Raw genomic sequence first — 115343 nt, forward strand, 5'->3', positions numbered from 1 at the left:
CCGATCCGCATAAACGCGAGCAGATTCCCGATCCCAATGCCGAGCAAACCTTCCACGCCTCGCAGCCACAGCTGATAGACGGCGGCACCGCGCAACAGCAGGAAACCCTCGCGCTGTACCGGCAACTTCTGCAATTGCGCCATCAGCACATCATTCCGCACCTCAGTGGCACACAGGCCCTTGGCGCGCAAATGCTCGGTTATGCGGCCGTCAGTGCGCGCTGGCGTCTGGGCGATGGCAGCGAGCTGCGAATCGACCTGAACCTCAGCGATACCGCAGTGGTCAACCCTCCACGTACCGGCGCGGTGTGGCTGTTTCAAAAGCCGCCCGCCGTCGAAGTGTCGGATGAAGGCCTGCTGCCACCGTATTGCGCGCTCGTCAGCCTCACGGCCGCACCCCCCTTGCAACCTCTGAATGGAGAGCGCCTATGAGCGATGCGCAACTGGAAATTCTTGCCAGCCGAGCCGGCCTTGCTGTCGACTGGATTGACGCCAACGGGCGGCCACAAAAAGTCGCCCCGGCGGTGCTGCGCAATGTTCTGATCGGCCTCGGCCACCCCGCCAGCACGGCGCTGGAAATCGATGCCAGCCTGCTTGAATTGCAAAAAGTCCAGCAAGACCGCCATCTGCCCCCGCTGCTGACCAGTGACGTGGGCGTCAGCGTTGACCTGGCCCGCTTTTTCAAACCCGAGACGCCGTGTGAAATCCACCTTGAAGACGGTTCGCGGATGAACCTGAAACTCGATTCCGAAGCCATGCTGCCTGGCGTGGTCCCGGTCGGCTATCAGCAAGTGCACATTGACGATCAGTACTTCACGCTGGCCGTGGCGCCGGAACGCTGCTTCAGTGTCGGCGATGCGGTCGACAACCCGCTCCCCCGCGCCTGGGGTCTGAGCGTGCAGTTATATGGCCTGCGTCGGGCTGGCGACGGCGGTTTCGGTGATACTCAGGCCCTGGAAGAACTGGCCAGGGTCGCCGGCGAGCGCGGTGCCGATGCATTGGCGATCAGCCCGATGCACGCGATGTTCAGCGCCGACACCGGGCGATACAGCCCTTATTCGCCGTCCAGTCGCTTGTTTCTGAATTCCCTGTATGCCGCCCCCGGCACGATTCTCGGCGAACGCGCCCTGCGCGATGCCATCGACAGCGCAGGCCTGGCGGCGCAGTTCGCGCAACTCGAAGACCTGAAACTGGTCGATTGGCCAGCCGCCGCCGACGCCAAACAAAAACTGCTGCAAGCCTTGTATGAAGGCTTTGTCGCTGGCGAGCATCCGTTGCACCCCGACTTCGCCAGTTTCCGTCACGCCGGTGGTGATGCGCTGGAAAACCACTGCCGCTTTGAAGCCATTCAGGAAATGCGCGCCGCCCGTGGCGAGAGCCTTGACTGGCGCGAATGGCCCGAGCACTGGCACGACCCGCGTGGCGCTGCCCTCGGCGCATTCGCCGAAGAGTATGCCGAGCGCATCGGTTACTTCGCCTTTTGCCAATGGCTGATCCACCGCTGCCTGGAACGCGCCCAAACCGCGGCACGCAGTGCTGGCATGGGGATTGGACTGATCGCCGACCTGGCGGTCGGTGCCGATGGCGGTGGCAGTCAGGCCTGGAGTTTTCAAGATGAGCTGCTCGCCTCGCTGACCGTTGGCGCGCCGCCCGACATCCTCAATCGTTCCGGTCAGGGTTGGGGGATTTCCGCATTTTCTCCCGAAGGTCTGATTCGCAATGGCTTTCGTGCATTCATCGAAATGCTCCGTGCCAACTTCGCCCATGCCGGCGGCTTGCGCATCGACCATGTCATGGGCCTGCAGCGGTTGTGGGTGATTCCCAATGGATCGGCGCCGGCCGACGGTGCGTACCTGTATTACCCGGTGGATGATTTGCTGCGTTTGCTCACCCTTGAGTCGCACCGCCATCAAGCCATCGTCCTCGGTGAAGACCTCGGTACCGTGCCCGACGGCCTGCAGGAAAAACTCATCGCCCGCTCCATACTTGGCATGCGCGTGCTGTTGTTCGAACAGAACAACACCCATTTCAAACCGATTCTCGACTGGCCGGACAACGCACTGGCGACTACCAGCACCCACGACCTGCCGACGCTCAACGGCTGGTGGCATGGCCGCGATATCGACTGGAACGCCCGCTTGGGTTTTGTCGATGCCAATGGCGAAATCGAATGGCGTCGCTACCGCCAACGTGAGCGCGAAGGGTTGCGCGGTGCCTTAAGTCAGGACCCGCAGAATTTTCGCGAAGAGTCACACGAAGCCGATCAAATCGTCGACGCCGCCGTGCGTTACCTCGGCCATACCCGCGCACCGCTGGTGCTGCTGCCGCTAGAGGATGCGCTGGGCATCGACGAGCAAGCCAATCTGCCGGGCACCATTGACACGCACCCGAACTGGTCGCGGCGATTGCCCGGCAACAGCGAAGCATTGCTTGACGGTGCGGATGCCGCACGGCGTCTGGAACTCTTGGCGTGTGCGCGCCTGCAAGCTGCCGAGCGTGACCAATGAACCAAGCGAACATCCAACCGTTGCGCGCCACCCTGCGACTGCAATTTCATAAAGGCTTCACCCTCGAACAAGCCGTGCCACTGGTGCCGTACTTTGCTCGCCTCGGCATCAGCCACATTTATGCCTCGCCACTGCTCGCTGCGCGGGCCGGTTCGATGCACGGCTATGACGTGGTCGACCCGACGCAAGTCAATCCGGAACTAGGTGGCGAGCCTGCGCTGCGCCGTTTGGTCAGTACCCTGCGCGAACACGGCATGGGGCTGATCCTCGACATCGTCTCCAACCACATGGCGGTCGGCGGCAACGATAATCCTTGGTGGCTGGACTTGCTGGAGTGGGGGCGTCTGAGCCCTTACGGCGAGTTCTTCGACATTCAGTGGCACTCGCCGGACCCATTGATGGAAGGCCAGTTGCTGTTGCCGTTTCTGGGCAGTGATTACGGTGTCGCGCTGCAAGAGGGCACGCTCAAGCTGCAGTTCAATGCGCAAACCGGCGGCTTTTATGTCGAGCACTATGACCATCATTTCCCGATCTGCCCGAACGATTACGGCGAGCTGCTCAAATCCGAAGAAGCGCTGAAATCCCTTGCCGATCGTTTCAGCTCACTCAGCTACCAGACCGATGCTCATTCGCTGGCCATTCCTCTGAAAGAAGAGCTTCGGCAATTGGCAAGCGAGCCGCAGATTGTCGCAGCCATTGACAGCAATCTGGCGCATTACGACTCCACCACCGAAGAAGGTTTCCAAAAGCTGCATCAGTTGTTGGAACGCCAGAGTTATCGCCTGGCCAGTTGGCGCACGGCGGCGGATGACATCAACTGGCGGCGCTTCTTCGACATCAACGAACTGGGCGGTTTGCGCGTCGAGCGTCCGGCGGTCTTCGAAGCGACTCACGGCAAAATCTTCCAGTTGATCGCCGAAGGTTTGGTGGATGGCCTGCGCATCGACCATATCGACGGCCTCGCCGACCCGCGTGGTTATTGCCGCAAACTGCGCCGCCGTGTCGATCTGCTCGCGCCGGGGCGGCATCTGCCGATCTACATCGAGAAGATCCTCGGTGCCGGCGAAACCCCGCGCCGCGACTGGGCGGTGGATGGCACCACCGGTTACGAGTTCATGAATCAACTGTCGCTGCTGCAACACGATCCCGACGGTGAACACGTGCTGGGCGACTTGTGGCAACGCCGCACCGAGCGCCCTGCCGCGTTCATCGAAGAGGCGCAACTGGCGCGTCAGCAGATCCTCAACGGCTCGCTGGCCAGCGATTGCGAAAGTGTCGCGCAGGCGTTACTGCAAGTGGCCCGCGATGACTTGATGACCCGCGACCTGACCCTCGGCTCGATCCGCCGGGTCTTGCAGGCGTTGATCGTGCACTTCCCGGTCTATCGCACCTACATCAGCGCGATGGGCCGCTCCGCTCAGGATGAGGTGTTTTTCCAGCAGGCCATGGACGGTGCGCGGCAGACCCTCGGCGAAGGCGACTGGCCGGTGCTCGACTGCGTCGCGGCCTGGCTCGGTGGCACGCCGTGGCGGCAGAAGCCGCGCGGGCGTTCACGCAAGATCCTCAAGCACGCTTGCGTACGCTTCCAGCAACTGACTTCACCGGCAGCCGCCAAAGCCGTGGAAGATACGGCGCTGTATCGTTCGGCCGTGTTGTTGTCGCGCAATGACGTCGGCTACAACACCGAACAGTTCAGCGCACCGGTCAGCGATTTCCACGAGATCAATCAGCAGCGTCTGGAGCAGTTCCCCGACAACCTGCTGGCCACCGCCACCCACGATCACAAACGCGGCGAAGACACCCGCGCGCGCCTCGCTGTTCTCAGCGAGCGCAGCCACTGGTACGCCGAACAGATCGAACTGTGGCGCGCCCTCGCCCGCCCGGTGCGCAGTGACGATCAAATGCCGTCGACCGGCGATGAGCTGATTCTCTATCAAGCCCTGCTCGGCAGTTGGCCGCTGGATCTGCACGATGGCGATCAGGCCGGATTGGCTGACTACGCCAAACGCATCTGGCAATGGCAGCAGAAAGCGTTGCGCGAAGCCAAGCTGCAAAGCAGTTGGAGCGCTCCCAATGAAGCCTATGAAAACGCAGCGCAGTCGTTCACCGAAAAACTGCTCACCGGCGAAGAAGGCGAACTGCTGCGCGCAGCTCTGCACAAGACCGTCAACAGCATCGCCGCCGCCGGCGCGCTCAACGGTTTGGCGCAGACTTTGCTGCGCATGACCGTGCCGGGAGTGCCGGATTTGTATCAGGGCAACGAGTTCTGGGACTTCAGCCTGGTCGATCCGGACAATCGTCGGCCGGTGGATTACTCCGCTCGCGAGCACGCCCTGCAAGCGGCGTTACCGGTCGGGGAGTTGCTGCACGATTGGCGTGACGGGCGCATCAAGCAGGCCTTGATTGCCCAGGTGCTGAACCTGCGCGTCGAGCATGCCGAGTTGTTCCGCCGCGGCTCGTATCAGGCTCTGGAGGTGCTGGGCAGCCAGGCGCACAACGTGCTCGCCTTTGTCCGCGAACATGCAGGGCTGCAAGCTATCGTCATCGTGCCGATTCGCTGCGCGAGCTTGCTGGAAAACAGTGCTGTACCGCAGGTCGATGCGCTGCGCTGGGGCGATACGCGAGTGGTTTTACCGTTCGCCGCCTCTGACACAAACCTGAAGGGACTTTTTGCAACCCGCGCAGTCACAAAAAACAGGGAGTTGAAAGTCAGCGACGCGCTGGGGGATGTCCCGGTCAATCTCTATATCCAACACTTAACCTAAGCGTGAGTTCAGTTCAGGAGTATTGCGATGAGTACCGACGATAAACGCATTCGCGAGTTCGCCTATCAGATCTGGGAATCTGAAGGTCAGCCGCAAGGCCAGGAAGAACGTCACTGGGAGATGGCGCGCAAACTGGCCGAGGCCGAAGCACTGGCGCCGAAAAAATCGCCCAAGGCTGCCGGCAGTAAAACCGCTGGCAAGTCTGCAACCACCAAGACAGTAGACAGCAAAACCGCAGCGGCAAAACCTAAAACGGCGTCCAAGGCCAAGCCTGCAAGCGCTGCCTCGGTGATCCCGCCGGGCGAAAAAGCCGCCGAGAAAAAACCGCGAGCCGCACGCAAGCCCCCGGCGAACTGACGCTCTTCCGAGTATTGAACTGAACGACCATGTGGCGAGCGTGCTCGCCACCGAGGGCTCACTCGCCCTGAAAAAAGCACACAAACACCTGTGGGAGCGAGCCTGCTCGCGAAGACGTCGGTACATCCGACATCGCTGTTAGCTGACCTACCGCCTTCGCGAGCAGGCTCGCTCCCACAGGGGCTTGTGTAAAACGAACTACCCGAATTTTGCAGGAGCAATCATGACCCGTCCAAATAAAGCCGAGCCCGCCACACACGCCGAACCATCGAGAATTCGTGAGGGTCTGCCCTTCCCGCTCGGCGCGACCTGGGATGGCTTGGGGGTGAACTTTGCCCTGTTCTCCGCCAACGCCACCAAGGTTGAACTGTGCATCTTCGATGATGCCGGCGAAGTCGAACTCGAACGCATCGAACTCCCGGAATACACCGACGAGATCTATCACGGCTACCTGCCCGACGCGCACCCGGGGATGATCTACGGCTACCGCGTTTATGGCGCGTATGACCCCGCCAACGGCCACCGCTTCAACCACAACAAACTGCTGATCGACCCCTACGCCAAACAATTGGTTGGCGAACTCAAATGGTCGGAAGCGCTGTTCGGCTACACCATCGGCCACCCTGACGCCGACCTCAGTTTCGACGAACGCGACAGTGCGCCATTTGTACCCAAGTGCAAGGTCATCGATCCGGCGCACACCTGGGGCAACGATCAGCGCGTCAGCGTGCCGTGGGACAAAACCATCATCTATGAGACCCATGTGCGCGGCATCAGCATGCGGCACCCATCGGTGCCGGAAAATGTGCGCGGCACCTTCGCCGGTTTGATGAATGACGATGTGCTCAAGCACATTCGCAGCGTCGGGGTGTCGTCGGTGGAGTTGCTGCCGATCCACGCTTTCGTCAACGACCAGCATCTGCTGCACAAGGGCATGACCAATTACTGGGGTTACAACAGCATCGCGTTCTTCGCCCCTGACCCGCGTTATCTGGCCAGCGGCAAGATAGCCGAGTTCAAGGAGATGGTCGCTCACCTGCACGAAGCCAACCTCGAAGTCATCCTCGATGTGGTCTACAACCACACCGCCGAGGGCAACGAGCAAGGCCCGACCCTGTCGATGCGCGGTATCGACAACGCGTCGTACTACCGCCTGATGCCGGATGACAAACGCTATTACATCAACGATTCCGGCACCGGCAACACCCTGGACCTGAGTCACCCTTGCGTGCTGCAAATGGTCACCGACTCGCTGCGTTACTGGGCCAGTGAGATGCATGTCGACGGTTTCCGCTTCGACCTGGCGACCATTCTCGGTCGCTATCACGACGGGTTTGACGAGCGTCACAGCTTCCTCGTGGCCTGCCGTCAGGACCCCGTGCTGCGTCAGGTGAAAATGATCGCCGAGCCTTGGGACTGCGGCCCCGGTGGTTATCAGGTCGGTAACTTCCCGCCGGGCTGGGTCGAGTGGAACGACAAGTTCCGCGACACCGTGCGTGCGTTCTGGAAAGGTGACGACGGCCAGGTAGCCGACTTCGCCGCCCGGATGACCGCATCCGGCGAGATGTTCAACCAGCGTGGACGGCGGCCGTATTCGTCGGTGAACTTTATCACCGCCCACGACGGCTTCACCCTCAATGACCTGGTGTCGTACAACGACAAGCACAACGAGGCCAACGACGAGAACAATCAGGACGGCAGCAACAACAACCTGTCGTGGAACCATGGCGTCGAAGGCCCGACCGGCGATCCCGAGATCAATGCCCTGCGCCATCGGCAGATGCGCAACTTCTTCGCCACCCTGCTGCTGTCCCAAGGCACCCCGATGATCGTCGCCGGTGACGAATTCGCGCGGACTCAAGACGGCAACAACAACGCATATTGCCAGGACAGCGAAATCGGCTGGGTCAATTGGGACCTGAGCGAGGACGGCAAAGCCCTGCTGAAATTCGTCAAACGCCTGATCAAGTTGCGCCTTGCTTACCCGATCCTGCGCCGTGGCCGTTTCCTGGTTGGCGAATACAACGAAGACATCGGCGTCAAGGACGTGACCTGGCTGGCACCCGATGCCACCGAGATGACCACCGAACATTGGCACGACGCCAATAACCGTTGCCTGGGCATGCTGCTCGATGGCCGCGCGCAGGAAACCGGCATCCGCCGCAAGGGCGCCGATGCGACCCTGCTGCTGGTGGTCAACGCCCACCACGACGTCGTCAACTTCACCTTGCCGGAAGTGCCTGAGGGCAGTTTCTGGACGTGCATGATCGACACCAATCAGCCGTCGATCCGTGGTCAGGAACGATTCGACTTCGGCAACGAGTACTCGGTCACCGGGCGTTCGCTGCTGCTGTTTGAACTGCAACGTGATGAAGAAGATTGATATGGACTTGCAAAACTATCTCGCCCGCCGCCCCCCGGACTACAGCGATACCGTAGCGCTGGGTGGTTGCTTGCGGGCGATGGTCGAGGCAGGGCTCGACCGCTTGCCGCTACCGGGCAGCGGTCACACGCTGCAGCGGTGGCAGCATCTGGCCAATGTCAGCGGCCACGATCTGGGGCTGTGCAAACTCTATGAAGGCCACACCGACGCACTGGCAATCATCGAGCAACTGGGCGGTTCGCCGACGCCGGGCAGCACGTGGGGCATGTGGGCGGCAGAACCGCCGCAGGCGCGGGTGCAAGTGAGACCCGCCGGGCACTTGGTCACGTTGCATGGACACAAGGCCTGGTGTTCTGGCGCCGCCGTTCTCAGCCATGCGCTGCTTACTGCGTGGGACGCCGATGATCAACAGCAACTGGTTGCGGTCGCACTCGATCAACCGGGCGTGACCATCACCGATCAAGGCTGGCAAGCGGTTGGCATGGGCGCCACCGGTAGCGTCGAGGTCTTGTTCGACGGCGCCGAAGCCCAGGCCATTGGCAATCCCGGCGATTACCTGCAGCGCCCAGGGTTTTGGCAGGGCGGGATCGGCATCGCCGCCTGCTGGTATGGCGCGGCACGGCAGATTGCCGAAGTGTTGCGCCAACAGTGCTCACAGCGACAAGAACCACACGCCCTCGCCCACCTCGGCGCAGTCGATACGGCGTTGCAGGCGGCTGCCGATGTGTTGCGTTTCAGCGCCTTGCACATCGATGCGCATCCGGAAGAGAACGCCGAACTCCTCGCCCGTCGCGCCCGCGCCGTGGTCGAACAGTCGGCTGAGCAGGTGATTCGCGAAGCTGGCCGCGCGCTGGGCGCCGGGCCGTATTGCAAGGATCGGCATTTCGCCCGCCTCATCGCCGACTTGCCCGTGTTCCTGCGGCAAAGCCACGCCGAACGCGACCTCGCCGCCCTCGGCCAAATAGTTGCCGCGCAATCTGCTGAGGCCTGGACGCTATGAACGCCGCGCAGAAAGACAATCCGATCGTGGGTCACGGCACGTCCCTGCAGCAATGGCAGAACTCGCGGCATCTGGCGGAACTGGACAGCATCGATATCCTCGAGCTTGTGCCTGCGGGCGCCCGGGCGGTGATCATTGCACCGCACCCGGACGATGAAGTGCTGGGCTGCGGCGGCATGTTGCAACTGCTTGCCGCCGCCGACCGTCCAGTGCAACTGATCTCGGTCACCGACGGCTGCGCCAGTCATCCCGGCTCGGAGCGCTGGCCGGTGGAGCGTTTGAGCGTGATTCGTCCGCAAGAGTCCGCCGAAGCCTTGCGCCGGCTCGGCATGCCGATGCATCAACTGAAATGGCTGCGCGGTGGTTTCGCCGACACCCAGGTGGCCGCTCAGGAGTCTGCATTGAGCGACTTTATCGAGCGCTATCTAAGTCCCGGCGATGTGGTATTTACCACTTGGCGTGAAGACGGCCACTGCGACCACGAAGCCGTCGGCCGCGCCAGTGCCGACGCTGCGCGCAGGGTCGGGGCAAGCTGCCACGAACTGCCCGTGTGGACGTGGCACTGGGCAACCCCCGAAGACGCGGTCGTGCCGTGGCAACGAGCACGCAAGATTCTGCTGACGCCCGAACAAGTCGCACGCAAACGCCACGCAGTGCACGCCTTCGCCAGTCAACTGGAAGGTGATCCCGCCGCCGGACTCGCCCCGGTGCTGGCGCCGCATATTCTCGAGCGTCTACTCCAACCCTTCGAAGTGGTGTTTTTATGAGCGTCGAGGATCGATATTTCGAAGGCCTGTTCGCAGACAACGATGACCCTTGGGCCTTCCGCGAACGCTGGTACGAACAGCGCAAACGCGCGATTACCCTCGCGGCGTTGCCTCGAGCGCACTATCGGGCAATTTTCGAACCGGGCTGTGCCAACGGCGAGTTGAGTGCAGAACTGGCCAGCCGTTGTGACCGACTGTTGTGCTGTGACACGGCGAGTGCTGCGGTGAAACTGGCGAAAACCCGATTGGGCTTGTTTGATCACGCCGAAGTCCGCCAGAGCCGCTTGCCCGGCGACTGGCCGGAGGAAAAATTCGACCTGATTGTATTTAGCGAAATCGGCTACTACCTCGATGGCAGTGATCTGACAGAAGTGATCCGTCGGATCAGCGATTCACTGACGGCCGACGGGCAATTGCTGGCCTGTCACTGGCGCCCGCCCATTGAAGGCTGCCCGCTGAACGCACGGCAGGTTCACGATCTGATTCACGAACAATTGCGGCTGCCGCGTGTGGCGCTGCACCAGGAGTCGGACTTCATTCTCGAGGTGTGGAGCCGCGAACCGCGCTCGGTGGCGGCATTGGAGGGCTTGCGATGATTGGCATTCTGATCCCGGCGCACAACGAAGAAGACCTGCTCGACGAATGCCTGAGTGCGGCCATACGCGCCAGCCAGCACGGTTTGCTCGCTGGTGAGCGAGTCGAAGTGCTGGTGGTGCTCGACAGCTGCACTGATCGCTCCGCGCAAATCGTCAGCCGATACCCAGTGCAGAGTCTGCACATCGAGGCCCGCAACGTCGGCCAGGCCCGCGCCGCCGGTGCCCAACTGTTACTGGAGCGCGGCGCGCGCTGGATATCCTGCTCGGATGCTGACAGCCGGGTCGCCGATGACTGGCTGGTGGCTCAACTGGGGCTGGGCGCGGACGCGGTGTGCGGCACGGTCACGGTTGAGCGCTGGCATGAGTCGTTCGATGATGCGGCGCAAATCCACTACCACCGAAACTACCGGGCCTGCGATGGTCATCGGCATATCCACGGCGCCAATCTGGGCATCAGTGCTGACGCCTATCGATGGGCCGGAGGCTTTAAACCGCTGGCGTGCGACGAAGATGTGCAACTGGTCCGGGAGCTGGAACTGGTCGGTGCCAACATCGCCTGGAGTCATCGCCCGCAGGTTCACACCAGCGCTCGCCTGGACAGTCGGGCCCGCGGCGGCTTTGGCGACTATCTGCGTCATTTGGCACAGTTGGACGCAAAAAAACCGGATCAGATTGATCTGTGACGCGACGAATCTGAATTCATGGGCAATACTCCTGTGCGCGGCAATCCAGGATTCGGAGCGCTGCCAGGCAATCAACCAGCCTTCAGGGGTCGACCACGTCGGATTTCATGACGGTGAGCGCGATCGAGGGCGAGACAAACAAGGACGTCACACCCATGAAAACGTTATCGCTAACTGAAGGTCCTTCGTCGGCGCAAATCTGGAATAGCGCGGCGCAACTCGACAACATCCCCGTCATCAACACCCGCAGCCTGGTGCCCACCGGCGCACGCGCGGTGATCATTGCGCCGCATCCCGGCGACGAAGTCGTGACCTGCGGCGGCCTGCTGCAATTACTCTCAAGCCTGGGCCATCCACTGCAATTGCTCTCCATTACAGATGGCAGCGCCAGCCATCCCGGTTCGCGACAATGGTCGGAAAAACGCCTGAGCGTATTCCGCCCGCAGGAAAGCGTCGAAGCCCTGCGCCGCCTCGGCTTGCCGATGCACAGCCTGAAATGGGTGCGCGGTGGCTTCACCGACAACGCCCTGAGCGATCAGCACAGCCAGTTGACCGAGTTCATCGGCCGTTACCTGCGGCACGGCGACGTGGTGTTCAGCACTTGGCGCGGCGACGGCAACAATGACCATGAGGCAGTCGGTCGCGCCGCCGCCGAAGCCGCAGAACTGGCCGGGGCGACCTTCCACGACGTACCGGTCTGGGCATGGCATTGGCCAGAGCGCGACCAGCAATTGATCCCCTGGCAGCGAGCTAGAAAACTGCGCCTCGACACCTGGACGGTCGCCCGCAAAAGCCACGCCACCCACGCTTACGCCAGCCAGCTTAAGGGCGAACCGGCACTCGGCATCGCACCGATGCTGCCACCGGTGATTCTTGAGCGGATGCGATTGCCGTATGAGATTGTTTTCGTCTGAACTACCCGTGAGCTGCCGAAGGCGACGATCCTTGCTTTTAAACGGCGATGTTTAAAAGACACTTGCAGACACGGGTTCCAGGCTACGAATCCTTGCGCCTTTGCCTACAGCTACGCCAGAATCCGCCGGCTTGTGCGCTTTGGGCGGGATCTCTATCGTGGATCGGTCGCTGACGAATCAGCGATCGGGCTTAGCGATCCGGCACTTTACAGACGTCACAATGCCCAGCCTCAACTGCAGTTTCTGTCGTTCCTGCAATTGGCGTCATGGTGGCTGTGCGCGGGAGACCTTCGGGTCTACCCGGGGTTTCTGTGACCCGGATCGCTAACCTGCGTACAGCCGCCACCTTTACTTGTTTAGCGATGAGCCGTGGCGGCCTAATCAACCACGGAGCTGAACCATGATAAAACCCACGCCCAACCCACCCGAAACCGACCCCACCTCCCCCTACGAATCCCTTGATTCAAGAAAACTCAACGACGCCGCCGACCGTGCCCTCGATCACTACCTCTGCCCCCCCGGCTTCACCCCACCGCCACGTCAAACCCGCAGGATGTACGCCGTTACCGCGGACTTTAAAAACGAGGAGCTGCTGGTCGACGCCTGCGAAACACTCGCCTCAGCCAAAACCATCGCCGAAGACTTCGCCCGTCTCTTGCCAGCGTCACAGCGCCGGACGCTGTTGGGGGTTGCGCAACTGATCATGCTGGGAGAGCTGGCGGTGAATCGCGTGCTGGATAATCTGGAATTGCCGGGCTAACCCTCGGCACATCCCCCTCGCAACAGAATGGGGCAACTCCACCGGTGGGTGGGTGTGCGCATTCCGACGGAACTGCCACCCCCCCCATCAGTCGCATGAACAGGCACTCAGGATTCAGAGGAGTAACCGTGTCCAGCGATCCCCAGCCTCACCTCGTCGACGCACCCGCCATTCATCGTCTGCGGGTGCTGACGGTCAATACCCACAAGGGTTTTACCGCGTTCAACCGGCGTTTCATCCTGCCGGAATTGCGTGAAGCGGTACGCAGCACTTCGGCTGATCTGGTGTTTTTGCAGGAAGTAGTGGGTGAACACGAGCGGCATTCGAACCGCTACAACGAATGGCCGCAAACGTCGCAATACGAATTTCTCGCCGACAGCATGTGGAGCGATTTCGCCTATGGGCGCAACGCGGTCTATCCCGACGGTCATCACGGCAATGCGTTGCTGTCGAAATACCCGATCCGCGAATACCGCAACCTCGACGTCTCGATCACCGGCCCCGAGCGCCGTGGCCTCTTGCACTGTGTGCTGGATGTGCCGGGTCACGCTGAAGTGCACGCGATCTGCGTGCACTTGAGTCTGCTCGAAAGCCATCGTCAATTGCAGCTGCAACTCCTCTGCCAGTTGCTCGAATCCCTTCCGGACGACGCACCGGTGATCATCGCTGGCGACTTCAACGATTGGCAGTTGCACGGCAACGCCACCCTCGCCCGTCGTGATTATCTGCACGAAGCCTTTGAGCGCCACCACGGTCGCCCGGCCAAGACGTATCCGGCACGGTTTCCTTTGTTGCGTCTGGACCGGATCTACCTGCGTAACGCCAGCAGTCATGACCCTCAGATCCTTGGCAACAAGCCCTGGACGCACCTGTCGGATCACCTGCCGCTGGCGGTTGAAGTGCATCTGTAGCATTACATTGTGCAGGACCGTTCGTCAGACATGCTGTCCGAAGCCGGGAAAACCTTCTACACCTGTAAAGGCTAAGGACAGCACTTTCATAACGTTAGGGTTCAGATCTCACGTAGTTCATCAGCAGTTCAGAGGTTTTTTAGATCAGGCACCCATCCAAGGATTAATACCCACTGGTTCCTCCATGGAAATTGCCAACATGCGATCTATAAATTCTTTGAAGGCTTTGCCACAAACTTTACTGCTGCCCGCTTCCATCCTGCTGCTCGTCAGCCCGCCGGCCTGGTCCGCCTGCGTGTTGACACCCGGCGCCGGTAACGACGCCTTCACCTGCGACAGCGGCAGCAGCGGTTCACTGACCGACCTTGCGGGCAACAACAGCCTGACTCTCCCCACCAATGGCACAGGCCGGATCGACGGCAGCGTGACCTTTGGCGATGGTACCGACCGCGTCGACATACACTCCGGCGTCATCACCGGCGCCGTCAGCCAAGGCAATGGCATTGATGATTTCGTAATGTCCGGCGGTTCGATAGGCTCTTTGGCTCAGGGCGACGGTCGCGACACCTTCCTGATGACCGGCGGCACCATCGTCGGTGCTTTCGAGGACGGCGATGTCGCGCGCATGATTGGCGGCAGCATCGGCCGGGTCGACATGAAGCTCGACAAAAATATTTTCGATCTGTCCGGCGGGCAGATTATCGGCAACCTGGTGACTGGTTTTGACACCGACACCATCATCGTCTCCGGCGGGCGCGTTGGGGGCAATGTCAGTGTCAGCGGCGGCAACGACAGCATCACCGTGACCGGTGGCGAAATCGGCGGCGAGATCCGCGCCAGTACAGGCGATGACACCTTGCTGTGGGACGGCGGTGGCATTATCCGCTCGGCAATCCTAATGGACGTCGGCAATGACAGCGCCACATTGCGCAACCTTGACGACAGCATTCTCGCGCTGACCCCCAGCGTCAATGGCGGTGTCGGTACCGATGTGCTGACTTTCGACAATACGCGCACGGCCCTGCCCGCGCGGTTTATCAACTGGGAAACCGTCAATCTGAGTAACCGTTCGCAACTGGATCTGGGGTCGAGCAGCCTGGTGCTGGGCGACGCCGGAACCGGCAGTGGCGTGCTCAATGTCGATGCAAGCAGCGTTGTGCTCGCCACGCAAGGGGCTGTCGCTCCCGCAGCGGCCGGGCAAGCGGTGACGTTCAATAACGCTGGCACCATTGACCTCACCCGCAGCAACAGCCGCACCGACGACACGCTCACGGTTCAGGGCAACTATGTCGGCAACAGCGGCCAGTTACTGCTGCAAAGTGTGGTGGCTGGCGATGATTCGCCGAGTGACAAACTGGTGGTCAACGACGGCAGCCTCGGCGGTGCCACGGTGATCAGCGTCAGCAACGTCGGCGGACTCGGCGCACTGACTCAGGTCAACGGCATCCAACTGGTGCAGGCGCAGGGCAGCACGGTCAGTACCGATAACGCGTTTACCCTCAGTGGCCCGGTATCTGCCGGCGCCTACGATTACTACTTGTTCAAGGGCGGCGTGACTGCCGGTACGCAGAACAGCTGGTACTTGCGCTCAGCCGTGGTTGCGCCGCAGGTGATCAGCGTGCCGAATCCCGATCCAGCGTTGCCGCCGATTCTGGTTCCGGTAGTGGCCACCCCCGTCGCGGCGGCCATCACGCCTATTGCCAGCTCAACTGGCGAACCCGGCGAACCTGCGCCTAACCCGGCACTGGCGGTACTGCCTGTCCTGCCGGCGGCTGTGCCGGGCGCCGAGCCGATTCCTCTCTATCGTCCGGAAGTCCCGACCTGGTCGGTGCTGCCACCCGCTGCGGCGCAGTTGACGCTCAACGCACTGGGCACATTCCATGATCGTCAGGGCGATCAGCGCTTGCTCAGCGAGACCGGCGCCTTCGGTGCAGGTTGGGGTCGGGTTTATGGCAAAAACCTCGATCAGACCTGGGCCGGCACCGTCACGCCGCGCCTGGACGGCTCACTCAATGGATTTCAGGTTGGCAACGACCTGTACAGTTCGCTGACCTCGGGTGGCCAGACCCAACGTCTCGGTTTCTTCGTTGGCCATAGCCGCTTGCAAGGTGATGTCGACGGCTTCAACGAAGGTTTTCAGAACAACAGCGCCGGCAAGGTCAAACTTGAGGGCGACAGTTATGGCTTGTACTGGACGCTGACTGATCCGTATGGCTGGTACATCGACACGGTGGTGATGGGCACCCGCTTCGACGGCGACAGCCATTCCGACCGCGGTGTCGAACTGGACAATCGCGGGCATGCGCTGACGCTCTCGGCGGAAGCCGGTTATCCCTTTGCGCTCAACGACACCTGGGTAGTCGAGCCGCAGGTGCAAGTCATCCACCAGAAAATCTCCCTCGACAGCCAGGACGATGGCATTTCCCGGGTATCGTTCGACTCCGACGACGCCTGGACCAGTCGCCTCGGCACGCGACTCAAGGGTCGCTATCAGGTCAGCGGTATGCCGCTGGAGCCGTATCTGCGTGCCAACCTGTGGCATACGTTCTCCGGCACCGATTCGGTGACTTTCGACGACAGTGATGTGATCAGCACCGAGCAAAAATCCTCAACGGCGGATGTCGGGTTCGGTGTGGTGCTGACCCTCGACCGCGCAGTGAGTGTCTACGCCAGCACCGATTACAGCCGCAATATTGACAGCAATGACTTGCGCGGCATGTCGGGAAACATCGGGATCCGCATTAGCTGGTGAACCTTCCGTCGGTAAGAAAATGCTCTGGGCCGGCGCTTTCGTTACGTTTTTCCATGCAAACAACCACTTAGTTATGTGCAGAAAAACAAACGCTTGCGTCGGACAATTTGCCAATACCGCTCATCGTTCAATTTCTTGACGCGCGCCCTTCACTCTTCTTATCTCTACCTTACTACCCCCGGAATCCTAACCGGGGCAAGCCTTCGGACTCTCGCGAAATCGAGCGCCCACGGTTTGCCTCGCTCCATTCGGTCGCCCCTCGTTCGGGGTAGGAGAGGCGCCACATCGAGATGCTGCATGCGCCCGCAAGGTAGACCTCCATGAAAACGTCAATCACCCCACACGAGATCAAAATCACTTTTTGCACAGTATCGAGTTCTATCTTGCTGTGCTCATCCATGGAGGCGCAGGCCGGTTCTGCGGCGGATGAAACGTCCCCTTGGTATCGAGAGAACGTCCCGGTGATGACCTTGCCCGCGACGGTGATCACCCCGGAGCCGCAACGCTTCAGCCAGCGCCCTGACCTGCAAGACTCCCGCCTGATCACCGAAGACCTCGCGCCCGGAGCCTGGGAGCGGTTCTACGGCCAAATCTCCCGCCAGGCGCAAATCGACGTGCTGTCATCAGGTTTCGCAGTACCCGGCGGTGGCCATTCAAAAGGTCCTGCAGTCCTGACACTGCAAAGCGGCAGCGGCGCCACCCAGACCATCGGTTTGATTGGCGGCGTCAACCAGATTCAGGCCAACGGCAACGGCCCGCTCACCAGTCGCGCCCTCGCCGACCCGTCCACCGCCACCCTGAATCTGGAGGGCCAGAGCCTCGGCGCCTATTACAGCCTGACGGGTGCGCAAGGCTGGCACGTCGACCTCTCGGCCAGCGGCGGGCGAGTCAGTGGTTTCAGTCGCAATCAACAAGGTGCGCGGCAAGCCACCGAAGGCAGCGCGATCACCTTCTCGGTCGAGGGCGGCTACCCGATTGGCTTGAGCGAAAACTGGGTGGTCGAACCGCAGGCGCAACTGATCAATCAGCGCATCACCCTCGACACACCGTCAGCAGGCTCGGGCAATGCGTCGTCAAGCGACCTGACCTCATGGAGCGGTCGCGTAGGTGCACGGTTGAAAGGCAGTTATGACTTGAACGGTTTGCCGGTCGAACCCTATGTGCGGACCAACCTGTGGCACACGGTGTATACCGGCAGCACGGTGACCCTGGACCAGGTCGACAAGATCAGCAGTAGTCGCAAGTCATCAACTGTGGAATTGGGACTGGGACTGGTGGCGCGGGTGACACCCGTGGTCAGCCTGTACGTCAGCGCCGATTACAGCAGCGACGTCGATGACAATGATTTGAATGGGCTGATAGGCAGTTTGGGTGTGCGGATGCGGTGGTGATCTTCGGATCACCTTAAATCCCTGTGGGAGCTGGCTTGCCAGCGATAGCGGCAGGCCAGACAACCGAATGTGCTGGCCTCATCGCGGGCAAGCCCGCTCCCACAGGTTATGCGGCGCCTGGCTAGCCCTGCGGTCGCAAGATCAACACCGCGAGCGGCGGCAGGTTCAGCTCCAGTGACATCGCCTGGCCGTGGCTCGGCACTTCTTCGGTAAACGCCCCGCCGCCGTTGCCATAGTTGGAACCGGCGTAGGTGTCGGCGTCGCTGTTGAGCAGCTCAGTCCAGCGCCCGGCAAACGGCACGCCAACGCGATACGCCTGACGCGGCACCGGCGTGAAGTTAGCCACCACCAACACTGGCTCGCCGTCCTTGCTCCAACGCAACCAGGCATAAACGCTGTTGATCGCATCGTCACCGATCAGCCACTGAAAACCCTGCGGCGCGTCATCCTGATCGTGCAGCGCCGGCACTTCGCGATACAAGCGATTGAGGTCGCCGATCAGTTTCTGCACGCCTTTGTGCTCGGAATACTGCAGCAGATACCAGTCGAGCTGTTGATCATGGTTCCACTCACGCCACTGACCGAACTCGCAACCCATGAACAGCAGCTTCTTGCCCGGATGGGTCCACATGAAACTCAGGTAGGCGCGCAGGTTGGCAAACTTCTGCCAGCGGTCGCCGGGCATCTTGTCGATCAGCGAATGCTTGCCGTGCACCACTTCATCATGGGAAATCGGCAGGATGAAGCGCTCGGACCATGCGTAAACCAGACCAAAACTCAGCTCGTTGTGATGATGGGCGCGGTAGACCGGGTCCTGCTGAATGTAATGCAGCGAATCGTGCATCCAGCCCATGTTCCATTTATAGGCAAAGCCCAGGCCGCCCTGCTGCGTACTCTGGCTGACGCCCGGCCACGCGGTGGACTCCTCGGCGATCACCAAGGCACCCGGCGCTTCGAGCTCAACAACATCGTTCAAATGGCGCAGGAAGTCGATTGCTTCCAGATTCTCGCGTCCGCCATGGCGGTTCGGCACCCATTCGCCAGCCTTGCGCGAATAGTCGCGATAAAGCATCGAGGCCACCGCATCGACGCGCAAACCGTCGATGTGAAAATGCTTCAACCAATGCAACGCCGAGGCAAGCATGTAGCCATGTACTTCGGTGCGCCCGAGGTTGTAGATCAGCGTGTCCCAATCCTGATGGAAACCTTCCAGCGGATTGGCGTATTCGTACAGGGCCGTGCCGTCGAACTGGGCCAGACCGTGGGTATCGGTTGGAAAGTGCGCCGGCACCCAGTCGAGGATCACCCCGATCTCGGCGCGGTGGCAGGCATCGACGAATTCGCCGAACTGTTCCGGTGTGCCATAACGCGCGCTCGGGGCGAACTGCGAGAGCAGTTGATAACCCCACGAGCCGCCGAACGGATGCTCCATGATCGGCATCAGTTCGATGTGGGTGAAACCCAGTTCCTTGACGTACGGAATCAGCCGTTCGGCCAGTTCCGGCCAGCTGTACTGGCGCGCCACTTCACCGAGATCATCCAGCTCGCATTGCCACGACCCGGCATGCAGCTCGTAGATTGACAGCGGCGCTGCATGTTTCTGCCGATCGTGGCGGCTGTTCATCCAGTCCTGATCCTGCCAATTGACCTGCAATGGCGCGGCGACTTTCGACGCGGTGTCCGGCGGCAGGCTGGTGGCCAGCGCCATCGGGTCAGCCTTGAGCGGCAGAATCCCGTGAGCACCCAGTATCTCGTATTTGTACAGCTCCCCCGCTTGCAGGCGCGGGATAAACAATTCCCAGACCCCGGAAGGATGGCGCAGGCGCATCGGGTGGCGGCGACCGTCCCAGACGTTGAAATCACCGACCACCGAAACCCGCCGGGCATTCGGCGCCCACACTGCGAAACGTACACCGTCGACGCCATCAACCGTTTTCAGTTGTGCGCCGAGGCAGGCACTGAGGTCACGGTGATTGCCTTCGGCGAACAGATACAAATCCATTTCGCCAAGCAACTGCCCGAAGCTGTAAGGATCCTCGGCAACCTGCTCACCACCGGCCCAACGGGTGCGCAAGCGATAGTGCCGCTCCACGTTGAAGTGGCCAACAAACAGCCCTGGCGTCTCGGTCTGCTCCAGCGCGCCGAGTTCTTCATCGCTGTCCTTGGCCAGCACGGCAACGCTTAGCGCACCGGGTAGATAGGCTCGAATGAACTGCCCGCCAGCGCCATCGCCGTGCGGGCCAAGAATGGAAAATGGATCCGGGTGTTCCGCACGTACCAGCGCGTCGATGTCTTTCGCCGACGGCAGTAACGCTTCTTTAGCGTGACCCTGTTCCTTGTTCGAGAAACTCATGACTACTCTCCACCAAGATCGGAAAAGGGTTTAAGCCCCGTCAATAACCCATACAAACCGTGCAACGGCACGGGCAGCCACGTGGGGCGATTTTCGGCTTCATAGGCCACTTCATAGGCCGCCTTCTCCAGACCGAACAGCGCAAGCGCGGCGTCGGCACCTTCAGGATCCTGCCAAGCATGATCAAGACTAGCTGTCGCTTGGCGATATGCCTCGACAAATGCTGCACGCGCCTCAAGCAGATACCGCTGCGCCACCCGACGGCGAGCGTCTTCGGATTCCGAGCTGTGATCGACGTTGTGCACGTTGATGGTCATCGCTGCGGCGTAGTCGAAAGAACGCAGCACTCCGCTGACATCCTTGTACGGACTGTGCTTGCCACGGCGTTCGCTCAGTGGTCGCGCTGGCTCACCCTCGAAATCGATCAGATAAGCATCGCCCTTGATCACCAGCACCTGGCCCAGGTGCAAGTCACCGTGGACACGAATACGCAAACCACCGACGGCTTTTTTCGCCAGATCCTGCACATGGGCAAGGATGGTTTTCTTCTCGTCGAGCAGCCGTGCGACCAGTTTCTGATCCGCAGCACTGAGTTGCCCCTGATGTTGCTTCAAGAGTTTCAGCGCATGCTCGACCTGCGCCACGACATCCTTGCCGGTCGCCTGCATATCCTTGGCCGAACTCACCTGTGGCGCAAAATCGGCGTTGTCGGTCGGCGCAGCCAGCAGCTGGTGCATCTCACCGAGGCGCTGGCCGAGCATACCGGCAAAATCCTTCAACTCGCCCAAAGCGTTGTAGTGCTGATCCTGCTCGGACATGGAGTCGGCCAATTCATCGCGCAACGCCCGTTCGAGGTTGTTCTGCGTCCATTCCCACGCATCGCCCTGATTGCTCAAATAACCTTGGGCGATCATCAGCAGGTTATCTTCGCCCTTGGCGTCACGACGGATCACCGATCCCAGCAGCGGCGAGATATTGGCAAATCCGGCAGCGGTCAGGTAAGCGCTCATCTCCAGTTCCGGGTGTACGCCAGACGCTACTTTACGGATCAGCTTAAGTACCAGGCTGTTGCCGATCACCACGGAACTGTTGGATTGCTCCGCCGACAGATAACGCACTTCAGAGTCGGCACCCAGGTTGAGTGTTTCCAGATGTGCAGTCGGTGCGAAACGGATTTCGCCATCGGTCGATTCCAGCACGGTGTTGTTCTGCATGCCTTGCAGCACCGCATGGACAAACCCTTCAAGGCTGAAGGCGTCAGTGATCAAACCAACCTGACGAACCCGACGCACCCGGGCCAGTGCCAATTGCTGTGGCAACGGTGGACCGACGTAATCTTCGGCGATAAAGCCGAACGGCAGCTGATAACGGCTGGTCTGGCCACCACTGGTGACTTCGATTTCGCTGAGCAACACGGGTTGCTGCGCATCGCCAAACCGCACGCCGTAAGCCAGATTGACCTTCTCGATGGCCGCATCCTTGCCGGCGAACCAGCGACGGTTTTGCAGCCAGCTCGGCAGAATGCTCTGCTCCAGCGTCGTGCGGGATGGCGCTTCGAGCAGCTCTTCCATGCGTTTTTTCAGCACGAGCGTGGTGAAGTCCGGCAGGCTCTGTACCGGTTCCACGTGCCAGCTCGGCATCTGGTTTTCGGTCGCCAGGGCGAACCAGTAGAAACCGTACGGCGCCAGGGTCAGGAGGAAATTCAACTGGCCAATCGGCGGAAAAGCATTACCGCCGAGCATTTCCACCGGCACCATCCCGGTGTAGGCAGACAAGTCGAGTTCCGCCGCCTGAGCACTGCGCGACACGTTGGCCACGCAAAGAATGATCTCGTGTTTGCCGTCGGCATCGGTGAATTCGCGGGTGTAGGCCAGAATCCGGCGGTTGCTCGGCGAAAGCATTTTCAACGTGCCGCGCCCGAACGCCTTGGACTGTTTGCGCACAGCGAGCATGCGCCGCGTCCAGTTCAGCAGCGAGTGCGGGTCGCCGGCCTGGGTTTCGACGTTGACCGACAGATAACCGTATTGCGGGTCCATGATCGGTGGCAGCACCAGGCTGGCCGGGTCGGCGCGGGAGAAGCCGCCGTTGCGGTCGATCGACCACTGCATCGGCGTGCGCACACCGTCACGGTCACCGAGGTAGATGTTGTCGCCCATGCCGATTTCATCGCCGTAATACAGGGTCGGCGTGCCCGGCATCGACAGCAGCAGGCTGTTGAGCAACTCGACGCGACGACGGTCGCGCTCCATCAACGGCGCCAGACGTCGGCGAATACCGAGGTTGATCCGCGCGCGACGGTCAGCCGCGTAGTAATTCCACAGGTAATCGCGTTCCTTGTCGGTCACCATTTCCAACGTCAGTTCATCGTGGTTACGCAGGAAAATCGCCCACTGACAGTTGGCAGGGATTTCCGGGGTCTGGCGCAGAATGTCGGTGATCGGAAAGCGATCTTCCTGGGCCAGCGCCATGTACATGCGCGGCATCAACGGGAAGTGGAAAGCCATGTGGCATTCGTCGCCATTCAGGCCTTCGGCGTCGGTATCACCGAAATACAGCTGAGTGTCTTCCGGCCATTGGTTGGCCTCGGCGAGCAGCATGCGGTCCGGGTAATTGGCGTCGATCTCGGCGCGGATCTGCTTGAGGACGTCATGAGTTTCCGGAAGGTTTTCGTTGTTGGTGCCATCGCGCTCGATCAGGTACGGAATCGCGTCCAGACGCAGACCGTCGATGCCCATGTCCAGCCAGTAGCGCATCACCGACAGCACGGCTTTCATCACTTGCGGGTTGTCGAAATTCAGGTCCGGCTGGTGCGAATAGAAACGGTGCCAGAAGTACTGGCCGGCGACCGGGTCCCAGGTCCAGTTGGACTTTTCGGTGTCGAGAAAAATGATCCGCGTGCCGTCGTATTTCTGGTCGTCGTCCGACCACACGTAGAAGTCTCGCGCCGCCGAACCGGGTTTGGCCTTGCGCGCTCGCTGGAACCACGGATGCTGGTCGGAGGTGTGGTTGATGACCAGCTCGGTGATCACTCGCAAACCGCGCTTATGCGCCTCGGCGATAAAACGCTTGGCATCGGCCATGGTGCCGTAATCGCTGTGCACGCCGCGATATTCGGCGATGTCGTAGCCATCATCGCGACGTGGCGAGGGATAGAACGGCAGCAACCAGATAGTGTTGACGCCGAGTTCGGCAATGTAATCGAGTTTGGCGATCAGGCCGGGAAAGTCGCCGATTCCGTCGTTGTTAGAGTCGAAAAACGATTTGACGTGAACCTGATAAATCACCGCATCCTTGTACCAGAGCGGGTCTTTGATAAAGGTGGCTGCCTTGGGTTTCTTCGCCATGTGAAACTCCTGCGTTCAATTCTGGAAGCCAACCGGCATCCTGAAAAAATGGTGGTCATTGTGGGAGCTGGCTTGCCAGCGATAGCGGTGGTTCAGCGATAAACAAGCAAGCCGCCAGAACGCAATCGCTGGCGAGCCAGCTCCCACATTTGATAGTTGTCGGGCTCAGGAATGACTGATCCGCCAGATGCCGAACGGCTGATACGCCGGATCAAGGCGCATGAACTGGTACTTGCCATGCCAGTCCCAGCGGTGCCCGTTCATCAAATCTTCGCCGTGCGTAGTCGCATCGTCCGGCAGGCCCATTTCCCACAACGGCAGCTCGAAATTCGCTTCCTGCACGTTATGCGGATCAAGGCTCACCGCCACCAGAATGAAATTGCTGCCATCGGCGCTGCGTTTACCGAAATACAGAATGTTGTCGTTCCACGCGTTGTAGACCTGCAAGCCCAGATGGGTGTGCAGCGCGGGGTTTTGTCGGCGAATGCGGTTGAGCTGGGCAATTTCGGCAATGATGTTGCCCGGCGCATTGAAGTCGCGGACGCGGATTTCGTACTTCTCGGAATCGAGGTATTCCTCCTTGCCCGGTACCGGCGCCGCCTCGCACAGTTCAAACCCCGAATACATGCCCCACAGGCCCGAACCCATGGTCGCCAGCGCCGCACGAATGAGAAAGCCCGGGCGCCCGGATTCATGCAGGAACGCCGGGTTGATGTCAGGCGTATTGACGAAGAAGCTCGGTCGATAGCATTCGCGCCACGGCGACTCGTTCAGCTCGGTGAAGTACGCGGCCAATTCGGCCTTGGTGTTGCGCCAGGTGAAATAGGTGTAGCTCTGGGTGTAACCAACCTTGCCCAGGCGCGCCATCATCGCCGGCGTGGTGAAGGCTTCGGCGAGGAAGATCACTTCCGGGTGCAGCGCCCGCACATCGGCAATCAGCCATTGCCAGAACGGCAGCGGCTTGGTGTGCGGGTTGTCGACGCGAAAGATCTTCACGCCCTCCTCGACCCAGCCAACGACGATGTCCCGCAGCTCGACCCACAGACTCGGGATCGCGTCTGGCGCATAAAAGTCGACGTTGACGATGTCCTGATATTTCTTCGGTGGGTTTTCGGCATATTTGATGGTGCCGTCCGGCCGCCAGTTGAACCAGCCCGGATGCTGTTTGAGCCACGGGTGATCCTGGGAACACTGGATCGCGAAATCAAGGGCGATTTCCAGACCATGATCGGCAGCCGCAGCCACCAGCCGACGGAAATCCTCACGCGTGCCGAGCTGCGAGTGAATCGCCTCGTGGCCACCCTCCTCGCTACCGATGGCGTACGGGCTGCCGGGATCATCCGGCCCAGCGGTCAGAGAATTATTGCGGCCCTTGCGGTGGGCGCGGCCAATCGGGTGGATCGGCGTGAAGTACAGCACGTCGAAACCCATGTCCTGAATCATCGGCAACCGCGAGTGCACGTCATTGAAAGTGCCGTGACGGTTGGGATCCTCGGTGATAGAGCGCGGAAACAACTCATACCAACTGGCGAACTCGGCCAGTTCGCGCTCGACATCCATGGGGAATTCAGCGCTGACGCTGAGATAAGCGCGGTGATCCGCCTGGGCCATCAGTTGCGCACTGCGCGAGTGCAGAAACAGCGCGACCTGCTCGGTTTCGAGCAGACCGGACAGTTCATGGTGCAGCGCGGCCAGTTGTTCGCTGAGCTGACCTTCACTGCGCTCGGCGGCGTGTTGCACCATGCTGCGACCTTCTTGCAGCTCCAGTGAAACCGGGACGGCGGCGTTGTGTTTCTTTTCCAGTTCGTACTGGAAACTGGCGAAATGGTCGATCCACGCTTCGACGCAATACACGAATCGCCCTTGGTGTTCCGGGCGGAAAGTGCCACGCCAGCCGTTGTTGCCCAGCTCCGACATGACTTCGCTTTGCCAGGTTTCCTGACCTTCCTCGCGCCAGCGAATGCGCACGGCGAGCTTGTCGTGACCGTCGGCAAACACCTTGCTGGTAACGATCACGTCGCGCCCGGCAATCGACTTCACGGCGAACTGACCGCCATCAAGAGTTGGCATAGTGTCTTCGATAACGATGCGAGGCAGCAGCAACGCCTGCGATAGCGGCATGTGCGGGTTATAGCTCAGCTCTGAGGGTTTTTCAGCAGTCATCGAGCATCTCTCCTTTACGCCCCAAGGACGCTCTTGTGCCGGTTCAGTCTTCACAACAAAGCACCTGCCCCGGAATGAACTCACTTAGGTTCCGAGCGACCGCGGCCGAGAAAAGTTCACAGCGATTTGTCTGTTTGAACCGGCGGATCGAATTCGTCGCGAGGTGGTCAATCCACTTAAGCACTTCTCACGCCATGTGCCACACGGAGGTCTACCTGATGAACAACCCGTTCCCGGCGGAAACGCCAGATCCGAACATCGACAACCCGACCATTCCTGAAACCGAGCCGCAACCGATCCCCGAGCAGGAGCCGCCAGGCACCACGCCACCGCCCAAGGAAGAGCCTCCGACGACGATGCCGCCGGTGATCCTCTAAACCGAAACAATCGCTCCTACGCACAGTGTGGGAGCGATTGATTACAAGCGATCATCCTTCTGCTCATCCTTGTCAAAAGGCTGATCGTCCTTGTCGAAGATGCGCACGATCCTCGGCATCAGACTGAAAATCCCCAACGTCAGCAGGGTACTGAACAGTGCGGTCGCCTCCTTGCCCAACCCGGCTGCCACACCGATGGCTGCCGTCATCCACAACCCGGCAGCGGTGGTCAGGCCTTTGACGTGCCCTTCATCACCCTCCTGATTTTTCAGGATGGTGCCGGCGCACAGGAAGCCGATCCCGGCAATCACCCCCTGCAACACCCGGCTCATCGCGTCGGACTCTGCACCCGAGGTCTGCGGCACCAGCACAAACATCGCCGCACCCAGCGCCACCAGCATGTGCGTTCGTACGCCCGCAGCCTTGCCCTTTTGCTCGCGCTCGAAACCGAGAATCCCGCCAAGGATCGCCGCCACCAGCAGGCGCACGGTAATGCGCGTCAGTTGCGACGCATCACCGATGTCGGCGAATTCCGCTTGCAGCGTTTCCAGCACCTCTTCCCACCACGCGTTCATCGTCCAATCCTTGTTATGGCTATATAAGCGATGGACAGCGGCGACCATTAATCAGTTGCGCAGAACGATCTGCGAGTCCTGTGCCCTAACCTTTCAGATACCCGTGAAAAAAGGACCGCGTCATGACCGTTCGAATCGATGAAACCAATCCCGACTCAAAAGTGTGTTTTTTCACCGTTGAAAATGGCGAGGAAATTCGCATCTGCGACACCCTTGAGGTCCAGACAGATAGCGAAAAAGCCATGTCATTCGTAGAAATCGAAGCGCGGCGCGTCTACATCACCGAAGTAGAGGCCGACGCCTTGACCGTTGCAGGCGTCAAGGACGGGCGTAAGCATTTGAAGGCCGATACGAGTGATTCGGTGATTTGATTGACCTTGGTCAACACTTCGCGCAAACGTCTGGTTCAGGGGTTTGCGCCTTGGCCTGCGGGCTGCTTCAAGTTGTCGCAGGCGCTGCATCAAAGTTCATCTGATACGGTTTTTATTGAATTAGCTGAGTCTGTTATGCAAACAGATCGACGCTCATAGTTCATCGGCCTGATGGAGGCTGATGAGCGAATGACCATGAGCGAACAAATCCCCGTCCGAACCGTAGAAGCAACCCCCACCATAGCTCCTCATATAAAAAAGGTGCCCGCACGCCCAATGAAGGCGACGGCCAAGTCCAGCGACAACCAGATTCATACCCGCAGTTTCACCGGCCTGTTCCGCACGCTGCGCATGAGCGGCGCGGGGTTTCTGTTTTTGCTGTTCTTTGGCACGGTGTGGTTGAACTGGGGTGGTCGTCAGGCTGTGTTATGGGACCTCGCGGAAAGCAAATTCCATATCTTCGGCGCGACCTTCTGGCCGCAGGATTTCATCCTGCTCTCGGCCCTGTTGATCATCGCCGCGTTCGGCCTCTTCGCCATCACCGTGTTCGCCGGACGCGTCTGGTGTGGTTACACCTGCCCGCAGAGTTCGTGGACGTGGATCTTCATGTGGTGCGAGAAGATCACCGAGGGCGAGCGCAACCAACGAATCAAACTGCAAGCCGCGCCCTGGGGCTTGAACAAACTGGCGCGCCGCGCGGCCAAGCACACCCTGTGGCTGGCGATCAGCGTGCTCACCGGCCTGACCTTTGTCGGTTACTTCACGCCGATCCGGCCGCTGGCCGAAGAGCTGCTGACCCTGCAAATCGGCGGGGTCAGCCTGTTCTGGGTGCTGTTTTTCACCGCCGCGACGTACATCAATGCCGGCTGGCTGCGCGAAGCCGTGTGCATGCACATGTGCCCGTATGCGCGGTTCCAGAGTGTGATGTTCGACAAGGACACCCTGGCTATTTCCTACGACGTGGCCCGCGGCGAAAACCGTGGCCCGCGCAAACGTGAAGTAAAACCGCTCGAGGCCGGGCTGGGCGATTGCATCGACTGCCAGTTGTGCGTGCAGGTGTGCCCGACCGGTATCGACATTCGTGATGGTTTGCAGATGGAGTGCATCGGTTGCGCGGCGTGCATCGACGCCTGTGATTCGATCATGGACAAAATGAACTACCCGCGCGGCTTGATCCGCTACAGTTCCGAGCGCGAATTGCAGGGCGGCAAAACACATCTGCTGCGGCCACGGCTGGTCGGTTACGTGGCGGTGTTGCTGGTGATGATCGGCGCACTGGCATTGGCCTTGGTGGAGCGGCCGATGGTGTCGCTGGACGTGACCAAGGATCGCGGATTGTTCCGCGAAAACGGTCAGGGCCAGATCGAAAACATCTACAGCCTCAAAGTCATCAACAAGACCCAGCAGCGCCAGGATTACCACCTGAGCCTGGTCGACGGCGAGGGCTTCCAACTGCAAGGCAAAACCGAACTGAGCCTGGCGCCGGGTGAGATTGTCGATGTACCGGTGTCGGTGGCGATGACCACGGAGCGGCCGAGCAGCAGCTCGCAGACCTTGAGTTTCAAGATTGCCGACAGCGACGAACCTGAAGTTTATAGCGTGGCGAAAAGCAGGTTTGTCGCGCCGATGAATCGCTGAGTCGTTAGAATCTCTGCCCTCACCCCAGCCCTCTCCCAGAGGTAGAGGGAGCCGACCGAGGTGTCATTCGCTATGCATCGACCTGGGCGACCGAGTCGATTATGGGTTCAGAGAAGCGCGTACTTCCAACATTCAACACGGTCAGTCCCCTCTCCCTCTGGGAGAGGGCTAGGGTGAGGGGCAGTTGCCTGGCACCCCACACAGCCAACAAGCACCAAGGCCCTCGATGAAACGCTACGAAAAATTCGCCGAAGACATCGCAGAACTGATCCGCTCCGGCGTCCTGGGCCCCGGTCAGCGCGTGCCATCGGTGCGCTACGCCAGCCAGACTTACGGCGTCAGCCCGTCCACGGTGTTTCAGGCCTATTACCTGCTCGAACGTCGTGGTCTGATTCGTGCCCGGCCCCGCTCCGGTTACTTCGTCAACACCCATGCACCGAGCCCGTTCTCGGAGCCGGTGATAAGCAGCCACGTCAACGATTCCACCGAAGTCGACGTCAGCGAACTGGTGTTCTCGGTACTGGAATCGATCAAGGACCCAAGCACCGTGCCATTCGGCTCGGCATTTCCCAGCCCGACGCTGTTCCCGTTGCAACGGCTGTCGCGGTCACTGGCCAGCGCCGCGCGGGAAATGGACCCGCGCATGGTCGTCACCGACATGTCGCCAGGCAACCCGCAACTGCGTCGACAGATTGCCCTGCGTTACATGGTCGGCGGCTTGATGCTGCCGATGGAGGAACTGCTGATCACCAACGGCGCCCTCGAAGCCCTCAACCTGTGCCTGCAAGCGGTCACCGAACCCGGCGATCTGGTGGCCATCGAAGCACCGGCGTTCTACGCCAGCCTGCAAGTGCTGGAACGACTGAAACTCAAAGCCGTGGAAATCCCCGTGCACCCGCGCGACGGTATCGACCTCGGCGTGCTCGCGCAGACGCTGGAACGCCATCCAATCAAGGCCTGCTGGTGCATGACCAGCTTCCAGAACCCGATGGGCGCAACCATGCCCGAGGCCAAGAAACAGGAACTGGTCGAACTGCTGCGCCGCCATCAGGTGCCGCTGATCGAAGACGACGTCTACGCCGAACTCTATTACGGCCAACAGGCGCCAAAACCGGCCAAGGCCTTCGATACCGAAGGGCTGGTGATGCATTGCGGTTCGTTCGCCAAGAGCCTGGCCCCCGGCTACCGCATCGGCTGGGTCGCTGCTGGGCGCTACGCGCAGAAAATCGAACGGCTGAAACTGATGACCTCGCTGTGCGCCTCGATGCCGGCGCAAGCGGCGATTGCCGACTACCTGCAACACGGCGGCTACGACCGGCACCTGCGTAAATTGCGCTATGCGCTGGAAGAACAGCAGAGCGCAATGCTGGCGGCGATTGCCCGGTACTTCCCGGCGCAGACGCGGGTCAGTCAGCCGGCGGGCGGCTACTTTCTATGGCTGGAATTGCCACCGCAGATGGATTCGTTGAAGTTGTTTCAGATGGCGCTGGCGCAAGGCATCAGCATCGCGCCGGGGCCGATTTTCTCGCCGACGCAGCGGTTCAGGAACTGTATTCGCTTGAATTACGGTAGCCCGTGGACCGAGGACTCGGAGAAAGCGATGGAGACGCTGGGGCGGATTGTGCGGTCGTTCTGAAAGTTTGAGGTTGATGGCACCGGCCTTATCACTGGCAAGCCAGCTCCCACAGGATTCGATGTCGCTCACAAATTGCGTGTTCAACACAAATCACTGTGGGACCTGGCTTGCCAGCGATTAGGCCAGACCAGACAAAACAAAAGATCGCAGCCTGCGGCAGCTCCTACAGGGGAACACAAATTCCTCTGTAGGAGCTGCCGCAGGCTGCGATCTTTTGATCTTGCTGTTTATCGCCCGCCCCCCAAATCAACAAACGTCCCGGTCGCATACGAAGCCTTGTCCGACAGCAACCAGATAATCGCCTCCGCCACCTCATCCGGGCGCCCACCACGGGCCATCGGGATCGCCGATTCCAGTTTGCTGACCCGATCCGGATCGCCGCTCAGCGCGTGGAAATCGGTGTAGATGTAACCCGGACGCACCGCGTTGACCCGAATCCCCTCGCCCGCCACTTCCTTGGACAAACCAATGGTGAAGGTATCGAGCGCGCCTTTGGAGGCCGCGTAGTCAACGTATTCATTCGGCGAACCGAGGCGCGCCGCCACCGACGATACATTGACGATGCTGCCGCCCTGCCCGCCGTGTTTGGGCGACATGCGCAGGATGGCGTGCTTGGCACAGAGGATCGGCGCCAGGACGTTGGTTTTCATGATTTTGAGGATGCGGAATTCGGACATCTCATCGACACGCGACTTTTGCCCGACGGTGCCGGCGTTGTTCACCAGCGCGGTCACTCGCCCCAGTTCGGTGTCGACCCGGTGAAACAGTGCGATCACTTCGTCTTCGATGCTGACGTCGGCGCGCACCGCGATGGCTTGTGCGCCCAGCGCACGGACTCGCTCCAGCACGCTGTGCGCGGCCTGTTCATCTGACTGGTAGTTGATGCAGATCCGATAGCCGTGTTCGGCAGCCAACAACGCCGTGGCGGCGCCAATTCCGCGCCCGCCACCGGTGATCACAATGACTTTATCCATGCTGGCCTTTCCCCCAAATGCACACGTAACCGTCGCGGGGAAGAATAACCGCCATTGGCCGGTTTTGCATGGGCTGCGTTGCGCCCGGGTTTACCCGAAAGAACCCGGGGGTGGGGTCATATCACCGCCAGCTTCTCGCCCCGGGCAATGTCACGCATGAACTGATCCGCCGGCATCGGATGCCCTAGCAGATACCCCTGCAACGAATCGCAACCCAGTTGCGTCAGGAAATCCTGCTGCGAATCCGTTTCAACACCTTCAGCAACGATGCGCAAACCAAGCGCCTGGCCCAACGCGACAATCGCCGAAACGATCGCAGCATCGTCGCTGTCATGCTCCAGATCGCGGACAAATCCACGGTCGATCTTCAACTCGTTGGCCGGCAAGCGTTTGAGGTACATCAGGCTCGAGTAGCCGGTGCCAAAGTCATCAATGGACAAATCGACGCCCATGTCCGACAACTCCTGCAACACCGTCATGCTCGCATCGGCGTCGCTCATCGCCGTGGTTTCGGTGATTTCCAGGGTCAGGCTGTTGGCCGGCAACTGGTGGGTCGCCAGCGCCTTGGCAACGCTGCGCACCAGCCCCGCGTGGCAGAACTGCAACGCAGAGAGGTTCACCGCGATGCGCCAGTCGGTGTAGCCGAGCACGTACCACTCGCGCATCTGTCGGCAGGCTTCGTTGAGCACCCATTCGCCGATCGGGATGATGACCCCGGTTTTCTCCGCCAGATCGATGAATTTGTCTGGCATCAGCATGCCGTGGATCGGGTGCTGCCAGCGTAGCAGCGCTTCGGCGCCGACCGGTCGACCGTTGGCGGCGTCGAATTTGGGTTGGTAATGCAGGCTGAACTGGCCATGCTCCAGCGCTGCGCGTAAATCCTGCAGCAATTGCAGCTGTTTGCGCGCATTGGTATTCATCGATACGTCGAAGAAACTGTAGCCGTTTTTGCCACCACCCTTGGCGTGGTACATCGCTGCGTCGGCGTTCATCAGCAATTCCTGAGCACTCTCGCCATTGCCAGGGTACAGGGCGATGCCGATGCTGGCGGAAATCTGCAAGTCATGTTCAGCCACGTGAAATGGCTGCGCGATCAGCCCGACCTGGCGTGTTGCCAGGCCCAAGGCGTCGTCAGGCTCGGTCAGGCGCACCAGCAAGACGAATTCATCGCCGCCGATCCGCGCCAGCGTGTCGAGGCTGCGCAAATCTTCGCGCAGACGCACGCCAACTTCACGCAACAGTTGATCCCCCATGTGATGGCCGAAAGCGTCATTGACCGGTTTGAAGCCGTCCAGATCAATGAACATCAGTGCAAAGCAGCCACCCTGCTCATTGACCTTTTTCATCGCCTGATTGATGCGGTCATCCAGCAGCATGCGATTGGGCAGACCGGTCAGGGTATCGTGCAGCGCCAGTTGCGTGAGCTCGCGGTTAGCCACGGTCAAGGAGTGCGCCAGATCGGCGGTGCGCGCTTCAAGACGCGCGTCGAGTATCGAGGTCAGCAAGGCAATCGAAAGCACCGCCAGTGTGGTGATCAGCACGAGACTGTCGAGGCCATTGCCTTTCAGGCCATCGATCGCCGCGCCGCAAAAACTGCCGTCCGGAAACTGCGCGGCGGCCATGCCGGTGTAATGCATGCCGACAATGGCGATGCCCATGATCACTGCAGCGCCAGCGCGAATCAAACGGACATAGGGCGAATGCTGGCGTAGGCGAAAAGCGATCCATAGCGCCGCCGCAGAAGCACCGATCGCGATCAACAAGGACGCACTGAACAGCGTCGGATCGTAGTCGATTCCCGGGGTCATGCGCATCGCCGCCATGCCGGTGTAATGCATGGCACTGATGCCGGCGCCCATGATCAGCGCGCCAAACGCCAATTGCAGAATTGGCAGTTTCGGCTGACTCACCAGCCACAAGGCAAAACCACAGGACAGCACTGCGATCAGCAGCGACAGCGCCGTGAGGGCGATATCGTAGCCAAGTTCGATCGGTAGCTTGAAGGCGAGCATGCCGATGAAGTGCATCGACCAGACGCCAATGCCCATGGCGAAACCACCACCGGCAGTCCAGAAATGCACGGCACGGCCCTTGGCGGTGGTGATGCGGCCAGTGAGGTCGAGCGCGGTGTACGAAGCGAGAATCGCGACACACAGCGAGATGAAAACCAGAGTGGAGGAATAACTACCGATGAGCATGCGGATTCTCGAGGCTACCCATACCGGCTTGCGTCCATTCTCGGTCGGGCAAATGCGGCGATTGTACTGATTGCGCAGAAGAACGCACTGACAAAGTAACCATTTTGCCATCAACCCGATGAAACGCTTGTTTGATCCTCCTGCCGGGCTCTGGCCCGGCCATCAGAAGCCTTTAAGCCAAAGGCCTCCAGAGGATTTGCCCTGACTGTAGGAGCTGCCAAAGGCTCGGGCCACGATGAACGATCTTTTGATACTGATTGTAAAAAACAGGATCAAAAGATCGCAGCGTGCCGCAGCTCCTACACAGTCATTCGGCGGGCAGGTCCCCATCCCATCCACCGCCCAACGCAGCAATCAGTTGCACACTGGCAATCAGCCGGCTCTGCAGGATATTCAGCACATTGCGTTCGTTACTCAGCGCCGTGGCCTGCACCACCACCACGTCGATATAGGCAATCAGCCCGGCCTTGTACTGGTTTTCCGTGAGGCGCAGCGAATCACGGGCAGCATCCAGCGCTTCCTGGCGCACCGCCGCTTCGTCCTCATAAACTTTGAGTTGGACCAGATAGTTTTCCACCTCGCGGAAACCGTCGAGCACCGTCTGCCGGTATTTGGCCACCGTCTGGTCGTACACCGCTTCAGTGCGGTCGACCTCTGCCGAACGTATGCCGCCGTCGAACAGCGGCAAGTTCAGTTTCGGCCCCACCGACCAGAAGCGGTTCGGCAGACTGATCAGGTCGTTTGACGTACTGCTGCTGTAGCCACCGCTCAGACTCAGCGACAGATCCGGGTAATACGCGGCTTTGGCTACGCCGATGTTGGCGTTGGCTGCAATCACCGAGCGCTCGGCCGAGGCGATATCCGGGCGGCGCTCAAGCAGTTGCGAAGGCAGGTTCAACGGCACCTGCGGCAGGTTCGGAATGGTCTGGGTTTCGGCGATGTCGAAGTTTGCCGGCGCTTGCCCGGTCAGCACGGCAATGGCGTTTTCAAACTGCGCCCGCTGCCAGATCAGATCGACCAGATCAGCCTGGGTACTTTTCAGCTGCGTCTGCGCCTGCGCTACCGCGTCACGCCCGGAAACGCCCGCGCGGTATTGGTTCTGAGTCATCTTCAACGAACGCTCATACGCCGCAACCGTGGCTTCGAGCAAACGCTTCTGCTGATCGATCACCCGCAGTTGCAGATAGTTCTGCACCAACTCCGACTGCTGGCTCAAACGCATCGCCGCCAGATCGGCGAAGCTCGCCTGGGCACTGGCCTCATCGGCTTGAAGCCCGCGGCGCAGCTTGCCCCAGATATCGGCTTCCCAACTGACGCCCAATTGCGCGTTGTAGGTATCGCGAATACCGCTGGAGGAACTGCTCAGGCTTGAACTGCTGCTGCCGGTGCCCTGACTGGAGCGTGTCTTGCCGACGCTCAGATCGACACTGGGGTAAAACGCTCCACGCGCACTGCGCACCAAGGCCTGGGCCTGACGGTATTGGGCTTCCGATTGCGCGACCGTCTGGTTGGCATTGTTGAGTTTCTCGATCAGACCGTTGAGTTGCTGATCGCCGTACAGCTCCCACCACGCGCCGCGGGCCAGCGAATCGCTCGGGTTGGCCTGGCGCCAGCCTTCGGCTTCCTTGTATTGGGCGATTTCCGCTGTCTGTGGGCGCTGGTAGTCCGGGCCGACGGCGCAGGCACTGAGCATTGCCACACACAATGACAGACTCAACAGGCGCGAGCCGCGAGCAGTGGCCAGATTGAAAAGCGAACGGTCAGTCATAGCGGAGTTTCCAGAGCGGCATCAGTACGCACGCCACGCCATTTGTTGAAGCGATGGCGCAGCTTGTCGAGATAGAGGTAAACCACAGGCGTGGTGTAAAGCGTCAGCACCTGGCTGAAAATCAGCCCGCCGATGATGGTCAGACCTAATGGCTGGCGCATTTCGGCACCTTCGGCGCGGCTGAGCAGCAACGGCAAGGCACCGAGGATCGCCGCCAGCGTGGTCATCAGGATAGGTCGCAGTCGTTGCAAACACGCGCTGCGGATCGACTCCAGCGGAGTCATGCCCTGATGCCGTTCCAGTTGCAATGCGAGGTCGATCATCAGGATCGCGTTTTTCTTCACCACGCCGATCAACAGGAACAATCCGAGCAACGAGATCAGGCTGAACTCACCACCCAGCGCATAGATCGACAGCAACGCGCCCACGCCGGCCGAGGGCAGCGTCGACAGAATCGTCAGCGGATGGATGTAGCTTTCATAGAGCACGCCCAGCACCAGATACACCGCCAGCAGCGCGCCAAGAATCATGAACGGCTGGCTCTTCTGGGTCGCGGCAAAGGCATCGGCGGTGCCGGCCATTTTCGCGATGACGTCTTCCGGCAAGCCGACCTTGGCAATCGCCCGCTCGATGGCGGCACTGCCCTGCTCCACGGTCACGCCTTCGGCCATGTCGAAGGAAATATCTTCGGAAGCGAACTGGCCTTCGTGGCTGACGCGATCGTCTTCGAGGCTGTTTTCATAGTGAGCAAAAGTCGACAGCGGCACCCTCGCACCGTCAGCGGTGATGACCTGTACTTGCTTGAGCGTCACCGGGTCCTGGGCGTATTTCGGATTGACCTCCATGACCACTTGATACTGGTTGAGGCTGTCGTAGATCGTCGAAATCTGGCGCTGGCTATAGGCGTTGTTCAACACCGAAGTGACCATGTCCATGTCCACGCCAAGGCGTTTGGCCTGGTCGCGGTCGACGATCAACGTCACCTGTTGCGCGCCCTTGCCTTCGCGGGCGTCGATCGCCGTCAACTCCGGCAAGGCTCGCAGCGCGGCGACCACTTTCGGATACCACTTACGCAGCTCACCGAGATCGCCGCTTTGCAGGATGTAGCTATATTGCGACGAGGTTTGCTCGCGGCCACCGCCAAATTGCAGATCCTGATCCGCCATCAGCATCAATTGCGCACCGGGCACCTTTGGCATTTCCTTGCGCAGGCGCTCGATAACCTTCTGCGCCGACAACTGGCGATCCTTGATCGGTTTCAGACGCACCAGCATGAAGGCGTTGTTGGTGCCGTTACTGCCACCGATGAACCCGGCGACACTTTCTACCGCTTCATCCTTGAGTACGGCGCGGCGGAAGATCTCCATTTTCGGCTGCATGACACTGAACGACAGACCGTCGTCGCCGCGCACGAAACCAATCAACTGCCCCGTGTCCTGCTGCGGCATGAAGGTTTTCGGCACCACCACGTACAGCGCGACGTTGACGCCAACGGTAACAAACAGACTGAGCAACGTCAGGCGACGGTGGCGCAACACCCAGTCGAGGCTGGTGGCGTACCTGGCGACCATCCAGTCGTTGGTTCTGCGACTCCAGCGTTGCAGGCGGTTTTCCTGCCCCGGCGTATGCGGCTTGAGCCACCGCGCACAGAGCATCGGCGTCAACGTCAGGGACACCACCAGCGAGACCACAATGGCCGCGGCCAGAGTGATGGAAAACTCGCGGAACAGGCTCTCGACAATCCCGCCCATGAACAGGATCGACAGGAACACCGCGACCAGCGACACGTTCATCGACAGCAAGGTAAAGCCGACTTCCTTGGCGCCCAGATACGCCGCCTGCATCGGTTTGACGCCTTCGTCGATGTGCCGGGAAATGTTTTCCAGCACCACGATGGCATCGTCCACCACCAACCCGGTGGCGAGAATCAGCGCCATCAGCGACAGGTTGTTCAGCGAGAAGCCATAGAGGTACATCACCGCAAATGTGCCGACCAACGACACCGGCACCGCCAAAGTCGGAATCAGCGAGGCGCGGAAGTTGCCCAGAAACAGGAACACCACCAGGATCACCAACGCCACGGCGATCAGTAGGGTCATCTCGGCTTCGTGCAGGGTTGCCTTGATTACTGGCGAGCGGTCCATCGCCAGATTCAGCTTGACGCTGGCCGGCAACACCGCCTGCAGCGCCGGCAACTGTGCCTTGATCTCGTTGACCGTCTCGATGATGTTGGCGCCGGCCTGGCGGTTGATCACCAGCAGGACTGCCGCGTCATCGTTGAAGAAACCACTGTTGTAACGGTCTTCGACACCGTCACTGACCTTGGCCACATCCTTCAGGCGCAGCGCGGCACCATCGGCGTAGTGGATGATCAGCGATTCGTAATCCTTGGCTTTCTCCAGCTGATCGTTGGCCTGGATCTGCCACAGCCGCTGACCGTCCTCGACCGAACCTTTCGGCCGGCGCACGTTGGCATCAGCGATGGTTTTACGCACATCGTCCAGCGCTACACCGTACTGGTTGAGTGCCTGCGGTTCGAGTTCGATGCGCACCGCCGGGAGCGAACTGCCGCCGATCTGCACCTCACCGACACCCTGCACCTGCGACAGGCTCTGCGAGAGGATCGTTGACGCCAGATCGTAGAGCTGGCCCTTTTCGAGCACATCCGAGGTCAGCGACAGCACCATGATCGGTGCCTGCGACGGGTTGACCTTTTTATAGGTCGGCATGCTGCGCATCCCGCTCGGCAACAGATTGCGCGAAGCATTGATCGCGGCCTGCACTTCCCGCGCCGCGCCGTTGATGTCGCGGTCGAGATCGAATTGCAGAATGACCCGGGTCGAACCCTGACTCGAACGGCTGCTCATGGTGTTGACGCCGGCAATGGCGCCGAACGAACGCTCCAGCGGCGTCGCCACGGTGGACGCCATGACTTCCGGACTGGCACCGGGCAGGCTCGCCTGCACAACGATGACCGGGAAGTCCATTTGCGGCAGCGGAGACACTGGCAGCAAGCCGAAGCTGACACCGCCCAGCAGCATGATCGCCAGGCTCAGGAGCATGGTTGCCACCGGGCGCTTGATGAAAGGACCAGAAAGATTCATAGCGCCGAGCCCCAGGCTTCAAGCGTCAAGCTAAAAGCCAGGTATCTTGCAGCTTGAGGCTGGAAGCTCGCAGCTGCCTTCATACCGCCACCTCTTCGGTGTCGGCATTGGTTTTGCCAAAACGTCGGCCCAGACGGTCGAAATACAGGTAGATCACCGGTGTGGTGAACAGCGTCAGCACCTGACTCACCAACAAACCACCCACCATCACCAGACCCAGCGGTTGGCGCAGCTCAGCCCCGGAACCGGTGGCGAGCATCAATGGCACGGCGCCGAACAGCGCCGCCAGCGTGGTCATCAGGATCGGTCGGAAACGCAGCAGCGCCGCTTGATAGATGGCCTCCTGCGGCGCCATGCCCTGATTGCGTTCCGCGTCGAGGGCGAAGTCGATCATCATGATCGCGTTCTTCTTGACGATGCCGATCAGCAGGATGATGCCAATGATCGCGATCATGCCCAGGTCGTTACCACTGAGCAGCAATGCCAGCAACGCGCCGACCGCCGCTGACGGCAGAGTCGAGAGAATGGTGATCGGGTGGATATAGCTCTCGTAAAGCACGCCGAGCACGATGTACATGGTCACCACCGCCGCCAGAATCAGCAGCAAGGTGCTCGACAGCGATGCCTGGAACGCTTCGGCCGCGCCCTGGAACTGGGTCTGCACGCCGACCGGCATGCCGATGTCTTTCTGCACCTGTTCGATGACATCCACCGCATGCCCCAGCGCTACGCCCGGCGCGAGGTTGAATGACATCATCACCGCCGGGAACTGGCCGATGTGGGTGATCGCCAGTTGCGCCTGGCGCTCCTCGACATGGGCCAGACTCGACAGGCGCACCTGCGCGCCGTCAGTGGTCTTGACGTGAATCTGATCCAGCGCCTGCGGCCCGATCCTTTCCCCGGCCTGCGCCTGCAACACCACGCGGTACTGGCTGGCCTGAGTGTAAATGGTCGAGATCTGCCGCTGACCGAAGGCGTCGTACAGCGCATCGGTGATGTTCGCCACCGACACACCGAGGCGCGACGCCGCATCACGGTCGATCACCAGATAAACCTGCAAGCCCTTGTCCTGCAAGTCACTGGCGACGTCGGTCAGTTCCGGACGTTGCGCCAGGGCCTGAACCAATCTGCCGCTCCATTGGCTCAACAGCTCGGAGTCTGGCGAGGACATGCTGAACTGGTACTGGGTGCGGCTGACGCGGTCTTCGATGGTCAGATCCTGCACCGGTTGCATGTACAGACGAATGCCGACCAGTTTGTCCAGTTGCGGTTGCAGGCGCGCGATGATTTCGGTGGCGGTGAGATCACGCTCGCTGTGTGGTTTGAGATTGATCAACAACCGACCGCTGTTGAGCGTGGCGTTATCGCCATCGACGCCAATGTAAGACGACAGGCTCTGCACTGCCGGGTCTTCAAGAATGACCTTGGCCAATGCCTGTTGACGCTCACCCATGGCAGCGAAGGAAATCGACTGCGGCGCTTCGGAAATACCCTGAATCACCCCGGTGTCCTGCACCGGGAAGAAGCCCTTCGGCACGACCATATAGAGAAACACAGTCAATGCCAGAGTGCCGATGGCGACCAGCAACGTCAGCGGCTGATGCTTGAGCACCCAGCGCAGCATTCGACCGTACTCGGCGATCATCCAGTCGATACACGCGCCGCTGGCCCGGTAGAACCGGCCCTGCTCATGCTCCTCGGGTTCGCGCTTGAGCAGACGCGCGCACATCATTGGCGTCAGGGTCAGCGAGACCACGAGGGAAATCAGGATCGCCACCGCCAGGGTGATGGCGAATTCGCGGAACAGCCGCCCGACCACGTCGGCCATGAACAGCAGCGGGATCAGCACGGCTATCAGCGACAGGGTCAGGGAAATCAGGGTGAAGCCGATCTGCTTCGCGCCTTTTAGCGCGGCCTGCATCGGGCTGTCGCCCTCCTCGATGAAGCGCGAGATGTTTTCCAGCATCACGATCGCATCGTCGACCACGAAACCGGTGGCGATGGTCAGCGCCATCAAGGTCAGGTTATTGACCGAGAATCCGGCGAGATACATCACGCCGAACGTACCGATCAGCGACAGCGGCACAGCCACCGACGGAATGATCGTCGCGCTGAAACGGCGCAGAAACAGGAACGTCACCATGACCACCAACGCGATGGCGATCAGCAGTTCGTGCTGCACGTCGGTGACCGAGGCGCGAATGGTTTGGGTGCGATCGGTGAGAACAGTGACTTCGAGGCCGGCCGGCAAATTGTCGGTGATGCTTGGCAGCAAGGCTTTGATCCGGTCGACCACCTCGATGACGTTAGCGCCCGGTTGACGCTGAATGTTCAGCAGCACAGCCTGATTCAGGTTGGCCCACGCGGCCAGGCGCTCGTTCTCGGCGCCGTCGACAATTTCCGCGACATCCTTGAGCCGCAACGGCGCGCCGTTCTTGTAGGCGAGGATCAGGTTGGCGTAATCCTCGGGCGACGTCAGTTGGTCATTGGCATCGAGCATCGACACCCGGGTCGGGCCGTCGAAGTTACCTTTCGGCTGGTTGACGTTCGAGGCGCCGATCAAGGTGCGCACGTCCGACAGGTTCAGGCCATTGGCGGCCAACGCCTCCGGGTTGACCTTGATCCGCACGGCCTGACGCTGACCGCCCGCGATGCTGACCATGCCGACGCCACTGATCTGGGCGATTTTCTGCGCCATGCGCGTATCGACCAGGTCATTGAGTTTGGGCAGCAGCATGGTTTTCGAGGTGATGGCCAGGGTCAGCACCGGGGTGTCCGCCGGGTTGACCTTGTTGTACACCGGCGGCGCCGGCAAGTCGGTCGGTAACAGATTGGTCGCAGCGTTGATTGCCGCTTGCACCTGTTGTTCGGCGACGTCCATGTTGATGTCGAGGCTGAAACGCAGGGTCAGCACCGAGGCGCCGCCGGAGCTGGTCGAGGCCATTTGTGTCAGGCCCGGCATCTGTCCGAATTGACGTTCAAGCGGCGCCGTGACGGCGCTGGTCATCACGTCCGGACTGGCGCCGGGATACAGGGTCATGACGCGGATGGTCGGGTAATCTACCTGCGGCAGCGCCGACACTGGCAGCAGGCGATAAGCGATCAGGCCGGCCAGCACAATGGCCAGCATGCTCAGGGTGGTGGCTACCGGACGAAGGATGAACAGCCGCGAAATGTTCATGCGCCCTTCTTGGCCTTGTCAGTAACAGCGGCATCAGTCGGGGTGGCGGCGGACTTGCCTTGCAGGTGTTCGGTCGGTGTGGTCGGCACTTGATTGCTGTCGTTGACCACCTCCACTTCGCTGCCTTCCTTGAGGCGGTCGGTGCCTTCCAGCACTACGCGGTCGCCAGCGGCCAGGCCTTCAGTGATAACGGTGTTTTCACCGTCACTGGCGCCGATCTTCAACTGACGAATCGTGACTTTCTTGTCGCCGTCCAGCGCGTAGACGAAGGTGCCGTTGGTGCCGAACTGAATCGCAGCGGACGGTGCCAACACGACGTTTTTCAGGGTGTCGGCCAGCAGGTGCACGTTGACGAACTGATTGGGGAACAGCGACTGATCACGGTTATCGTAACGAGCCTTGAATTTCAGGGTGCCGGTGGCCACATCGATCTGGTTGTCGAGGCTTTGCAGCACACCGGTGGCTTGCAGTTTGGTGTCGCCGCGATCCCACGCTTCAGCCGGCAGCTTGGCGCCGCTGCGGTAGCGGGCGAGCACGGTTTCGAGGTTGTTTTCAGGCAGGGTGAAGGCGACGCTGATCGGCTGAGTCTGGGTGATCACCGCCAGAAACGTGGTGTCGTTGGCCGCAACGAGGTTGCCGACGTCCACTTGACGCAGACCGACGCGACCGGCAATGGGTGCGCGGATTTTAGTAAATTCGAGATTGAGTTTCGCGTCGTTGACCGCCGCCTGGTTGGTCTTGACCGTGCCCAGATACTGGCCGACCAGCGCTTCGGCGGTGTCCAGCGTCTGTTTGGCAATGCTGTCTTCCTTGAACAGACCGCGATAGCGCTCGACATCAACCTGTGCGTTTTTCAGTTGCGCCTGATTCTGCATCAAAGTGCCTTGCGCCTGAAGCAAGGCGTTTTGGTAGGAGCGCGGGTCGATCTCGGCAAGCAAATCGCCCGCCTTGACCATCTGGCCTTCCTCGAAATGGATTTTCACCAATTCGCCACCCACTCGACTGCGCACGTTAATGGTGTTGAGCGCAGTGACGGTGCCGAGCGCTTTGTAATACAGCGGAAAGTCACCCGTGACCGCCGGCGCCACGCGCACAGGAATTGGCCCGGTGCCGCCGCCGAAGCCCGGCCGCATCATCCCGGAACGCCCGGCATGTCCGGCTGCAGCCTTCTCGCCGCCCTCCTTGTCGGCTGAACCGGCAGGCCAGAATTTCCAGCACAGTACGGCGATAACCAACAAGACAAGCAGGCTGAACAGCCAGCGACGGGAGTTGCGGGGAGACGATTGCATGGAGTGATTAACCATTGGGCGCGTGGGCTTCTTCTACGGGAGGCTGAACGATAAGCACTGACGGGAATTAAGCAAAGCAGCTTTACCGGCAATTTACCTTCAACTTACGTTTCAAGGTGTGAGTCAAAACACTGATACACAAATGAAAACGGCCTGGACAGGGCCAGGCCGTTAACAATTGTAAAAGCGCTGTTGCGCAGTTTACTTCAGTACCGCCAGAGCAGCGTCGTAGTTCGGCTCTTCAGCGATTTCCTTGACCAGTTCGCTGTGCAGGACGTTGTCGTTCTCGTCCAGTACTACAACGGCACGGGCGGTCAGGCCTTTCAGCGGGCCGTCGGCGATGGCAACACCGTAGTTCTCGATAAACTCGGCGCCACGCAGGGTCGACAGGTTCTGCACGTTTTCCAGACCTTCGGCACCGCAGAAACGCGCCTGGGCGAACGGCAGGTCAGCCGAGATGCACAGCACCACGGTGTTGCTGATGTCGTTGGCCTGGGCGTTGAACTTGCGCACGGAGGTAGCGCAGGTCGGGGTGTCGACGCTTGGGAAAATGTTCAGCACTTTGCGCTTGCCGGCGAAGTCTTTCAGGGTGACGTCGGACAGATTGCCGGCAACCAGAGAAAAGGCTGGCGCCTTGGAACCGGCTTGTGGCAACTGGCCGTTGACTTGAACCGGGTTGCCTTTGAGGGTGACTTGAGCCATGACTTGAGTCCTTCTGAACGTTGTTTTAGAAAATCACGCAGGGGCCGAAGTTAACCACGAAATTGTTCGACAACCTATGCCCGCGCTGAAATTGTCATGTTCTGAAATGAAAACTGCATACAACTCGTAACCCCTGTAGGCGCAGCGTTCCGCAGCTAAGGGGCTTGGGTGACAAACGCACAGTGACCGACGGCCCCGTCATCGAAACCAAAGAACGGGTGGCCGGGTACTGGATCTGGGACGTGAAGTCGAAAGAGGAAGCTATCGAATGGGTCAAACGCTGCCCCAACCCGATGCCGGGCTGTGACTCTGAAATCGAGATTCGGCAGATCTTCTCGGCAGAGGATTTCGGTGCAGAGTTCACGCCTGAGCTGCGGGAGCAGGAAGAGCGGATTCGCGAGCAAGCGAAAAGCCCTGAGCAGTCCTCCGTGAACGCGACCTACTGTAGGAGCTGCCGCAGGCTGCGATCTTTTGATCTTGTTTTAAACAATCAGAGTCAAAAGATCGCAGCCTGCGGCAGCTCCTACAGGGTGCGCGATTATTTAGCTTCAGCTTTCAGCTTGAGAAGGGACTGATGCAGATCCGAAGCCCAGCCATCGATCACGGCTTTGACGTCATTGGCCTGCATTACCTGCGAGTCGTTCTCCAGCGGTTTGCCAGTCCCTTTACGCACGACCTGAGCGACGACCTTGTTGGTGGCGCCATCCATGAACACCGCTTCAGTGGCCAGAGTAGTTTCCTGATCGCGGATCCCCGTGGCAGTGCTCACTGCCGCCGCCACCAGTGCAATCGGGATCACTTCATAAACCTGCAGGCCTTTGGTCTTGCTGCTCACAGCAGTAATCGCCGGACGCACCACAATCACCCCAGGACCAGGGCCGGTGGCGAGTGGCAACGACTTGCCGAGCTCACGCTTGAGCGCCTGATCGTAGTAGCTGGTAATGCCGTTGAGAGTCTGTTGCGGGACCTTGGCGGTCGCTTGTGGTTTGGGGTAGAGCTGGCTCGGCTCGACGTAAACGCTGGTGAATTTGTTGACGTCGAGTTTCGGGTCCATCCAGCGCATCACCTCGGCGCCGGACGGTGACTTGGCCTCCTTCAGCTGACTGTAGTCCTTGAGAAACCCCGAATATTCATCGGGAGCGACGGTTTTGCTTGAGCAGCCCACCACGCCGAGGGTGGCGATGCACAGCGTGCCCATCATTACTGCTAGCTTCATGCTGTAACTCCTGTCAGAAGGCCTGAATGTATTGCTTGAGGGGGAGTTACAGGTATAGCTAAAACCGCAGCAATTGCGATTTGAAACCACAAAAAAAGCGTGATTCTGGAGGGTTCGTCCAAGGTACAACCGGTTGAAGCGCAATGCGCGGCTCTCGCGGTGCAAAACGGCGAGGCACCAAGGGCGCAGATGTTGTTGCGGGGTTGGAAGAGGATGAATATGGGGGACCCGGCGCTGAAGTGACCGGCTGGAGATTGTTGTCCCCTCACCCTAGCCCTCTCCCGAGGGAGAGGGGACCGATTGGGGGATGCTCAGGAGATTCATCGACGAGAACAATGCTCTGTGAATCCATAGTCGACTCGGTCTTTCAAGTCGGGGTGGATCGTCGCACTACTCGGTCAGTCCCCTCTCCCTCCGGGCGGTCCGACGTTTCGGGAGGGTCAGGGTAAGGGGCTTTTGATCTTCAGCCCGTCACCAGGAAGAGGTTTCACCACTGCGCAACGCTATCTCTCGCCGGGTATTGGCGCGCATCGCCTTGTACAACGACACCGTGCCCACCAGCAAAATCGCAGCGCCAAACAGGAAGTCGATGTTGTACAACCGGAAATCCTCCACCGGCCCGATCAGCAGCACCCGCACCAGCGCAACACCTACCAGCGTGGCGAGGAAGTCGATCCCCGGCTCTTCGCGATAGAACACCAGCAACAGCGGCAGACACAGCACCAGCAGAAACAACAGCACCACGGCTTTGAACGAGCCCTTGCGCTCAACGCTGAATGCGCATTCGTGCGGGCCGTAGGCCTTGTAGTCTTCGTCGCGGATCAGCGAGGTTTTCTCGTTGATGTAGTCGACGCGGTTGTACTTCTGGATCGGCGTGAAGGTGTTGGACATCTCCATCAGCGTGGTGATGTTCTTGAAGCGCAGATCGATGCGCTCGCTGCCTTTGACGTAATACAGCACCGGTTTGTAGCCGTAACGGTAGGTGTCGAACGGGAACTCGGTGACCTGCCCCTGCACGCCAATCGGACGCGGTTCAAGTTCGGCAAATGCGCTTTTGTTGGTGGCTGAGAGGTTGCGACTCAGGGGCTGGACCTTGACCTGTTCAAGGAAGATCGGCGTCGCGCCGTAGGACCACTGCAACGGTTCCAGGCGCAGACGCAGTTCGTTGCGGCCCAGATCGTAGCGGTTGAATGTGCGTTCGGAGACCACCAGTGAACCGCTGAGCATGAACTCGCCACGCAGGTTATTGGTGACGCGCAAGGTCAGTTGATCCTTGCCCAGCAGCGCCGCTTCAGTGGACGGCGGCGTGCCACACCATGCGGTGCTTTCGCCGACACCGCCAAGTTGGCCGTCGCGGTTTTGATTGAATACATAAAAGTAACTGGCCCACAGCGTCAGCATCAAAAGCAACGCGGTGAGGCCCAGGATTTTCTTGCCCGGACTCACTGATCAGACTCCCTTCTTCGATTCTACCGTCCAGCCGAAAACCCGCTGGCGACGGCGACTCTACCAAAAGGCCACCATCGACCCAAGGAAAAATCCCGAATGAGCCAGGGTTCTAGGGGTTTCCCCGGTATGGCCAAGATCAAAATATCGTAGCCTTCGGCAGCTCCTACAAGAGCTGCATTGCCATGCAGGAGCTGCCGAAGGCTGCGATCTTTTGATTCATTAGCGTCTACGAAACAACGGGCGCGGCTCGATGACTGAGCGGCCATACAGCACGCTCATCCCTGCCAACCCCTTCAGCGCATCCTCAGCCGATTTGTCTTCTCGCACGGCAAAACTGTCGAACCCGCACTGGCGCATATGGCTGAGCTGATCACGCAACACGTCGCCAATCGCGCGCAATTCCCCGGTCCAGCCGAAACGGCTGCGCAACAAATAGGCCTGGCTGTAGGCGCGACCGTCACGAAAACTCGGAAAGTCCAGCGCAATCAGGGGCAGTGACGCCAGCCAGGGCACGAGGCTTTCGGCGTCATCATCCGGGCCGAGCCACACGGCGTGGGTCGAAGGCCGTTCCAGCCAATGAATCAAAGGCAGAATCAGCAATCCCGAAGCACTGGCCAACACAGGCTCGCGGACCAGCGTCCACGGATCGTCCGTGACTATTTGCGCCACGCCCTCGTGCAACCGCAGCAGATTGTTCATGCCGACACCTCCAGAGCTTTGGGATACACACGCTCCTTGAACGGCTCCAGTCCGATCCGCGCCAAAGTGTCGACAAACAATTCCTCACTCTCGCGATAACGCACGAAAGTGCTGATGATCCGCTCGATCACCTGCGGCACCTCTGCTGCGCTGAACGACGGGCCGATGACTTTGCCCAGCGCGCTGTGCTTGCCCTGCGCGCCGCCGAGGGTGATCTGGTACCACTCGCTGCCGTTCTTGTCGACGCCGAGGATGCCGATATTGCCGATGTGGTGATGGCCGCAGGCATTCATGCAGCCAGAGATGTTCAGGCTGATGTCACCCAGATCGTGCAGGTAGTCGAGATTGTCGAAACGCGCCTGAATCGCCTGGGTGATCGGGATCGATTTGGCGTTGGCCAGTGCGCAGAAATCCCCGCCCGGGCAGGCAATGATGTCGGTCAACAAACCGACGTTGGCTGTCCCCAGATTTAACCCGCACGCCAGTTGCCACAGCGCATACAGATCGGCTTTCGGCACATCGGGCAGGACGATGTTCTGCTCATGGGCGATGCGGATCTCGCCGAAACCGAAGCGCTCTGCCCAATCGGCGACCGCCAGCATCTGCAACTGCGTCACGTCCCCCGGCGGCGCGGCCTGACCGGGTTTGGTCGACAAGACTACGCTGGTGTAACCCGCCACTTTGTGCGGCTGCACGTTGCGCGCGACCCAGCGGGCAAACGCCGGGTTTTCGGCCAGCCGCGTGCCGTGATCCAGATCGGTGTCGGGCAGCGTGTGATACGTCGGTGGCACGAAAGCACTGGCAACCCGCTGATATTCGGCCTCGGTCAACTGCGCCGGGCCGTCCTTAAGGTGCTGCCATTCTTCTTCGACTTCTTTGGCGAAAGCTTCGATGCCCAGTGCCTTGACCAGAATCTTGATCCGCGCCTTGTACTTGTTGTCGCGCCGGCCATGGCGGTTGTAAACCCGCAGCACCGCCTCGACGTAGGACAGCAAGTGCTGCCACGGCAAGCCGTCACGGATCTGCAAACCGAGGATCGGCGTGCGTCCCAGCCCGCCTCCAACGATCACTCGCAAAAGCATTTGCCCATCGCGCCCGGGGTAAAGATACAGGCCGATGTCGTGCATCATGATCGCCGCGCGATCCTGCTTCGCCGAGCAGATGGCGATCTTGAACTTGCGCGGCAGGAAGAGAAATTCCGGGTTGATCGTCGACCATTGCCGGAGAATTTCCGCCAGGGGGCGCGGGTCGATCAACTCATCTGCCGCGACCCCGGCGAAGGCTTCGGTGGTGATGTTGCGCACGCAGTTGCCGGAGGTCTGGATCGCATGCATGTTGACTTGCGCCAGGCGTTCGAGAATATCCGGTACCTCAGCCAGTTCGATCCAGTTGAACTGCATGTTTTGCCGCGTGGTGAAGTGTCCGTAACCACGATCATAGTCAGCCGCGATGCTCGCCAGCGTGCGCATTTGCTCGGCGCTGAGGGTGCCGTAGGGAATCGCCACACGCAGCATATAAGCGTGTTTTTGCAGGTACAGACCGTTTTGCAGACGCAGCGGCAGGAACTCCTCTTCGCTCAATTCCCCGGCCATGAAACGCTCGACCTGATCGCGAAACTGCGCAACGCGCTCGAACACCAGTGCGCGGTCGTAATCGTCGTATTGATACATGCAGCGGCTCCCACAGTTTTCGTAACAGCACTATGACGGAGCGGCGCAGCGCGTTACAGATTCACCTGAACGGATAAAAACCGTATCAGGGCGCGTCAGATGGCCGCAGGCAGCACTTCAATCTGATCCGCATAAATGAAAGATTCCTGAGCCTGTTTTGTTTCCGGTGGGGTTTCTACAGTGCAACCCATGCCAGACCGGGTGGCCTGGCAAGACTTTGCAACCGTGGATGAACTGACCATGAGCACAGCAACAATCGGACAGGCTTATAACTACAAGGTCGTCCGCCAATTCGTCATCGCGACTGTTTTCTGGGGTGTCGTGGGCATGGCGATGGGGGTATGGATCGCCTCGCAACTGGTATGGCCGGAGATGAATCTGGACGTGCCGTGGACCACCTTCGGCCGCTTGCGACCGTTGCACACCAGCCTGGTGATTTTCGGGTTCGCCGGCAGCGCGCAATTCGCTGCCAGTTACTATGCCGTGCAGCGTACCTGTCAGGTGCGGCTGTATTCGGACAAGCTCGCCGCGTTCACGTTCTGGGGCTGGCAATCGGTGATCGTGATCATGTTGATCACCCTGCCGCTGGGCTACACCACCACCAAGGAATACGCCGAGATCGAATTCTCCGGTGCGGTGTGGATGGCCGTGGTCTGGGTTGCCTATGCCGTGGTGTTCTTCACCACTGTGGTGCAGCGCAAGACCAAACACATCTACGTCGGCAACTGGTTCTTCGGCGCGTTCATCGTGGTGATCGCCATGCTACACGTGGTCAACCACCTGGCGATTCCGGTCGACTGGTTCAAATCCTATCCGGTGTATTCCGGCGCGACCGATGCCATGGTGCAGTGGTGGTACGGGCACAATGCGGTGGGTTTCTTCCTGACCACAGGCTTCCTCGGGATGATGTATTACTTCGTACCTAAACAGGTCAATCGGCCGGTGTATTCGTACCGGTTGTCGATCGTGCATTTCTGGGCGCTGATCACCCTGTACATCTGGGCCGGCCCGCACCACTTGCACTACACCGCGCTACCGGACTGGGCGCAGTCGCTGGGCATGGCGATGTCGCTGATCCTGCTGGCGCCAAGCTGGGGCGGGATGATCAACGGGATGATGACGCTCTCGGGCGCCTGGCATAAGTTGCGTACCGACCCGATCCTGCGCTTTCTGGTGCTGTCGCTGGCGTTCTACGGGATGTCGACCTTTGAAGGTCCGATGATGGCGATCAAAACCGTCAACGCCCTCTCCCATTACACCGACTGGACCATCGGCCACGTTCACGCCGGGGCACTCGGCTGGGTGGCGATGATCACCTTCGGAGCGACGTATCACATGGTGCCGAAAGTGTTTGGCCGCGAGCAGATGTACAGCACGCCGCTGATCAACCTGCACTTCTGGCTGGCGACCATCGGCACGGTGCTTTATATCGCTTCGATGTGGGTGAACGGCATCACCCAGGGCCTGATGTGGCGGGCGATCAATGAGGACGGCACGCTGACCTATTCGTTCGTCGAGGCGCTACAGGCCAGCCATCCGGGGTTCATCGTGCGCTTTGCTGGTGGGGTGTTCTTCCTGACCGGGATGCTGCTGATGGCTTACAACATCTGGCGCACCGTGCGGGTCGCGGACGTGGCACTGGCACACCGTGAAGCGCAGATCGCCTGAGGCAGGGAGCCGGGTCATGTTCGAATTTTTCTTGAATGGGTTGGGCGTGGTGTTTCTGTGGCTGGCGGTGGAGTACTGCTTGCGCCGTGAAACCGCAGACAGTCTGGATGAGGCGAGCATGGTGCCGTTTGCCGATGATCCGGAGGTGGCGCGAAGGGTTGAGCTGGCGACGGGCAAGGCCGTGAAAGCGGTGGCGCCGGAGGTGGCGAAACCGGGTTGGGTCAACCTGGATATGTAACCTCCTGTAGGAGCTGCCGCAGGCTGCGATCTTTTGATCTTGCGTTTAAAAAAAAAGATCAAAAGATCGCAGCCTGCGGCAGCTCCTACAGGGGGAATGCGTGTTTCCTTGGGGGCTCAGCCGCGGTCTCGAGGAATCAGGCTCTGCAACTGCAACGCCAGGAAGTCTGCATCAAACACAAAGGTATCCGGGTCTTTCAGGCCGTTGGTCTTGCGCCACTGCCACTCCCCGTCCGGCAGGCCCACCAGCGAAATACTGCCGTAGCGCGCCGCTGTCAAACCCATCACCGCCAACGAAATCTGTCCCGAACTGCCCATCACATCGGGCACGAACTCCACCGGTTTGCCGGCAATCACAATGGTCAGTTTCTCGGTCTTGAAGGTTGAAGTCTCGACCGGTGTGCTCGGGCCGAACGCGACATACGCCTCACGGCTGACCTCCAGCAAACCCGGTGCCTGCACCGGTTCAAGCCATTGCTGAATCTGCCCGAACAATTCGGTAATCCGTGTCGCCCATACCTGCGACTGCGTTTCGAACAGTTGCTTCTTGTGCGACTCACTCTCGGCATAGTGACGAAGCATTTCGCCCAGTTGTTGTACGTCGTTCATGGGTACATTCCTCTGAGGAGCCTGCGATACCTGATAGTGACAGATCGAAGCACTGGCGTACGTTTAACCTCGAAAGCGACCACCGAAACACTTTGCATCTGGATGATCGGTACAGTTGATTTGCGCTGGCGCACGCCGGTGAACAAATGGACACTCGGCTCCGGCCCGGCCTTTCGTCTGGGCATCTGCCCGGGGAAATCGAATGCGCACCATCGGTCTGATCGGCGGCATGAGCTGGGAGTCCAGCGCCGAATACTATCGCCTCATCAATCAGCAAATCCGCGATCAGCTCGGCCCGCTGCGGTCGGCTCAGATGCTGATGTACAGCGTCGACTTCGGCCCGGTCGAACAGGCCCAGCATGCCGGGCGTTGGGACGACGCGGCAGCGATCCTGGTGGACGCCGCACGCAGGCTCGAAGCGGGCGGCGCCGAATGTGTGGTGCTGTGTACCAACACCATGCACAAGGTGGCCGAACAGATTCAGGCGGCAATCAGCATTCCGTTTTTGCACATTGCCGAACCCGCGGCGCAAGCGGCGTTGAAGATCGAGGCGCGTACGGTCGGGCTGTTGGGCACGGCGTTCACCATGGAGCAGGATTTTCTCAAGCAGCGCTTGATCGCCCAGGGCTTGACGGTCGTGGTGCCGGACGACGCTGAGCGCAAAGAAGTGCATCGGATCATCTACGACGAACTCTGCGTCGGAGTGATCAGTGAGGCGTCGCGCAAGATCTACCAGCAGGTGATCGAATCCCTGACCGCTCGCGGCGCCCAGGCAATCATTCTGGGCTGCACGGAAATCGGCATGCTGATCAAACCCGAACACAGCGCCCTGCCCCTGCTCGACACCACCGAGCTGCATGCGCAGTCGGCGGTGGCGTTCGCGCTGGGCGACTGAGTCAGGTTTTCGGACGATTACGCAGGCGGGCCATGCTCAGGGTGTCGACCCATTGCCCGTCGCGTACCGCGTAATCACGGAACAGGCCTTCGGTCTCGAAACCGAACTTGCGGTAGAGACCGATGGCCGCCTCGTTGTCGGCGTACACCGACAGCTCGACGCGGTGCAGATTCATCCAGTTGTCGGCCACATCCAGCGCTGCCGCCAACAACGTCGAACCAACGCCCTTGCCTTGCCACGCGGTCGCGACACCCATGCCGAAGCTGCCGGCGTGGCTGCGGCGAATCCGCGAAAAATGCTCCAGGCCCAAGTGACCGATCACGACACCCTGATGGAGCGCCACCAGTTTCACCGCCCGCTCGTTATCGGCTAGTACCCGCTGGCGCCACACCTCGGCGGACTGAAACGGCATCTGCAACACCTGCCGGGCGACGGCGGCATCGTTGTACAGCGCGGTGACACCCTCGACGTGGGATTCGTTGAAACGCTCGAGGTGAATGGCGGGGTCGTGGTCAGGCATGGCAGATCCTTCCTGGATCGATGTGTGGCTGGCCACTCTAAACCAGTGCGATTGCGTCTGGCGAATATCAAACGGTGGGAGCTAGCCTGCTAGCTCCCACAGGGGGAATGGGGGATGCATGGGGTTTGGTTCAGGGCTGGAACCATTCCTGGCGCTCATTGAAGGTGTGGTGGATGAGTTCGATCAGGGTTTGCACTTCGCTGACATTCTGCGAGTCGGCATTCACGGCCAGCCAGGCATTCAGTTGCATCGGCTGCTCAAACAGGCCTGGCAGCGCCACCAGCCCACGGTCATAGCGACTCATGTACATGGGCAGCAATCCGATGCACGCGCTGCAACGGATCATCTCCAGCATCAGTTCGTAGGACTGCATCTGTACCACCCCGGCCAGACGCTGTTCCACCAGCTCGTTCCAGGGGCGAAAGCTGTCGATCTGCCGGTCGTGCTGCCATTGCACCAACATGAAATCAGCGAGGTCGTCAGGGCTGTCCGGGCGAGCAGTGACACGCGAATAACGTTTGGCGATGTGCGGCAGGTAGTCCAGGCTCGCCAGCCGTTGCGGTTGATGAGTGGCGAAGGACGGACCGGGGCTGGGTGAGTCTCCGGGAGCAAGCCACAGAACGACGTCGGCGCTGACCGCACGCAAGGACAGTTCACTGTCGAGGGCGATGATCTCAAGGCGCACACTGGCGTTGCGGCGCAACAGCGCGATCAGGTCGCGACCGAGAATATCGTGCAGGATCGACTCGGCGACGGCGAGGCGAATCAACGGCTGCTCGACCACCGGCAGTTTGCGTTCGTGGGCCAAGGCGGTCAGTTTTGCCTGCAACTGCTGGCCTTCACGGGTCAGGCTCAGCACACTGCCCTGAAAACTGAACAAGGTGTGCTGGAGTTCCTGCTCAAGCTGCGCCAATTGTTTGCGCAGTAAGGTCGAGCGCACGTTGAGGCTACGCGCGGCCTGCATGAAGCAACCGCAGCGGGCGCTGACCAGAAAGTACTGCGCGACGTCGGTGTCAATGCTCGCGGCTTGCGCAAGCCAGGGTTCGCTGCCGTCCTGCGCCCAGCACAAATCGGCGCCGCCCTGTCGTCCTGCGGGTTCGGTGAATGACATCGATGACTCCCTGTCGATCTTTGTTGTTTGATGGCTTCCAGTACTTTGAAAATATTCTGAACCCAATGGAGAACCCTGTGGGAGATGGCTTGCCAGCTCCCACAGGGGTCCAGTGTTGAACCTGGATTAATGTTTTTCCTCAAGGACTTTGTTGAGTTCGGCACCATCGATACTCAGCGTCGCGGTGTTGAGCATCCCGTCCAGATAAGCCTGGGCAATCTGCTCCTGGCGCTGGGCACGCAACGCCTGAGTCAGTTGGTCGCGCAGTTCATCCAGCGTCGCGGTGCGCGCCGGTTGCTGCTCGGTGAGCTTGATCACATGGAAACCGGCCGCACTTTGCACAGGGTCAGACACTGCACCGACCTTGAGCCGCGCCACCGCGCCACGCACCTCCGGCACCAGTTGCTGCAACGGTTGCAAACCAGTGTCGCCGCCACGTTCGGCCGTCACGCGATCCTGCGAATACTGGGTCGCCAGCGCCGCAAAATCCCCCGGCGTCGCCTGCGCCTTTTTGCTGAGTTCCGCAGCCTGTTTGCGCACCGCATCTAGGTTCTGCGGATCATTTACCCCGAGGAAAATCTGGCTGACCCGATACAACGCCGGGGTCTGCCAATTCGCCTTGCCTTCGTCATAAGCCTTCTGCAGCTCGGCCGTACTCGGGTAGTCCGCCGGCACCTCGCTGACCGAACGCAGATAATCGCGGAAGACGATTTGCTCGGTCGCCGCTCGGGTCTGTTGCGCGACGCCCGGACGCTGCGCCCAACCCTGCGCGTCGGCCTGTTCCAGCACCGCTTTCTCGGCGAGTCGTGCGCGGATCAAACGCTCCAGCGCTTCGCGATTGCCGCGCAGTTGCTCACGGGTCGCGGGTGGAACGGTTGCCAGCAACGCCTGCAATTCCGCCGGTGTGACCTGCTGACTGCCCAACCGAGCCACCGCCGGCCCCGTAGCAACCGCCGCCACCGACGACGATTGCTGGGCGGCGACCGGGTCATTGCCCGATCGCACCACCAGCGCCACGGCCACCACCAACAGCGCTACAGCTCCCGCGCCGATCACCATGGCTGGTTTTTTCACAGTGCGACTTCCTCTTGCTCGGCGACGGCCATTTTGGCGGTCTGAGCCGTTGCACCGCTCTGGGCGAAATCACGCAGATAGACGATGAACTCCTGCAGCAGGCGATCCCACAATTCGAGGTTGCCACGCAGGTGGTCGTTGCTCACGCCGGCGGCCAGTACCACGTCCATTTCCATCACCAGAAACTCGCCCTGCAACGACAACCGCGCAAAGCGCCGGGTGGCATTCCACTGCTCGGCCACACCTTGCGGCAACTCACCCTGCACGCGCAGCGCACAACTGAACGTGAAATCGACGTAACTGCCCTGCTCCACCGCAGGGTTGCCGAAACGCACGGCGTAACCAATGCCCTGGCTGGCGCTGAGCAACTGGACGATGCCGTTCTGTTCAGTCTGATTGACGCGATAACCGGCGGCTTGCAGGACGTCGGTCAACGATTGCGGGGAAACGTGGCTGATCAATTGAGTCATTGCTTCTTCCTTGTTTATCAGGCTTTTTAATCAGTGCGAGAGCGCGGCTTGCGGCGCGTCGAATTGAGTCTTGTAGAGGTCATCGCCAAACCCTTGGGCCAGTTCTTCGAACTTGACCCGTGCGCTGCCCGCGAAGGGCTGGCGGATCTTCATCACCTCGGCGACATCGATGTTTTCGTAGGCCGTGAGGATCTGTTTGGCGACGCCGTACATCTGCTGATTCTTGGCTGAACATTGCTGCACTTGTGTGTCACGTTCAGTCAATTGCGCTTGAAGCTTAGACCGTTCTGCTTCTTTGGCACGGGCCATGACAAGCAACTCGTCATAGGCCTTTTTGAACTTTCCGGTCTGCTCGTTGCTGGCCGCCACTTGCGCCTGCGCCTGGCTGTGCAGGCTCTGCTGCTGCCCGACTAACTGGTCGGCAAGGCTTTTGGTCTTGGCCAGTTCAGCGGTCAATTGCTTGATTTGCGCCTGCGCGGCCTTCACCTCGTTCTGCGCCGCCAATTGTGCGGCGCTGGCCTGGGCCTGCTGACTTTGCAGGGCCTGGAGCTGCTGGGTGGTGCTGCGCAACTGCGTGCGCAAGCGTTCTTCCATGCCTTCGGCACTGGCACCTGTGGCGATCAACATCCCAAGCCCCAGCCACAAAAATCGCGTACGCATAACCCTCTCCCGGCGCCTTAGAAGCGCGTGTTGATCTCAAGCTGCAAGACGTCGATGTCGAACGGCGCGCCATACACCGCCTCGGTGCTCATCCAGCGACCGGTCGCCGAGACGTTCTTCGCCAGACCGTAGTTGCCGCCGAGGAAATACCCTTTGGCATTGGTGCCACCGAGGTGGAATGACGAATCGTTGAAGCCGTCCGGCAAGGCATCCGGCTGGATGTACTTGTAGCCGGCGAAGAGGTTCCAGTCGCCCTGCTTTTTTAGGTCCAGTTCATTGCCGAGAGTGAATTGCACCATCCAGGCATTGGCGCCGCTTTCGATCTCGCCGTTGCTGTCGAGGTTGTTGACGATCTGTCCGGCCGAACGCTTGCGCATGTCGCCTTCGTCATAACTGAGGTTGTGGATGTAGTTGCCCTGGCTGCGCAACTTGAAATCTGCCGGCAAATCGGCGTCCCACACCAGGTTCAAGTCGAGCAGGTTGAACTCGGAGGCCAGGCCGACAAACTGCGGTTGCGCCGTGGTCGTCGGGTTGGCCGGGTCAGGCGTGATGTCACGCAGCAGGAACACGCTGTTGCCCTTCTGCATGAACGCCGCGCGGCTGCCGTCGCTGTCGCAACCGGGTGCGCCGGCCCACGGTTCGCAGGGGCTGGAACGCTGGCCCTGGATATCGTCGAAGCGGTAGTAAGCCAACGCACCCTTCAAACGGTTGTTGCTGTTGATCGCCCACTTGGCGCCAAGCTGCGCGCCGTACAGCCATTTGTTGTCGCTCTCTTCCTTGTCGAAACCGTTGCTGCTGCTGGTGTCGTTGGTGTAATCCACCGGGAACGCACCGACGGTTCCGAATACGCCCCAATCGTGGTTGAGCTTGTGGTCGAAAATCGCTGCCACGCCATCGAAGTTGAGGTCGTTTGAATAAAGCATGTCGGTGGACATGAACGGGTTGGCGAAGCGGCCACCGGTCAGGGTCAGTTCTTCTGTCGGCTTCCAGTTCAGGTAACCCTGATCGAGCCAGATATCCTTTTTCGCGAAGCCGCCGCCGAGGTTTTGCGTGGTCGACACCGGATTGTTGTCGGAGCCGGTGCCGATGCGGATACCTGCGGTCCATTCCGGCGAGATCAGCGCTTTCATGCCAAGGCGCGCGCGGATGCGGAACTGGTTTTCGCGATCTTCGCGGGTGTTGAGCAACGGCGGCAGGCTGGTGCTGCTGTTGGGGTTCACGTCGTACGGGCCGTTATTGTTGAGCTTGGCGAAGTCGACGATTTCGTTGCTGTTGTTGCCTGAGTAGTAACGCGATTCGTCACGCAGACGAATGTCGCCGTCGAAGCTGATGCGTGAGGCCCATTCCGGGAAAGTGTTGGGCGCTGCCCAGTTTTCCTGTTTGGCGGTGGCCATGACTTCGGCTTTGACCTGATCACGGATCTGGTCACGCACCGCCGCAGGCACGTACTGCACACGCACGTCGCCCGGCGCTGCAACCGGCCCGGCTGCGACCGCAGTGGAGGCCGCAGCCTGTCTGGCTTGTGCGGCTTCATTTTGCGCCTGAGCGATCAGCGCGTCGGCCTTGTCCTGTTTCAGAATGCCCTGCTCGACCAGCAAGCGGATCAGATTGATCGTGGCGTTCTCCGAGGGCGCAGGCGCTGCCACGGCCTGACCGACCAGGGTCGCGATGACCATGCCGACCGCCAGGGACAATCGATTCACGTTGGAAATCATCTGCACACAACTCCTTTTGGCAAAACTGTAAGAATTCGGTTAACCCGGGCGCCGCCCTTGCAGGGACAGGCGCACGGGCAAAGTCATAGAGGCCGGTGGCCGTTCGCTTAAGTGCGGCGCATTGCGCAGCGCCGCTAAAACCTGGGTGTCTATTTCAGGATTACCGCTGGACTTGATCAGCTCGACCCGGGTGATTTCACCGACGCTGCTCAGCCAGACATCAGCCTGCAAGGTGAACGCGAGGTTGCGCAGGTCTGGGTTCTCGCGCAGCAGCTTCTGAAACGTGAACGCCAGAAACTGGCTGTACGTGCCCGTCCCCAAGCGTCCGCCCCCGGCACCCGCCATGCCGCCACCCTTGCCGGCGCCGATGTTGAAAGCGTCGTTGCCGGACTGCGCATCGCCGTCCATTTGCATCGGGTTGGCCAGATCGTCCGCCGGCGATGGCGGCGCCTCTTCTTCAGGCTTGACCTCTTCGGGCTCAGGCGACGGCTCGGGCTCGACGACTTTTTCTTCCACCGGGGTTTCTGGTTCGGGAGGTTTCTCCGGCGGCGGTGGCGGTGGTGGCGGCAACGGAATGATCGTCGGCACCTTCGGCGCTTCGCGGCGGATACCGCTCATGTCGTTGGCCCACTGCCACAGCAGATACGCGGCGAGCGCGCCGAGCAACAGCCCGGCGCCCCACTTCACAAAACGCAGCGGCGACTTTTTCACGGGCAGCGGCTCGATGGGCAGTTGTGCGGTCATGTCTCAGCCCTGACTCGGTTTGCCGGTCACGAGACCGACCTGGGACAGTTCGAGCCGGCGCAACAGATCCAGCACCTCGATGACCTTTTGGTACTGCACCGTCGCGTCGCCGCGCACGATCACCGGAAAATCCGGGCTCTGCGCCTTCTCGATGCGCAAGCGTTCCTCCAGCTCGGCCAGTGTCACCGGGTAGGCATCGAGGAACACCTGGCCGCCATCGTTGACCGAAATCGCCTTGGTCTTGGCCTCCGACAGCGACACCGAAGCGCTGGCCTTGGGCAAGTTGATCTGGATGCCGGAGACCTGCGCGGTGGCAGTGAGGATGAACATCACCAGCACCACCATCAGCACGTCGACCAGCGGAGTGATGTTGATGCTGTCCACCGCTGCATCTTCATCATCGTCATGGGAGGCATTTACGGACGCCATGTCAGTGCTCCTCAGGCCAGTACGGAAGTGTTGGCGTGATGGCCGCGCTGATGCGCCGACTCACTGAACTGGCTCTCGCCATGCATCTCCGCCAGACGGGTGATGAACTCGTCGACGAACACGCGCATGTCGGCGCTGACTTCCTTGTTGCGGGTGATCAGGCGGTTGTAGCCAAACAGCGCCGGGATCGCGACGAACAGACCCATAGCGGTGGCGAGCAAGGCTGCGGCCATGCCCGGGGCGATGGCGTTGATGTTGACGTCACCGGCCATCGCGGTGCCGAGAAACACCACCATGATCCCCAGCACGGTGCCGAGCAGGCCGATATACGGGCCGCCGGCAATGGCGTTGGACAGGGTCGAGAGTTTCGAGCTGAGGGCTTGATTCTCGCGGGTGCGTACGCCGTCCATTGAGCAGCGGATGGCTTCGATGGTCGCGGCAGAAACCGAAGACGTATCGGCGCCCTGCTCGCGGCGGGTGCGAATCTCTTTCACCGCCACCAGATACAGGCGCCACAGCGACGAATGCTGCAAGCGCTGGGCGAGCTGGGTGTCGTCGGCGAACATTTCAAGACGCGTGCCGACCTTGGCGAACTGCTCGCGGAAATCCTCGTTGGCTTTGCTGACACGACCCAGGGTGCGGTTCTTGCGCAGCATGATGATCCACGACTGGAACATCATCAGCACCAGCACCGCGATGATTACCCAGGCGTCCACGGGCACCGCGTTGAGCAGAAAACCAAGGCTGCCGAAACCGTAACCGGACTGCTCTTCATCGACGCCGTAAGCCACCAGTTTCGACTCGGCACCTTGCGACGTTGCGTCGGCCAGCAACAACGGCGCCGGACGCGCGACTTTCGACAGGCGCAGCTCATCGATCGCACCCACGAACGGCTGGAAAGGACCTTCTAGCAGATCCGCCCCCACGGCCATGACCGAGTTGAACGCCGGCATCGCCAACGCCAATGTCGCCCCTTCGCGACCGTTGATGAACAGCGTGACTTTGGCGCCTTCAGCGGTGAGTGCAACGTGTTGCCATTGGCCCGGATTCAGCGGCTGAGTGGCGACGGCGCGCTGGCCGTCGATTTCCACAAACGGCACGCCTTGGTTGGCGCCAATCAACAGGCTGTTGGCGCCTTCACGGCGGGCCAGAATCAATTGCTCGCCAGTGGCCTGGTCCAGTCGCAGCCAGGCACTGAAGGTGAATGCGCTGCCAGCGTTGTGTTGCAACGAAGGGCTGGCCGGCAGCAACAATGGTTGGCCGCTGAACTGCAACGCTCGCCCCACTACGCCGTCAATCGCCGCGCCGGTCGCGCTCTGCGCGGTGTTGCCGTAAGCGGTGGTGTCTTTGGCCGGGGTGCCAGTGGCGCCGTCGAAGTGATAAAGCGCCGTGTAATTGGGGTCGAACGTCAATTGGCCGTTGCCGGTCGCCGGAGCTTTCTGGTTGCCGTAATACATCCAGATGTCCTGACGCTGACCGCCCTCGACATTCGGCACATCGACCCAGATCAGCGCCATGCCCATCAGCGCATCGAAACTTTCGATCTGGTGGTTGAGCACGGTCTTGTCATCGGCAGCGACGAAACGCAGATCCGAGCCGTCTTCCTTGACGCCATCGAAGGTGAAGTTGCCGGTGTGCAGGCGCACCAACAGCGCGGTGCGGCCCAGCGGCTGATTGATCGCGGCGCCTTGCGGCGTGGTGTCGACGGCGATCTGTTTGCGGTAATGCCAGTCGTCCTGCCACCAGGCCTGAGCCGTGGCCGGAAGCACGAAGCCCAGGCAGATCAACAACGAAAGAATGAGGCGCTGCATGAACGTGCTCCTTTAGAAAGTGGCTTGAAGGTTGAAGTGCAGGCGCGATTCCTGTTTCGAGGTGTTCGGCCCTTCGAGTAGCGGGTAGCCCCAGTCGAGGCTGCCGGACAGCCATTTGCTCAGGCTGGCGCGGGTGCCGAGGCCAACGCTGGCCAGGGCGTAATTGGCGTCCTGATCCGGCAGTTCGTCGCGCAGGTAGAGTTGCGCGCCTTCGGCGAAGGCGTAGAAACGCCAGTCCTGCATCCACGTGCCGGCGAACCTGGCCAGCGATGGCGTGCGCAGTTCCTGGCTCAGCAGGTAGCCGTCATCGGCAGTACGTTCGGCGGCCAGATAGCCACGCACCGACGTCGCACCGCCGGCGGAGAACTGTTCGTTGGAAATCAGTGGCCCCGAGGCGAGTTGAAACGCGGCTTTGCTCGCGCTCTGCCAGTCGCTGTCGAAGGTCCAGGTGTAACTGGTGTCGCCCTTGAGCACAGCGAAACTCGGCTTGGCGCGGTAGCGTTTGTAGTCGAAGTCTTCGTCATCGCTGCCGTAGCCGAAGACGCTGCGCGTGGCCGCGACCAGACTCAGGCCGAGGCCAAGCTGGCTTTTTTCGGTGTAGCGATAGCCGTTGTAGGCGAAGGTGAATGGCGCGTACTGCAGCGGAACCTTGTCACTTTCGCCGGACAGGGTCAGGCGCTCGTCGAAGTCTTTGAAGTCGATGCCGGCCGACAGCGAATTCGACCAGTTGCCGCTGGACGGCAGCGTGTAAATGGCCGACACACCATAGGAATGGCCCTTGCCCAACACGTTGCTGCCGCCGATGGTGGCGACGTTGCTGTCGGACTGGTAACCGGAGAACTGCACACTCCAGCGACCCGTGAGTGGCGCGGTGTAGGAACCTGACCAGACCTTGGCGTTGTCGGTCTCTTGCGGTGCAGTGAAGAACGTCAGGTTGACGCTGTGACCAAGCTGCCAAAGGTTGTTGTAACCGAGGCTGGTGACGGTGCGCAATTTTTCAGTGTCGGCGCTGTAGTCGTTGTTCAGACCCACGCTGGCGGTCCAGGGGTTCTGGTCTTCGACCTGCAAATCAACGTCCATGGTGCCGGGGCGCTGACCTTCGCGAACCAGCGGCATGACCTGGCGGCCCGGGGTCTTGTTCAGTTGCGCCAGTTCGCCCTGGACCTTGGCGAAGTCCGGCACCTCGCCTTCCTTCAGCGCTGGCACGTCGTCGCGGATATCCAGCGGCGAATAATGTTTGGCGCCGACCACACGGACTCGTCCGACCTTGGTTTCGCTGACTTGCAGATAGACAATGCCGTCCGCTACCGCTTGCTCCGGCAACTCGACGAACACCGATTGATAGCCGCGTTCCTGATAGGCCTTCTGCAACGCATCACGCGCGCCCTCGATGTCGGCCAGAGCTTTTTGCGGGCCGAGAAACGGGTACACCGCCTCTTCAATCGCCCGTGCATCGAGCACCGTATTGCCGCGCACGAAGTATTCGTTGACGTCGACCAGACGCTGCGCCGCTGCACTTTCGCCAGCCTCTTCGGCCAACGCCGGCTGCACGCCCGCCGTCACCAGCAGCCAGCCCCACAGCACCAGCCGTGACGTGAAAATCTGTTCCACACTACCCCCTGAAATTCGCGTTGACGTGTCGGCGTTCAAACGCCCTGTTGCATCAGTTATTGGCTATCGAGGCGCCGGCATGTTTGCCGAGCCAGGTGTGCAACAGCGCGAAGTTCAAGGAGAACTCGGGCATTTGCAGCAAGGCGCCGCAGAACACTTCGCCGATGATTTTCTGGATGAGTTGCACCGCACGCGGGTTGTTGAGCAGCGTGGCGATGTCGCGACTGAGGACGTTGAAACTCCAGACTTTCTGGTTCAGGCCCAGGCCTACGAACCAGCGGAACAGCAGGTTGTAACTCAGCTGTTCATAGAGCTGCTGTTCGCTGGGCACCGAATACAGCAGTTGCAGGAGCAGGATGTGCATGACCGTTTGCGCGGGAATGAGCATGCCGGGTTCGGCATTGAGGTCGTGCAGAACGTCGCGGTGGGTATCGAGCAAGTCCTCGATCTGTGGGCGCAGCAAAACCAGTGAATGGCCCGGCGGAATGTAGCTGGACACCTCTTTCAAGGCGCCCTGCCAGTCATCCTGCGAGACGATCCAGACCCACGGCGCGCCGTAGCGATACACCGAAACCGGCTTCTTGCGCGCGGCTTCGACGATCTTCGACAGGCGTTGATCGAGTTCCTGCATGCCCACTTTCGAGTAGCGTTCCATAGTCCCCACTGCCTCACTCCCGGCGTCCCGCCTCGGCTTGTGAAAAGCGCCCCGTTGGGGCCCTCAAGCGCGTTACATAGGCATGACCGGACAGGCGATGGGCTACCGAACTTTTGTCATAAAAGCTTCATTACTCGAAAGTTTGAATGGGGTCTCACATACACCACAAAACCTTGTGGGAGCTGGCTTGCCAGCGATGGCGGTGTGTCAGCCAACTACCAAGGTCGCTGACCTGACGCCATCGCTGGCAAGCCAGCTCCCACAGGGGACGTGGCGTTTGGCTTGGATGCGTTTTCAGGTATAAACCGCCCAGCTGTCAACAATCTTGCCGCCACGCACCGCCAGCAAATCACCGAATTGCAGGAGGACGGCTTCGGTCTGGGTCGGGCGCAGGAAGACCTGATCCTCGATCTTCAGGCCCACCGCATTCGAGCCGTTGACCATTTCCTGATTCGAACTGCGGCCGTAAACAGTGTTGCTTTGCAGTCCCTGCGGCGATTCGAACTCGGCCATCCAGTTGCCGCCGTAGATGAAAAAGGTCTGTCGCTGATTCTGGTCCCACCATGAGAACAGTTTCGACTTCTCGTCCAGCGCCGGGATGTTGACCGCTCCGGTGCTTTTCAGCACGGGCGTGGCAATGTAAGTGGCCGGTACATGATCGACCAGGGACCGGAGATCGTAGTGCGTCGGCTTGAGCATTGCCGTACCGACTGAAACTTCCGTGCTCAGGGTTTCCTTTTCATGGATGCGATAACTCGGGCTGCCAGCGGTGTTCAGGCACAAACCGTCATGCCACAACCCCGGAAATTGCTGGCGGGTGAAATCAACGCAGCGCTGATAAATCACCATGACCCTGGCAAACAATTCCTCGGGCGAACCCAGAATCCCCGGCACCCCCATGCCCACGAACGGGTCGTAACCCATGAACCCGGAAAACTGCAGGTGCTGCGGGTTGGCACTGATCAGCGCGAGCATCTGCCCCAGCACGTTCACGTCACTGACCCCGCCGCGATGCAGGCCCACATCCAGCTCGATGTTGATGCGCATCCGCGTGCCCAAACCCTGCGCCAGCGCCAGGTACTGCTGCAAACGCTCAGGGCTGTCGAGCAGCCATTGCAACTGCCTGGCAGGATCAAACGGGCCTTTGTGGATCTGATAAAACAGCTCGGCCGAACGCACCGGCAACGGTTTGCCGAGCAAGATATCCGACTGAGCAAACGTTACCGCATCGTGATTGAGAAACGGCTGATGAAACGACATCAGTTTTTGCGTGCCGGCACGTTGCGCGATATAGCTGAGCAACCCTGGCGATGGCAGCGACTTCTCCACCAATCGCAACTGCTTGCCGCCACGTTTGACCGATTGCATGACCACGTCGATGTTGTGATCGAGACGATCCAGATCAATCAGTAGCACCGGGCGCATCGGCCCCTTTTTCCTCAGTTCTTTATTCAGCGCCCGGAAATAGTCGCTATAGGGCTCACCGCGATCCCCCGGCCGCAACCACGCGCCGACGCCCACCAATAAAGCCCCGACACCCAACGTGCCGAGCACAAAGTTACGTCGATTGACCGCCATCAGCTCACCCCCAGAATCGACGACAAATGCGCATTGAGAAACCGCGCGCTCGGATCAAGCGCCTGGCGCACCTGGGCAAACTCACGCCAGCGCGGGTACAGCGGTTGCAGGTTTTTCGCGTTGAGCGTGTGCAACTTGCCCCAGTGCGGGCGGCCGTTGTATTTCCAGAAGATGGGCTCGACGGCGGCGAACAGATTGTGATGGTCCATCTGGTAATGCTGGTGCACCGAGATCGAACAGCTGTCGCGACCCTCGAACATGCTCAGCGGGATGTCGTCGGCCTTGACGTAGCGATACTCGATGGGAAACCAGGTGCGCAGGTCTTTGTCATGTATCAGCTTGAGAATCTCGCGCAGGCAGGCCGGGCCGTGTTCGGCAGGCACCGAGTACTCCATCTCGTTGAAGCGCACGGTGCGTACGTTGGCATAGATGTCGAACGAGTCGCCGACCCGGTCATCGAAACTCGCCAGATGCCGCAGGCTGTTGAGCATCGTGCGACGCAGCTCGGGAAAATCGCTCGCGTACTTGTCAATCTTTTCAATCAGGGTCACGAACTCGTTGCCGCCCTCCTCTTCGGGACTGATCGGCGGCGTGGCCGGGTCGTCCGTTTCATTGAGGGCGATGGACAAGGCGTAGTCGGAATGGGTAACCACGAGCATTTCCCAGTGCTGATTTTCGCGGGTATTGGTGTCGAGGTCTTCCAGCAGCTCTTCGGTTCTGGCGATCCACTGGCGTTCGCGCAGGCGATAGGCCGGGCGGTTTTGCAGGCGAATTTTTGTCGCCACGCCGAGTGCACCGAGGGATACGCGGGCGGCATTGAACACCTCAGGATGGCGCTGACTGTCACAGTCCAGCACCTCACCGCTGGCCGTCACCAACTGCATGCCGCAGACATGGGCCGAGTAGGACTGGAAGTTTTTGCCGGTGCCGTGAGTCGAGGTGGCAATCGCGCCGGCGAGGGTCTGATAGTCGATATCGGCCATGTTTTGCAGCGCTTGGCCGACGTCCTTGAGGGGCATGCCCATGCGCGACATCGGTGTGCCGGCGGCGAATTCGGCCTGCAGGTTTTTCGGGTCGTGATCGAGCAGCCCGGTGAAGTAGCTCAACGACAACAGCGTGCCGTCGGTGGGCACCAGGGCGCTGAACGAATGCGCCGAGCCGACCGGACGAATCGTGCCTTGAGCCTGACGAATCACTGCCGTCAGCTCATCCAGATTTTTCGGCGCCAGACGCGCCGCCGGCAGGCAGCTCTGCGCGCCCGACCAGTTGCGCCAAGGGATCAGCCGTGGCGCGCGCATCAATTGGCCCAATGCCGGGTTGCTCGCCAACGCACTGAACGCGCCAACAATGCTCGCCCGTTGCAACAACTGACGCCGTGTCAGATCCATCGTCATGCGCGCACCCTTATTCTGGAAGAGGCTGGTCGGCCATGAAGCCGATCAATTGCAGGAACTGCTCTTGCGAACACTCAACGCATTGGCCCATCGGTGGCATGCCGTTGTAGCCGTTAATGGCATGGTCGAGCAGTGTGTCGGCGCCCTGCTGGATGCGCGGTTCCCAGGCTTTGCGGTCGCCAGTGAGCGGCGCATTGGCGGCCGGGTTGGCGTGACAGAGTTGGCAACTGTTGGCGTAGATCTGCGCCAGTGCCGGGTCGGACGGGGTAGCGCTGCTGGCGATGCTGGAAGTTAACGCCGGTTTGGCATCGTCGCCGCATCCGAGCAGCATCGTGGCCAACGCCAGCAGCAAAGTGATCGGGATTGCCCGCATAACGATCCTCAAGGGTGGCCCCACTTATTGTTGTGATCACACCTTAAGACAGCGACGCCAGAGGCTTGAGGGCATTGCGGGACAGCGAGGGGGACTTCGACGGCCAGTTGGGCTCACTTCAGGATTGGGCACACCACAAAACCCTGTGGGAGCTGGCTTGCCAGCGATAGCGGTGTGTCAGTCAATGAAGATAATGAAAGTACCGGCCACATCGCTGGCAAGCCAGCTCCCACATAGTTCGCGGTGTTGCTAGCCCCTCTGTTCTGCGCCTTTGCGTGACATTCGAGTGACATTTACGGGTTTAAATTTCGCCGCATTCAGGCGTATAACCTGTAAAGACTTTTTGATCTGCACGCGGACATCAACACGGGGTAGCGACATGACCACAGCAAACATCCTTGGCAACCTGTTCCCTTCTGTCAGCGACATCCCGGAAAAATTCCGCCTCGACGGTCAGGTCGAGCAACGCGAATACCTGGTCGACGGTGAATTGCGCCGCTGGGACGGCCCGCTCGCCACGGTTCGCAGCCCGGTCTATTTGCACGGCGAAAATGGCGATGAGCAAGTGATTCTCGGCAGCACACCCCTGCTCGACGCCGACACTGCCCTCACCGCGCTGGACGCCGCCGTCCGCGCCTACGACCGTGGCCAGGGCCTGTGGCCGACCATGCGTGTGGCCGAACGCATTCAGCACGTTGAAGCGTTCCTCGGGCGCATGCGCCAGCAGCGTGACGCAGTGGTCAAGCTGCTGATGTGGGAAATCGGCAAGAACCTCAAGGACTCGGAAAAAGAGTTCGACCGCACCTGCGACTACATCGTCGACACCATCAATGCGCTGAAAGAACTCGACCGCCGCTCCAGCCGTTTCGAACTGGAGCAGGACACGCTCGGGCAAATTCGCCGCGTGCCGCTCGGCGTGGCGCTGTGCATGGGCCCCTACAACTATCCGCTGAACGAGACCTTCACCACGCTGATTCCGGCGCTGATCATGGGCAACACCGTGGTGTTCAAACCGGCCAAGCTTGGCGTGCTGCTGATTCGCCCATTGCTCGAAGCATTCCGCGACAGCTTCCCTACCGGTGTGATCAACGTCATCTATGGCAGCGGCCGCGAAACGGTCAGCGCACTGATGGCCAGCGGCAAGATCGACATCTTCGCCTTCATCGGTACCAACAAGGCCGCCAGCGACCTGAAGAAACTGCACCCAAAACCGCACCGCTTGCGCGCCGCGCTGGGGCTGGATGCGAAGAACCCCGGCATCGTCCTGCCGGAAGTCGATCTGGATAACGCCGTCAACGAGGCGGTCACCGGGTCACTGTCGTTCAACGGCCAGCGCTGCACCGCGCTAAAAATACTGTTTGTCCATGAGGACGTGGTCGACAGCTTCATCGAAAAATTCAACACCAAACTGGCCACGCTGAAACCGGGCATGCCATGGGACAGCGGAGTGTCACTGACACCGCTGCCGGAGTCGGGCAAGGTCGATTATCTGCATGGGCTGGTCGCGGATGCGCGCAGCAAGGGTGCCGAAGTGGTCAACCCGAATGGCGGCGAGTCGCGCGAGTCGTTTTTTTACCCGGCAGTGCTGTACCCGGTGAACCCGCAGATGCGTGTTTATCAGGAAGAACAGTTTGGCCCGGTGGTGCCGATCGTGCCGTACCGCCATCTCGATACGGTGATCGACTACGTGCTGGAATCGGACTTCGGCCAGCAGTTGAGCATCTTCGGCACCAACCCGGTGGCCGTCGGACGGCTGGTCGACACGTTTGCCAATCAGGTCGGCCGGATCAACCTTAACGCCCAATGCCAGCGTGGCCCGGACACTTATCCGTTCAACGGCCGCAAGAACTCCGCCGAAGGCACGCTGTCGGTACACGATGCGCTGCGGGTGTTTTCGATCCGCACGCTGGTGGCCACCAAATACCAGGACAGCAACAAGGATCTGATCAGCGAGATCATTCGCGGACGTGATTCGAGCTTCCTGACCACCGACTACATCTTCTGACGAGGACCTTGCACTGAGTACGTTCAGCACCCACCGACTGCCACCGCTGTTGCGCCGAATCCTGCGTCCGCTGCTGGACCCGTACCGGCGCTACCGCCACGCCCGACTGATCCACGCGGTGCGAGTGGCATTGGGGTTGCTGGCAACCATCCTGCTGACCACCGGCATCAACCTGCCTCATGGCGAGTGGGCATCGGTGACCATGCTGGTGGTCATCGGCGGTTTGCAGCACCACGGCAACATCGGCAAAAAAGCCGCCGAACGCGCCACCGGCACCTTGATCGGAGCCGGCGTCGGTTTGTTGCTGGTGGCGCAGGAGGCGTGGCTCGGCATGCCGTGGCTGACCTACTTTGCCATGGCCGTGGTGTGCGGCTTCTTCTCGTATCACGCCATCGGCAAGGGTGGCTACACCGCCCTGCTCTCCGCGATCACGGTATTTATCGTCGCCGGGCACGGCGACAACCCGATCACGGATGGGCTGTGGCGCGGGGTCGACATCCTGATCGGCATTGCCCTGGCGCTGGCATTTTCCTTCGCCCTGCCGCTCTATGCGGTGTATTCGTGGCGCTACAACCTCGCCGATGCCTTGCGCGATTGCGCCACGGTATACGGACGCATCATCAGCGGCCAACCGGTCAGCGCCGACGAACATCTGAAACTGATGGGCCGCCTGGGTGCGGTAATGGTGCAACTGCGTTCGCTGATGCCGTCGGTGTCCAAGGAAGTGAAGATTTCCATGACCGAACTCGATGCCATCCAGCGCAACTTGCGCATGTGCATCAGCACACTGGAGATCCTCGGTAACACGCGCCCCGACGGCAACGACCCCGAAGCCATGGCCCATCTGCAATCAGCGTTGAAAGCCGAGCACCGGCAGATTCGCGTGCAATTGATTGGTATGGCCCGCGCACTCAAATCGGGAGCGACGCAGCGTCTGGATCGGCCAGCGGAGTTGCCGGACGCCAGCCTTGACGCACCGGTTTATAGTGCTTTGGATGGCTATCGATTGCTGACCCGGCAACTCGCCGCAAACATCGGCGAGTTGCGCCAGCGCCTGGCGAAAACCGCGCCGCGATGGAATATTTGACGTTTTACTGCGCAGCCAGTCGCCGAGCCTTGAAACCCCAGCCCTGTTGCATGCCCGCAGCGGCCAGCAGAATCGCTGCCACGCCCACCCATTGCAGGACTTCCAGGCGATGACCAAAGGCTAACCAGTCGACGAAAATCGCTGCAATCGGGTAGATGAACGACAGTGCGCCCGTCAACGCTGTCGGCAACTTCTGAATCGCGCCATATAGCAGCACGTACATCAGGCCAGTGTGAACGATGCCCAGTGTCACCAGGCTGGCCCATGCACTCGGCGCTTGCGGCAGTGCCGAAAAGTGCGCGAAAGGCGCGAGCAACAACACGCCGGTGCAGACCTGGATCAGCGCAATCAAGTGCGGCGGCGTGCCCGTCAGGCGCTTGATGATCAACGCGGCAATCGCATAGAGAAACGCCGCGCCCAGTGCCAGAGCAATGCCCAGCAGATACTGACTACCTCCATCGCCTTGCTGGCCGTGGGCACTGACAATCGCCAGCATGCCCATAAAGGAAATTGCCAGCCAAAACAGCTTTTGCAGGGTAATTTTCTCGCCGAGGAACAGCGCCGCCAATCCGACCAGCATGAACGGCTGCACGTTGTACACCGCTGTACCGATGGCGATCGAGGCCCGGGAATAAGACGCAAACAACAGCACCCAGTTGCCGACAATCGCCACGCCGCTGAGCACCGCCAGCAAGAATGTAGTGCGTGTCAGTAAGCCGGGGCGCAAAAAACCGAAAATCGCGCAGATCAACAGCAAAGTGCCGGCCCCAAACACACAGCGCCAGAACACCACGTCCAGCACCGGTTGCCCGGAAACGAGGACGAACCAGCCGATCGTCCCGGATATCAGCATGGCCGCGGTCATTTCAAATGAGCCGCGACGGATCGGGTTGTCCATCATCAATCTCCTCAGCGTTTGGCGAATGCGTGGCAAAAGTATGCCAATCCGACGCCGGGCCATTCCAGCGCAAAAAGCAGGCTAAACTCGGTTTCTGCCTTTTTTATCGAGGGTGGTTTTCATCAATTGCCTAATGCTGGAGATTGACCATGACCGATGACATCGACCAGATCCTCATCAGTGCCTTGATGGAGGATTCGCGGCGTTCATTAAAGGCCTTGGCGCAAATCAGTGGCCTGTCTTCGCCCAGCGTCGCGGAACGCTTGCGCCGACTGGAAGAACGCGGCGTGCTCAAGGGCTACACCGTCGAAATTGACCCCAAGTGTTTTGGCTATCAATTGCAGGCCATCGTCCGCGTGCGACCGCTGCCGGGGCAGCTGCAAGAAGTAGAACGGCAGATTCTGTCGATTCCCGAATTCACCGAGTGCGACAAGGTGACCGGCGAGGACTGTTTCATCGCCCGCCTGCACGTACGTTCGATGGAGCAGCTGGATACCCTGCTCGATCGCCTTAACAACCTGGCCGAAACCAACACGGCGATCGTCAAGAAGACACCGGTCAAGCGCCGACTCCCGCCAATGGCATGAATGCTTTTTGCCCTCGTTCGGCGTAGATTGAGATTTTTGCGGCTAAGGATTGGCGGTATGAGAGTTCAGGCAGTGATGTTGGCGACGCTTATGCTCGCCGGTTGCGGGACCGTGCAGACGGTAGTGCGCAGTGATCAAGTCGCGGCGGACTATCTGAAAGACAAAAAATCCCACTGCGGCGCCGTTCCGCGGATCTACAGCGGCGTGACCTATGATTTCTGCCTGCTGCACGCAGAGCGGCCGGATGATGTCGATGCGTTCAATTACAACAACGCAACGCCCGGCGTGCTGGTGGATGCGGCGTTGTCGGGGGTGCTGGACACACTGCTGTTGCCTTACACGATCTATAAGCAACAAGCCGATGGCAGCATCGTGATCAATTGATCACCTTTTCTGCAGTCAACAAAAAACCCGCCTAGGCGGGTTTTTTGTTATTTCATGGACTGCGATCAGTCATCGCGGCTCATGATGCCGAAGATCTGCAACAAGCTGATGAACAGGTTGTAGATCGATACATACAGACTGATGGTCGCCATGATGTAGTTACGCTCGCCGCCGTGAATGATGGCGCTGGTCTGGAACAGGATGCAGACCGACGAGAACAGCACGAAACCTGCGCTGATCGCCAGTTGCAGGCCGCTGACCTGGAAGAAGAAGCTTGCCAGCGTTGCACCCAGCAGGACGAAGAAACCGGCGGTGATGAAACCACCCAGGAAGCTCATGTCCTTGCGGGTGATCAGTACGTAAGCCGACAGACCACCGAACACCAGTGCCGTCATCGCGAACGCGGAGCTGACCACTTCAGCGCCACCCTGCATGCCCAGGTAACGATTGAGGATCGGGCCGAGCAGGAACCCCATGAAACCGGTCAACGCAAAGGCGGACACCAAGCCCCACGCGGAATCACGAAGTTTGTTGGTAAGGAAGAAAAGCCCGTAGAAGCCGATCAGCACCACGAAAATGTTCGGGTAGCCAACACGCATCTGCTGGGCAACGAACGCCATCACGCCGCTGAATGCGAGGGTGAGAGCGAGTAGACCATAAGTGTTGCGCAGGACGCGGCTAACCTCTAGCTGCTCAGCCTGCACGCTGTTATTAACTGCGTAATCCTGTTCGCGCATGGCGACACTCCTGTTGGTTTGAAACGTTCAGTCGCAAAGATCATAACAGACGCTCTGTAACAAGCCATGCAGAGAGTTTGACAGTGTGTTTCATTCAGGTATTATGGCGCCCGCAACGCAACGGAGGTGTGGCCGAGTGGTTTAAGGCAACGGTCTTGAAAACCGTCGACTGTAACAGGTCCATGAGTTCGAATCCCATCGCCTCCGCCATATTTGTACCGACAAAGCCCTGATTATTCAGGGCTTTGTCGTTTCTGGCATTCGGGAAATTGGCTCCTCTCTCTATGGATCGTTTCCGCATCTTTTCGGCCATTTCCGCAACCCTCCCCTTCCGACATCACTAGTTCGACCTGGATACCTGAGGATGTGGCTGTCTTCAACGGACAGCGTTCGGCCAATAGCGGTCATCGAATGTCTACACAACCAGTGGCGATTCATGTAGATGGAAATACGAATTGCTGAGTGCTAAAGAGAGCGGCTCGCGCGTAGGAAATTTCCTACAGATCCGTCGGAAAAGCCTGAGCTTTTGCCGCTAAATTTCCTGTTCAAATCTCTCCTCAATGACTTTCGAGCGCTGGCTTGTTTAAGCCTGTCCTGAAAATAATCAATGAATGAGAGATTTATGAACAGCATCTACCGAACTATATGGAATCGCACGCGTACCTATTTTACGGTGCCATCGGAGTCGGCGTCTGACGCTTTAAAATCGCGCAACAGCCTTGTGCGCTTTTCTTCAAAAGCTCCGGCTTTTCCCTTGAGCACATTGTCTGCCAGCTTGTTGTTGGCCTTTTCCAGCATGGGGCACGCCGCTGTTGTGGTCGTCGATGGCACGACCTATAGCGGTTCCGGGACAATGACGACATCAGGTGACAACAACCCTGTATTGCGGGTTATGAATGACGGTGAGGCGACTTGGAGCAACGGCATTCTCAGCACTTCAGGTACGGGCTTGGGCGCTGTGCTGGTAGAAAGTAACTCCACGCTGAATCTGATCGGCATGACCGTAAATTCTCTCATGGCCAAGACGTCTGGGTTGATGGCGTCTGGCGGCTCTACGGTAAACCTTCAAAACACCCAAATCGCTGCACTGGGTAGCAGCGTCGCACTGGATGTCAAAGAAGCAAGCCAGCTACGTGGCAACAATGTACAGATCAACAGCACAGGCTCGGGCCTGCACGTGACGAATTCGACGGCCGATGTCAGTAATCTCGATATTGTTACCTACGGATCTAACGGGTATGGAATTGCAACAACGGGGACCAGTGACGTCAACGTGCGCGGAGGTTCCATTAAAACCACCAATACCAGGGGCTATGGAATTTACGCCACCGCAGGCGGGACGGTGGTGGGGGACGATATTGCGATCAGTACTTCAGGGGACAACAGTCGTGGAGTGCTGGCCTCAGGAGAGGGTGCTCATATAAGTCTGGACGGCGGCAGCATAACCACCACCGGATCAGGGTACGCCTATGGTGCTCAGGCATCCCAAGGGGCGACCGTTGATGTCAAGAACATGGACATCAACTCTAACGCCGAAGCCGTATTTGCTGATGTTGGAGGGACGGTGAATGTTGAGTCGTCAAACCTGCACTCAGCGGCCACTGCCATCTCGGCCAAACAGGGAGGTGTGGTCAATGCGAACAATGTGAAGATCACCAGCGACGGATCAGGACCTATGCTCCGGGCATCTGCAGGCTCAACCCTCAACTTGACTAACAGTGAAGTGGATTTAGGGGAACACGGCTACTGGAGCAGCAAAATCGATGGCGGGAAAGCAACGTTCGATAATGTCCGTATCCACGGTGAGCACGGCGGCATCGGTCTCTACTCTGCATCTGGGGGTACTGTCATTGGTAAGAATGTCGATATCGCTCTCAATGGTAATGGCAGCTACGGTGTCTATGTAGGCACGGACGTCGGTTCATCGTTGAGCCTCGAAGACTCACGTGTTGTGGTCAATGGCACGACCGCTGTCGGGATCGCCGCTCTGACATCGGGCCAGCATAGCGTTCATCTCAAAAACAGCCTGGTCAGTTCCAATGACTATGCCATCAAGGGAGGGGTTCTCGCCGGTGTTGATGTGACCGCTGACGGTTCAACGATTGAAGGCAACATCTTGATGGGCTCCCGTAGCGTGGAGACTAGCGGCAAGAAAATCGAACGTATGACACTGGCCGCCACCAATGGGTCGCGACTGAAAGGCGACGTGTCGATCGATCATGATCACACGCTAGACAGCAGCATCAACCTTGAAAATGGTTCGACCTGGCAAGGTGCAGCGCAATGGCTGGACAAACTGGGTGTAAACAGTGGAAGCGCCTGGACAATGACTGGCGACTCTTCGTTGGGTGCTCTTTCGTTGAACGACGGCCGTGTCAATTTCGACCACGCCAACGGCTTGTTCAAAACGCTGACGGTGGGCAATTTGAGCGGCAATGGCAGCTTCTTGCTCAACACTGACCTGGCAACGCTGCAAGGCGACTTGCTCAAGGTTGAAGGACAAGTTGACGGGGAGCACACGCTGATCGTTGCCGATTCCGGCCACCAGGCCCAAGGTGGTGCACTGATGCTGGTGGATACCAACGGCGGCGCGGGCAAGTTCGATTTGTACGGAGGTAAAGTCGACGTGGGTGCCTTCCGTTATGGCCTCGAACAGCGTGGCGATGACTGGTACCTGGCCGGCACTGCCGAGGATGCGGGCGGTGGCGAGGGGCCAGTGGGTGATACCGGTGGTGGTGCCGGAGACATCGTTGCGCCAATTGATCCCATTATCAGCAATCCTCAACCAGAGAACCTGAGTAAGGGCGCGAACGCTGCCATCGCTCAACAGGCGGCGGCCACAGGACTCATCGGTGCGCAGATGAATGCTTTGACCAAACGACTGGGCGAGTTGCGTATGGGCAATGATGAGGGCGGTCTGTGGACACGTGGCTTCGGTAAGGAGCAGCGTATCGATACAGGTTCCAGCCGTGCCTTTGAGCAGCAGGTCAACGGTTTCGAGATCGGCGCCGACAAGGCCATTCCTTTCTACAACGGCAAGCTGTACCTCGGCGGTATGGCCGGACAAGGTGAGGCTCGACAGAACTTCGGCGAAGGCAGCAAAGGCCAAATCGACAGCGCCATGCTCGGCACCTATGCCACCTACATCGACCAAAACGGCGTGTACGTTGACAGCGTGCTGAAATACACCCACTTGGACAACAAGGTCGACATCACTAGCAATATGGGCCAGAAGGTCGACGGTAAATACAAGAATCACGCAATTGCGGCGAGCGTAGAGGTTGGCAAGCAAATCGATCTTGGACAAGGCTGGTTCGTCGAACCACAACTGGAAGTGCAAGCGTTCCGCGTGGGCAGTGGCGATTACACCGCAAGCAATGGCTTGAAAGTCGAACAGGACGCCGTTACTTCCGTTCAGAGCCGAGTTGGCAGCCTGTTCGGTCGTAACATGAAGCTGGATAATGGTATGACTGTGCAGCCATACGCCAAAGCATCGTGGATTACCGAGCATGCCGGTGACAGCCAGGTGAGCGTCAACGATGTAAGTCTGGACAGCAAATTGCCCGGTTCGCGGGCGGAAATCGGTGGCGGGGTAATCCTGCAAACCGCCGAGAAGCACAAGTTCTTCATCGACGCGGAGTACACCAAAGGCGATGGTATCGAACAGCCTTATTCGGTGAACGTAGGCTACCGCTACGCGTGGTAAAAGCTTCCTGAAGGCAGTTTCAGATAAGCGACCAAGACCCGGATCTTTGAATTCGGGTCTTGGTCGTTTGTACTTTTGTTGATAACAATCAGCAGGTTCATTTCGTTATTTCAGACAAGAAACAATTCCCTCCCAGGAAAGTAACCGCCGCCTGTAGCCAATTGGGGCACATGACTAGTACGCATTGACGTTTCTGTTGGCAATTAGGCGTTTAGACAGCTGTCCGATTATGGCCGCGAACTACCGCTTCTGACCGGCTGCTTCAGGCTGATTCATGCATAACGCGAAAGGTTCCGACGCCCCAAAGCAGAGACCGAAACAGGCTATCTACAGCAAGCCGCAAACACATGTTGAACCCAAAAAATCTGCCGCCCTCAGGCGGCAGATTCCAATGTCAGACGTTCCGATATGAATTACAGTATTGATAGCGCAGGTCGTCCCCTATTTGTCGCTTCTTCACCAACACTATCGTGTTCAAGCGCGGCATCCAGCACCTTGTTAGTATGGACAACTTTATTATCGCCATCACCCTCGTAGTCAACATGTTTGACTCCGTCCAGCCGATTAATCGACGATCCGTTTTTCCCATCTTCCTCTTTGAAGTGATTCCACTCCCTTGACTGATAATCGAACATACTTTGATCATCGGGCGTATCACGCTGACCGTAATGATGAATGGCGTATCGGGCATATTCGATTTTATCCTGCCAGCCCGACTGAAGCAGGCCTTCCTTGTCAAGATCGGCGTACCAGTCACTTTCTGCGTTAGTCGCGTCCTGTTCTTGTTTGTGTTGACTAAAAACCGACACGACCGCACCGGCAATACCCAATGCCGCACCGACCAGGAACAGAGGGCCCACGGCCACTGCTGCAGCAGTGGCGCCCAACAGCCCGGCAATCCCGATTCCGCCTGCAGCCACGCCTGTTGCACCTCCGACGACCTGCAAGCTACCGGCGACTTTCAAGAGTGAATCGTCCTTTTCAATACCTGCCTTGATATTGAAAGCGCCAAGCACGACATCCAGTGCGCCTCCGGCGAAATCTGTCACGGCTCCCAGAACCTTTAATGCTGAACCGCCCAATTTCGCAGGCATCGACATCGGCACTTTGGCATCGGGTTCAACGACGGAGCTGGCCAGACTTGCACTATCTGGCATGCTCGACGATGTCGGGCGCCCGATTGTGCTATCGAAAACTGTATCGTCGATGGACGAAAGCCGCTGAAACTCTTCGTTAAAGTGAGAGAAAGGCTCATTTTTCAGCCTGCTATCAATGGCATTCAACTTTTCGTTGACAGTATTTGACGACGTGTAAGGTTTTTCGTCTGGCGGAGCACTACCTAAAGGTCCTTTTGCATCCCAGATCTCCGGCAAGGTCTTATCAAGCCCCAAAAGTTCGAAAGCACCGTTTTTCGTCAATGAATCAAACATTCCGGTTTTGATAAATTGAGAGCTGTTAGAGAGGAAGCTAATGAAGTCTTTGGAAATAGCCACCCGTTCCAAAGGATCGTCAGACAGTTTTCCACCTTGTCCGACCAACTGATAGATGCCGCTCACCAGTGAAGCGGTTCCCGATAAAGAGCTCAAGATGCCTTGGGAGTTCATAACACTGAATGCCTCCTTGAGCTTGGCGCGTTCGGCCGACGGTATGTAGGTTTTATCGACGACCTCCTTTATCTCTGCCTCAGTGACAACGCCACGGCTTTTGAACTCATCCAGTGCAGCCATCGCTTCAGAACTCTTGGCTTTATCCAGGAGAAATCCATTGACGAACTGATCCATGCTGTCTTGAACGCGCTTGGGAACATCAATCCCTACATTCTTTATGGCCGCCTTGGCCACTGCAAAAACGTCCTTTATAGCCAGTTCCTTGTTTTCAGCACTGACCTTTGACGCATCGCCCTGAAGACTATCGAGCTGCACGGTCAGGCTATTGCAGGTGAGTGTATCCGTGGCTTCCTTGGCCTTGACCGGATCAAGTAGTGTCAGGCTTCCAATCAGTGCAGACACATCCTTCTGCGCAATGTCCCCTTGCCCGCTGCCGTTCATTTTCTGCAGGTAGTTCGTGTATTCGGGACTGGTCAGCTGCTGCACCAGGCTTTCAACCAATTTGTCACGATCCGGCACCGTGCTGATCGCGTCGCTCAGACTTTGCTTGTAGTCGCTGGCGATATCTTCATTGGCAAACAATTCAGTCAGGCGAGCATCCACCTTGTTTCCGTCAATGATGTCCTGCTCATCGGCAGCCGTCAGTTGAGTTTTCTTTTCATCCATTTCTCGATAGGTCGTATTATTGAACCGGACATCTTCTACATAGCCGGTCAGACCTCTGCCATTTTGCAGCGCCCCCTGAGCTTCAATGGCCATCACCAACTTGGCCTTTGGATCATCCTTATCAATCGAGCCGTCGGCGATACCCTGAGTATATTTATCCAACAGCGTCGTAGTGGCTTTTTGCGATACCGTCATATCGTCTGAGCTTTTTTTGCTGAGAATGTCCAGATCATCCAGTTTACCCAGGCCATGCTCTTCTCGCGTCTCGGAGACTTGTTCGGCGTCGGCATTCGTATGTAAGCCCGCCACACGGTCGTAAAGCTCAGGATTAGTACTCTGATCGACGATGTATTTGGTATCTCCGGACTGACCATTTTTCCTGTCAGTCCCCTCAAGTTCAATCAGACCGTTTTCCGGTTTCCCAGGGTTATCAATGTCACTGGCGCCCAGATATAGATCTGAATCCGCGAGCGTGGCCCCCTTTCCCAGAGCCTTATCGAGGGCGGCTTGCTTGGCGTCCTCCGAATTGACAGTCGAAGGTTGATCTTGCACCAACTCCGGTGGCGGCTTCGTCGCACCCGAGTCCGCAAGCAGACTGGCGGCATAGTCCTTGAGCAGAGCAAACAGTTTAGGCGCGTTCTCTTTCAAAACTTCCGTCAGCTTTCCGTCTGCGGACACATACACAGCGCCAGTGGCTGTGTTCAGGTCGCCGTTCCAGTTAATCTGCAGCTCGGCGTTCAAGGCCGGTGGCGGGGTCGAGTCGGACGCGCGCAGCACCTCACCTCCGAGCAAGTTCTCCGAGTTCGTTTGATTGCTTCTGGACGTCGCGTCACTCAACTGGCTGTTGAAAACGCTGGCATCCTGATTGATCGCGAGCGAGCCAGCATTACCGGTGTCGGTCATAGATGAAAGTGAGTTCAGACTCATTGTTTTTTTCCTCACGCTGATTTTCGTAGCGACGACTTACCTCACGGCAGATCCGTCACGGGTCGAGCACCCCAACCCCATCTCCCATTTCGGGTGACAAAACAGAGGTGCGTACACGCGCCCAATAGCGTTCGAAACTCTCGGCGCTGGGCGACGTCGGGTGACGCTGAGCGGAAAGCATCGGCCCAGGTCGAATGAGTTTTTTGCGCCTCGGTTTAGCCCTCAGGCTCATAACAAGCGCGCTCCCACTAACAGATCGGCGACAACCTGGAACGTGTCGTCTGGCAGTGGGCTGCCTACCGGGCGTAACGCAATCCGGGCGGCCAGTTCGGCGTTCACGGCAACAGGTTTGTTAAGGCGTCGGGCGTCATCGAGCAGCGCGTGCGAACCTTCTGCCTGTGCTCGACAGACGATTACCGGGACGGGGGTTTCTCCCCTGACATATCGAACACCCACGACCCAACCACCCGCCGCACCGATTAGCAAAGTGGCGTGATGCACACCTCGCTTGGCGGTCGATGCCTGCATCTCGCTACGCTGACGGTTGCGTTCACGGCGGATCAAAGGGTCTCCGTCCATATCCTTGTGTTCGCGCTTTTGATCGCTCTTGCTCATGCGCATATCCTTTGCGAACAGCCATCGCTGAATCAGTACGTCGACCGCCCCTACAAGCAGAAAAGCCGCAATACCAGTGATGACCAGCGGTGTGAGCAATTGGAAGAATGAGCTGTAAAGGCAAGCGGTACCGCAGGCCGATGACTCCATCAGGTTCTGCAACCCATTGCGATAAACCAGTACAAATGCCACTCCGAGCGCCAGCATCTTCAACAACGCCTTGATCAGTTCGATCAGACTGCGCATCGAGAAAATCCGCTTGAGCCCGGCCACCGGGCTGATTCGTTCGAACTGCGGCAGGATCGGCTCGACCGCAAATACGGCACCACCCATGACGAGAATATTGGTAAGGCTGACGACGACCACCGTCACCGCCAGAATCGGTACAACGGCGCGCACCAGAAGGCTCTGAGCCATGCCCATGATTCGCGGCCAGACTGTCTCGAAGGGCTCGACATACACCCGCGCAACCAACTCCAGAAATGCCCGAACCTGTTGTTCCAGCTCTGCCGACGTCGCGACCAGATAGAGCGTGCACGACAGAATGACGAGGCCGGTGACGAGATCCTGACTTTTGGAAACCTGCCCTTTCTTGCGCGCATCACGCAACTTCTTCGCCGAGGCCGGCAGGGATTTCTCCTCACTGTGCTCACTCACGGACGCTCCCCTCCATCGACAATGGCAGCGGTGCTTTGGCGGCCATTTCCAGCACACTAAACTGGCCGCGCAGCTGGCCAAGCTGGGTAAAGAAGATGGGCAGCAGAAAGCCCACATACACCACCATCAAGAATGCGAAGACGAGGTTCTTTACCGGTAAGGACAAATCGAAAAGATGCAACTGCGGGGTCATGCGAGAGAGGTAGGCGAGTAGTAGATCCGCCACCAGCAAGGCGATGATGATCGGCGCAATCATCATTACGCCGACCTCCATTACGTTGTCGAGCAGGTTGAGTGTTGCCAGCGCCATGGCCTGATTGACGATCGGAGAAAAGTCGAAGGCCGGCCATAATTGATAGCTGCGATAGAGTGCGTCGAGCAGGAGGCTGAAGCTGCCGGACATGAAAAACAACGCCGTCAGCGTGATGCTCAGCAGAGTTGCAGTGATGCTACTTTCTCCAGAGCCCAACGGATCAAGCAACTGCGCCATCGTCGCCCCGCGTTGCAGGTCGATCAGCTCGCCTGCCACCTCTGCGGCCCAAAAGGGGATGCCGAACATCAGGCCGATCAACAGGCCGACGAGCATCTCTTTAGCTAACAAGCCTGACAACATGAAACCCGAGGGCGCTTCGATCGCGGACAGGGCCTGGAACACCGCCGGGGCCACGGGAACGGCAATCACCACCGCAACCGCCGCACGCAGCATGCCGGTCAAACCAAGTCGATTGAAGGCCGGTGTGATCAATACGACACCCAGCACCCGCGCTACCGCCAATGCAAATGCGGTAATGAGCGGATAGACCACCTCAAAAAAGCCATCGAGGTTATGCAAACTCATCGTGAGCCCGCCATCAGCGTGTCCACGCTGCAAAGTTGTCGAGCACCTGACCGGCAAGGTTGCCGACCTGATTAGCCAGCAGCGGCCCGACAATCATCAGCACCAGCAGAACTGCAACCAACTTGACCGCCTGAGGAAGCGTCTGATCCTGGATCTGCGTCAACGCCTGAATCAGACCGACGCCAAATCCCACGACAATCGCAACAATCAATGCAGGCGCAGACAACAGCAGCACCAGCATTAACGCGTCATTCATCAGGGTAAGAAAAACATCCTGGCCCATGCGTCAGGTCCCATAGCTCATGATCAAGCCGTGCATTAGGCGCGACCAGCCACTGACCGCGACGAACAGGAAGATCTTCAAAGGAATGGAAATCAGCGTCGGCGAGACCATCATCATTCCCATGGCCATCAGGACATTGGACACGATCAGGTCAATCACCAGAAACGGGATGTACAAAAGGAATCCGATCTCAAACGCCCGGGTCAGTTCGGAGCTGACAAAGGCCGGGATCAATACCACAAGATCATCGTCACGCAGGTCCGACCGCGCGGCCTCCGACCAGACACTTTCCGTGGCCTGGAGGAAAAACGCGCGTTCACTTTCATTTGCGTAACGTTTCAGATGCGCTTGCAACGGCCCCCGCAGAACTTCGGCGGTCTCCATGATCTGTTCGACACTCTGCAAACGCGGTGGCCGTGTTTCCAGCTGATATGCCATTTCGCCCACCAGAGGCGCGGTGACATACACCGTCAGGATCAATGCAATGCCGTAAAGCACCAGATTGGGCGGTGTCTGCTGGACGCCAAGCGCGTTTCGAATCAAAAACAGCACGACCGAAATCTTCAGGAAGCCGGTCATGGTGACCACGGCCAACGGCACCAGCCCGATGGTCGACACGACAATGATGATTTCAATCAGGTTGGGTTGATATTCACTCATGGCAGTCAAGACTCGTCAGCCGTACACCCAGGCCCTCACCCAGCTTGACCAGCTCACCCTGACCGAAAACTTTGCCGTTCGCACGGATGACAACCGTCACATCCGGCGACTCGGACACACTCAAGACACTCCCTTCGCCAAGGGTTCGCACCAGCCCCAGAGAGAGTTCCAGGCTTGCGATTTCGCAGACAACACAAACGCTCGCCTGCTCGAGCCTGGTCACAACAGATTCGGGTGCAGCACTGTCAACGGGCACCATGTAAGGCTCCTTGAACGAGAAAACGGGCTTTAAATGAGTGGTCAGGTGCAGGTTGTATTCGTCAGCTTCAGCCAATGCCCACAGGCAGTCCTGGACGACAACCCGAACGCCGCTGCTGGGATGGTCCAGCATCAATACGTCGGTGATTTGCAGGTTCTGCAGTTCTTCAACTGTTAAATGCTGCCACCCTGCCTGCAGCGAAATCGCCATGGGAAATGAGTCCAATGTCCTCGGCTTGAGCGCAGCGTGCTGAGTGAGCAACCGATGTAGCTGCGAGGCGCAATCGAGATCCAGTTCCAACCAGGCATAAAGAGGCTTGCTGTCAGCCTCAAAGTCGAGTGTCACCAACAGACTCATACGCTCCACACCGGCAACGTTGGTGGGTGACGCAGTGAAGGAAACCGACAACGCTAGCGCGCGTTCAGCCTTCACCAGGTTCTCAAGCATCAAGTGCTCGAACACCAGGCAACGCTGGGCCAAACCAGAGAGTTCGAGGTACTGTGAGACAGGTCCATTAGGTACCAGACGTTTCAACAGGCTGGGAGAAAGGCTCAGACACCCTCCTCGACCCGCCAGTGAAAAAGGTAAGCGCAAGGCGTCGTCAGCCGCTCGGCCCATCCCGGAAATCCGCACTTTGACCGCCTCTCCAAGCAGTTCAATAGCCACCGCCTCTCGCGGTTGCGCGAACTGGTTGTGCAGCATCGCCGCCCGTGTCGAAAGTGCCGCAAGCTCGGAGCGCCAGCTCAAATCAATGTCAGCAGATGATGCGTGAGCCCGGCTCATACGCGTTCCCCCACCGACTGATCTTGCGCGTGTTCTTCAAACAACCATTCGGCATGACGGCTTGCCTTGGCGACCTGTAGTTCTACCAACGACGAAAGCGCTTCGTATCGGGTTTGTTGCTGGTGCAGCGCTTGTTGCAGCGGTTTAAGCCTGGCCAACGCCTGGACTTGCTGAATCTCGTTAATCCGCTGTCTACGCGCCAGAGCATCAAGCGTCGCCAGACTTTCGGTCAGCCGAAGCTGCGCATCCTGCAAGCCGTGAGTATTAGCCACGGTGCATAACATCTGCTGCCATGCATGCGCCTCGGCAGCCAGAAATCGTTGTCGCTCACCGTGGCGCGCTGCGTCCAAGGCTGCGGCGTGTTGTTTAAGCTTCAGGCAATGTTTTTTCTGGTGTGCCAGCGCCGCTGCGGCCTTGCGTTGGCGAAGCTTGCGTAAAGCCAACAGCAGCGTCATGTCCTTGGAGGCGCAAATCATGAGATCAACCCCTGCATCCGCCGCAACGTTTCCGATAGCGCTACGTGCTCTTTCGACGACTGCTGTAAAAACGCCTGAATGGCAGGTTGTCGGGCGATCGCGGCGTCGATATCACTGTCGCTTCCTGCCTCGTACTCGCCCACGCGCAACAGCAATTCAACATCCGCATAAAGCGCCAGCGATTTACGAATCAGCGCGCCGGCGTGGATTTGAGCAGGTGAGTTGACGCTGTCAGCCAAACGACTGCGGCTACGCAGCACATCAATGGCGGGAAAATGATTGCGCTGAGCCAATTCAGGGCTGAGAACGATATGTCCGTCGAGAATCGACGTCACTTCTTCGGCAACTGGGTCAAGGCTCGCATCACCCTCGGTCAACACGGTGTACAAAGCCGTGATCGTGCCATTTGCACCAGGCCCGGCGCGCTCCAGCAAACGTGGCAGTGCAGCAAAGAATGAAGGTGGAAAACCGCGACGGGTCGGCGGTTCACCGGCCGCCAATCCCACTTCTCGCTGAGCTCGGGCGAAACGCGTGACGCTGTCCATCAGCAGCAACACGTCCATCCCCTGATCCCGAAAATACTCCGCAACGGAGGTGGCAACATGAGCGGCGGTCACACGTTCCATGGCTGGACGGTCGGATGTCGCCACAACCGCTACCGTTCTTGAGCGCGCGACGGCATCCAGTTGCACGTCAAGAAGTTCACGAACCTCGCGCCCACGCTCGCCGATCAATCCGAGGACGATCACCTGTGCATTGGTTCCACGGATGATGCTTGCAAGCAACGACGACTTGCCAACGCCAGGCCCACCAAAGAGTCCAACACGCTGCCCACGCGCAATGGTCAACAGGCCGTCGATTGCGCGTATCCCTAATTGCAGCGGCGCCTTAATCAATTGCCGGGTAAACGCCCCCGGCGGGTCGGCATGAACCGGATAGAGCTGTATCGGCAGCTCGGTTTTAGAAAAAGGTGATGGCGATTCGCTGCGCGCAACATTCAGGGTTGCGCCCAAAGGGCTGATAACCCGGCCGAGCAAATGCGCGCCCATTTTTATGCTGAGTGGTTGCCCGCTGGGAATCACTTCACAGCGAGTCGACATTCCATCGAGTTCACCGATGGGCGTGAGAATGGCCTCTTCATTCGAAAAGCCGATCACTTGCGCAAAAATCGCTCGGTGGGTCACCGGGTCGTATAACTGGCAGAGTTCTCCGATACACGCCACGGGCAAGCTGGCGTAGACCATGGTGCCGCGAATGCACCGCACCTTGCCACGCAGCAGCCGCGGCCGCGCCAAACGTGCCAGGGCCATCAAACTTGGCACAATCGCTTCAAGCTTGACCTGATGGCTTGCTCGCATCCCGTTCACGGACACTCCTGCAAGTCATTCGCCGTCAGCGCGCGACGCAAATTGAGCAACTGCGTGTCCAGCCCCAAGTCCACTGACACCGTCGCGCTGGACAATACGCATTGGCGCGACTGCAATTGCGGGTCGCCGCTGACCGCCAAACAAAGATCAGAGCGTATCGGGTTCAGTTTGAGCATGCGCTCGACGGGTTCCAATTGCGACGGAGCGACACGCAGTGTCAGCCTCTGCCCATCACGCCAGTCGATCAGCGCCTTTTGAGTCAGACGCCAGAGCAATTCGGTGTCCTCGAGATTGCCCACGCACTGCTCGGCAATCGTAAGCGCCAGCTCGCCGAGCTGAGCCTGCAGCCCATCGATGTAATGTTCGACTTGCCGATGGGTATCAAGCAGTAACTGCGCGGCTTCGATTGCTCCGGCTTCGCGCCCTTCGGCAAAACCTTTTGCATTGGCATCAGCGATCTGCTGAGCCGAATTGGCAAGCATTTGTGCTGCTTGTTCTCGGGCACGATCCAGAAAGTCATACCCATCCATCCAGGCAGACGCTTGTGAAGCGCTCAAAATGATCGTTTCTGGTTGCTTGGGTAATGAACTCATGTCGCCTCCGCCAAGTGATCACGAAGGGTCCGGCTGGCGAGGACGCGACGCATGATGCTCGGGCCCAACTCGCTTATCTCGAGTCTTGGCGCCGAACAGATGCGAGCCGGGCTGACCATCAGTTTCAACCATGCCATCACGGATTTCGGTTGCTCTGCCAACCAGGCCTGAACGCAGGCTCCACCTGCCTCGTCGACAGCTAGCTCAAGTGCATCCAGATCGGCAGGGACAGGTTCATTGCCAGCAAGGTCGTGATGCACCAGCGCCAAGGTTTGCAGATGCTCGCCGAATCGCTCCGACTGCGCACGGACAGCCGAAGCCCTGACCTCCTGAATGAAGGCTTCGGACCAGTAGATCGCACCGCACTCACGGGCCAGATCATCGAGATTCAGCAACGGCGCTTCGGCGCCGCCGACGTCTGAGGGCACAGACAAATCGAGGGGCAGACAAATATCAAACCGCCGCTCGAGCATACGTCTCAAGCGCTCATGGAACCGCGGTTCTCGAGCCATCAGATAAAAATCCTGCGACTCCAATCCACTGCCTTCAAAACACGCAGCCAGGTTTGCCGGATGGACGAAACTCACCGGCTGCTCGATAAAATCAGCCCAAGTGCGATCATGAAAGTTACGCGCAGTATCTGGGGTCATGGCGCCGTATCCAGGACAAACGCACGGGGCTGGCGATTTCGATGAAGTAGCCATGCCAATGCTGCCACCAACCCCACAACGGTCAGCAGTAAAGTGCCAAACAACAGGTAGGCCAGGCCAAGACTGCTTTCGAACATCAACATGCCGAGAAAGGAGCCAACCGGTGCACTGGAGTCGCTCGGCACACGCTTTTCAGCCCTGACAGGAATCACTGAAACACCCTCGTAGGAAAGGCCCGAGATGCCCTTGGCCACAAGTGTCTTGATTTGCGGGATTAACGAATTGATATCCAGCCCGGCTTCGTAGCGCACAAAAACTGAAGCCGACGCGGGTGCAATATTGCGCTTGAGCAGATCGTTGTCAGGCAGCACCACATGGACCCTTGCAGTCAGAACGCCGTCAATCTGCGAGACGGTATGCGCCAGCTCTTCGCTGAGGGCATAAATCATTTGCGCGCGTTCCTGAACCGCGGACGACACGAGGCCGTTGCTTTTGAAAACCTGGCCCAGGTTGGCGAACTCCGGGCGCGGCAACCCGATCTCATCGAGCGTGCTGACGGCCTGGGCGAAGCGATCTTCAGCGACGTTGACGGTCGAACGGCCATCTTTTTGCACCACCCGATTCGCTGCTATGCCTTTATGTAACAACGCGGCAACCATCGTGTTGGCGTCATGTTCGCTGAGATTGGTATAGAGCTCGACTTTGCAGGCCTGCAGCAAACCGCATATCAACGTGAGCAACAGCAGTCGTGCGATCGGGCGCGTGCAAACGGATTTGAGCAAAGGCCTTAACGGATTGCCGAACAACGTAGAGAGGAAACTCATGCGGCTACTGGCCCTTCAACAACGTATTTGCCGCGCCGGATACCTGAGTGGCACCGCGCACGACCAATTGGGTTTCGATTGAGTGATCGAACATCAGGCTCAAGGATTTGATCGTCATCTCCAGTGAGGCACTTGAAGCAGGTCCGGACGAGACGTTGCCGCCGGCGGGCGATATGCTGCTCAAGCTTTGGGGTTTGCTGGGTTGTGAAGGCGACGACAAGGTGCCGGCACGATCAGCAAACTGCTGCACACGACTCAGAAAACCGTCAAGGTTTTGCATGACGTCCACGCCCACCTGGGCAGGACTTGCACCATGAGTGACTCCCTGAGAAATCTGCGCCATGTGCTCGAAAAGGTTCTGCGACGCCTGAGCGGCTAACGCTTCGGTCGTGACCGTTGGCGCGACCGGTAATCCGGCTGAAAGGCTGGGCATCATGCTGTTGTCCTTTTTAAGTGAATGACGCAAAAAACTCAGGAAGTCCCTCGCAGTTACTCGTCCGACATGGCTTCGTTCAACATTTCATTGGCCCTCGGCATGATGATCATCTGCCCTGCGACGGTAACGGCCCCACTGATTAACTGGTCGGTGAACTCGGCGTCGCTGAGCCCGGAAGCGCCGTCGAGGGCAGCGTCGAACTGTTGTTCATCACGGCCAGCAGGCGACTCATTGATGGCGCTCGGATCAATTGCATTGATGGACATATGCGTACTCCAGGTGTGTTTGCCCGCAGGCGGTGGTTGATGCTCAGGAGCGGGTGCCAGTAACCCTTACGGTTTCACTGCCCCCGCGAAACACTCTGACCCCTTGCTCGGTGACTGCAGGCAAAGGTCGTAAAGACGCTAAAAGCTGTTCAACCAGCGCCCGGTAACCAGGCGGGCCGGAAACGGTAACCACGTTTTGCTGCGGGTTGAGTTGCACAGAGATGCGTTGCCCGACGATCTTCAATCCATCCAGCAGGCGTTCAATGCTGCGGCGATCAAGCGCGTGGGTATCAAAACTCTGACTGCCCATGTCCTGTTCGGAGTCGATGTAAAGCGCGTGGCTGTCGTAGTACCAGGTCAAGCCATTGGCAGTGGTAACCCGTGCAAGAAATTCTCGGGCGTTGTCTTCAACGACGCGGCCACGAACCCGGCCTTTCACGGTCCCCGAAAGCACAACGGGGATATCGAGATTGCGTCCAAACTCGTTGAGCACACCGCGCACATCCTGATCAATGACCAGGTATGGATAGGGCGCGACTTGCCAGTCATCGACTGAAGCAATCGCCCACTGCGTAACCAGCAGCAGCGATGCGCAGACCAGCGTGGAACGCGGTGATTGAAGAGGCCTCATTCGCCCTCCCCCGGAGTAACCAGGCCGATAGCCACAGCGCGCCTTTGCGAGGTCTGGAGCGCTTTGATGGCACGCGCCTGGGCAATGAGTTCACGCCGTTTGAAGACAGGCATGTCTCCCAGGCTGACGGCGGCACCCCGCGCATCTCCGGCGAGGATCAGGATCAGTGCCTGACGCCGCAGGTGCTTTGCGCCGGCCTCCGGCGCAGCAACGACACGCGCGATCTGATCCAGCGCGGCTTTCAACTGGCCAGTCAGGCCCAACGCCATTGCCAGGTTGCTGCGCAATTCCAGGTTGTCAGGCTCCAGCGCCAACGCGGCAGTAAATGCATCTACGGCTACCTCGGATCGCCCCGCCATGGCCGCTGCACCGCCCCAGCGGTTATATGCAACCACGCTACGCAGTTTGTGAGCAGCCATGGCCAATGTGCCTTCAGCTCGCTTGAAGTCACCGGCATACAATTGCACAGTGCCCAGACCGAGCAACGCAGGTTTGGAGTCGGGCTGATGCACCAACACCGACTGAAACGCGGACTCGGCGCCTTTAAGGTCACCGGTAGTCAGGCGCACGCGCCCCAATTCGAGCATCGTCGCCGGTGCCTCATCGGACAGCACCGCAGCACGTTCGAACAACGCGCGTGCCGAAACCGCATCACCCTGCCGCTCAACTTCTCTGGCCAGATGCATGACTCTTTGCTGTTCGAGCGATGCCGTGGATGTATGGGTGCAGGCACTGATTGAGAGGCAGACAAATACGATGCCTAGATGCCGGCGCAGGATGTTTCTCGATGCGGTTTGCGTGGGCAGCGTCAAAGAGATCGATCCAGTCTCCGTTCGACGTCCCTGCGGCATCCGTTTATTGCGCAATGTGCAGTTCATCCGCTGATGCCTCCCGATTACTTGAGGAGGACAACGGGCGCGCCTCATTTCCTTGTATGTAGCGCTCGGCCGCGCGTGCGACCGGCGCAGACAACGTTGGGCCAATGTCTTGCCCCCTGTGCAAATCCGAAGCGCTTTCAACCATGCGTTGCAAATTCAGATTGTTGGCGCAACCTTGCGGCAGGATCTGTTCAGTGCCCTGCACAGCCACTCCCAGACAGGCTTTGGGTAGATTTGCCAACGCAGAATCATTACCCTCACCGGGCAAGTAGTCAGGGGAATAAAACGGCGTTTCCAGGTGGGTCGAGCACCCCGACAGGACCAGACTCGCCAGGAGCAATAACCTTGCTTGACGCGGCATTTGATCAATCCACATAAAAGCCGAACTCCTCACCACCATGATGGCGGTAGTCGGGAAAATCCCCAGCCGGATTGGTGGTTCGAGAATCCAATGGGGTTGCCAGATGTCTAGCCGATACGGGTTCGACTAAATAGGGAGTGATCAGAATGACCAGCTCGGTTTCGTTACGCTGAAAACGCTTGGACTTGAAGAGATTGCCTAATACCGGGATGTCACCTAGCAGCGGCAGTTGATTCAGGCTGCTGGAATTGCTGCGCTGGAAAAGTCCGGCAATGGCAAATGTTTGCCCGCTACCGACTTCGACACGGGTATCTGCACGGCGCACCAGAAATGTTGGCAAAGAAAAACCGGAAACGTTGACCGTACTGTTGGTCACCAGGCTGCTGACCTCGGGTCGCACCTGCAGCGCAATCCGCTTGTTCGGCAATAACGTCGGCGTGAACTGCAGCGACACCCCGAATTGTTTGTACTCGACACCGACCAAATCATTGCTGACGGGTACTGGCACTGGAATTTCCCCACCGGCCAGAAAATTCGCAGTCTGGCCACTGACGGCCGTGATGTTCGGCTCGGCGAGAATCTCCAGCAATCCGTTGCTCTGCAATACGTCGAGCAGAACATCAATATTCGCGCTGTTTGAATGCAGGCCCGCCGATATCAGGTTGGCGCCCGGGACACTTCCGGCGGAGATCAAACCAAAAGAAAACGAGCCGTTGTTGAATAAAGCGCTCCAGTTGACGCCGTACTGTAATAACTGGTCGCGCGACACCTCGGCAAAACGCACACGCAGGTTGATCTGTGCAGAACCGGCGTAGGTACTGGTATTTAGCGCGGGAATACCCGGTTGCGCACTGCTGCGAAGTAAAGATGCAAGCTCAACAGCGGTCTCTACATTGCCGGTCTCGCCACTCGCCAGCAATTGCTTGCCAACGGGTTTGATGCTGGGGTGCGCCCCTGCATGACCGACCGAAACCGCTTGCTGGGCTGCCGGTATGACACGCAGACGCACAGAAAACTCAGTGGCTTGATCGGCGTCCAGGGCAATCAAATTGGTTTCGCCACTGACCTTGCCATAGACATAGGCTACGCCCGGCGACACCACACGAATATCCGCGACCCCCACGTCAGCCACGAGCAACGACTCTACGGGTTGTTCGAAACGCAGAATGCGTCCCTGGCTCTCCACCACCTCGAGAATTTCATGGCTGGCCGGATCAACGGATGTCGCCCCTTGGGCCGCCCAACAACTTGCCAAAAATAGAACTGCCGTGCCCCACTGCAAGACCCGCAAGGCACGCGTATCAATGCCACGACTTGAGGAGGTAGTGCCAGGTTGGCCGAAGGCGAAAGTCATCATGGCGTCACTTCCGTAAGAGAGGACTGCGCCGGGACTGGTGCTTGCGCACGCCCATTGGGCAGATTGAGTGACAGCACCGATTGGAGGCTGAAATCGAGGGTCAGATCCTGGTAAGCGAGGACCGGCACATCCAGTTCATTTCTCATCAGCAGTTGGCGCAAGTAGCGGCGTAAATCGGCCGAAGACATGACCACCAGTGACAGGTCGTCCGAACAGATTTCAAACTGTTTGCGCAGCGGGTCCACCACAGCCTCAACCAACCACTGAGGCAAACTTTCAGTGCGCCCGGAATCGGTTCGCCGCAGTGCATGCCTGATGGCATCTTCCAGAGGTGGGGACACGACACAGGCGCATATCACGTGCTGATCGTCGGCATATTGATGGCAGATTTGCGGTGCAATGGCAGAGCGCACGTGCTCGCTTAAAACATGCAGTTCCAGATCACGAGCGCCATGCTCTACAAACACTTCCAACAAGGCCCGCAAGTTAACAAGAGGCAAGCCTTCATCAAGCAACCGCCGAAGGATCTCTGCCAGCTTCTGCAATGTGGTGACGCGCAAAGTTTCCTTGACCAGTTCCGGATACTCGGCCTCCATTCGGGTCAGCAGTTGACGTGCCTCCTGAATGCCTAGAAAGGCACTCGCGTGGCGACCGAGCGTCTGTTGCAGGTGCGCGGCCAGCACCTGATCAAGGGTTCTGATTTCTACCCTTGCTTCTTCGAGCCTAGTGCGGTGCTGCTCGTCGACCCATAGCGTTTCCTGGCGCACTAGTGGCATGCCGCGAACCGTTTCAAGACCCAGCAACTCCAGATGCACTGGGTCGTCATGCACCAGTAAATAGCCGACAGGCAAACGGCCACGAGTGACCGGAACCGCCTCCAGATCAATGGCGAAGTGTTCGGCAGGCAACTGGCGATCGACTCGAATACCAACACTGGGTAATTCGATGCCAAATGTAGATGCCAACGCGTTTCGCGTTTTTTCCAGTAACGGAATCATTTCGCCAGGACTCAGATGAGCAGCGATGTCATCGCTGATCCGCAGGAGTACACGCGTACTGTCCTGAGGCCACTGCGCTGCCTGTGACAGAGGGTCTGGCTCGGTGCAAAGGTGTTCCGGTGTCTGCGTCTGGCGCGCAGTTTCACTGCGACGGTTGATTAGCCACGCTGAACCGCCAAGCAGCGTCGCAATGAAAATGAACACTGGGGCGGGGAAACCCGGTATGAAAGAAATGGCGAGCAGAACACCGGCTGTCAGTGCCAACGCCTGGGCGTTAGAACTGAGTTGACCAATTATTTCAGTGCCGAGATCTCGTTCTTCGCTCGACGCAACACGCGTCACGACGATGCCCGCGGCCAGCGCAATCAGCAGTGCCGGTATCTGGGCGATCAGACCATCGCCCACTGACAGAAGTGAATAGGTATGCACGGCATCCGCAAATGCCATGTCCCGCCGTACCATGCCAATCATCAACCCGCCGAATAGGTTGACGAAGAGGATGACCAGGCTGGCAATCGCATCACCTTTGACGAATTTCATCGCCCCATCCATCGCACCGTATAACTGACTCTCGCGCTCCAGGCGTGAGCGACGCATCCGCGCTTGCACAGGATCGAGATCGCCGTTGCGCATGTCGTTGTCGATACTCATCTGTTTGCCTGGCATTGCATCGAGTGAGAAACGCGCGGCCACCTCGGCCACCCGCTCCGCACCCTTGGTGATGACCAGAAACTGCGCCACTGTGATGATCAGGAACACCACCAGGCCAATGACCACTTCACCGGCAATGACGAACTCGCCGAATGCCTGCACGATTTGACCGGCGTCGCCATCCAGCAAAATCAAGCGGGTGGTAGTGATCGACAAGGACAGACGGAACAGCGTGCTCAGTAGAATGATCGGCGGCAAAGCCGAGAAATCCACAGAGTGGGATACATAAAACGCGACCACCAGAATCAGCAAACTGAATGCGATGTTTATCCCGATTAATGCATCCACCAGCAATGTCGGCAATGGAATGATCATCATCACAACGGCCAACAGCATAAAAGCTGCAATCACCACATCACCGCGACGTGCAGCGCAGTAAGCCAATCGATTCAGGGCCGGGAGGATCATCATGAACGCTCCTTTCCTTGCAGAGCCAGACAGTCACCAAAAACTTGTCGCGCCTGGTCCCTTTGGCCGAGATTCCACAAAATTCGGCTTTTGAGCAGCAGCAGAGGCGGCGTCAGACCTTGTAGAACTGCCAGGTGCTCAATCGCCTTGAGTGCCCGAGAACCGTCTCCATTCATGTCAAACAAGCGAGCAAGAGTCAGCAATATCTCGACGTTTTGCGGAGCTATCTGATTGGCCATCAACCCGTAAACCAGCGCGTGCTGATGCTGACCACTGCGCGCATAACGTCGAGCATGCATATGCAGCCACTTGACCGAGTCGAGATCCATCTGCGTCATCATTAATCGAGATCCGCGACGTAATTGATGTCGTCCATTTGCATCGACTTCGCGCTACCGGCCACTTGCAGTTGCTCAAGTTCGGTCTGCAGCAATGACAGCGCTGACGTCCGGGCATCAGGCGTCAGTCGCGACACATGCGTGTTGATCAAATGCTGAAGAATTTCAGTGGAACGTTGACGACTGAACGAAACCGCCTCGCCGTTCACCAATGAGCACAATTGCCCAAGCGACTGCTGCCGGTTGACTGCTGACGGGGCACCGCTGTCAGTTTTGGTATTGGCTTTCTCCGCTGCGGGTTTAACGCTCGACGGGACAGCCCTCTTCAATGAGACGCCGAACACAGACTCGGCAAGGGACGAATCGGACTTCAGTTGTCTATTCAGTAAATCGACTTTCATAGACAGCCCATTGCAGGAGTTAGAAGGAGGCGCCCGGAGTCATTCATAGGGTGAACACATACTCAGTGGCGTTACGTTTCAGAACCAATTGGGTCTTCTCGATGCGCAATAGAATCCATCCATCGCTCATCGCAGCCCCTGGGTACAGGCGTTCACCGTGCTCGCCAATCACATACGGGGCTACTCCCTGCCAGACCGCTTGAATTTTCACTCGCGGTGCTGCTGGTTCAATCTGGATCGTTACTGCGTTTTCAAGAACATGAGTAGTTCCGTAAGTACGATCAAACCATTGCAATGCCTGTTCCCAGCGAGTTCGTTGTTCACTTGTCAGTGCGCCACTGACACGTAAATACGTGCCCTGCCCTTCAATATGCAGAGGCGTCAATTGGAGCTCAGCCAGTTTGGCTCGCAATGCATTCAATGCCGGCGGCAACTTCACATTGTTAGTGCCTTTTTCGACACTTCGCTGAACACCAGCAGGTGCGACCTCAATAGTATCCGCCTCCACCAACAACCCACGCAGACTCAGACTCAGTGCCAGCACTACTCCAATCGATATCAGGCCGACCCGATACTTTTTAAGTGCAACAGAAAAAATATCGAGCCTAGAAACTGCCGAGGCTGACGCACGAGCTGTCATCCTCAGAGAAACACCATTTACAGTTAATTTTAATGGCAACAAACTACGAAGCCCGGTTCCCTCGGGAACATTTATATCATCGACAGTAATACCGCCCGCATACGCCTTCACCATGACATAAGGAAACTGGAGGCCTATATTTAAATGATGCGACTCAAGCCGTGGATCCCGCAGAACAATGTCACAGGTCGGTTCCGAACCAAGGCTCAGATTCGCCTTGTCAAATACAACGGTGACGCCTGCGTGCAAGCCTGAGAGGATTTCCAACTGCGCCTTTATTATTTTTTTATTCGAGAACACAGCGAGACCATCTCAATGACTAATTAATCATCAGAAAACCAACACACTACAAACTGTCAATCAAAAAGATCCAGCTTAATCAAACAAGAAACACCACGCTCATTAAACGGCGGGGCTACGCATGCGCACAGCCCCGCCGCCAATCAGTTCTGTGGACGCTGTTTAGCAGCATCGAGATCAGATTTTTTCTCTGTAGTGATTTCAGTTACTTTGGCAGACTTTTCTATAGCCTGATCAAACGCAGCAGTCATTTTATCGAGAGCCGCATCCGAACTACTGTTGCCAACGTTACCAACGGGTGCTGAACACATGATTGCAATCTCCATTATTTATTATTAGCGCATACCAAAAGTTAAAAACCTATCAAGGTGCGCAATAACAACTTCCCACACGAGATCCTACCAAGTCAAGAGTCACAACAAGAAAAAACGGCAACTTATCACCCGCAAATATACACACCCACACTGCATCCTTTAGATACACCTAAATACAATAATGACAAACGTAAAAAACAAAAAATCCTGAACAGACGCATATACGGATTTTTTGATTAGTAATAAAACACATCTAACACTTCGCATATAGTAGTTACTCGTGTGCGCACTGAATGTAGGAAAATTCCCAGCGAGGTGTAGGACTTTTCCGAGCGACCAATTCTTCGTTCTAAAATAAAAGAAACCTGTGCACCGCATCGAAAATTCGACACCAGAATGTCAGCGATACAAACCTCGTGCGCGTAGTCTGTCTTTTCGACGAACTCGGCTTGGTCAATCTTGTATTGGCGGTGCCATCCAAGCCGATACTGGCCGCCATGCTTACAACTTTGCAAGCTTGCTAAGAATCTACACCTATGGATATCTCAACCTTATTCAGTCGAGCTGACATTTGTAGCGAGAAGCCCAGCTAAATGTCGAACTGATTTGGTTGACCGAGCGCCTGATTTCTAACTTCAAGATCAACTTCCGAAAAACAACAGCAAAGCCATCCGAGGCATCTGCCGTCAGTTCGTTTGACCTAAGCTATCTTTCCACTTCACATCGGCTACAAAGGGCGGCTGCGCAGCCATGTTAGTCGGCTCAGATTGGGCTACGACGTGACTGTACACATCACGCTGAAGCCGATCCTGTTGGTATCGAGCAGCGACGGCAGCCTTGCTTGGATAGGCGGTATCGCGGATCAACGCTTCAGTGGCCAGCACATCGACTTGCTTGCCATTGGGAGATAGGACCAACCTGCCGTTTTCTTTGAGTCATGTTATGTAGCTTGGTGGCCGGCCGATGTGCGCGGCGAAGGCGTTTGGAGCGGTAGGCAACTGCGTTCATAAGCCCTCCTTTTCAACGGCTTTTCAATGAATCCTTTCAAGTTTTCAATGATTGAAATTTCAGTAAGCTGGGGGGCCTCCCACTAACACGCTCCCGCGGGTTTCCGACCCCGTCCCCTTCGAAAGTCCTCAGGGTCCCCGGCGGGTTTCTGCCCGGCCCGGTCGGTCGAGCCGGCATCTTGGTGCCATGCCCTGCCCCCATCCCATTGAAAAGACGGACATCCCTGCAAAGTTTTCAACTAGAGAGATTACGCGAGTTCGATAACCCGTGTAGGGGGCGGCCCTCAGGGAGGACCCGTAAAAATCGGCGCCCTACCCGGCCTGCCCGGCTCATGCCTTCGGCTCGGCCTCGTTCAGGTCCAGGCGCTTGGCCACCCAGTGCTCGTACAAGCCGATGGCGACATCCGCGCCGGCCATCGCGGTCAGGCAACCCAGCGCACCCGCTGTCCAGATCGACAGGCCCGCGCCGAACAACAACATCATCGCTGACACGCCGCAGACGATGCAGGCACCGGACCGAAGTGCGAGGCGGCGCAGTAATGCCCAGCCTCGTGCCCCATCCTTGTAAGCGCGCCACATCTCGCCGGACACACCGCCCACCAATGACAGGGCAATCACTAACCAGATCGGCATCTCTGCCAGTGCCTGTTGCTCGTTCGTCATTGCCCTGCCCCTTAAACAAAAAGACCCGGCGCAATGGCCGGGTCAGATGGTGGGCGGCCTGCCGCGCTTTGCGGTCGCACCCATCGAAGATGGCCCCTTTTTACAGCTCGATTCTGGTGGCAGCAAGACCGTTTTAATGCCATCCGGTGAATGTGTGGGTGACGCCCGGTGAACGGCTGGCGAATGTCGGTGAATATCTATCCCGGCTGTCTTTTGATTTTCTGGCGTCCCATGCGTCCCACCTCTCCAAAACAAGGTGGGACGTCTGAAAGCCCCGTAGATTGGGGCTTTGCCCCACCGTCCTACTTTTATCTCTCTTTTCTCGTGTATAGAGAGAATATTTAAAAACACGCGTGCGCGTGAACACGCGCATTGATGCCCGCTACGCATACACGGGCGGGAGACATGAAAAAGGTAGGACGGTGGGACAGCCCAACAACGACGGGGCCTGCGCCCGTCCCATCACCGCAAAAAGCGGTGGGACGGAGGCAGGCCGGTGGGACGGCGTGAGCCAGAGTAATGCCCACGATCAAGCCGCTTCCCCCAGGAGGAAGTGCTCGACCACGATGTGAGCGTCATGCAGACGCTGGTAATAAAGGTTGCGTGTGCAGCCACTCTCGGCCAGACGCGCAGTCAAGGGCGCGTCTGGCTGGAAGTAATGCACCTGGACCACCGACATCAACTCGGGATCGAGGCGTTTCTTCACGATGCGCTCGATGTCCAGTGAGGCTTCCAGCGGCACTCTGCTCCAGCGCCTGCCGCGTACGAGCTGACCACCGCTCTCCATCATCATGGCGACCATGTTGCCACCCGAGTAACCGGCAGCCACCTCATCGCTATGCAGCTCCTGCGCCCATTGCTTGAGGGCCATATCGATCGCTTTAATCATCGAAGCAAGGCTCCTCAAACGCAGGTTGTTCCAGCGCAGGCGCCCTGCCCCAACCCTCTGGTTTCTTGTACGCCCATGGCCGCTGGCCACTCTTGCTCAAAGCGCCCAAACGAAACCGTCTCCAGCCCAGTCGATGCAGAATCGCACCCACGCGCATCTGCTCGGGTTTGCCCCAATGACCGGGATCGAGCTTGAGCGCCTGGCTCATCACCTCACTGCCGGTGGTGGTCTCGCCGATCTGCGACTCTTCGAGCCAGGTCAGGATGGGCGTTTCCCATTCGTCCACCACAAAGCGTTCGTCCTGTTCCTCGCTGAACATCGGCGCTTCCTCTCGTGTTACCCACCAGAGGTCGCCGGCCTCAAAGCAAAACATCGCTTCGGCCCACAGCTGGTCGCGGATCTCGCGCAGCAACGCCACGTCGACCTTGGTACAGGCCACAGGCCAATAGCGACGGTTAGGTCAATGAAAAACGGTTCAGAGTGGGTCGGGTACTACTACGACGGAAGAGATGAACATGGGAAGAGAAAGGAAATTCCGTTGGGTGGCGACTTGAATGTCGCCAAGGCGGAATGGGCAAAACTCGATTGCAAGCCAATTTCGCAAAAGAATACCCTTCTGGGAAAAGTTTTCGACCGATACGAAGCTGAGATCATTCCGGCGAAAATGCCTAGAACCCAAAAGGACAACTTGCTTTCACTGACGCAACTCAGGAAAGCATTCAGTGAAGCGCCGATCAATGCGGTGACACCACAGGTGATAGCCCAGTACCGCGACAAACGGACCGGGAAGGTTCGGGCGAATCGCGAGATCTCACTGCTCTCACACATCTATAACATTGCCAGAGAATGGGGTATCACTGACAAGGAAAACCCAGCCTCCGGTGTGCGCAGCATCAATGAATGCTGCCTTGCGGAAACGAAATAGCGTTAGGTTATTGATATATAAAGATTAATCTTCGGACTTGAAAACCGTCGACTGTAACAGGTCCATGAGTTCGAATCCCATCGCCTCCGCCATATTTGTACCGACAAAGCCCTGATTATTCAGGGCTTTGTCGTTTCTGGCATTTGGGAAATTTGCTCCTCTCTCTATGGATCGTTTCCGCATCTTTTCGGGCATTTCCGTAACCCCAGCTGTTCGTTCCCTCCTCCCGCCAAATTATATAGCCCGACCAAAAAGTGAAGGAAACGTTTGAGATTGGGTGGTGGGCAGCTTTCGGCCGTATCTGCCGACCAGAAACGGTGGAAACCTGCCACTTGCCGCCACTCATCGATGGTAACGAATTACTTCCCTTCATCTTCGTCACACCACTGCTGCTTCAATCGTTCTTGAGCGCCAGACAAAAGCCAGCACCATCAGTAGCCCCAGACCCGCCATTGCCGCTCCGGCCAAGGAGATCGCCGGATAACCCAGACCTGCATTGATCACCGCTCCGCCCAGCACTGCGCCTATCGCGTTGCCGAAGTTAAAGGCTCCGATGTTCACCGCCGAGGCCAGATTGGGCGCGTCCTTCGCAGCTTCCATGACACGCATCTGTAGCGGCGGGACCAAGGCAAAGCTGGCGATACCCCAAATCAGGATGGCTACGGCAGCCGGCAGCGGCCAACGCATCAGTACGGTGAACGCCAACAAGACGATAATAAGCACGCTCAGCGAGATGATCAGCGTGCGATCTATTGAACGGTCAGCAGCCTTGCCGCCCCACATGTTGCCCAGCGTCAGCCCGACACCGAATAACACCAGCATGGCGGTGATGAAGGCGGTGGACGCATGGGTCTCGCTGCTGAGGATCGGCGCGATGTAGGTGAAGACTGTGAACATGGCACTCGAGCCGACTACAGTCAGGGCCAGCGCGCCCAGCACCGGGCCGCGTCCCAATACCCGAATTTCCGCCATTACACCGACGCTTTGCGGCGTCTTCAGATTGGGAAGTGCGAACCACAACGCGGCCATGGTCAACACTCCCAACCCGGTAATACCCCAGAAAGCGGTTCGCCAACCGAACAGTTCGCCAAACCAGGCGGCCAGCGGCACACCGCCGATAGTCGCCAGAGTCAGACCCATGAACATCGCCGCTACTGCCCCGGCACGTTTCTCCGGGGCGACCACACTGGCAGCGACGATGGAGCCAACGCCAAAAAATGCACCATGGTTCAGTGAGGTCACCACCCTGGCGACCATGAGACTGTAGTAATCGGTGGCCAGGGCTGACATCAGATTACCCAGGGTGAAAATCGCCATGAGCGCGACCAGCAGATAGCGCCTGGGAATCCTGCCGGTGGTCAGGGTCATCAGCGGTGCGCCGAGCAATACGCCCAGCGCATAAGCACTGACCAGCAAACCAGCGGCGGGAATGGAAACGCCCAGATCCGCAGCGATACCCGGCAGCATACCCATGGGGGCGAATTCTGTTACGCCGATGCCAAAGGCACCGATGGCGAGCGCGACGAGTGGTGGATTGATACTCATGCAAACCTCCTTATCTATGCCGCTAATGCTACGATCCCGTCTTTTCAGGCGGTAGATAGCATTTTTGGTAATCACCTTTGCGCAGGAGGCACAAGTGGATTTCAACGGCAGATCAGGTGAGATGAGCGTGTTCACCACCGTGGCGCAGGAAGGCAGCCTGTCGGCCGCCGCGCGTGCACTGGGCCTGACACCCTCCGCAGTCAGTCGGATCATCGCGCGCACCGAGCAACGTCTTGGCACCCGCCTGTTGCTGCGCACCACGCGAGCGATCACCTTCACTGCCGAGGGCGAGGCGTTCCTGCGCGGCGCTCGGCGTATCCTGGCCGACATGGACGAGGTCGAAGAAGCAATCGCCGACCAAGGCGTACCCAGAGGACGATTGCGTGTCAGTGCCGCGCTTGGTCATGGGCGGTTGGCCATCGTGCCCTTGGTCGCAGAATTCAGCGCCCATTACCCGAATATCATCGTCGACCTAACCCTCGGCGACGAAGTGGTCGACATTCTCGGCGGGCAGGCCGACGTCGCGGTCCGCTTTGGTCATCTGCCCGACAGCCCGCTGACCGCGCGCAGGATCGGCGACACCGGCCAAGTAGTGGTGGCATCGCCCAAATATTTGCAGCGCCATGGCATCCCTCAGGAACCGGAAGACCTGCTAAAGCACAATTGCCTGCGCTTCAACTTCCGACGTGCCGAACCTAACTGGCCGTTCATCCGCGATGGAAAAGAGTTTTCCCTGAAGGTCAGCGGCAACATCGAATGCAGCAGTGGTGAGGCGTTGGCACAACTCGCGCGGGTCGGTGCCGGCATTGCACGTATCGGTGAGTTCAGCGTGAGAGAGGATCTGCAGCGCGGCGATCTGATTACGCTGTTGGAAGCTTGGAATCCAGGGGACCGAGAGCCGATCCATGCGGTATTCGTCGGTGGGCCGGCAATGCCAGCGCGGGTGCGATTGTTCGTGGACTTCTTGCTAGAACATCACCGGATGTAAGCGAGGCCGTAAGCTAATACTTGCGGGGACTAATGGGGCATCTGCACGTCTAAATGGCCGTCGTGGAAGACTGCTTTCGGCCAGGAACCGACATTACAAAACAACAGCGATCCTTGGTTGTTTCTGTAATGTCGGAGACATTGCTGCCGCACTGAAGCGTTGCAGCCGCAACGTTTGGGACTCGCGTCAATATCAAGGAGAGGTCGACCACACGGCTAGCTCATAGCCATCGGGGTCGATGAAGTGGAAACGGCGACCACCCGGAAACGAAAAAACTTCACGACTAATGGTCGCACCCGCTGATTTGATCCTTAGCTGGGTTTGCTCAAGATCATCCGCATATAGGATGATCAAAGGTCCACCCGTACGTACTGACTCTCCAGTAGTGAATCCACCACTCATACGTCCGTCGCTGAACTCGGTATAAGTCGGGCCGTAGTCAACGAAACTCCAGCCGAAAATGCTTCCGTAGAAGGTCTTGCTTCGGTCGATGTCAACGACATTGAACTCAATGCTGTCGATCTGACGGTCTTTTCCTTGCATGCCCATTGACGCTTCCTTAGTTGATTGGGAGGAAGCGAGTTTAGGACAATTTGGCCATTCAAGCGCTGAAGCAGATGTCTATTACCGTCGCGACATCATGAGTGACCTCCTCGGACTTGAAAACCGTCGTCTGTAACAGCTCCATGAGTTCGAACCCCATCTCCTCCGCCATATTTGATACGAAAAAGCCCCGATTATTCAGGGCTTTGTCGTTTCTGGCATTCGGGAAAATTGCTCCTTTGTCTACAGATCGTTTCCGCCGGCTGTGCAACCGAAGCCGTTCAACATCTGGATGTCCGACGTCTGAGACGGTAGGCGTAGAAACTTGATCGGTTGATATCAAACACCTCATATAGCCATTCAACCGCATCATGGGCGCTCAGTTGACTGAATCTGCGACCCTGCCCCTTCACGAATTGCATTGAAAACAAGCAAAACGCCGGAGAGGTTGCACGCAGTTCATGAAAAGAGTTGCTAGAACTATTTCGCTTTTTTCAACCAATTCAGAAAGTCTTCTGCAGCCATAGGACGTGCATACCAAAAACCCTGTCCTTGTGTGCAACCGATATCCAACAGTTGCTGACATTGCGCTTCGGTTTCGATGCCTTCGATCACGACTGACATGCCGAGGGTTTCGCCCAGAGCCAAAGTACTGGCGATCACTGCTAGACAGCGCGGTTCTTGCTCTAGAGTACGTACGAACTCGGCGTCCAGTTTGATTTCGTTGAATGGCAACTGACACAAGCGTTGCAGCGAGGAAAAGCCGGCACCGAAGTCATCGATCGACAGTCGACATCCCATCATACGCAGGCGCACCAGGCTTTCCAGGCTAATGGTCGGAGCTTCCAGCAAACCGCTTTCTGTCACCTCGAACGTCACTCCGCTACCGGCAGCGCCATGACGCGCCAGCAACTGGCGGACGTTGCTCGCCAGCTCAGGGTTAGCCAGTTGCGCAGCATGCAGGTTAAACGCCATGTTCAACGCAGATCCTTGATGTCTGGCTTGCGCCTGTACGTGCAGCGCTTGATCCATTTGCGCATACAACCACTGATCCATCAGGCCGCAGCGCTCCAGAGTTGGCATAAACGCCGCCGGAGAAATCACGCCTTTGCAGGGGTGCAGCCAGCGCGCAAGAACTTCGACACCACACACATCGCCGTTTTGCAGGTTGAACTTGGGCTGGTAAAACGCCTTGAGTTGCTGCGTGGCGAGCGCCCGACGGACTTCTGACTCACTGGCCGGGTCAGTTGCCACGGCTGCCGACGATGCCGAGACAGGGCAGGCATTCAACTGTTTGTTCAACAGTTTGCCCAGCGCCTCGACGCGCAAGGGTTTACCGACGTCGCCAAGAAACTCCAGCCCCAGCAGCGAAACGATCTGCCGCACCGCCCGGCGTAAGTCGGCCGACAGCGAACTGCTGATGATGATCGAGCGCACTTGCCCGCTCGCTCCGATGCGCTGGATGAAGTCCAGACCGTCCATGCCCTCCATTTTCAAATCGCACAGTGCAACATCGACCGGGCCTGAGGAGTCCAGCAGCGCCAGGGCTTGCGCGCCATCGACCGCCTCCAGAACTTCACTGCTACCCAGATGTTTGAGCATGCTCACCGCCACGGAGCGCTGGAACGTGTGATCTTCTAGAACCAGTACGCGAAGTGGAAGGCTGGGCATGGTAGTCAACTCCTCTGTTGTCAGGACAGTGTCCGGCATTCAAGCGACAAGCTATTCAGGAAAATGCCGCGATGCTTGTACGAAATGTCCCAAGCATCTGCGACGTCCACCCTTACCAGAGGTAGCGATAGCCCACGCTGACACCCCAAGGTTGTTCGATGGAGTTGCCCTTGGCGTATTCGGCGTCGATGGAAATCTTGCTCTTCTCGCTGACCTGCAGCACACCACCAAAACCCAGTTCGACACGATTACCCGGCAGTTCAGCATCCAGTTTGTTGCCGTTTACGCTGACTTTGCTGCTGCCGGCGTGCTCCGTGACGTAAGAGGCTTTGACGTAGGGCTGGGCCTTCATGCCGTTACTCAGTTCCATGCTACGGCCGAACAACGAACCCACGCGGCTTTGCAAGGAGTCCATATCATCGGACTTGACCTTCAGGCCATTGCTCGCGGTGTAGCTCGCGCCCTGAGTACGGGTCGCAGTCAGTTCCAGTTGTGGCTCGACGAACCAGCCGTTGCCCAATTTGATCTGCTTGCCGACCTCGACATTCGCTCCCACGCCGTTGGTTTTATACGATCCCTTTACCGACTCCCCAAGGTTGCTTGGTGTCTTGATTTCGTTGTCGAAACGGCTGTACTTCAACACGCTGTCGACGTAGATACCGTTGTCATGCAGGTAGGTCGCGTAGACCCCGAACATCTTGCTGTCGATGTTGCCGGACGCCCCCTCACCGAAGTCCAGATCCGACTGCGCCGTGCCAACCATGCCTCCGACGAAGACCTTGCCGCTGTTGAGCGCGAACGCCTTATCCGCACCGATCTCTATACCCGAGATGTCTTGGGTATAGGCACGGCTCGAGTGCTCACTGATATCGAAGCGCTTGCTAATGGCCCGGGTCCAGACGCCACCGTCATCCTTGCCCATGCGCAATTCGCCCATACGCTTGACCAATGCATTCATCTGCGCGTTCCAGAGACTGGCGCTGGCAGTGTGCGCGGCAACGGCGGCATTGGCGCCCTTGGACAGACCTTCCGGAGTTGGATTGACCGGACGAACCGGGGTGACCGGGTCTATGGGTTTGCCTGGATCGACAGGTGTTACTGGATCTACCGGGGTGACCGGATCAACCGGATCAACCGGATCAACCGGATCAACCGGCGTCGTTACCGGGGGAGTTCCTGCACTCGCCAGCACCCAGTCATTACCTTCCTGCTGCAATGTGTAACGGAACGCGCCCGCATCGACATGACCTCCGTACAAGCCGAACTTCGCGTTGCCGCCGTTGGTGTCCACCAGCAGCAAACGCCCATCGGACGCAGTCGGCTCATGGCCCGAGTCGCCGACGATCAAGGTGTGGTCGCCATTCGCAAGTCCCGCTCCCTCAATCACCAGCAAATCATCATGGGCGGTGGCAATATCAGTGTTCATCGAAATGCTGCCGCTGCCGGACAATGCATTGACGGTAAACGTCTTGAACGTACCATCGGTGCTCGGCACGAACGCCAGACGGCCACCATTAAGGGTGAGCGAATCAACGGTTTTCACGCCGTTCTCCATCACGTTGACTGTTCCGCCCGCCTCCGCCACCACGCCGTTGGCCTGGGCGCCGCTGTACAGGTTGACCTGACCGCCGTTGCTGACGGTGCTGTTGTTGGCGGTGCCGGTGTCTCTCACGTTCTGTACGCCGCCGTCGATCAACGTGTCGGTGGCCACTGCACCGCCGAGCATCCCACGCTCGATGTTTTGCACCCCGCCAGTCTGCACGAGCGTATTTTCAACCGTGCCTTGGTTAAGCAGGTTTTGCACACCACCGTCATTGATATGCGTATCAGCGCCAGCGGCGCCCAACGACAAGGTTTGTACGCCACCTGCGTTAATCTCGGTGCCAACGGCGCGGCTGTTGGTCCCTTGCACAGTTTGCGTACCGCCGTTCAAGACGGTGCCGTTGGAAACGCCTTGAGTACTCAGTGCCTGTGTTGCGCCAGCGTTGACGATGCTGTTATTGGCAGTGCCGCTGGAAACCAGTTGTCGGCCATTGACCGTGGCGTCGTTTGATACACCGAGCCAAAATACACTTTGAGTGCCTGTAGCCTCAATTAAGGTGTTGTTGGCCGTACCATCGCTGCTGATACTTTGAAGACCGCCCGTCACGGTCTCACCATTGACGACTACGCCGCTGTTGACCAATGAAGTAAACGCCTGCGCCTGCACCGGCTGCAGCATGAAGATGGCCATCGCCAGTGGCGAAAGAACCAGAATCGAAGATTTTTTCGGGTGAAGGGTCGTCATGTTCAGTACCTCAGTCTTACCGCCGATCCGGCGATGCAAATGCCCATGGCATAAGGCTGAGCAGCATCTGACGGGAGGCCAGTGGCTCAGTTGAGGTAGCTAATTTAGAGATCAGAGCGGAGAAAAAGAGTAGGAAAATTCCCTACATTTGTAGGAATTTTCCCACACAAATGAACGGTCACATGCGATGACGAAAAACTGCTCTCCCATTGCGGGAGAGCAAACTCATGCAGTGAATCAGTTCCGCGCGCCCACCATGTCGGCGCCGTTGGACACGATCACTTCGACCCGACGATTGTGCTGGCGACCAGCCGCGCTGCCATTGTCTGCAACCGGATACTCCTCGCCAAAACCTTGAGTCAGAACACGCAGTCGATCCACGCCCAGGCTCGACAAGGCGTTGGCAACCGAAGCCGCTCGTCGCTCGGACAGTATTTGATTGGAGTCCTCGCTGCCAACGTCATCGGTGAAACCTTCCACGCGGACCTTGCGCTCCGGATTATTGTTGAGGAAGTCGGCCAATTGCTGGAACTGTCGCTGGCTGCCGTACTTGAGATCAGCTTTGCCGGTATCGAACAACACGTCGCCAAAGGTTACGACTTCACCGCGCTCGGTCTTCTGCGCCTTCATCGCCTGCAAGGCTTTGAGTTGTCGGGTGCGCACGTCGAGTTGCACCTGGGTGCGCTCGGCATCGATTTTCTTCAGACCCGCTTCAGCCTGACGCATGGCGATGGTCTGCTCCGCCAGAGAGATTTTCTGGTTGGCAATGTAGGCCAACTGATCAATTTCCGCAGCTTCGCGGTCCTTGATCGAAGCCTGATCGGCCTTGTTCAGGGCACTGAACGCATCCTTGGTTTCAATCGCCGCCAGCGTGTTCGACTCCGGCTTTTGTTGAAGCGCCGCGAACTGCGCGCGGGCCTGAAGCAACTGCGGGTTTTCCGGTGGTGTGGCGCAACCGGCGAGCATCAGGGCGAACAAGGAAACGACGGGCAATAATTTAAAAGCAGGCATTGAATCAGTCCTTATTGAGCGCTGGCGGGAGGGTTGAAACCAGGGTCCTGAAGCATTTCCTGCTTCAGTACCTGAATGCCGTCACGGGCGTCTGTCAGTTGTTTGCGCCACTTCACGGCACGCGCCTTGCGCTCGGCGAGGTTGGCATCTACTTCGATCTGCTCGGCGAGAAGTCTGGCCTGCGGATAATTCTTCTCACCCAAGGCGCGTTCCATCAGGAACATCTTGTCCTGTGCCGCTTGCATTTCCAGCGGTGCGTATTGGGTGGCTTCTGCCGATACTGCGCGGTTGACCGCATCCCTGGACAGCGAGACCTGTTGATCGGGGATCGGCGCACTGGCACAAGCGCTCAGCGTCGCCGCAACCACCAACGTGCCGACGGACAGCCGCGCACGGGAAGACATACGTTGAATGTTCATCAACTGCTCCAGACATTAAAAATGAGCTGCATCGGCACAACGCCGACACAACTGCACGTTAACGAGGCTGGCTGTGTGATGAATGTAGGAAAATTCGCAAGTATTGGATCTGATTGATAAAACCCGAAGGAACCCCATTCAAGCCAAATGGACTTCCAGCTGCGCGGCCAGCCGCTCCATGGCCTGATGCAAGGCATCGACCGCGTCGGCCAGCGCAGGCGAATCGATGCCCTCGCTGGCAACTTCCAACGCTTCGCAAGCCTGAATCAAAGCCTGCGCCTTGATGATTCGCGCACCACCTTTTACCCGGTGCGCCAGATCCGCCAGCCCCAGTAAGTCGTTGTGGCTGAACAAACGGATCAGTTTGGCCATGTCGTCATCGTTGCTGCTTGCCAGATCGGCCAGCAGACTTTTGATAGAGGCCTGATCGCCCCGAGTCAGTTGCTCCAGGCTGCTCAGATCAATTCCGCCGCCGGGGCCAGGCACTGCGGGAACGTCGTCAGGTTCTGTGCGTGGCTGCGGCGTGACCGAAGCCAGCCGCGCGTTGAGATTTTCAAGGCTGATCGGTTTAAACAGGCAATCGTCCATGCCCGCCTCGGCGCAGCGCTGCTTCTCTTCAATCTGCGCGTTCGCCGTGAAACCCAGCACCAGACAGCGTGAAAGCCCCCGCGCCGCCTCTTCGTCACGGATCGCGCTGACCAGTTCATAACCGTTCATGATCGGCATGTTGCAGTCGGTAATCACCACGTCGAAGTGTTCATTGCGCCAGGCGCGCAGACCATGGGCACCGTCCTCGGCATCCGTGACCCGGTGGCCAAGATAGCTGAGTTGCTGCGAGAGCAGCAGACGGTTGGCCGGGTAGTCGTCGATCACCAGAATATTCAACGCGCGACTGACTTCGACCGACTCCACCTCGGCCACTGGCGTGCGGGCCAATGGCTCCAGCAGCGGCAAATCAAGCCGTACTTCAATCTGCGTTCCCTGGCCCAATGTACTGTGCAGCGCCAAAGTACCGCCCATCATTTCGCACAGGGTACGGCTGATCACCAAGCCCAGCCCGGAGCCGCCCCGCGACGACTGCCCATGATTGCCGGCCTGAGTGAACGGACTAAACAGCCGCTGCTGATCCTCGAGTGAAATACCCCGCCCGCTGTCTTCGACCCGCATACACAGCGTCAGTCGTTCCGGCCCGCCATTGGTATTGACTTGCACGCTCAGACGCACATGCCCGGTGTCGGTGAACTTGATCGCATTGCTCACCAGATTCGACAGGATCTGTTTGAACCGCAGCGGATCGACCAGCACTTCAACATTGCTCAGCGCATCGAGATTAAGCTGCAAGCGCAGCTGCTTTTGTCGTGCGAGGCCGTCAAAAATGCGCACGACGGATTCGATCAACTCACGCAGATTGGCGCGTTCAGGGGCCAGTGAAAGACGTCCGGATTCTATCCGGGCGATATCGAGAATGTCGCCGATCAGATCGAGCAAACCGCGCGCCGCCCCGGAGGCAACTTCGATCGCGAAACGATCCAGAACGCCCTGATCGGCTTTTTTCATCGCCAGTTCGAGCATACCGATCACCGCATTCATCGGCGTGCGGATTTCGTGACTCATGGTCGCCAGGAACGTGGTTTTCGCCCGGTTGGCGTCGTCGGCGCCCTCCTTCGCTACCTGCAATTGCTGCAACAGCTGCTGACGTTCGCTGACGTCGATCCATCCGGCAATCATGCCGCTCACCGCGCCGTCACTGCCACGATACGGCAGCATCCAGTGGTAGATCGTCAGTACTCGCCCCTGCGCCAACGTCAGCCGGCGATCCTGAATACGCGGCAGACCTTCGTCCATGACCTGCAAATAATCCTCGTGATAGGCGCGGGCCTCATCGGCGTCATTGAGCACGCCTTCAGTCACGGTTTTGCCGATCACCGCTTCGCGCTCAACATCGAACACTTTCAGGTAACCGCTGTTGCAGGTCATCAAACGACCATCGCGGTCGCGCACGTAAATCGGATGCGGCGTGCCGTCGATCAACACGCGCATGAACTCCATCTGATCATTGAGCGCGGCTTCGGCCTGCCGGCGCTTACGGATCAGCAAGCGCAAATAGGCGATCCAGCCCAGCGCCACCAGCAACAATACGCCCGCCACCACAAAGCCTTGAATGATCGCGCTGCGGTTGCGCAACCAGTAGCTGTCATCGATGACGATCTCGCTGCGCCAGCGATTGGTCAGTTCGTCCATTTCCTCCGGAGGAATACTCAGTAAAGCTTTGTCGAGAATCGAATACAGTTCCAGCGCGCCACGGTTGGTTGCAAACGCGATGCGCGCTGGCAAGGTGCCGACGGTGCTGGTGACTTGCAGGCGATTGCGGTACTGGCGGGAAATCATATAACGCGCGCTGATCAACGAATTGATCGCTCCGTCGGCGTCGCCACGCGCGACCATGGCCATGGCGTCGACGGCGTTGTCCGCGGGCACGAGTTGCACCTGCGGATAGTGCTCGATCACATATTCACGCAGCACGTTGCCGCGAATCAGCGCCAAGCGTTTGCCAGCCATCTGATCCAGGGTTTGCGGGCGATCAGCGCCGGTCGGCGTCACCAGCACAAACGGGTTGGTCAGGTACGGCCGGGTGAAACGCAGCTCGTTTTCGCGCTCCACACTCGGGGTGAATGCGGCGAGCATGTCAGCTTCGCCACTGGTGACCTGGTCGATCAGGTCATGCACCGAATCGGCACGCTGCAAATCGAATTTCAGGCCGGTGCGCAAGCTAACCTTAGCCAGCACATCGGCGCTGATGCCACGAAAGTTGCCGGCATCATCAATGAATGTGAGTGGCAGGAAGTTTTCGTTGATAGCGACTTTGATTCGCGGATGCTGATCCAGCCAACGCTGCTCGCTGACACTGAAGTGCAATACCTGTTGGCCAGGCATGGTCGCCCCACCGGCATTCCATCGGCGCAGAATCGTCATGTGCTCATTGGCCGGAATGGTCTTCAGCGCCACATTGAGAATTCGCAGCAGGCGCGCGTTGTCCTGAGTCACTGCGAACGCAAACGGTTGCACTTCCATGCGCGAGAAATCGCTGAGCTGAACGTTGTTCAGGTAATTCTTGCTGATCAGGTAATTGGAGCTGATCGAGTCGCCGAGATAAACGTCAGCCTGACCGAACGCCACGGCGCCGATTGCGCTCAGGGTCGATGGATAAAGCTGCACGGTGGCCTTGGGGTAAAACGCCTTGACCGTGTCCGGCGGCAGATAGTGATACAACATGGCCACACGCATGCCGGCCAGGTCCGTCGGCAGACTCTGGCTTTCACCAACGCGAGTCACCAGCGTCGGCTGATCGTCCGCGTAGGCCTGGGACATCGCCAATTCCGGGTCACTGGCCTCAAAGCCATTGGCGGTGCCGAGCAGATCGATCTCGCCACGTTTAAGTGCGGCGAGCACTTCGGCGCGCGACGGATAGCGCCGCACCTCGACCTTGACGTGCAGCAGTTGCGAGACCAACTGCGCGTAATCCGCTGTCAGGCCTTCGTAATCATCACTGTTGCCGGTAATGCCGAACGGCGCGTAGTCCGGCGCCGATGCACCGAGCAGCAAAGTGCGTTTATGCCGCAGCCACTGCCAGTCGGCTTCATCGAGGGAAACAGAATACTCGTCCACCGTCGAGCGGCCGAGCACTTGCAAGACATCGGGTTCGGCAGCCGCTGCGCTGAACACGCCAAACATGCCGAGCAGCCACGCAATGGCCAGGTATTTTTTGCTGAAAGTGTTCATCTAGACCAAGTGATTGCGTTTGGCGAAATCAGCGAGGTAGACCACCGATTTGACGTTGAGCTTTTCGATCAGGCGGGTCTTGTAGGTGCTGACAGTCTTGTTGCTCAGCAGCATCGCCTCACCGATCTCCTTGTTGCTCAAACCGTTGGCCAACTGCTGCAGAATCGTCAGCTCGCGGTCGGACAATGTCTGAATCAGATCCAGCTCCGTGGCCTCGACATCGCTGCGCCGTACCGAACTGCCGGCCAGATTGGGAAAGAAGGTATAGCCATCCATCACCGCCTTGATGGCTTTGATCAGCTCGTTGATGTCGTTGGTCTTGGAGATGAATCCGGCCGCGCCGGCCTTCATGCAACGCATCGAATAGAACTGCGCTGACTGTGAGGTCAGTACCAGAATCTTCGAAGACAGGCCCAGGGCGCTGATACGCGAAATCACTTCGAGGCCGTCCAGCTTGGGCATGCCGATGTCGAGTACGATCAGATCCGGAGCGTGCTCGCGGGCCATTTGCACCGCATCGGCGCCATTATCCGCTTCAGCCACCACGTCGAAGTTTTCTTGTTTGAGCAGCATTTTGACCGAAGAGCGAATGAACGGATGATCGTCCACAACCATCGCTTTAAACATAAAAACCTCTGTAGAGATGTTTTCGCGAGCACGCCAGGTTTTTTACCGTACGTCAGCGGTTTTATCCAGCCATTGCAGCAGTGCATGGCCATTCATGGGTCGTTCAAGATAAAACCCCTGACCCGTTTCGCATCCCAGCTCCAGCAGTCGGTCACGCATGCGCGGACTGCTGATGCCTTCGATCACCAGGCTCATGCCCAACGCCTGAACCAGCGCTTGGGTGCTGGCGACCATCGTGCGGTCAGCCGGGCGATCCAGACGCTGGACAAACCGGCCATCAAGCTTGATCTGGTTGAACGGTAGCTGGCAAAGCCATTTCAGCGAGGAAAATCCCACGCCGAAATCATCGATCGCCAGGCCACAGCCGAGCAATCGCAGACGCAACAGGTTTTCGTGGGTCCGCGGCGTGCAATCGAGCAAGCCGTTTTCCGCCAGCTCAAACACCAGCGACGAACCTTTGAACCCAAGGCGCTCCAGCGTGCGTTTGATGTCTTCGATCAAGCCATCACCAGCCAACTGCGAGGCATGCAGATTGAACGCCAGCGTCAGGCTCACACCACGACGACGCAAGATCTGCAACAGGCTCAAGCCCTGTTCTAGCAGTTGCAGGAACATCTGGTCGATCAAGTCATAAGCGAGGACTGCAGCGAGAAAATCGCACGGCAGCAGCACGCCTCGGGCCGGATGCTCCCAGCGCACCAGCGCTTCGGCGGCCACCACACTCCCGCTGCGCAGATCGAACTGCGGCTGGAACCAGCCTCGAAACTCGCCGAGCGCCAAACCACGACGCACATCGTTTTCACTGGGCAGTTCGCGGGGTGGTAACGGTGCGAGACGAGGAAGCGGCGTGTAAGTGAATCCGTGCAGAACACGATGCAAGGCACGCAACTGGATCGGATGGCTCAGCACACCGAGCAGCCGCAACCCGGCAAGCGAACTCTTTTGACCCAGCGTGCGCTGTAACTCAGGTTGCAATTCGCCGCACAGAACCACCGAACGAACCAAACTGCTCTTGCTTGCGCGGGCCAGGAATTCAAAACAATCCAGCCCTCGATCGCCCAGATCACAGAACACCACATCGACTTTGCCCAGCAAATGCATTTGCAGCATGGCGTTTTCGCCATCGCTGGCTTGCAGCACGTCCGGCGCGCCGAGTCGTTGCAACATCCTGACCAAAACGCTGCGCGCGAAACCCTGATTTTCCAGCACCAATACTCGTGGGAAGGCCATCGTCCATCCGTCGCTCAATCGACCCGTAATACCCCATAGTGGCGAGTATGCGAGACCGTGAGCGAAGGATTTGTCCGAGCGTCATGTAGGAAAATTCCTAACGCGCCGCACACCGGTCAATCAGTAATACACCACCTGCACCACCATGATCGCTTCAAACGGTCCGACTTTAGGATCGCCCAGCGAAACAACCGAGGCACTGAAAGGCACATCGATATGACTGACGTCGGCCGGAAAATTGGCCAGCGGAAACGGTTCGTTGATCGGTACCAGGTTGTTTTGCGCATCCCTCACCTGAATAGCGAACTGGCTATCCCCCGCCGGCAAGATGTTGTACTCGCCCTGCTGACTGGCGGTGACGAAGGTCGCGCCGATGTTGATTGCGCTGCTGCATTTCTTCTCCAGGGCCAGGCTGAATGGCTTGGTCGGGTTGGGTGGCGAAAACCCGGTGGTGGTTTTCTGGATCACGCCGAAGTCGACGATGCCCGGCTCCGGGGTCACGGTGACATCGACCGTACACGCGGTGCCGACGATGTTCTGTAATCCGCTCAGTTGAAAGCGGAAGTTGCCGAAAGGGTTGCTCGGGCCGCCATTGAGTCCGTACAGGCCGTCAAACTGAAACACGTCGTAGGTGTCCTGGGACGGACGCTGCAGCGGCAGCAGCCCTCTTTTGCGGATCACCACTTGAAACGCGATGCTTGGCGTCACGCGTGAACAGGCCAACATGTCGGCATCATTGGCTGCGCCGGGGCAGCCACGGGATATATAGCCACTGTTGACGCCCTGCGTCGGGTTGGCGCTCCAGTCGCCGTCCCACGAGGTGACCTGGCGGTACACCAGGCCGAACTCGATGCCCCAAGGCGTGGCGTCGAGGCCGGCCGGGTTGCCATAGAAATAGATCGGATCGTCTTCCTGAAAGTGAATGTCGTGCACCTTCCAGCAATCGGCGGGCACCACGTGGGTTTTCGAGCGCCAGATGATCGTGCCATCCGGCACGGTGTCAGGCACCGAGACCGGGCCGATGTACTCGCTCAGGTAGCTGCCGCCCTGCGACGATTTGCACACCAGCGCCCAGGACGCCTGGGAAAACGCCAGCAGCAACGCGACCACGCCCAGTCTGAGCAACGCGCGGTATGTCATGGCTTCACGGCCTTGCACACATTGGCTGCGCAGGTGAACAGCGAGTCGGTCTGGCCGCCGAAGTCATTCATGTTCGAAACCCGCAGTTCGCTGAAGCTGGTATTGCTCAGGGCAATCCGGGCGCCGCTGAAGGGTGCGATCATCAGCGTATCGATGGGCATTTTGGTCTGGTCCGGGCCGGTCAGCAGACCGACCACGGTGATGTGAAACGGCGAAGGATTGTCCACCAGCAATTGCTTGCCGAGCGGGTCGATTTTCAAGTTCATGCGCAATGCGAGATCTTCGCCGCGCTCACGCTTGGCGGCTGCCGGGCGGTAGAACAACTTGATCTTCGATTGCAGCGCAATCTGCATCGAATTCACCGCTTCGGTCTTCGGTGGAATCTCGCGCACGTTGAGATAGAACACCGACTCACGGTCGGTGGGCAACGCCACATCCGGCAGTTTGACGATGCGCAGCACGCTACTTTCATTAGGCTCGATGCGCTGTAACGGCGGCAACACCATGAACGGTGAACTGACCTTTTTGCTGTTCTGGTCTTCGATCCACGACTGCACCACGAACGGCAATTGCGGGTTCTTGTTGCTGAGTGTGACGCTCACCGACGGTGCGCTTTCTTCAAAAATGACCCGCGTGCGATCCGGCACCACGGCCGCGTTGGCGAGCAGTGGAACACACAACCCGACCAGCAGGCTCAGGCGGTTGAATAAAGGCTGGATCTTGAAAACTGACATATGGGTTCTCCACAAAAATCAAGGAACAGGCATCGATCGATGCCCGGATTACAGGCACCGCACGGGCTTGGCGACATTGCTCAGCACGTCTTCTTCCGGCAAAACAGCCAGCGTGCAGCTCCTGGCTTCGTCCCAGCGTGCAACCAGTCGCGCGCCGCTTTTTGCGCCGAGCAAATAGGTCACGCCCGCCTCGCCGACGATTGCGACTTCCTTGTTCGTGTCCTTGTCCTGAACTGATGCGCCGAACGGCACCGGCTGACCGTTGGCCTGAGTCAACGCTACGAGGGCGTTGTGGCCCTGGCCGGTGGCGAAGTTGACATAGCCGATTGCGCCCTCGGTCAAAGCCAGGCGTTGAATCGGGTTGGTCACTTCGGTATTGAGCGGCAACTTCTCCATGTTGACCCGGGCCTCGTAGGCCTGAAACGAAGGCAAGCCATCCATTACCGCGTAGCCATCCTTGTTGGTCCGCGCCTGACCGGTGAAGGCCACGTCCGGCACGCCGTCGGTGGACACCAGCAATCGCGTGTCGCCATTGGACCCATTTCCATGGGCCGACACGCCGTAACGGGTCACGACCAGCGAGCTGTCAAGTTCGCCGGTCAGCGAGCGATAGGTGCTGCCATCGGTGGTCGCGGAGGCGTTGGCGCGATAAGTCGAGGCACGTTTGCCGACGTAGGCATTCACGTATTTGTTGTCGCCCACGCCGCCATACAATTGATAATTCACGCCCTGCCCGTCGTCATGGCTGTAACCGGCATTGGCCGATGCTCCACCGGAGCCAGAACGCTGGAAGTTGCTCGACAACATCGAATTGCCGCCCAACGGAATGCTCACCCCGAGATAGATCTGCGAGTCGTTGCGCTGCGCATTCTGGGTCTGGTACGCCGACAGATTGACGTTGATGTTCTTGACGTTGCCCACGGAAAAGCTGCGCGCCAGCGACAAGCCAAAACGGTCGGACGGCGCCGCGTCCCAATAGGTCGAGTGATCGTAGGAAAAACTCGTGGACAACCAGCCGAAATGCTTGGCCAGCGTCACCGAATAGCGCTGCTTGCCCGAGTTCAGGGCATAGGAATCGGGATCGCCGACGAACTGCGAGAAGTTGGTAAACGTTCGGTCGGAAAAACGGTAACCGAGGAAGCGTAGATCGGTGCCAATGCCATCGAAATGTTTGGAATAGTTGATGCGGT

At 58.8% G+C, this 115343-nt stretch carries 95 protein-coding genes, 1 tRNA gene and 5 pseudogenes (2 of these 101 only partly in view); 31 read left to right on the forward strand and 70 right to left on the reverse strand.

The genetic code is table 11. From position 1 onward, the window contains the following. The 14 genes from treZ to AB4P92_RS02190 form a co-directional block, all read left to right on the forward strand. Nucleotides 1-431, forward strand: the 3' portion of a protein-coding gene (treZ, locus tag AB4P92_RS02125; RefSeq protein WP_395598762.1) for a malto-oligosyltrehalose trehalohydrolase. 1372 nt of this gene lie to the left of the window's left edge; the window shows 431 of its 1803 coding nt (coding positions 1373-1803); the start codon falls outside the window, past its left edge; it ends in the stop codon at nt 429-431. After that, entirely contained in the window at nt 428-2506 is a 2079-nt protein-coding gene (malQ, locus tag AB4P92_RS02130; protein WP_395598763.1) for a 4-alpha-glucanotransferase, read from the forward strand. Before treZ ends, malQ begins: the two co-directional genes overlap by 4 nt. Continuing rightward, nucleotides 2503-5271, forward strand: a complete 2769-nt coding sequence (locus AB4P92_RS02135) for a malto-oligosyltrehalose synthase (protein WP_395598764.1) — start codon at nt 2503-2505, stop codon at nt 5269-5271. Before malQ ends, AB4P92_RS02135 begins: the two co-directional genes overlap by 4 nt. A 27-nt stretch (nt 5272-5298) precedes the next feature. Continuing rightward, on the forward strand, nt 5299-5628 hold the full coding sequence (locus AB4P92_RS02140; RefSeq protein ID WP_042559007.1) for a DUF2934 domain-containing protein: 330 nt from the start codon (nt 5299-5301) through the stop codon (nt 5626-5628). A gap of 223 nt (nt 5629-5851) precedes the next feature. Beyond that, entirely contained in the window at nt 5852-8011 is a 2160-nt protein-coding gene (gene glgX / locus AB4P92_RS02145; RefSeq protein WP_395598765.1) for a glycogen debranching protein GlgX, read from the forward strand. Between the two features lies 1 nt (nt 8012). After that, nucleotides 8013-9011: an acyl-CoA dehydrogenase gene (locus tag AB4P92_RS02150; RefSeq protein ID WP_395598766.1), complete on the forward strand. Its 999-nt coding sequence runs from the start codon at nt 8013-8015 to the stop codon at nt 9009-9011. Beyond that, nucleotides 9008-9778, forward strand: a complete 771-nt coding sequence (locus tag AB4P92_RS02155; RefSeq protein WP_395598767.1) for a PIG-L deacetylase family protein — start codon at nt 9008-9010, stop codon at nt 9776-9778. Before AB4P92_RS02150 ends, AB4P92_RS02155 begins: the two co-directional genes overlap by 4 nt. After that, nucleotides 9775-10374: an SAM-dependent methyltransferase gene (locus AB4P92_RS02160; protein ID WP_200614451.1), complete on the forward strand. Its 600-nt coding sequence runs from the start codon at nt 9775-9777 to the stop codon at nt 10372-10374. Before AB4P92_RS02155 ends, AB4P92_RS02160 begins: the two co-directional genes overlap by 4 nt. Continuing rightward, entirely contained in the window at nt 10371-11057 is a 687-nt protein-coding gene (locus tag AB4P92_RS02165) for a glycosyltransferase (RefSeq protein ID WP_395598768.1), read from the forward strand. Before AB4P92_RS02160 ends, AB4P92_RS02165 begins: the two co-directional genes overlap by 4 nt. A gap of 155 nt (nt 11058-11212) precedes the next feature. Next, nucleotides 11213-11971: a PIG-L deacetylase family protein gene (locus AB4P92_RS02170; RefSeq protein ID WP_395598769.1), complete on the forward strand. Its 759-nt coding sequence runs from the start codon at nt 11213-11215 to the stop codon at nt 11969-11971. 400 nt (nt 11972-12371) lie between these two features. Continuing rightward, nucleotides 12372-12731: a DUF6124 family protein gene (locus tag AB4P92_RS02175; RefSeq protein WP_395598770.1), complete on the forward strand. Its 360-nt coding sequence runs from the start codon at nt 12372-12374 to the stop codon at nt 12729-12731. Between the two features lie 128 nt (nt 12732-12859). Then, complete coding sequence (locus AB4P92_RS02180) at nt 12860-13642, forward strand: endonuclease/exonuclease/phosphatase family protein (RefSeq protein ID WP_261735320.1); 783 nt, start codon at nt 12860-12862, stop codon at nt 13640-13642. Nucleotides 13643-13841: 199 nt separating this feature from the next. Continuing rightward, nucleotides 13842-16394 carry an autotransporter outer membrane beta-barrel domain-containing protein gene (locus tag AB4P92_RS02185; RefSeq protein WP_395598771.1) on the forward strand — a complete coding sequence of 851 codons (2553 nt, stop codon included), beginning with the start codon at nt 13842-13844 and terminating at the stop codon, nt 16392-16394. 320 nt (nt 16395-16714) lie between these two features. Continuing rightward, nucleotides 16715-17785 (forward strand): autotransporter outer membrane beta-barrel domain-containing protein, encoded by a 1071-nt coding sequence (locus tag AB4P92_RS02190; protein ID WP_261735318.1) that lies wholly within the window; start codon nt 16715-16717, stop codon nt 17783-17785. Between the two features lie 121 nt (nt 17786-17906). On the opposite strand, the gene glgB is transcribed toward AB4P92_RS02190, so the two are convergent. The 3 genes from glgB to AB4P92_RS02205 form a co-directional block, all read right to left on the reverse strand. Further along, a complete protein-coding gene (gene glgB / locus AB4P92_RS02195; RefSeq protein ID WP_395598772.1) occupies nt 17907-20138 on the reverse strand; it encodes a 1,4-alpha-glucan branching protein GlgB in 2232 nt (743 codons plus the stop codon). Between the two features lie 2 nt (nt 20139-20140). Beyond that, a complete protein-coding gene (gene treS / locus AB4P92_RS02200) occupies nt 20141-23482 on the reverse strand; it encodes a maltose alpha-D-glucosyltransferase (protein WP_200614473.1) in 3342 nt (1113 codons plus the stop codon). 165 nt (nt 23483-23647) lie between these two features. Next, complete coding sequence (locus AB4P92_RS02205) at nt 23648-25645, reverse strand: alpha-1,4-glucan--maltose-1-phosphate maltosyltransferase (protein ID WP_395598773.1); 1998 nt, start codon at nt 25643-25645, stop codon at nt 23648-23650. Nucleotides 25646-25863: 218 nt separating this feature from the next. On the opposite strand from AB4P92_RS02205, the gene AB4P92_RS02210 reads away from it, so the two are divergent. Continuing rightward, on the forward strand, nt 25864-26022 hold the full coding sequence (locus tag AB4P92_RS02210; protein ID WP_164488111.1) for a hypothetical protein: 159 nt from the start codon (nt 25864-25866) through the stop codon (nt 26020-26022). 41 nt (nt 26023-26063) lie between these two features. Here AB4P92_RS02210 and AB4P92_RS02215 read toward each other — a convergent pair whose 3' ends face one another. Continuing rightward, nucleotides 26064-26597: an MgtC/SapB family protein gene (locus tag AB4P92_RS02215; RefSeq protein WP_042558993.1), complete on the reverse strand. Its 534-nt coding sequence runs from the start codon at nt 26595-26597 to the stop codon at nt 26064-26066. A 122-nt stretch (nt 26598-26719) separates the two neighbouring features. Between AB4P92_RS02215 and AB4P92_RS02220 the strand changes: the two genes are divergently transcribed. The 3 genes from AB4P92_RS02220 (at nt 26720) to mapR (ending at nt 30242) form a co-directional block, all read left to right on the forward strand. Beyond that, a complete protein-coding gene (locus AB4P92_RS02220; protein ID WP_047300913.1) occupies nt 26720-26968 on the forward strand; it encodes a DUF3203 family protein in 249 nt (82 codons plus the stop codon). Between the two features lie 195 nt (nt 26969-27163). Beyond that, nucleotides 27164-28606, forward strand: a complete 1443-nt coding sequence (gene ccoG, locus AB4P92_RS02225) for a cytochrome c oxidase accessory protein CcoG (RefSeq protein ID WP_395598774.1) — start codon at nt 27164-27166, stop codon at nt 28604-28606. Between the two features lie 226 nt (nt 28607-28832). Beyond that, nucleotides 28833-30242, forward strand: a complete 1410-nt coding sequence (mapR, locus tag AB4P92_RS02230) for a GntR family transcriptional regulator MpaR (RefSeq protein ID WP_042558991.1) — start codon at nt 28833-28835, stop codon at nt 30240-30242. Nucleotides 30243-30469: 227 nt separating this feature from the next. On the opposite strand, the gene AB4P92_RS02235 is transcribed toward mapR, so the two are convergent. From AB4P92_RS02235 to tpx, 7 genes are all read right to left on the reverse strand, one after another. Further along, nucleotides 30470-31216 (reverse strand): SDR family oxidoreductase, encoded by a 747-nt coding sequence (locus tag AB4P92_RS02235; RefSeq protein ID WP_395598775.1) that lies wholly within the window; start codon nt 31214-31216, stop codon nt 30470-30472. Nucleotides 31217-31332: 116 nt separating this feature from the next. Continuing rightward, nucleotides 31333-33414 carry a putative bifunctional diguanylate cyclase/phosphodiesterase gene (locus AB4P92_RS02240; protein WP_395598776.1) on the reverse strand — a complete coding sequence of 694 codons (2082 nt, stop codon included), beginning with the start codon at nt 33412-33414 and terminating at the stop codon, nt 31333-31335. Between the two features lie 307 nt (nt 33415-33721). Further along, nucleotides 33722-35182 (reverse strand): efflux transporter outer membrane subunit, encoded by a 1461-nt coding sequence (locus AB4P92_RS02245; protein ID WP_047300910.1) that lies wholly within the window; start codon nt 35180-35182, stop codon nt 33722-33724. Then, entirely contained in the window at nt 35179-38286 is a 3108-nt protein-coding gene (locus AB4P92_RS02250; protein WP_115147915.1) for an efflux RND transporter permease subunit, read from the reverse strand. The genes AB4P92_RS02245 and AB4P92_RS02250 overlap by 4 nt, the downstream gene beginning before the upstream one ends. A 79-nt stretch (nt 38287-38365) precedes the next feature. Further along, complete coding sequence (locus AB4P92_RS02255) at nt 38366-41467, reverse strand: MdtB/MuxB family multidrug efflux RND transporter permease subunit (protein ID WP_042558986.1); 3102 nt, start codon at nt 41465-41467, stop codon at nt 38366-38368. Beyond that, on the reverse strand, nt 41464-42771 hold the full coding sequence (locus AB4P92_RS02260) for an MdtA/MuxA family multidrug efflux RND transporter periplasmic adaptor subunit (RefSeq protein ID WP_042558985.1): 1308 nt from the start codon (nt 42769-42771) through the stop codon (nt 41464-41466). Before AB4P92_RS02260 ends, AB4P92_RS02255 begins: the two co-directional genes overlap by 4 nt. Nucleotides 42772-42957: 186 nt before the next feature. Further along, nucleotides 42958-43458 (reverse strand): thiol peroxidase, encoded by a 501-nt coding sequence (gene tpx, locus AB4P92_RS02265; protein WP_034155955.1) that lies wholly within the window; start codon nt 43456-43458, stop codon nt 42958-42960. Between the two features lie 152 nt (nt 43459-43610). Between tpx and AB4P92_RS02270 the strand changes: the two are divergent. After that, nucleotides 43611-43868, forward strand: a pseudogene (locus AB4P92_RS02270) (YciI family protein); the annotation flags it as partial. Nucleotides 43869-43996: 128 nt separating this feature from the next. On the opposite strand, the gene AB4P92_RS02275 reads toward AB4P92_RS02270, so the two are convergent. The 4 genes from AB4P92_RS02275 to AB4P92_RS02290 all read right to left on the reverse strand — a co-directional run bounded on the left by AB4P92_RS02275 (nt 43997) and on the right by AB4P92_RS02290 (nt 48492). Next, a complete protein-coding gene (locus tag AB4P92_RS02275) occupies nt 43997-44674 on the reverse strand; it encodes a DUF3313 domain-containing protein (protein ID WP_042558984.1) in 678 nt (225 codons plus the stop codon). A gap of 471 nt (nt 44675-45145) precedes the next feature. Then, nucleotides 45146-46120 carry a hypothetical protein gene (locus AB4P92_RS02280; RefSeq protein WP_042558983.1) on the reverse strand — a complete coding sequence of 325 codons (975 nt, stop codon included), beginning with the start codon at nt 46118-46120 and terminating at the stop codon, nt 45146-45148. Between the two features lie 222 nt (nt 46121-46342). Then, on the reverse strand, nt 46343-46822 hold the full coding sequence (locus tag AB4P92_RS02285) for a DUF934 domain-containing protein (RefSeq protein WP_395598777.1): 480 nt from the start codon (nt 46820-46822) through the stop codon (nt 46343-46345). Next, the gene (locus tag AB4P92_RS02290; RefSeq protein WP_395598778.1) at nt 46819-48492 is read right to left on the reverse strand and encodes a nitrite/sulfite reductase; all 1674 of its coding nucleotides are present in this window, start codon (nt 48490-48492) and stop codon (nt 46819-46821) included. Before AB4P92_RS02290 ends, AB4P92_RS02285 begins: the two co-directional genes overlap by 4 nt. 240 nt (nt 48493-48732) lie before the next feature. Here AB4P92_RS02290 and ccoN point away from each other — a divergent pair, with 240 nt between their 5' ends. Next, the gene (ccoN, locus tag AB4P92_RS02295; protein WP_115147994.1) at nt 48733-50160 is read left to right on the forward strand and encodes a cytochrome-c oxidase, cbb3-type subunit I; all 1428 of its coding nucleotides are present in this window, start codon (nt 48733-48735) and stop codon (nt 50158-50160) included. A gap of 16 nt (nt 50161-50176) precedes the next feature. Then, nucleotides 50177-50398: a hypothetical protein gene (locus AB4P92_RS02300; RefSeq protein ID WP_042558980.1), complete on the forward strand. Its 222-nt coding sequence runs from the start codon at nt 50177-50179 to the stop codon at nt 50396-50398. Nucleotides 50399-50514: 116 nt separating this feature from the next. On the opposite strand, the gene AB4P92_RS02305 is transcribed toward AB4P92_RS02300, so the two are convergent. Further along, nucleotides 50515-51006, reverse strand: a complete 492-nt coding sequence (locus AB4P92_RS02305; RefSeq protein ID WP_042558979.1) for a hypothetical protein — start codon at nt 51004-51006, stop codon at nt 50515-50517. 202 nt (nt 51007-51208) lie between these two features. On the opposite strand from AB4P92_RS02305, the gene AB4P92_RS02310 reads away from it, so the two are divergent. Beyond that, nucleotides 51209-51901, forward strand: coding sequence for an aspartate/glutamate racemase family protein (locus AB4P92_RS02310; RefSeq protein ID WP_042558978.1), 693 nt, complete (start codon nt 51209-51211; stop codon nt 51899-51901). A gap of 1 nt (nt 51902) precedes the next feature. On the opposite strand, the gene AB4P92_RS02315 is transcribed toward AB4P92_RS02310, so the two are convergent. From AB4P92_RS02315 to AB4P92_RS02380, 14 genes are all read right to left on the reverse strand, one after another. Beyond that, nucleotides 51903-52421 carry a GNAT family N-acetyltransferase gene (locus AB4P92_RS02315; RefSeq protein WP_047300894.1) on the reverse strand — a complete coding sequence of 173 codons (519 nt, stop codon included), beginning with the start codon at nt 52419-52421 and terminating at the stop codon, nt 51903-51905. 130 nt (nt 52422-52551) lie between these two features. Next, nucleotides 52552-53532 (reverse strand): LysR substrate-binding domain-containing protein, encoded by a 981-nt coding sequence (locus tag AB4P92_RS02320; RefSeq protein WP_395598779.1) that lies wholly within the window; start codon nt 53530-53532, stop codon nt 52552-52554. Nucleotides 53533-53658: 126 nt separating this feature from the next. Further along, the gene (locus AB4P92_RS02325) at nt 53659-54606 is read right to left on the reverse strand and encodes a peptidylprolyl isomerase (RefSeq protein WP_395598780.1); all 948 of its coding nucleotides are present in this window, start codon (nt 54604-54606) and stop codon (nt 53659-53661) included. Beyond that, nucleotides 54603-55076: a YbjN domain-containing protein gene (locus tag AB4P92_RS02330; protein ID WP_200614512.1), complete on the reverse strand. Its 474-nt coding sequence runs from the start codon at nt 55074-55076 to the stop codon at nt 54603-54605. The genes AB4P92_RS02325 and AB4P92_RS02330 overlap by 4 nt, the downstream gene beginning before the upstream one ends. Before the next feature lie 30 nt (nt 55077-55106). After that, nucleotides 55107-55736, reverse strand: a complete 630-nt coding sequence (locus AB4P92_RS02335; RefSeq protein WP_047300889.1) for a hypothetical protein — start codon at nt 55734-55736, stop codon at nt 55107-55109. A 17-nt stretch (nt 55737-55753) separates the two neighbouring features. Continuing rightward, nucleotides 55754-57451: a putative porin gene (locus tag AB4P92_RS02340; RefSeq protein ID WP_395598781.1), complete on the reverse strand. Its 1698-nt coding sequence runs from the start codon at nt 57449-57451 to the stop codon at nt 55754-55756. Between the two features lie 39 nt (nt 57452-57490). Continuing rightward, entirely contained in the window at nt 57491-58195 is a 705-nt protein-coding gene (locus AB4P92_RS02345; protein WP_395598782.1) for an energy transducer TonB, read from the reverse strand. A gap of 3 nt (nt 58196-58198) precedes the next feature. Next, nucleotides 58199-58624 carry a biopolymer transporter ExbD gene (locus AB4P92_RS02350; RefSeq protein ID WP_007915482.1) on the reverse strand — a complete coding sequence of 142 codons (426 nt, stop codon included), beginning with the start codon at nt 58622-58624 and terminating at the stop codon, nt 58199-58201. An 11-nt stretch (nt 58625-58635) separates the two neighbouring features. Continuing rightward, nucleotides 58636-60435, reverse strand: coding sequence for a DUF2341 domain-containing protein (locus tag AB4P92_RS02355; protein WP_395598783.1), 1800 nt, complete (start codon nt 60433-60435; stop codon nt 58636-58638). A gap of 12 nt (nt 60436-60447) precedes the next feature. Continuing rightward, nucleotides 60448-62046, reverse strand: coding sequence for a ShlB/FhaC/HecB family hemolysin secretion/activation protein (locus tag AB4P92_RS02360; RefSeq protein WP_395598784.1), 1599 nt, complete (start codon nt 62044-62046; stop codon nt 60448-60450). Between the two features lie 52 nt (nt 62047-62098). Further along, on the reverse strand, nt 62099-62710 hold the full coding sequence (locus AB4P92_RS02365; protein WP_196304147.1) for a transposase: 612 nt from the start codon (nt 62708-62710) through the stop codon (nt 62099-62101). Nucleotides 62711-62995: 285 nt separating this feature from the next. Next, nucleotides 62996-64204 (reverse strand): DSD1 family PLP-dependent enzyme, encoded by a 1209-nt coding sequence (locus AB4P92_RS02370; RefSeq protein ID WP_395599648.1) that lies wholly within the window; start codon nt 64202-64204, stop codon nt 62996-62998. 74 nt (nt 64205-64278) lie between these two features. Next, complete coding sequence (locus AB4P92_RS02375) at nt 64279-65607, reverse strand: D-arabinono-1,4-lactone oxidase (protein WP_395599649.1); 1329 nt, start codon at nt 65605-65607, stop codon at nt 64279-64281. A 76-nt stretch (nt 65608-65683) separates the two neighbouring features. Continuing rightward, nucleotides 65684-66046, reverse strand: coding sequence for a c-type cytochrome (locus AB4P92_RS02380; protein WP_395598785.1), 363 nt, complete (start codon nt 66044-66046; stop codon nt 65684-65686). Nucleotides 66047-66425: 379 nt separating this feature from the next. Here AB4P92_RS02380 and AB4P92_RS02385 point away from each other — a divergent pair, with 379 nt between their 5' ends. Both AB4P92_RS02385 and AB4P92_RS02390 read left to right on the forward strand, forming a co-directional pair. Then, nucleotides 66426-68051 (forward strand): NADP-dependent glyceraldehyde-3-phosphate dehydrogenase, encoded by a 1626-nt coding sequence (locus AB4P92_RS02385; protein ID WP_395598786.1) that lies wholly within the window; start codon nt 66426-66428, stop codon nt 68049-68051. 46 nt (nt 68052-68097) lie between these two features. Beyond that, nucleotides 68098-69138: an FUSC family protein gene (locus tag AB4P92_RS02390; RefSeq protein WP_200614553.1), complete on the forward strand. Its 1041-nt coding sequence runs from the start codon at nt 68098-68100 to the stop codon at nt 69136-69138. A gap of 4 nt (nt 69139-69142) precedes the next feature. Here AB4P92_RS02390 and AB4P92_RS02395 read toward each other — a convergent pair whose 3' ends face one another. Next, nucleotides 69143-70036 carry a DMT family transporter gene (locus AB4P92_RS02395; RefSeq protein ID WP_339474108.1) on the reverse strand — a complete coding sequence of 298 codons (894 nt, stop codon included), beginning with the start codon at nt 70034-70036 and terminating at the stop codon, nt 69143-69145. Nucleotides 70037-70185: 149 nt separating this feature from the next. Between AB4P92_RS02395 and AB4P92_RS02400 the strand changes: the two genes are divergently transcribed. Together AB4P92_RS02400 and AB4P92_RS02405 are read left to right on the forward strand one after the other, a co-directional pair. Next, nucleotides 70186-70623 carry an Lrp/AsnC family transcriptional regulator gene (locus AB4P92_RS02400; protein WP_042558961.1) on the forward strand — a complete coding sequence of 146 codons (438 nt, stop codon included), beginning with the start codon at nt 70186-70188 and terminating at the stop codon, nt 70621-70623. A 57-nt stretch (nt 70624-70680) separates the two neighbouring features. Continuing rightward, nucleotides 70681-71007, forward strand: coding sequence for a YceK/YidQ family lipoprotein (locus tag AB4P92_RS02405; protein WP_395598787.1), 327 nt, complete (start codon nt 70681-70683; stop codon nt 71005-71007). 65 nt (nt 71008-71072) lie between these two features. Here AB4P92_RS02405 and AB4P92_RS02410 read toward each other — a convergent pair whose 3' ends face one another. Beyond that, a complete protein-coding gene (locus AB4P92_RS02410; RefSeq protein ID WP_007915443.1) occupies nt 71073-71744 on the reverse strand; it encodes a Bax inhibitor-1/YccA family protein in 672 nt (223 codons plus the stop codon). A gap of 122 nt (nt 71745-71866) precedes the next feature. Here AB4P92_RS02410 and AB4P92_RS02415 point away from each other — a divergent pair. Together AB4P92_RS02415 and AB4P92_RS02420 are read left to right on the forward strand one after the other, a co-directional pair. After that, nucleotides 71867-71954: transfer RNA gene (locus tag AB4P92_RS02415), tRNA-Ser, on the forward strand. Between the two features lie 412 nt (nt 71955-72366). Continuing rightward, nucleotides 72367-75450 carry an autotransporter outer membrane beta-barrel domain-containing protein gene (locus tag AB4P92_RS02420; RefSeq protein ID WP_395598788.1) on the forward strand — a complete coding sequence of 1028 codons (3084 nt, stop codon included), beginning with the start codon at nt 72367-72369 and terminating at the stop codon, nt 75448-75450. Nucleotides 75451-75863: 413 nt separating this feature from the next. Here the strand turns inward: AB4P92_RS02420 and AB4P92_RS02425 are convergent, their stop codons facing one another. The 22 genes from AB4P92_RS02425 to AB4P92_RS02530 all read right to left on the reverse strand — a co-directional run bounded on the left by AB4P92_RS02425 (nt 75864) and on the right by AB4P92_RS02530 (nt 94691). After that, nucleotides 75864-78650: a hypothetical protein gene (locus AB4P92_RS02425; RefSeq protein WP_395598789.1), complete on the reverse strand. Its 2787-nt coding sequence runs from the start codon at nt 78648-78650 to the stop codon at nt 75864-75866. A 228-nt stretch (nt 78651-78878) separates the two neighbouring features. After that, on the reverse strand, nt 78879-79922 hold the full coding sequence (locus AB4P92_RS02430) for an EscU/YscU/HrcU family type III secretion system export apparatus switch protein (protein ID WP_261735294.1): 1044 nt from the start codon (nt 79920-79922) through the stop codon (nt 78879-78881). Beyond that, on the reverse strand, nt 79915-80760 hold the full coding sequence (gene sctT, locus AB4P92_RS02435) for a type III secretion system export apparatus subunit SctT (RefSeq protein WP_395598790.1): 846 nt from the start codon (nt 80758-80760) through the stop codon (nt 79915-79917). The genes AB4P92_RS02430 and sctT overlap by 8 nt, the downstream gene beginning before the upstream one ends. A 13-nt stretch (nt 80761-80773) precedes the next feature. Further along, nucleotides 80774-81043, reverse strand: coding sequence for a type III secretion system export apparatus subunit SctS (gene sctS, locus AB4P92_RS02440; protein WP_261735292.1), 270 nt, complete (start codon nt 81041-81043; stop codon nt 80774-80776). A 3-nt stretch (nt 81044-81046) separates the two neighbouring features. Then, nucleotides 81047-81703, reverse strand: coding sequence for a type III secretion system export apparatus subunit SctR (gene sctR, locus AB4P92_RS02445; RefSeq protein ID WP_395598791.1), 657 nt, complete (start codon nt 81701-81703; stop codon nt 81047-81049). After that, entirely contained in the window at nt 81696-82745 is a 1050-nt protein-coding gene (locus AB4P92_RS02450; protein WP_395598792.1) for a FliM/FliN family flagellar motor switch protein, read from the reverse strand. The genes sctR and AB4P92_RS02450 overlap by 8 nt, the downstream gene beginning before the upstream one ends. Further along, on the reverse strand, nt 82742-83200 hold the full coding sequence (locus AB4P92_RS02455; RefSeq protein ID WP_261735289.1) for a hypothetical protein: 459 nt from the start codon (nt 83198-83200) through the stop codon (nt 82742-82744). Before AB4P92_RS02455 ends, AB4P92_RS02450 begins: the two co-directional genes overlap by 4 nt. Before the next feature lie 17 nt (nt 83201-83217). Next, nucleotides 83218-84579 (reverse strand): FliI/YscN family ATPase, encoded by a 1362-nt coding sequence (locus AB4P92_RS02460; protein WP_390896363.1) that lies wholly within the window; start codon nt 84577-84579, stop codon nt 83218-83220. A gap of 5 nt (nt 84580-84584) precedes the next feature. Continuing rightward, a complete protein-coding gene (locus AB4P92_RS02465; protein WP_261735288.1) occupies nt 84585-85181 on the reverse strand; it encodes a FliH/SctL family protein in 597 nt (198 codons plus the stop codon). Continuing rightward, nucleotides 85178-85831, reverse strand: coding sequence for a hypothetical protein (locus AB4P92_RS02470; protein WP_261735287.1), 654 nt, complete (start codon nt 85829-85831; stop codon nt 85178-85180). Before AB4P92_RS02470 ends, AB4P92_RS02465 begins: the two co-directional genes overlap by 4 nt. Continuing rightward, the gene (gene sctJ / locus AB4P92_RS02475) at nt 85828-86637 is read right to left on the reverse strand and encodes a type III secretion system inner membrane ring lipoprotein SctJ (protein WP_395598793.1); all 810 of its coding nucleotides are present in this window, start codon (nt 86635-86637) and stop codon (nt 85828-85830) included. Before sctJ ends, AB4P92_RS02470 begins: the two co-directional genes overlap by 4 nt. Nucleotides 86638-86659: 22 nt before the next feature. After that, nucleotides 86660-87091 (reverse strand): hypothetical protein, encoded by a 432-nt coding sequence (locus AB4P92_RS02480; RefSeq protein ID WP_261735285.1) that lies wholly within the window; start codon nt 87089-87091, stop codon nt 86660-86662. Between the two features lie 53 nt (nt 87092-87144). Continuing rightward, a complete protein-coding gene (locus tag AB4P92_RS02485) occupies nt 87145-87357 on the reverse strand; it encodes a hypothetical protein (RefSeq protein ID WP_261735284.1) in 213 nt (70 codons plus the stop codon). A 43-nt stretch (nt 87358-87400) separates the two neighbouring features. After that, a complete protein-coding gene (locus AB4P92_RS02490) occupies nt 87401-87988 on the reverse strand; it encodes a secretin N-terminal domain-containing protein (RefSeq protein WP_261735283.1) in 588 nt (195 codons plus the stop codon). Continuing rightward, nucleotides 87985-88674 (reverse strand): tetratricopeptide repeat protein, encoded by a 690-nt coding sequence (locus AB4P92_RS02495; protein ID WP_395598794.1) that lies wholly within the window; start codon nt 88672-88674, stop codon nt 87985-87987. Before AB4P92_RS02495 ends, AB4P92_RS02490 begins: the two co-directional genes overlap by 4 nt. Nucleotides 88675-88843: 169 nt before the next feature. Beyond that, on the reverse strand, nt 88844-89242 hold the full coding sequence (locus tag AB4P92_RS02500) for a hypothetical protein (RefSeq protein WP_261735281.1): 399 nt from the start codon (nt 89240-89242) through the stop codon (nt 88844-88846). Further along, nucleotides 89232-90581 carry a pilus assembly protein N-terminal domain-containing protein gene (locus tag AB4P92_RS02505; protein ID WP_390896362.1) on the reverse strand — a complete coding sequence of 450 codons (1350 nt, stop codon included), beginning with the start codon at nt 90579-90581 and terminating at the stop codon, nt 89232-89234. Before AB4P92_RS02505 ends, AB4P92_RS02500 begins: the two co-directional genes overlap by 11 nt. After that, nucleotides 90581-92704, reverse strand: coding sequence for a type III secretion system export apparatus subunit SctV (gene sctV, locus AB4P92_RS02510; RefSeq protein WP_395598795.1), 2124 nt, complete (start codon nt 92702-92704; stop codon nt 90581-90583). Before sctV ends, AB4P92_RS02505 begins: the two co-directional genes overlap by 1 nt. Beyond that, nucleotides 92701-93042: a tetratricopeptide repeat protein gene (locus AB4P92_RS02515; protein ID WP_395598796.1), complete on the reverse strand. Its 342-nt coding sequence runs from the start codon at nt 93040-93042 to the stop codon at nt 92701-92703. The genes sctV and AB4P92_RS02515 overlap by 4 nt, the downstream gene beginning before the upstream one ends. Then, nucleotides 93042-93440, reverse strand: coding sequence for a hypothetical protein (locus AB4P92_RS02520; RefSeq protein ID WP_395598797.1), 399 nt, complete (start codon nt 93438-93440; stop codon nt 93042-93044). Before AB4P92_RS02520 ends, AB4P92_RS02515 begins: the two co-directional genes overlap by 1 nt. A gap of 43 nt (nt 93441-93483) precedes the next feature. Continuing rightward, the gene (locus AB4P92_RS02525) at nt 93484-94380 is read right to left on the reverse strand and encodes an FHA domain-containing protein (RefSeq protein ID WP_261735276.1); all 897 of its coding nucleotides are present in this window, start codon (nt 94378-94380) and stop codon (nt 93484-93486) included. Between the two features lie 143 nt (nt 94381-94523). Further along, complete coding sequence (locus AB4P92_RS02530; protein WP_261735275.1) at nt 94524-94691, reverse strand: hypothetical protein; 168 nt, start codon at nt 94689-94691, stop codon at nt 94524-94526. Between the two features lie 401 nt (nt 94692-95092). On the opposite strand from AB4P92_RS02530, the pseudogene AB4P92_RS02535 reads away from it, so the two are divergent. Continuing rightward, nucleotides 95093-95390 (forward strand): annotated as a pseudogene (locus AB4P92_RS02535) (IS5/IS1182 family transposase); the annotation flags it as partial. A 38-nt stretch (nt 95391-95428) separates the two neighbouring features. Here AB4P92_RS02535 and AB4P92_RS02540 read toward each other — a convergent pair. The 4 genes and pseudogenes from AB4P92_RS02540 to AB4P92_RS02555 form a co-directional block, all read right to left on the reverse strand. Continuing rightward, nucleotides 95429-95692 (reverse strand): annotated as a pseudogene (locus AB4P92_RS02540) (terminase small subunit); the annotation flags it as partial. 339 nt (nt 95693-96031) lie between these two features. Then, nucleotides 96032-96364, reverse strand: coding sequence for a phage holin family protein (locus AB4P92_RS02545; protein ID WP_261735274.1), 333 nt, complete (start codon nt 96362-96364; stop codon nt 96032-96034). A 529-nt stretch (nt 96365-96893) separates the two neighbouring features. Further along, nucleotides 96894-97253, reverse strand: coding sequence for a hypothetical protein (locus tag AB4P92_RS02550; RefSeq protein WP_261735273.1), 360 nt, complete (start codon nt 97251-97253; stop codon nt 96894-96896). After that, nucleotides 97246-97710 (reverse strand): annotated as a pseudogene (locus tag AB4P92_RS02555) (VapE domain-containing protein); the annotation flags it as partial. The pseudogene AB4P92_RS02555 and the gene AB4P92_RS02550, both read right to left, overlap by 8 nt. A gap of 6 nt (nt 97711-97716) precedes the next feature. Between AB4P92_RS02555 and AB4P92_RS02560 the strand changes: the two are divergent. Next, a pseudogene (locus tag AB4P92_RS02560) lies at nt 97717-98154 on the forward strand (integrase); the annotation flags it as partial. Between the two features lie 402 nt (nt 98155-98556). Here the strand turns inward: AB4P92_RS02560 and AB4P92_RS02565 are convergent. After that, nucleotides 98557-99723, reverse strand: a complete 1167-nt coding sequence (locus tag AB4P92_RS02565) for an MFS transporter (protein WP_261735272.1) — start codon at nt 99721-99723, stop codon at nt 98557-98559. 94 nt (nt 99724-99817) lie between these two features. On the opposite strand from AB4P92_RS02565, the gene AB4P92_RS02570 reads away from it, so the two are divergent. Beyond that, entirely contained in the window at nt 99818-100711 is an 894-nt protein-coding gene (locus tag AB4P92_RS02570) for a LysR family transcriptional regulator (RefSeq protein WP_395598798.1), read from the forward strand. 192 nt (nt 100712-100903) lie between these two features. Here the strand turns inward: AB4P92_RS02570 and AB4P92_RS02575 are convergent, their stop codons facing one another. From AB4P92_RS02575 to AB4P92_RS02625, 11 genes are all read right to left on the reverse strand, one after another. Beyond that, nucleotides 100904-101260, reverse strand: a complete 357-nt coding sequence (locus AB4P92_RS02575; protein WP_261735270.1) for a VOC family protein — start codon at nt 101258-101260, stop codon at nt 100904-100906. A gap of 474 nt (nt 101261-101734) precedes the next feature. Continuing rightward, on the reverse strand, nt 101735-102925 hold the full coding sequence (locus tag AB4P92_RS02580) for an EAL domain-containing protein (protein ID WP_395598799.1): 1191 nt from the start codon (nt 102923-102925) through the stop codon (nt 101735-101737). Nucleotides 102926-103037: 112 nt separating this feature from the next. Continuing rightward, on the reverse strand, nt 103038-105212 hold the full coding sequence (locus tag AB4P92_RS02585; protein ID WP_395598800.1) for an autotransporter outer membrane beta-barrel domain-containing protein: 2175 nt from the start codon (nt 105210-105212) through the stop codon (nt 103038-103040). A gap of 237 nt (nt 105213-105449) precedes the next feature. After that, nucleotides 105450-106223, reverse strand: coding sequence for an OmpA family protein (locus tag AB4P92_RS02590; RefSeq protein WP_395598801.1), 774 nt, complete (start codon nt 106221-106223; stop codon nt 105450-105452). An 11-nt stretch (nt 106224-106234) separates the two neighbouring features. After that, a complete protein-coding gene (locus AB4P92_RS02595; RefSeq protein WP_261735265.1) occupies nt 106235-106642 on the reverse strand; it encodes a DUF4398 domain-containing protein in 408 nt (135 codons plus the stop codon). Nucleotides 106643-106780: 138 nt separating this feature from the next. Continuing rightward, nucleotides 106781-110422 carry a transporter substrate-binding domain-containing protein gene (locus tag AB4P92_RS02600; RefSeq protein WP_395598802.1) on the reverse strand — a complete coding sequence of 1214 codons (3642 nt, stop codon included), beginning with the start codon at nt 110420-110422 and terminating at the stop codon, nt 106781-106783. After that, nucleotides 110423-111049 carry a response regulator transcription factor gene (locus tag AB4P92_RS02605; RefSeq protein WP_261735263.1) on the reverse strand — a complete coding sequence of 209 codons (627 nt, stop codon included), beginning with the start codon at nt 111047-111049 and terminating at the stop codon, nt 110423-110425. A gap of 42 nt (nt 111050-111091) precedes the next feature. After that, entirely contained in the window at nt 111092-112279 is a 1188-nt protein-coding gene (locus AB4P92_RS02610) for an EAL domain-containing protein (RefSeq protein ID WP_261735262.1), read from the reverse strand. 120 nt (nt 112280-112399) lie between these two features. Further along, nucleotides 112400-113419 (reverse strand): fimbrial protein, encoded by a 1020-nt coding sequence (locus AB4P92_RS02615; protein ID WP_133103102.1) that lies wholly within the window; start codon nt 113417-113419, stop codon nt 112400-112402. Further along, the gene (locus AB4P92_RS02620; protein WP_261735261.1) at nt 113416-114153 is read right to left on the reverse strand and encodes a molecular chaperone; all 738 of its coding nucleotides are present in this window, start codon (nt 114151-114153) and stop codon (nt 113416-113418) included. Before AB4P92_RS02620 ends, AB4P92_RS02615 begins: the two co-directional genes overlap by 4 nt. 48 nt (nt 114154-114201) lie before the next feature. Further along, nucleotides 114202-115343, reverse strand: partial view of a fimbria/pilus outer membrane usher protein gene (locus AB4P92_RS02625; protein ID WP_261735260.1) — the 3' end only. It continues 1303 nt past the right edge of the window; 1142 of the gene's 2445 nt are visible here — the last part of the coding sequence; its start codon lies off the right edge, out of view; its stop codon occupies nt 114202-114204.

It is taken from the genome of Pseudomonas sp. A0308 (assembly GCF_044218815.1).
GTDB classification, from domain to species: Bacteria; Pseudomonadota; Gammaproteobacteria; order Pseudomonadales; family Pseudomonadaceae; genus Aquipseudomonas; species Aquipseudomonas iridis.

Coding starts and splice junctions, on each gene's coding strand:
- malQ (WP_395598763.1), top strand. CDS start 428: ATGAGCGATGCGCAACTGGAAATTCTTGCCAGCCGAGCCGGCCTTGCT.
- AB4P92_RS02135 (WP_395598764.1), top strand. CDS start 2,503: ATGAACCAAGCGAACATCCAACCGTTGCGCGCCACCCTGCGACTGCAA.
- AB4P92_RS02140 (WP_042559007.1), top strand. CDS start 5,299: ATGAGTACCGACGATAAACGCATTCGCGAGTTCGCCTATCAGATCTGG.
- glgX (WP_395598765.1), top strand. CDS start 5,852: ATGACCCGTCCAAATAAAGCCGAGCCCGCCACACACGCCGAACCATCG.
- AB4P92_RS02150 (WP_395598766.1), top strand. CDS start 8,013: ATGGACTTGCAAAACTATCTCGCCCGCCGCCCCCCGGACTACAGCGAT.
- AB4P92_RS02155 (WP_395598767.1), top strand. CDS start 9,008: ATGAACGCCGCGCAGAAAGACAATCCGATCGTGGGTCACGGCACGTCC.
- AB4P92_RS02160 (WP_200614451.1), top strand. CDS start 9,775: ATGAGCGTCGAGGATCGATATTTCGAAGGCCTGTTCGCAGACAACGAT.
- AB4P92_RS02165 (WP_395598768.1), top strand. CDS start 10,371: ATGATTGGCATTCTGATCCCGGCGCACAACGAAGAAGACCTGCTCGAC.
- AB4P92_RS02170 (WP_395598769.1), top strand. CDS start 11,213: ATGAAAACGTTATCGCTAACTGAAGGTCCTTCGTCGGCGCAAATCTGG.
- AB4P92_RS02175 (WP_395598770.1), top strand. CDS start 12,372: ATGATAAAACCCACGCCCAACCCACCCGAAACCGACCCCACCTCCCCC.
- AB4P92_RS02185 (WP_395598771.1), top strand. CDS start 13,842: ATGCGATCTATAAATTCTTTGAAGGCTTTGCCACAAACTTTACTGCTG.
- AB4P92_RS02190 (WP_261735318.1), top strand. CDS start 16,715: ATGAAAACGTCAATCACCCCACACGAGATCAAAATCACTTTTTGCACA.
- glgB (WP_395598772.1), bottom strand. CDS start 20,138: ATGAGTTTCTCGAACAAGGAACAGGGTCACGCTAAAGAAGCGTTACTG.
- treS (WP_200614473.1), bottom strand. CDS start 23,482: ATGGCGAAGAAACCCAAGGCAGCCACCTTTATCAAAGACCCGCTCTGG.
- AB4P92_RS02205 (WP_395598773.1), bottom strand. CDS start 25,645: ATGACTGCTGAAAAACCCTCAGAGCTGAGCTATAACCCGCACATGCCG.
- AB4P92_RS02210 (WP_164488111.1), top strand. CDS start 25,864: ATGAACAACCCGTTCCCGGCGGAAACGCCAGATCCGAACATCGACAAC.
- AB4P92_RS02215 (WP_042558993.1), bottom strand. CDS start 26,597: ATGAACGCGTGGTGGGAAGAGGTGCTGGAAACGCTGCAAGCGGAATTC.
- AB4P92_RS02220 (WP_047300913.1), top strand. CDS start 26,720: ATGACCGTTCGAATCGATGAAACCAATCCCGACTCAAAAGTGTGTTTT.
- ccoG (WP_395598774.1), top strand. CDS start 27,164: ATGAGCGAACAAATCCCCGTCCGAACCGTAGAAGCAACCCCCACCATA.
- mapR (WP_042558991.1), top strand. CDS start 28,833: ATGAAACGCTACGAAAAATTCGCCGAAGACATCGCAGAACTGATCCGC.
- AB4P92_RS02235 (WP_395598775.1), bottom strand. CDS start 31,216: ATGGATAAAGTCATTGTGATCACCGGTGGCGGGCGCGGAATTGGCGCC.
- AB4P92_RS02240 (WP_395598776.1), bottom strand. CDS start 33,414: ATGCTCATCGGTAGTTATTCCTCCACTCTGGTTTTCATCTCGCTGTGT.
- AB4P92_RS02245 (WP_047300910.1), bottom strand. CDS start 35,182: ATGACTGACCGTTCGCTTTTCAATCTGGCCACTGCTCGCGGCTCGCGC.
- AB4P92_RS02250 (WP_115147915.1), bottom strand. CDS start 38,286: ATGAATCTTTCTGGTCCTTTCATCAAGCGCCCGGTGGCAACCATGCTC.
- AB4P92_RS02255 (WP_042558986.1), bottom strand. CDS start 41,467: ATGAACATTTCGCGGCTGTTCATCCTTCGTCCGGTAGCCACCACCCTG.
- AB4P92_RS02260 (WP_042558985.1), bottom strand. CDS start 42,771: ATGGTTAATCACTCCATGCAATCGTCTCCCCGCAACTCCCGTCGCTGG.
- tpx (WP_034155955.1), bottom strand. CDS start 43,458: ATGGCTCAAGTCACCCTCAAAGGCAACCCGGTTCAAGTCAACGGCCAG.
- AB4P92_RS02275 (WP_042558984.1), bottom strand. CDS start 44,674: ATGAAGCTAGCAGTAATGATGGGCACGCTGTGCATCGCCACCCTCGGC.
- AB4P92_RS02285 (WP_395598777.1), bottom strand. CDS start 46,822: ATGAACAATCTGCTGCGGTTGCACGAGGGCGTGGCGCAAATAGTCACG.
- AB4P92_RS02290 (WP_395598778.1), bottom strand. CDS start 48,492: ATGTATCAATACGACGATTACGACCGCGCACTGGTGTTCGAGCGCGTT.
- ccoN (WP_115147994.1), top strand. CDS start 48,733: ATGAGCACAGCAACAATCGGACAGGCTTATAACTACAAGGTCGTCCGC.
- AB4P92_RS02300 (WP_042558980.1), top strand. CDS start 50,177: ATGTTCGAATTTTTCTTGAATGGGTTGGGCGTGGTGTTTCTGTGGCTG.
- AB4P92_RS02305 (WP_042558979.1), bottom strand. CDS start 51,006: ATGAACGACGTACAACAACTGGGCGAAATGCTTCGTCACTATGCCGAG.
- AB4P92_RS02310 (WP_042558978.1), top strand. CDS start 51,209: ATGCGCACCATCGGTCTGATCGGCGGCATGAGCTGGGAGTCCAGCGCC.
- AB4P92_RS02315 (WP_047300894.1), bottom strand. CDS start 52,421: ATGCCTGACCACGACCCCGCCATTCACCTCGAGCGTTTCAACGAATCC.
- AB4P92_RS02320 (WP_395598779.1), bottom strand. CDS start 53,532: ATGTCATTCACCGAACCCGCAGGACGACAGGGCGGCGCCGATTTGTGC.
- AB4P92_RS02330 (WP_200614512.1), bottom strand. CDS start 55,076: ATGACTCAATTGATCAGCCACGTTTCCCCGCAATCGTTGACCGACGTC.
- AB4P92_RS02335 (WP_047300889.1), bottom strand. CDS start 55,736: ATGCGTACGCGATTTTTGTGGCTGGGGCTTGGGATGTTGATCGCCACA.
- AB4P92_RS02340 (WP_395598781.1), bottom strand. CDS start 57,451: ATGATTTCCAACGTGAATCGATTGTCCCTGGCGGTCGGCATGGTCATC.
- AB4P92_RS02345 (WP_395598782.1), bottom strand. CDS start 58,195: ATGACCGCACAACTGCCCATCGAGCCGCTGCCCGTGAAAAAGTCGCCG.
- AB4P92_RS02350 (WP_007915482.1), bottom strand. CDS start 58,624: ATGGCGTCCGTAAATGCCTCCCATGACGATGATGAAGATGCAGCGGTG.
- AB4P92_RS02355 (WP_395598783.1), bottom strand. CDS start 60,435: ATGCAGCGCCTCATTCTTTCGTTGTTGATCTGCCTGGGCTTCGTGCTT.
- AB4P92_RS02380 (WP_395598785.1), bottom strand. CDS start 66,046: ATGCGGGCAATCCCGATCACTTTGCTGCTGGCGTTGGCCACGATGCTG.
- AB4P92_RS02385 (WP_395598786.1), top strand. CDS start 66,426: ATGACCACAGCAAACATCCTTGGCAACCTGTTCCCTTCTGTCAGCGAC.
- AB4P92_RS02395 (WP_339474108.1), bottom strand. CDS start 70,036: ATGGACAACCCGATCCGTCGCGGCTCATTTGAAATGACCGCGGCCATG.
- AB4P92_RS02400 (WP_042558961.1), top strand. CDS start 70,186: ATGACCGATGACATCGACCAGATCCTCATCAGTGCCTTGATGGAGGAT.
- AB4P92_RS02405 (WP_395598787.1), top strand. CDS start 70,681: ATGAGAGTTCAGGCAGTGATGTTGGCGACGCTTATGCTCGCCGGTTGC.
- AB4P92_RS02410 (WP_007915443.1), bottom strand. CDS start 71,744: ATGCGCGAACAGGATTACGCAGTTAATAACAGCGTGCAGGCTGAGCAG.
- AB4P92_RS02420 (WP_395598788.1), top strand. CDS start 72,367: ATGAACAGCATCTACCGAACTATATGGAATCGCACGCGTACCTATTTT.
- AB4P92_RS02425 (WP_395598789.1), bottom strand. CDS start 78,650: ATGAGTCTGAACTCACTTTCATCTATGACCGACACCGGTAATGCTGGC.
- sctT (WP_395598790.1), bottom strand. CDS start 80,760: ATGAGTTTGCATAACCTCGATGGCTTTTTTGAGGTGGTCTATCCGCTC.
- sctS (WP_261735292.1), bottom strand. CDS start 81,043: ATGGGCCAGGATGTTTTTCTTACCCTGATGAATGACGCGTTAATGCTG.
- sctR (WP_395598791.1), bottom strand. CDS start 81,703: ATGAGTGAATATCAACCCAACCTGATTGAAATCATCATTGTCGTGTCG.
- AB4P92_RS02450 (WP_395598792.1), bottom strand. CDS start 82,745: ATGAGCCGGGCTCACGCATCATCTGCTGACATTGATTTGAGCTGGCGC.
- AB4P92_RS02455 (WP_261735289.1), bottom strand. CDS start 83,200: ATGACGCTGCTGTTGGCTTTACGCAAGCTTCGCCAACGCAAGGCCGCA.
- AB4P92_RS02460 (WP_390896363.1), bottom strand. CDS start 84,579: ATGCGAGCAAGCCATCAGGTCAAGCTTGAAGCGATTGTGCCAAGTTTG.
- AB4P92_RS02465 (WP_261735288.1), bottom strand. CDS start 85,181: ATGAGTTCATTACCCAAGCAACCAGAAACGATCATTTTGAGCGCTTCA.
- AB4P92_RS02470 (WP_261735287.1), bottom strand. CDS start 85,831: ATGACCCCAGATACTGCGCGTAACTTTCATGATCGCACTTGGGCTGAT.
- AB4P92_RS02480 (WP_261735285.1), bottom strand. CDS start 87,091: ATGATGCCCAGCCTTTCAGCCGGATTACCGGTCGCGCCAACGGTCACG.
- AB4P92_RS02485 (WP_261735284.1), bottom strand. CDS start 87,357: ATGTCCATCAATGCAATTGATCCGAGCGCCATCAATGAGTCGCCTGCT.
- AB4P92_RS02490 (WP_261735283.1), bottom strand. CDS start 87,988: ATGAGGCCTCTTCAATCACCGCGTTCCACGCTGGTCTGCGCATCGCTG.
- AB4P92_RS02495 (WP_395598794.1), bottom strand. CDS start 88,674: ATGCATCTGGCCAGAGAAGTTGAGCGGCAGGGTGATGCGGTTTCGGCA.
- AB4P92_RS02500 (WP_261735281.1), bottom strand. CDS start 89,242: ATGTGGATTGATCAAATGCCGCGTCAAGCAAGGTTATTGCTCCTGGCG.
- AB4P92_RS02505 (WP_390896362.1), bottom strand. CDS start 90,581: ATGACTTTCGCCTTCGGCCAACCTGGCACTACCTCCTCAAGTCGTGGC.
- sctV (WP_395598795.1), bottom strand. CDS start 92,704: ATGATGATCCTCCCGGCCCTGAATCGATTGGCTTACTGCGCTGCACGT.
- AB4P92_RS02515 (WP_395598796.1), bottom strand. CDS start 93,042: ATGATGACGCAGATGGATCTCGACTCGGTCAAGTGGCTGCATATGCAT.
- AB4P92_RS02520 (WP_395598797.1), bottom strand. CDS start 93,440: ATGAAAGTCGATTTACTGAATAGACAACTGAAGTCCGATTCGTCCCTT.
- AB4P92_RS02530 (WP_261735275.1), bottom strand. CDS start 94,691: ATGTGTTCAGCACCCGTTGGTAACGTTGGCAACAGTAGTTCGGATGCG.
- AB4P92_RS02545 (WP_261735274.1), bottom strand. CDS start 96,364: ATGACGAACGAGCAACAGGCACTGGCAGAGATGCCGATCTGGTTAGTG.
- AB4P92_RS02550 (WP_261735273.1), bottom strand. CDS start 97,253: ATGATTAAAGCGATCGATATGGCCCTCAAGCAATGGGCGCAGGAGCTG.
- AB4P92_RS02565 (WP_261735272.1), bottom strand. CDS start 99,723: ATGAGTATCAATCCACCACTCGTCGCGCTCGCCATCGGTGCCTTTGGC.
- AB4P92_RS02575 (WP_261735270.1), bottom strand. CDS start 101,260: ATGGGCATGCAAGGAAAAGACCGTCAGATCGACAGCATTGAGTTCAAT.
- AB4P92_RS02580 (WP_395598799.1), bottom strand. CDS start 102,925: ATGCCCAGCCTTCCACTTCGCGTACTGGTTCTAGAAGATCACACGTTC.
- AB4P92_RS02585 (WP_395598800.1), bottom strand. CDS start 105,212: ATGACGACCCTTCACCCGAAAAAATCTTCGATTCTGGTTCTTTCGCCA.
- AB4P92_RS02590 (WP_395598801.1), bottom strand. CDS start 106,223: ATGCCTGCTTTTAAATTATTGCCCGTCGTTTCCTTGTTCGCCCTGATG.
- AB4P92_RS02595 (WP_261735265.1), bottom strand. CDS start 106,642: ATGAACATTCAACGTATGTCTTCCCGTGCGCGGCTGTCCGTCGGCACG.
- AB4P92_RS02600 (WP_395598802.1), bottom strand. CDS start 110,422: ATGAACACTTTCAGCAAAAAATACCTGGCCATTGCGTGGCTGCTCGGC.
- AB4P92_RS02605 (WP_261735263.1), bottom strand. CDS start 111,049: ATGTTTAAAGCGATGGTTGTGGACGATCATCCGTTCATTCGCTCTTCG.
- AB4P92_RS02610 (WP_261735262.1), bottom strand. CDS start 112,279: ATGGCCTTCCCACGAGTATTGGTGCTGGAAAATCAGGGTTTCGCGCGC.
- AB4P92_RS02615 (WP_133103102.1), bottom strand. CDS start 113,419: ATGACATACCGCGCGTTGCTCAGACTGGGCGTGGTCGCGTTGCTGCTG.
- AB4P92_RS02620 (WP_261735261.1), bottom strand. CDS start 114,153: ATGTCAGTTTTCAAGATCCAGCCTTTATTCAACCGCCTGAGCCTGCTG.